The sequence below is a fragment of the Leisingera coralii genome (assembly GCF_049056525.1).
In the GTDB taxonomy this organism is placed as follows: Bacteria; Pseudomonadota; Alphaproteobacteria; order Rhodobacterales; family Rhodobacteraceae; genus Leisingera; species Leisingera coralii.
On record NZ_JBHUPT010000063.1, the window covers coordinates 1 to 89,893 of the forward strand.

Sequence of the window (89,893 nt, forward strand, 5' to 3'; positions counted from 1 at the left end):
CAGCAGGATGTGCTCGCGGGTCTGCGGCATCGGGCCGTCAGCCGCGTTCACCACCAGGATCGCGCCGTCCATCTGCGCCGCACCGGTGATCATGTTCTTCACGTAGTCGGCGTGGCCGGGGCAGTCGACGTGGGCGTAGTGGCGCGCGTCGGTTTCATATTCCACGTGGGCGGTGGAGATGGTGATGCCGCGGGCTTTTTCTTCCGGCGCGCCGTCGATCTGGTCGTAGGCTTTGAAGTCGCCGAAGTACTTGGTGATCGCTGCGGTCAGCGTGGTTTTGCCGTGGTCAACGTGGCCGACGGTGCCGATGTTGACGTGCGGTTTATTACGTTCAAACTTTTCCTTAGCCATACCTTGGGCGCCTTTTGAAATGAGGGGTCAGCGTTGACCCGGTTTCCTCTGCGCGGGCGGATTATTTGGTTTGCGCGCAAAAATCAACCCGTTCCTGCTTGACAGAAGCGGAAATCACCGGGCTCAGCCGGCCGGCACAGGCTCCGCCGCATCCGGTGCCGCGGTGCCCGTGGAGTCCGCTGCGGGACGCGGTGCGAACCACCCTTGCTCCTTGTGGTTTTCCGCCATCCATTCCTCGACCTTGTCGGCAATATTGACCGCCAGCCCCTGGATCTGCTGCTCCTTGGTGCGGGCATGCCCCGACCCCACCAGCGCGCTTTGGCCGGTGGTGCTTTCGAAGATTTCCATCTGGTGCTTTTTGGCGAGGAATTTCTTGTTTGCCACGTCATAGACAAACACGTTCACCACCACTGCGCTTTTGGGCGAGAACAGCACCGGCACGCCGGGCGGTGCCAGCATGAAGCCCTCTAGCGTCACCGCCACATCGTAGTCCTGCGCACCGCTGTACCGGCGCAGGCGGGTGTTCAGTGCCTTCTCGATCGGGGTGGTCCACTCGCTGTGCTCCGCATCCCGGGACAGCGGCCATTGCAACGCCTTTTCGGTATAGACATGGGTCACCCGGGCCCGGAACGCTCCCAGGTCCTCGGGCGCCTCGTCCAAGCGGGTTTCCCCGCAGGCGGCAAGCAGCACCAGCGAGGCGAACAGGGCGAGAATGCGGATCATGGGTGGTCCCCCGTAGGTATTCGGTCCCGCCCTGATAGCCCCGCGGGGTGCAGAGGGTAAAGACCCGTAAAAAGCACCCCCCGCGCGGGTGGCGCGGGGGGCACAGGCGTTCAGCAGAAACCTGCCGCCTATTTGAACTTGTAGCTCCGCGGGAAGCCGTGCGGCGGGCGCTTGCCCACGCTGGCGCGCTTGCCCAGCCATTCGCTGAGATCAGCCTCGTGGCGGGTCTTGCCGCCGCCCATTTCCCACTTGATCCCTTCATCCCAGTTGAAGGTGGTGATGTCGCTGAGGCCGCCGTCCAGTTCCAGCGAGCCCTGCTTGCCGCGGGCCATGTTGTATTTCTGCAGGCGCACGCCCTTGCCGCGGGTGAGCTCGGGCATTTCCTCGACCGAGAAGACCAGGAACTTGCCGTTTTCAGAGACCACGGCGACGTGGTCGCCTTCGACCGGGATACAGATCTTGGCGCGCTCGTCGTCCTTGACGTTCAGCACCTGCTTGCCACCGCGGGTCTGCGCGACGATGTCCTTTTCGGCGCAGATGAAGCCGTTGCCCGCGTCGGAGGCGACCAGCAGCTTGCCGTCCGGGTTGTGGATCAGCAGGTCGACGATTTCCACTTCGTTGGGCAGGTCGACCATCAGGCGCACCGGTTCGCCCATGCCGCGGCCGCCGGGCAGATTCGCCGCCGACAGGGTGTAGAAGCGGCCGTTGGAGCCGAACACCAGCAGCCGGTCGGTGGTTTCGGCGTGGAAGATGAAGCGCGGGCCGTCGCCGTCCTTGAACTTCAGCTCGCGGTTCAGGTCGATGTGGCCGGTCATCGCCCGGATCCAGCCCATCTGCGAGCAGACAACGGTGATCGGCTCGCGGTCGATCATCGCCTCCAGCGGCACCTCTTCGGCCTCGCCTGCCTCGGCAAAGCGGGTGCGGCGGGCGCCGCCTGCATATTCTTTGCCGAATTGCTGCTTGGTCTCTTTCAGCTGTTCGGAAATGCGGGTCCACTGCAGCTCTTCCGAGCCCAGCAATTCGACCAGACCGGCGCGCTCTTCGCGCAGCGCGTCGCGTTCGCGGACCAGCTCGATTTCCTCCAGCTTGCGCAAGCTGCGCAGGCGCATGTTGAGGATCGCCTCAGCCTGCACCTCGGTCAGTTCACCGGTGCCTGGGGCCGGAGTGACATACTCGGCCTCGGTAAAGGCGCGGGGGTGGTCCTTGCTCCAGTCCTCGCGGATCAGGGCCGCCTTGGGGTCCTCGTCATAGCGGATGATGTCGATCACCCGGTCGAGGTTCAGGAAGGCGATGATGAAGCCTTCGAGCACCTCCAGCCGGTGGTCGATCTTTTCCATCCGGTGGCGCGAGCGCCGCTGCAGCACGTCGCGGCGGTGGTCGAGGAAAGCGCGCAGCACTTCCTTCATCGAGCAGACCTTGGGCGTGACGCCGTCGATCAGCACGTTCATGTTGAGGCTGAAGCGGATTTCCAGATCCGAGTTGCGGAACATCATGTTCATCAGAACCTCGGGGTCCACGTTCTTGGACTTGGGTTCCAGGATGATGCGGATGTCGTCCGCCGATTCGTCGCGCACGTCGGCGAGGATCGGAACCTTCTTGGTCTGGATCAGCTCGGCGATCTTCTCAATCAGCTTGGACTTCTGGACCTGATAGGGGATCTCGGTGACGACGACCTGCCACTGGCCGCGGCCCAGGTCCTCGACCTCATGCTTGCAGCGCAGGCGGAAGGAGCCGCGGCCGGTGCTATAGGCCTTGGCGATGTTTTCCTTGGGCTCGACGATGATGCCGCCGGTGGGGAAGTCCGGGCCGGGCACATAGTTCAGCAGGGTGTCGTCGCGCGCATCCGGCGTACGGATCAGATGCAGGCAAGCGTCGATCAGCTCAGCGATGTTGTGCGGCGGAATGTTGGTGGCCATGCCCACCGCAATGCCGGCCGCGCCGTTGGCCAGGATGTTCGGGAAGGTCGCGGGCAGCACCGCCGGTTCGGTCAGGCGGCCGTCGTAGTTGTCGCGGAAATCAACAGCGTCCTCGTTCAGGCCGTCCAGCATCGCCTCGGCCACGAAGGTCATCCGCGCTTCTGTGTAGCGCGAGGCCGCCGGGTTGTCGCCGTCGATGTTGCCGAAGTTGCCCTGGCCGTCCACCAGCGGGTAGCGGACGTTGAAGTCCTGCGCCAGGCGCGCCATCGCGTCATAGATCGCGGCGTCGCCGTGGGGGTGGAAGTCGCCCATGGTGTCGCCGGAAATCTTGGCCGACTTCAGGAAGCCGCCGGTGGAGCTGAGCCGCAAGCGGTTCATCGCATAGAGGATGCGCCGGTGCACCGGCTTCAGCCCGTCGCGCGCGTCGGGCAGCGCCCGGTGCATGATGGTGCTGAGCGCATAGGTCAGATAGCGCTCGCCAATGGCGCGGCGCAGCGGCTCCAGGATTTCGCCTTGTTCGGGGGCGGAGGGCATGTCGGGGTCTTCTACCAGGTCGGTCATGAAATCGTGATACTGCCGCCGCCGGAATTGGTAAAGCGGGCGCGCGCGAAATTCGCACAGCTTCGCCAGCCGCCTGCAGGGCATGGGGGAGAAGACGGCCGACTCTCCCCTGTTTCCTGACCGTTAACTCGCACTAGATAGAATGGAACCAGGCAGCCGCGCCGCGCGTTACTTTCCAAACTCTTGCAATCAGGGCAGCGGCCTTTTGCGGGTCAATGGATATGCCTGTTTATTTGGTTGGTCTGGGGGACCGGGTTATGTCACGTTTTGTTATGTTGTCCTTCGCTTTTCTTGGATGGGGATTTTATGAGCTGAGCGGCGGGGCGGATTTTGCGCCGCCGCAGCGGCCTGAACCTGCGGCCGCCGCAAAACCCGATACCCGCACGCCCAAGCCTGCCAGAATCACCGCGGCCTCGCTGACGGCCCAGCCTGTTCTGACCCGCCGGTCGCAGGCTGAAACACCCGGCCGGCCCAAGGCTGATCCGGCGCTGCGGCAGCGTGTGGCGGCTGCGCATCTGGTCAGCGCCTCCGGCGTGCTGGCCTCGACACAGGCGGCTTTCTCAGCAGACTCCGGCGGCACGCTGCAGCTCGCCTCGCTGGATGGCGGTCTCGCCGCAATCACTGCGGCACCCGCCCCGAGACCGGCGGCGGCTGCTGCCGCCGCGGCAGAGCCCGCTCCGGAACCGGTCATCGACCGCCGCTCCATCCGCGCATCGCGGGTGAATATGCGGCAGGGGCCGGGCACCTCCTATCCGGTGATCACCCGGCTTCTGGCTGGCGACGAGGTCATCGTGATCGAGGACAGCGGCACCGGCTGGCTGCATCTGCGCGCGCCCGGGAAGGGCCGCGTCGGCTGGATTGCCGCTTCCCTGGTGAGCAAGAAACGCCCATAACTGCACCGGAGACTTCCGGGCACCGAGGCGTTCCACATGAAGAAATCGATCCTGATTACCGGCTGCTCCTCAGGGATTGGCCTGGATGCGGCACGCGGCATGCGCGACCGCGGCTGGCGGGTGTTTGCCTCCTGCCGTCAGCAGCGTGATTGCGACCGGATGCGTGCCGAAGGCTTTGACAGCCCGCGCATCGACTACACCGACCCGGCCAGCATCGAATCGGGCCTGGCAGAGGTGCTGGAGGCCACCGGCGGCACCCTGGATGCGCTGTTCAACAACGGCGCCCATGGCCTGCCCGGCGCGGTGGAGGATCTGCCCACCGAAGCGCTGCGCACGATTTTCGAGGCCAATTTCTTTGGCTGGCACGAGCTGACCCGGCGGGTGATCCCGGTGATGCGGGCGCAGGGGCACGGGCGGATCGTGCAGAATTCCTCGATCCTGGGCTTTGTGTCCTTCCCCTGGCGCGGCGCCTATGTTGCTACGAAGTACGCACTCGAGGGGCTGACCGACACGCTGCGGGTCGAGCTGCAGGGCTCCGGCATCCACATGGTGCTGATCGAACCCGGCCCGGTAACCTCGAAAATCCGGGAGAAGTCGATCCCGCATTTCGAGCGTTTCATTGACTGGAAATCCTCGCCGCTGCGCGAGCTTTACGAGAAACGGCTGCTGAAACGGCTGTATGAGAGCAGCGGCCCAGACCGGTTCGAGCTGCCCGCCTCCGCCGTCACCGCCAAGCTGGCCCATGCCTGCGAATCCCGCCGCCCGCGGCCGCGCTACTATGTCACCACCCCCACCCATATCGCCGGGGTCCTGCGCCGGATCCTCAGCACAAGGGCAATTGACCGCATCCTGGTGAGGCTCGGATAGCGGATTGGCGGTCGCCAATAGCCCCCGCGCAAGGTAGATGGGGGCCAACAGAATTGATGCGCTTGGGGGACAAGATGAGCGATCCGCTGTATTATCTGGCTCTGGCTGCGGTGGCGGCCGTGGTCGTCGCGCTGGTCATCGGCATTGGCGGCTTTGGCAAGGGCGGCGAATTCAACCGCCGCAATGCAAACAAGATGATGCGCCTGCGCATCCTGTTTCAATTCATTGCAGTGGTGCTCTTGCTGTCCTACGTCTACCTGCGCAGCCAGGGAGGATAATTGGCGATGGTCGTTCTGAACAAAATCTACACCCGCACCGGCGACAAGGGCGAAACCGCCCTGGGCAATGGCGAACGCGTGGCCAAACACTCGGCCCGGGTCAACGCCTATGGCACCTCGGATGAGCTGAACTCCTTTGTCGGCGTCGCCCGGCTGGAGGCTGAGGGCGAGATGGACGAAGCCCTTGCGCGTATTCAGAACGATCTGTTCGACCTCGGCGCCGATCTGTGCCGGCCGGAAATGGAAAAGGATGCCGAGGCCGAATACCCGCCGCTGCGGGTTGCGGTGGCGCAGGTCGAGCGGCTGGAGGCCGAGATCGACGTGATGAACAAGGATCTGGAGGCGCTGCGCAGCTTCATCCTGCCGGGCGGCTCGAAACTGGCAGCGCATCTGCACGTTTGCCGCACCGTCGCCCGCCGTGCCGAACGGCTGGCTACGGATCTGAGCACCAGCGAAGACGTGAACCCGGCTGCAGTGAAATACCTGAACCGCCTGTCGGACTGGTTCTTTGTCGCGGCCCGCGTGGCCAACAACGGCGGCAAGGACGACGTTTTGTGGGTCCCGGGTGCCAACCGCTGATTCCCCCTGCCCCGGCGTGATTCGCCATTTCATGCCGGTTTTTGTCCAATCCTGCAGGCATCGCGTCATCCGCGGGCCTGCAGCGGCCTGTCTCCTGCGGGCAAATTTCCCACCGGAAACATTCTTGCAAAAATGATGTTCCAAATGCGCAAACGCGACGTCGCCGAGCGCTAACGTGACGATTTTGCCCTGTTGCGGCGTCACACCAGCCGGTATCAACGCAGCGAGAGCATGGAGGGGAGTCGCCCTGAGGCGGCTTGCCGTTTGTTAAGGAGAGAACGCAAAATGAAGGTACTTGTGCCTGTCAAACGCGTGATTGACTACAACGTGAAGGTCCGCGTCAAAGCGGACGGCAGCGGTGTCGATCTCGCCAACGTGAAAATGTCGATGAACCCCTTCGACGAAATCGCCGTCGAAGAAGCCATCCGCCTGAAAGAAGCCGGCAAGGCTGACGAAGTGGTTGCGGTGTCGATCGGCGTGAAGCAGGCCCAGGAAACCCTGCGCACCGCGCTGGCCATGGGCGCCGATCGCGCCATCCTGGTGGTTGCTGCCGACGACGTGCACACCGACATCGAGCCGCTGGCGGTTGCCAAGATCCTGGCCAAAGTGGTCGAGGAAGAGCAGCCCGGCGTCGTGCTCTGCGGCAAGCAGGCGATCGACAACGACATGAACGCAACCGGCCAGATGCTGTCGGCGCTGCTGGGCTGGTCCCAGGGCACCTTCGCCTCCGAGCTGGACATCGAAGGCGAAACCGCCAAGGTCACCCGTGAGGTGGACGGCGGCCTGCAGACCATCTCCGTGAAGATGCCCGCCATCATCACCGTGGACCTGCGCCTGAACGAGCCGCGCTATGCGTCGCTGCCGAACATCATGAAGGCGAAGAAAAAGCCGCTGGACGAGAAAACCGCCGCCGACTACGGCGTCGACGTCTCCCCGCGCCTGGAAATCGTCAAGACCGAAGAGCCGCCGGCACGTGCCGCAGGCATCATCGTCGGCTCCGTCGACGAGCTGGTTGAGAAACTCAAAGAAGCGGGGGCTGTGTAATGGCTGTTCTTCTCCTTGCTGAAGTGACCGACGGCGCGCTGGCGCTGGACGCGACCGCAAAAGCCGTGGCCGCAGCTTCCAAGCTGGGCGACGTGACCGTTCTGGCCGCAGGCGCATCCGCTGCTGCTGCCGGTGAAGAAGCCGCCAAGATCGCAGGCGTGTCCAAGGTCCTGGTGGCCGAAGACGCATCGCTGGGCCACCGCCTGGCAGAGCCGACCGCAGCCCTGATCGCCGGCCTGGCGTCCGACTACGAGCACATCGTTGCTCCGGCCACCACCGACGCCAAGAACGTTCTGCCCCGCGTTGCTGCGCTGCTGGACGTGATGGTGATCTCGGACGTGTCCGGCGTTGTCGACGGCAACACCTTCGAGCGCCCGATTTATGCCGGCAACGCGATCCAGACCGTGAAGTCGAAAGACGCCAAGAAAGTCGTCTCGATCCGCACCGCGTCCTTCGACGCGGCTGGCGAAGGCGGCTCGGCTTCGGTTGAGACCATCTCCGCTGCTGATAACCCGGGCCTGTCCGAGTGGGTCGAAGACAAGGTTGCCGCAAGCGACCGTCCCGAGCTGACCTCGGCCGGCATCGTTGTCTCCGGCGGCCGCGGCGTTGGCTCCGAGGAAGACTTCAAACTGATCGAAAACCTGGCCGACAAGCTGGGCGCAGCTGTTGGCGCGTCCCGCGCGGCTGTCGACTCGGGCTATGCCCCGAACGACTGGCAGGTGGGTCAGACCGGCAAGGTTGTTGCTCCGGACCTGTATGTCGCCATCGGCATCTCCGGCGCGATTCAGCACCTGGCAGGCATGAAGGACTCCAAGGTCATCGTGGCGATCAACAAGGACGAAGAAGCACCGATCTTCCAGGTCGCGGACTTCGGCCTGGTCGCCGACCTGTTCGAAGCCGTCCCGGCCCTGACCGAAAAACTGGGCTAAGCCCGGTTGGACCGCTGACAAACAGAAAGGCCCGCCAATTGGCGGGCCTTTTTCCGTTCCGGGGGCTGGTGTTATTTTTCCGGAAGCATCGGCTGCAGGTGGGTGGCCAGCGCCTCGGCGATTCGCAGATGCTCCTTGGGTCCGATCATGTGACGCGCGGCCGGCAGCTCCATCTGGCCGAAGACCATGCCGGCGATATCCTGCGCGGCCGCCGCGGCTTCAGCCCGGAACTCCAGGATCCCCTGCACCTTGGAGCGCAAGGCATCGGCCATCGAACGGTCCACCAGAACCGGTTCATCCGGGAAACCTGCGTCCGCATCCAGATGATAGCGCAGCCACAGCAGCAGCACGCGGCCGTCCAGCGCCTTGATCAGGACACTCATCCGTTCCACCCAACTGCGCTGCAGCTGTTCGCGCACCTGTTCGAACCGCTGGACGGAGATGTCCCGGAGGGTGCAGAGCAGATGCTTGTTGAAATGGAATTCGGTGAAATCCACCTCCGGATACAGGGTCTTGAGCGCCGGCTGCGCCTGCAGGAAGCGGTCGTTGCGGCGCGGATGCACCCGGTAATACGGGTTCGAGATGTTCTGCGCGCCCAGCATCTGCAGCACAGAGACATGCGCGTCCCGGGCGATACCGATCAGGGTGTCGTCCTGCACGAAACTGTCCAGCCCGGCGTTCACACTGCCCAGGTTGACGCAATCCACGCCAAGCCGGCTTTGCAGGGAGTCGACAAAGGGAAATTCAACGAATCGCCCGTAAACTTCGGTTCCGCCAAGGAAGGCAACATAGGGTTCGTCCAAGGACCGTTGCGGCCCCCGCACCAGCAGTCTGGATTCCCCATATCTGCATGGTTCCCCCGAAAGCGCCCCCGCGCTTTTGAGTTCATAGCTCATTTCACCACCAATTTTTCACCCGAGACTCACCTTGGACGCGAAGCATTGCAATTTCCCTAAAGTGAGAATTTGCCTCAAATCCGCCCAAGCTGCTCTTGTGCCCGCCCTTCCCGGGCCAGTAAGGTTGCGGCAGATATTTCAGGAGCCTGAGGCATGGAAATTCAGAAGGTTGGTGTGATCGGCGCCGGGCAGATGGGCAATGGCATCGCCCATGTCATGGCGCTTGCCGGGTATGATGTCGTGCTGAATGACGTCAGCCAGCAGGCGCTCGACAGCGCGCTGAGCCTGATTCACAAGAACATGGAGCGCCAGGCCAGCAAGGGGAAGATCTCCGAAGACGAGATGAAGGCGGCGCTGGCACGAATCGTGCCGTCGCTGACGCTGGCGGATGTCGGCGCAACCGATCTGGTGATCGAGGCCGCCACCGAGCGGGAAACCGTCAAACAGGCCATTTTCGAGGACCTGCAGCCGCATCTGAAGCCGCACACGATTCTGACCTCCAACACCTCGTCGATCTCGATCACCCGTCTGGCGAGCCGCACCGACCGGCCGGAACGGTTCATGGGCTTCCACTTCATGAACCCGGTGCCGGTGATGCAGCTGGTAGAGCTGATCCGCGGCATTGCCACCGATGAGCCAACGTTCAACGCCTGCCAGGAGGTGGTGGCGCGGCTGGGCAAGACCTCGGCCAGTGCAGAGGATTTCCCGGCCTTCATCGTCAACCGCATCCTGATGCCGATGATCAACGAGGCGGTCTATACGCTGTATGAGGGCGTTGGCTCCGTCAAATCGATCGACGAGTCGATGAAGCTGGGTGCCAACCACCCGATGGGACCGCTGGAGCTGGCGGATTTCATCGGCCTGGACACCTGCCTGGCGATCATGAACGTGCTGCACGACGGGTTGGCGGATACCAAGTACCGCCCCTGCCCGCTGCTGACCAAATACGTTGAGGCCGGATGGCTGGGCCGCAAGACCCAGCGCGGGTTCTACGACTACCGCGGCGAAACGCCGGTGCCGACCCGGTAACGGCAAGCACAGAACAAAGAAGCGCCCCGCGGGGCGCTTTTTTCGTTTCCGGCCAGGTGATGCGGCAGGATCAGCCCTGCTTGCCCAGGCTGAGAGTGTGCTCTCGCAGCCAGGCCATGAAGCCGCGCGGGTCGCTGTGCAGCTTCTCCATCTGCTCATCGGTGAGCGGCTTGCCGACCACCGGCGCCTGCGGCTTGTTGCAGGAGCGCACGATTTCATGCAGCAGCAGCCCCTGGCGCAGGATCGGTGAGATCTGGCAGGCGATCTGATACCAGCGCGAGTTCGAGCCGGGGAAGTAGATCGGCACCACCCGGGCGCCGGAGCGGCGGATCAGCTGGGCGGTGAAGACGTTCCATTCCCGTTCGATTGCCGGTCCGAACCAGCTGTCGGACGACATCACCACACCCGAGGGGAAAAGGGCGACGGCGCCGCCTTCCTTGAGGAAAGCCATGGTCTTGGCCCGCATGTCGACCATCTTGCGCTGCGCGTCCGGGTCATGCGGGAACGGTACCGGGATCATGAAGGAGGTCGCGGCCTCGTCCAGCCCGGTCAGCACCGAGCGGGTCAGGATCCGGTAGTCCAGGCGGCGGCGGCCGATCAGGTCGGCGAAGATCATACCGTCGACCATACCGTGCGGGTGGTTGGCAACGATCACCACCGGCCCGTCGGCGGGGATGTTGTCGATCTGCTCCTGCGGGGTCTGCAGATCGATACCCATGGTGTTGAGCGCGCCGCGCCAGAACTTCTGGCCGCGGTACTCCGCATTCCGCTTTTCGAACCGGCTGACCATGCGCAGAATCGAAATCTTGCCGGTCAGCCATTCGATGGTCTTGATCGCCAAAGAGGTCCAGCGGTCGTCGAAGGAGTTGGCGTAAGTCAGCGTGCGGCGGTCATAGATCTCGCCGGTCTCATCCGTGGTTTCCGGCGTGATGCCGGTATTCCTGTCTTGTGCGGTATCCGCCAATTTGCCTTATCCCGTCCCGTCTCCGGCGCGGGCCTAGTAGCCCTCGCCGAACTTATCGGCCACCAGGGCCTCCAGCGCATGCGCCAGCGCATCAGCATCGGGCCCCGAAGTCTCGACGTCAATAGTCGTTCCTTTCGAGGCTGCCAACATCAAAAGGCCCATAATGCTGTCGCCGGAGGCGGACAGCCCGTCCTTTATCACCTCAGCCGAGGCGTCAAACCCTTCGACCACCTCCACCAGCTTGGCCGAGGCCCGGGCGTGCAGCCCTTTCTCATTGATGATTTTCAGCGTCTTCAGAGCCATTTAGTGTGCCTGCTCCCCGTCAGGGTTTACGTTTTGCGCGTTGATGTACTTGCGCCCGGCCTCCATAGCCTGCCGGACCGCATCGGCCACCGGCAAGTGGCGGGATTTTGCCAGTTTGATCAGCATCGGCAGGTTTGCCCCATAGAGAATGCGGCGGTCGGCCGGTGCGCAGGCCTTGAGACTGAGGTTGGAGGGAGAGCCGCCGAACAGGTCTGTCACAACGACCACCCCGCCGCCGGTGTCCACCTCGTTGGCGGCAGCGCAGATCTCTTCCTGCTTGCCCTCCCGGTCATCGTCAGGACCGATGGCGATGGCCATCAGGCTGGGCTGCGGACCCACTACATGCTCCACCGCGGCGAGGTATTCCCTTGCCAGCCCGCCATGCGCTACGATCACAATCCCGATCAACCCGGCCTCTCACTTCTTTGCTGGCCTTGCAGCTCGCGGTGTCTAATTGACACTTGCTGGCCGTCCTCTGCAAGGGCCTTGGCCAGGGTTTCCGCCATTGTGACCGATCTATGCTGGCCGCCGGTGCAGCCGAAGGCGATGGAAAAATGCGATTTTCCTTCGTTCCGGCAGGCCGGCAGCAAAAGGCGGGTGAGGTCCAGGACCCGGGAAAAAAACGGCTCGTACAGGGGGTCCGCCTTGACGTAGTCCTGAACGGCCTGGTCCTGGCCGCTCAGCTGCCGCAGCGCCGGCTGCCAGTAAGGGTTCGCCAGAAACCGGCAGTCGAACACCATGTCGATCCCATGCGGCATCCCGCGCTTGTAGGAGAAGCTTTGCACCGACAGAGCCAGCGCCCGGCCCTCCGGCGCGAACCAGCGCTCGATCTCCGCCTTCAGCTGGTGGACGTTCATGTCCGATGTGTCCAGCAGGATGTCGGCCCGGTCACGGATCGGCACCATCAGGTCAAGCTCGCGGCGCACGCCTTCGCCCGGTGATTCCGCAGGCGCCAGCGGGTGGCGGCGGCGGGTCTCGGAATAGCGGCGCAGAAGCACGTCAGACTGCGAATCGAGGTAGAGCACGGTCAGCTCAACCTCGCGGCGGCCGGCCAGCATGTCGATCACATCCAGCAGCGCCCGCGGCGAGAAATCCCGGTTGCGGCTGTCGAGCCCCAGCGCCATCGGCCGCGGTGCCGCAGCAGCATCAATCAGGCCCGGCAGCAGCCGCAGCGGCAGGTTGTCGATGGCCTCGAACCCGAGATCCTCCAGCACGTTGATCGCTGTAGTCCGCCCGGCGCCCGAGGGGCCGGTCACCAGAACGGCCGGCACCGCCTTTTTGCCGGTCTCAGGCATCGGGGTCCAAGGCTCCGCATCTGAGGAACTGCATCAGCGCCGGAGCGAAATGCGCGGCATCCACGCGCTTGAGGCGGACCACCTCCTGCTCCAGCAGCCGCGTGGTCTGACGCACCGGCAGACGTTCGGTTTCCGTCTCGTCCAGATCCACCAGCGCCACCACCGGCACTGGGCTCCGGATCTGAGCATGCAGGAGCCCCATGCAGCGGGCCTCGACCAGGCCGCGGATCGGCTCCGGCGCGCTGGCAACAACCTGTCCGTGCAGGAGCTGCAGCAGCACCCTGTCATCGGCAACCAGCTGCGCACCATAGGCCATCAGCTGCAACGCCAGCGCAGACTTGCCTTGGCCGGAGGTGCCGGTGATCAACAGCCCCCGCCCCTCCAGCGCGACGCAGGAGGCATGCAGGATAAGGCTTTCCGTCTCAGGCATGATTACACCGGCAGGCCGACCACAAACCTCGCGCCCAGAGGTTCAGAGGTTACATCGGCCTCAGTCGGGCGGATGTTTTCGGCCCAGATCACGCCGCCATGCGCCTCGACAATCTGCTTGGAGATTGCCAGGCCAAGGCCGGAGTTATTGCCGAAATGCTCCACCGGGCGTTGCGAGTAGAAGCGTTTGAAGATCTTGGACAGCGCCTGGTCCGGAATGCCGGGGCCGGTGTCCTCGACCACAACCAGCACCCGGTTAGCGCGGCGGCGGGCCCAGACGCGGATGGCGTCGCCCTCCTCGCAGAAGGAGATTGCATTGGTGATCAGGTTGACAAAGACCTGTGCCAGCCGTGCCTCCAGCCCTTGCAGCTGGATGGGCTGGGCCGGCAGGTCGGTGATGTAGTCGATCCCCTTGGCACGGGCGTCCTCGCCCAGGTACTGGTTCAGATTGCCCAGCATAGCCAGCAGGTCGAACTCCTCTTCCTCTTCCTTGACCAGCTCTGCATCAAGCCGCGAGGCATTGGAAATGTCGCTGACCAGCCGGTCCAGGCGGCGCACGTCGTGTTCAATCACATCCATCAGCTTCTCGCGCTGATCGTCGCGCTTGACCATGCGCAGGGTGCCGACTGCAGACTGCAGACTGGCGAGAGGATTCTTGATTTCATGCGCCACATCGGCGGCGAACTGTTCGTTGCTGTCGATGCGGGTATAGAGCGCCTTGACCATGCCGCGCAAAGCGCGGCTGAGGCGGCCGATCTCATCCGGGCGGGCGGAGAGGTCGGGAATGCGGATCCGGCCCGGGCTGGACTTGCGGCTGCCGCGTTCACGGCCCAGTTCAGCGGCCTCGGCCAGGTCGGCCAGCGGATTGGCAATCGTTGAGGCCAGCACCAGGCTGAGGCCGACGGACACCAGCAGGGCAACCACAAACATCTGCAGCACCCGCTCCTGCTCGCCGCGCACCAGCGCCTCCACTTCACCAGTGGGCGACGTCAGCGCAATCACCCCGACCGCGTTGCCATTGTGCATGATGGGGGTTGCGGCCGAGATCACACGGCTGCCGCTGGTATCCACGACCGTTTCAACCCCGGTGCCGCCATTCATCGCCCGGTCGACCAGGCCGCCCAGCCGTTCCTGCAGCGACGGGCTGGGGCTGCCGGCGCCGGCGGCTGGCGTGCCGTCACCATCGGCGATCCCCCACAGAGCAGACAGCGCATCGCTGATCAGCGTCCTGCTTCTGCCGCTGTCGTTCAGCACATTCAGGGCATCGCTGCGATCGACGCCCTTGATGCTGGAAATCAGATTGCCGGTGGTATCGAAAACAAAGGCCTCGACGCCGCCGCGCAGGCTGAGGCGGGCCAGCGTATCCTCGACCTGGATGCCATCACCGGCAGCAAAGCTGACCGCTCCTGCGGCCGGCATTTCCGCCTCGAATACATCTGCGGCCAGCATCGCCTCAGAAACCAGCGTACCCGCGCGCTGCTGCACCAGGCTCTGGCGCGAGGAATTCAGATACAGGATTCCGGTGACCAGTATGATCAGCGCAATCAGGTTGAAGGTGATGATCTTGCGGGTCAGCGGCGAACCCTTGAGCGGCAACAGCCCGCGGCGCGCGCGTTTGACCTGCATTTCCCGCGTGACGGATTGCTCGGGGGTGACCCAATCCTCCCCCAGAACAACATCGCCGTCCTGCTGGCGTTGCATTATGCTGGTATCGCGCATGCGCGCCCACTCCTCCGGCCGGGGGCGAACCGCCCCGCTCAAACGTGCCGCTTATTCTTCATTATAACGGTAACCGATTCCATAAAGAGTTTCGATTGCCGCAAATTCCGGATCCGCGCTGCGCATTTTCTTGCGCAGGCGCTTGATATGGCTGTCGATGGTCCGGTCGTCCACATAAACCTGGTCATCATAGGCCACATCCATCAGCTGATCGCGGCTTTTGACAAAGCCCGGCCGCTGGGCCAGCGCCTGCAGCAGCAGGAATTCGGTCACCGTCAGCGACACGTCCTTGCCCTTCCAGCTAACCGCGTGGCGCAGCGGATCCATCCGCAGGTTGCCGCGTTCCATCACCTTGGTCTCGGGGCTGCTGCTGCCGGCGGCATCGCTGCTGATCGCCTCCTGCCGGCGCAACAACGCCCGGATCCGTTCAACCAAAAGCCGCTGCGAGAAAGGTTTCTTGACGTAATCGTCGGCGCCCATGCGCAGCCCCAGCACCTCGTCGATCTCGTCGTCCTTGGAGGTGAGGAAGATCACCGGCATCTGGGTTTTCTGGCGCAGCCGCTGCAGCAGATCCATGCCATCCATGCGCGGCATCTTGATGTCCAGCACAGCCATGTCGGGCAGCTTCTTGTTGAAGGCGTCCAGCGCCGCCTGGCCGTCATTATAGGTTTCGACCTCAAAGCCCTCGGCCTCAAGCGTCATGGAAACCGATGTCAGGATGTTCCTGTCATCGTCAACCAAAGCAATCTTTGACATTGGAATTGCCCCTAATCTGCTCTGTTCTGTGTTTTGTTTTTACCACTTTCATCGCCGTTATGATGCGCCGAATCAATCCCATTTGAAGAATCGCGGCGATCTTTGGGCTCAATTGGGGCAAAAATACCTTAGCGTCTGCTGAACAAGCGGGCGCTTTTCTGCATTGCAAATAATGGTTGCGCTAAACATTGCCTTGGTGGCGCTAACTGGGGGTAAGCGGCCTGTTCACCGCCTAAAACGCCGTGTTAAGACCGCGCCACCGGCAGCCTTGCCGTTTTCTATTGCCCCAATGGCGCAGCCGCGCAGCCTGCGTGCCGCCCGCGCCGCCACAGGAGAAAAAACGCATGACATCTGGACGGGTTAACCCGCAATTCCGCCTCGAAGATCAGGGCATCGAGGGTCTGGGAAATGTCTATTACAACTTCATGGAGCCGGCGCTGATCGAAGCCGCGCTGAAGCGCGGCGAAGGCACGCTGGGCAATGGCGGCGCCTTCCTCGTGACCACCGGCAAGTTCACCGGCCGCTCGCCCAAGGACAAACATGTCGTGAAAACCGACAGCGTCCGCGACACCATCTGGTGGGATAACAATGCCGCAATGAGCCCGGAAGGCTTCGATGCGCTCTATGCCGACATGCTGGAGCACATGAAGGGCCGCGACTACTTTGTGCAGGACCTGGTCGGCGGCGCCGATCCGGTGCATGCGATCAACGTCCGCATGGTCACTGAGCTCGCCTGGCACAACCTGTTCATCCGCCACCTGCTGCGCCGTCCCGACCGCGAGGACCTGAACGACTTCGTGGCCGATTTCACCATCATCAACTGCCCGTCCTTCCAGGCCGACCCGAAGAAGCACGACTGCCGGTCCGAAACCGTGATCGCGCTGAACTTCGACAAGAAGGTGATCCTGATCGGCGGCACTGAATACGCAGGCGAGAACAAGAAATCGGTGTTCACCCTGCTGAACTACCTGCTGCCGGAAAAGGGCATCATGCCGATGCACTGCTCCGCCAACCACGCCAAGGGCAACGCGGTCGACACCGCGGTATTCTTCGGCCTTTCCGGCACCGGCAAAACCACCCTGTCCGCCGACCCGGACCGCGTTCTGATCGGCGATGACGAGCATGGCTGGGCGTCCAACGGCACCTTCAACTTCGAAGGCGGCTGCTATGCCAAGACCATCAACCTGAACCCCGAGGCAGAGCCGGAAATCTACGCCACCACCCACAAGTTCGGCACCGTGATCGAGAACATGGTGTTCGATGAGGAAACCAAAGAGCTGGATTTCAACGACGACAGCCTGACCGCCAACATGCGTTGCGCCTACCCGCTGCATTACATCTCCAATGCATCGGCCAGCGCCCGCGGCGGCCACCCGAAGAACATCATCATGCTGACCTGCGATGCCTTCGGCGTGCTGCCTCCGATCTCGCGGCTGACCCCGGCGCAGGCGATGTACCACTTCCTGTCGGGCTTCACCTCCAAGGTGGCCGGCACCGAGCGCGGCGTGACCGAGCCGGAGCCGACCTTCTCGACCTGCTTCGGCGCCCCCTTCATGCCGCGCCGCCCCGAGGTTTACGGCAACCTGCTGCGCGAAAAGATCGCCCAGCACGGCGCGACCTGCTGGCTGGTGAACACCGGCTGGACCGGCGGCGCCTATGGCACCGGCAGCCGGATGCCGATTAAGGCAACCCGCGCGCTGCTGACCGCGGCACTGGACGGGTCGCTGGCGGATGCAGAATTCCGCAAGGACGTGAACTTTGGCTTTGACGTGCCGGTAAACGTGCCAGGCGTGCCGGAGCTGCTGCTGGATCCGCGCCGCACCTGGGATGACAAGGACGCCTATGACACCCAGGCGGCCAAGCTGGTGCAGATGTTCTCCGACAACTTCGAGCAGTACCTGCCGTTCATCGACGAGGACGTGAAGGCCGCAGCCATCGGCTGATGCTGTCCAAATTCCTCCGAGTAAAGAAAACCCCAGCCCTGCGCTGGGGTTTTTCATTTCAGGAAATTAATTTTCCAATAAACACTTCCTTAACCTCTCCAGCGCAAATCTTCCGCAAGCGCGGCTTTGCGGCTGTTTGACTGATTATTGCGCCACACCGGGGAGGGCGAAATGGATAAAGAGGCTTTGACGGTTTTCAACAGTATTTTCAGTACCGGCAGCGCCTTTGTGTACCGCTGTGCCAATGACGAGAACTTCACGATGAAGTTCATGGCCGGACAGGTCGAGAAGCTCTGCGGCTGCCCGAAATCGGACATTCTGGAGAACTCCAAAGTGTCTTACGTGGGCTTGACCCATGCAGGCGACATTGACCGGGTTTTCGCCGAGGTGGATGCAGCCATCGAAGCAAAGGAGAACTGGGATGTCGCCTACCGGCTGAGTCGGCCCGACGGCTCGGAGACATGGGTGCGCGAGCGTGGCAATGCGGTCTATGACGACAGCGGCGAGATGATCTATCTCGAAGGGCTGGTGGTGGATGCCTCGGCCGAGGTCAACCTACGCAATGAACTGCAGGAGACATTGAACCGCACCGAGGAAGCCAACGCCGAAATCATCAATTTGGCCGAAAACATCCTGAGGTCCGTCCAGAAGCTGTCCATCCTGGCGATCAACGCCGGGATCGAGGCCGCGCGGGCGGGTAAGGCAGGCCTAGGCTTTGCCTATCTTGCCCGGGAGATCAAGGCGCTGGCGGATGAGAACAACCGCTGGGCCAGCCGCATCACCGACACGATGGCCCAGCGCAAGCGCGATGAAGCACGGGAGGCAGCCAGCGAAACTAAGGCCGGTTAGCGCACCACCGATCCCGTGACCATGTCCCGTACTTTCAGCGCATAGCGGTCGGTCATGCCAGAGACGAAATCGGCCAGCGAATGCATCGCGGTGTAGGCGTCCTCCACCCCGCGCAGGTCCAGATCCACAGCACGGATCAGCTTGGCCCAGTAGCCGTGCCGGGCTTTCAGCTCCTGTGCGTCCCAGCCGCACGCACGCAGGTCGCCATAAAGACCGTGGAAATGGTCCAGCACCGAATGCAGCACCTGGCGCCCGGTGATCTCCAGTTCAGTCTTGCGGCGGGCGACAAAGATCCGCTGCTCTGACAGCTCTTTCAGCCGGGCAAAGGCCTGCGCCTTGGAAGACACTTCCATCAGCCCGTCGTTGAACTCACCCATCATGATGGCGTCATAGTTTTCCAGAAAGGCCGTCACGGCGGCGTCGATCGACTGGCCGATTGCAAAGGCGCGCAGCAGCCCGATCCGGTCGCGCATCGGCAGGCCGCGGTCCTCGTTCGGCTTGCCAATGATGGCTTCCAGCGCCTCGGCAACCTCAGTGCGGTCCAGGTCGCCCATGCTGGCCGCATCCTCGATATCCAGGATGCGGTAACAGATGTCATCTGCCGCCTCGACCAGGAAGGCCAGCGGGTGCCGCCGCCGCCAGCCGCCTGGCTCGGCCGGCAGGCCCAGCGCCTCGGCGGTTTCCTCAAACAGCTCTGCGTCGGAGTGGAACACCCCAAACTTCTTGAGACCCACATAGGGTGCCTTGCTGGGCCCCACAGCCTCATCCCGCACCTGACGAGTGCACGGATATTTCATGAAGGCGCCAAGCGTCGCATAGCTGAGCCGCAGCCCGCCCTGCTGCTGGGCGTATTCCAGCCGCCCGACGATGCGGAAGCCCTGCGCGTTTCCCTCGAAATTCTCGAATTCCGCCTGCAAATGCGCTGGTACCGCCGCGGCCACGCCTTGGCCGGACCGGAACTGCGCTGCAAACCAGTCGCCGATGCTGTCCTCCCCGGAGTGGCCAAAGGGCGGGTTGCCGATGTCATGCACCAGGCAGGCGGCCTCCACATGGCCTGCCAGCCGCGCGGTCTGATCCGCCTTCAGGCTGCCGCGTTCCACCAGCGCAGCCCCCACGCCTGCGCCCAGAGAGCGGCCTACGCTGGCGGTTTCCATGCTGTGTATCATCCGGTGATGCACGTGGTCATGGTCGTGCAGCGGGTGCACCTGGGTTTTCTGAGCCAGGCGGCGGAAGGGTTCGCTGAACAGGATCCGGTCATAATCCTGCAGATAGGCCGGGCGGCCCGGTTTCTCGCCATACTCCGGCCGGCACAGCCTCCCCGGGTTCAGCAACCTGTTCCATTCCATCGCCATGTGCCTGCTCCTTTGCCTGATTGGCAGTGCTTAAACGGGAGGCCGGGCGGAATTGCAAACGCTTCAGCGCGGCTTGATCCCGGCGGGCTCCAGCTTATGCTCCGGCTCCACGTGAATCACCACCTGCGCATCCGGGAGCGCTCCCTTCAAGGCAGCCTCCACCCTATCGCAAATGTCATGAGCGGCGCGCACGCGCATGGCGCCATCCACCACCATATGAAACTCGACAAACAACGCGCGGCCGGCGCGGCGGGTTTTGAGGCCGTGGACCTGCATCGCGCCATTGGCTGTGCGGTGGATAATCTCCTCGATCCTTGCGCGTTCCTCCTCCGGGGCGGCGGTGTCCATCAGGCCGCTGACGGACGAGGCGATCACCAGCCAGCCCTCGCGCAGGATGTTGACGCCGACCAGCAGCGCCAGCAGCGGGTCGAGCACGGCCCAGCCGGTGACTAGCGCCAGCCCCAACCCGGCCAGAACCCCGGCAGAGGTCCAGACGTCGCTCATCAGGTGGCGGCCGCCGGCGGACAGGGCCGGAGAGCTAAGCCGAGTGCCCGCACGCAGCAGCATCTGCGCCCAGGCGAGGTTCACCAGCATTGCCAGTGCGTTCACCACCATGCCCGCGGCGCCCCAGTCGGCAGCAGCCGGGCGGGTGAGCGCGCTGATGGCCTCATGCAGGATCACCAGGGCCGCGATCACGATCAGGATGCCCTCGATCACCGCCGAGAAGTACTCTGCCTTATGGTGGCCATACGGATGGCCTGCATCCGGGGGCCGCTGGGCATAGCGCACCGCAAACCAGGCCATCACCGCGCCGCCGATGTTCACCAGCGATTCCAAGGCATCCGACAAGAGCGCCACCGAGCCGGTCATCATCCAGGCAGTAACTTTCAGCCCCATGACCACCAGCGCAATCAGGATAGAGCCCGTTGCCAGCTGCTCGGCGCTGAACCTTTGTGGCATGATCCCTCCCGCCTGCGCCTTGCTCACATCACCAGCCCGCGGCGCAGCAGGTTCAGCCCGGCAATCAGCAGCACCACCAGCGTTGCCCGCCGGAACAGAACCTGGTCGATCCGGTCATGCAGCTGCCCGCCGATCCACATGCCCGCGACGGCCGGCACGATCAGCGCCAGCGAGAACGGGGCTGTCTCAGCCCGCATCACCCCCGAGCCGACATGCGCAATCAGCAAGGCCACCGCGCCCAGGCCGTAGATTACCCCCTGCACCCGGATCTGCTCTGTCTTCTCGGTGCCCAGCGCCGTCAGATACGCCACCGTCGGCGGCCCCCAGACGCCCGACACGCCGCCAATCAGCCCGGCCACACCGCCGACGACCGCTTCGCTGCGGCGGGTTGGACTGGTGATGGAGAACACCTTTCCCATCAGCTGGATACAGGCAAAGACCGTGACAGGCGCACCGATGACCAGCAACAGCGCCTGCTGCGGCAGGACCCGCACCGACTGGGCGCTGAGCAGCAGGCAGACCAGCCCGATCAGCAGGAACACCCGGAACTTGCGAATGGAGGCCATCGCCGCGCCCGGCCCCTGCCGCAGCGCCTGCATACCGTTTGTGACCAAGGTCGGTAGAATCAGCCCTGCCAGCGCCAGGTCCGGCGCCAAAAACATGCTGAGGCCGGAGATGAAGATCATCGGCATGGCAAAACCAACCAGGCCTTTGACGGTGCCGGCCAGCAGCGCAATGCCAAATGCTGCCGCCAGCTCCGCCGGGGAAAGGAGAGAAAACAATGCAGTCATTCCTCCGCTCTATCACATCCTCAGCGTGCTGCATTGGCAAAATCAACACGCAAGATTTGATCCAAATGACGCACCCATGAGTATTTTTGTTGCGCTGCACCTGCGAAATGATTTACCACCGGGCGACCGGAAAAGGATCTGATTCATGGCCCACGACGGACAGGACTTGCATATGAAACCGACACTCATCCCCGACCTGCTGGCGCTGACCGCCGCATCCCTGGAACCGCTGGACCAGCTGTTTGAGGCCGCCCGCGCCTCGGTCAAGGAGATGGTCAGCGAGGAGGGCCGCGTCTCCGGCCGGCTGATCGAGGAAAACCAGGTGGCGGCGCACGGGCTGTCGTGGCTGGCGACCTATGTCTACTGCCTGCGCCAGATGCAGAAATGGGCAGAGAAGCTGCAGGCCGAGGGCAAGTTCGGCGAGATGGAGCAGCTGATTCACCAGATCGGCTTTGGCGAATACCTGCTGCAGGTGAGCGGCGGCATCCAGATGAACCAGGGCGAGATCATCCGCCTGCAGGATCTAGGACTGGGCGCGGACGCTCTGAACACGCTGAAGGTGCCTGCGGTGGAAACGCTCAGCGCGCAAGGAAACAGCCAGGCCGCCCGCACCCGGCTGGTGGAGCTGATGGAGGAACAGGCAGGCTCCACCATGTTCGGCGCCTCCGGCCTGGAGGAAGAGCTGGAAATGATCCGCGACCAGTTCCGCCGCTATGCGGTGGAGAAGGTCGAGCCGAATGCCCATGACTGGCACCTGAAAGATGAGCTGATCCCGATGGAGGTGATCGAGGAACTGGCCGAGATGGGCGTATTCGGCCTGACCATCCCGGAGGAATACGGCGGCTTCGGCCTGTCGAAGGCCTCGATGGTGGTGGTGTCCGAAGAGTTGTCGCGCGGCTATATCGGCGTCGGCTCACTGGGCACCCGGTCGGAGATTGCGGCGGAGCTGATCCTGTGCGGCGGCACCGATGAGCAGAAGGCCAACTGGCTGCCGAAACTGGCCAGCGCGGAAATCCTGCCCACCGCCGTTTTCACAGAGCCGAACACCGGCTCCGACCTCGGCAGCCTGCGCACCCGTGCGGTGAAGGACGAGAACGGCGATTACAAGATCACCGGCAACAAGACCTGGATCACCCACGCCGCCCGCACCCATGTGATGACTCTGCTGGCGCGCACCGACCCGAACACCACCGATCACCGCGGGCTCTCGATGTTCCTGGCGGAGAAGACCCCGGGCACCGACGAGGCCCCCTTCCCCACCCCCGGCATGACCGGCGGCGAGATCGAGGTGCTGGGCTACCGCGGCATGAAGGAATACGAGCTCGGCTTCGACAATTTCCACGTGAAACAGGAGAACCTGCTGGGCGGTGAGGAGAACAAGGGCTTCAAACAGTTGATGGAGACCTTTGAGTCGGCCCGCATCCAGACCGCGGCCCGCGCCATCGGCGTGGCGCAGTCGGCGCTGGACATCGCCATGCAATACGCGCAGGAGCGCAAGCAGTTCGGCAAGTCGCTGATCAATTTCCCGCGGGTGTCCGGCAAGCTGGCGATGATGGCGGTGGAGATCATGATTGCCCGCCAGTTGACCTATTTCTCCGCCTGGGAAAAGGACCACGGCCACCGCTGCGACCTGGAGGCCGGCATGGCCAAGCTCTTGGGCGCGCGCGTTGCCTGGGCGGCCGCCGACAACGGGCTGCAGATCCACGGCGGCAACGGCTTTGCGATGGAATACAAGATCTCCCGCGTGCTGTGCGACGCCCGTATCCTCAACATCTTCGAGGGTGCCGCCGAGATCCAGGCGCAGGTCATCGCCCGCCGCCTGCTGGGCTGACAGCTTGATAACAGAGTGATCCGGGAGCACTCCCGCTCAAGCCCGGCGTTCGCGCCGGGTTTTCGTTTTGCAGAACAGCCCCGCCCTGAATGCGTCCTCGTTGCAACCGATGTCAGGAATAAGACTGTTTCCAAGCCAGGTTATTCGATCCTTAACAATTTGTGGTTAACAAGTGTCCATGACACTTTTCCGCTGCTTCCTTTTACCCGTTTTTCTGCTGCTCTCCGCCTGCGCAGCTTCCGTGCCGTCAGAGAACCCGTCCCGTATTCTGGCCATGGGGGATTCGCTCCTGGCCTGGCACAGCCTGTCCGGCAAATCCGTGACCGACGCTGTTGCCCGCGAACTGCAGGAGCCGGTGGTGGACCGCTCGGTCTCCGCGGCGCGGGTCATTTACAAGCTGCCGATCTCCGGTGCCGCAGGGATGAATATCCGCAAGCAGTACACACCCGGAAAATGGGACTGGGTGATCGTGAACGGCGGCGGCAATGACCTGTGGCTTGGCTGCGGCTGCTTTGCCTGCAACCGCAAGATGGACAAGCTGATCTCCAGCGACGGGCGCCAGGGCGCCATCCCCGGCATGCTGTCTGAGCTGCGCGCAACCGGCGCCAAGGTGATTTACGTCGGCTACCTGCGCAGCCCCGGTGTCGGCTCGCTGATCGAGCATTGCCGCGACGAAGGCAACGAACTGGAATCCCGCATCGAACGGCTGGCGGCGCTGGACGAGGGCATCTATTTCGTGTCGAACAAGGACCTGGTCCCCTATGGCGACCGCTCCTATCACGCGCTCGACATGATCCACCCGTCGGTCAAGGGCAGCAGCGAGATCGGCCGCAAAGTGGCGGCGATCATTCAGGCAAACTAACCGTCGGCCCTCCCGCCCCCTCCGGCGCATTCATGGAATGCGCTTCCGGTGTTGGGCCTGGCGCCGTGCTGCGCACGGCGCGGCAGCGCACCTTTCGCTCGAACCGGTACCCGCCGCGCAACGCGCGGCGCCCGGCCCAACGGGCGCAAGGCTTTTTCAATGCCGCCGCGACGGGCGGGAGAGCTCCCCTCAGTGAATTCCGTCCTTCAGCACCCAAAGCGCTGCAGTTCTTCGGCCCGCCCCGCACAGTGCGGAAGTCACTTTTCCGGGAAAGCTCATGTTGCGTCTCATATTACTGCAAGCCCTGCTGCTCATTGCGGCCTGCACTGGGGACGAAACCCTGTCGGCTTACGGGGCCGCAGGAAAGTTTTGGCGTCTGCAAAGCATTGATGGTGCAGCCTATACCGCCGCCGCCAGCCTGCGCTTCCCGGAGCCCGGAACCATAGCGGGACAGGCGCCCTGCAACAGCTTCAAGGGCAAACAGACTGCGCCTTATCCATGGTTCGCGGTTGAGGCCCTTGCCGTGACTCGGGCGGCCTGCCCCGGCCTGAAAGCCGAAGCCGCCTTCCTGCAAGCTTTGCAGGCGATGACGCTGGCCGAGGTTTCCGGCCGCGTGCTGATCCTCAGCAACGGCCAGGGGCGCGAGATGCTGTTCACAGCCGGCGGCTGAGCAGATCCGCCAGCCGCCCGCGTGCCTCTGGCAACGGCCGGTTGCCCAGCGATGGCGCCACGTGTGCTTCCAGGAAGTAGCCGGTGGTGCGCAGCGCCTGCAGGATTTCGGCGTCTCCTGCGTCCCCTTTCCCCAGCATCACCGGCGGCAACGGCAAGAGCCGGTCCGCCCACTCCCCGGCGCCTTCACGTGAAACAGCCCGGCCCGTCTTTGGCGACACATAGGCCAGCCCGGCCTGCCTGCCGGTCACCGCACAAGCCGACAGGTCCAAGCCAAAGCCCATCTCCTCCAGCAGCGCCAATTCCCAGCGCAGATAGGCGAGCGGCCAGAGTTCCTCGTTTTCCAGCAGATCCAGCAGCCGTTCGCTGCGGGTGTAGAGGTCCGGATGCGGCTCCCGCTCCGGCAGGCAGAAGGCCAGCAGCGCTGTCACCGCATTAAGCCCCGCCAGCGCCAGCCGTCCCGACAAAGCAGCCGCCGCCCGGCTGCGCAGGGGTTCCGCGTGATAACTGCCCAGGTGATCCTCCAGCCGCGCCCGCCAGGTCACATCCAGCTGCGCGCCGGGCTGCAGGATGGGGGCCATCCTGCGGCTGGCGCCGCCGCGCACCACGCCTGCGTGGCGACCGTGCTCCTCAGTGAAGACGTCTATGATTGCCGAACTTTCGCCGTGGCGGCGCATCGATAGCAATATGCCGTGATCACGCCACTCCAATGGCGGGCCTCCCTGTCATCCGGTCCGCCCCAGCAGAGCGCATTGCAGGCCAGCCTGCAAGCGGCAGGGTCACTCCAGCCCTGGCTCGTCCAGCAGATGGCGGCCGGAGCGGTCCTCGACCTCGACCACCCAGAGATCCGGATCGAATTCCCGCTGGCGGCGGATGGAGCCATCGACCTCGGCCTCGGCCCCGGCGGCCAGCTCATCCCATTTGCGGGCGCCGCTCATCAGGTCAAAGGTGCGGTGAAAGACGCGGGCCTGGCCGTCCAGCGTGTTGAGCTTGACCAGCACCGCACCTGCCGTGTCGTCACCGTGCGAGGTGACAAAGGCCGGGATATCCATCAGCCGCAGGCGGGCCAAATAGGCCTGCACCCAGAATTCGGCAGTGAGGCGGGTCATGCCGCGCCTTCGCCGGCGGCAGCGCCAGCCGGCAGTGCGGGAGCCTCCGGCGGGAGTATTTTCACAAAGGTGAAAAGCATGGGGCGCTTCAATTGCCGTCTTTGAAGTCGAGGCCCATTTCGGAATAGCGCTCGGCCTCTTCCAGCCAGTTCGGGCGCACCTTCACCTGCAGGAACAGATGCACCTTGCGGCCCAGGAATTCCTCCAGCTCGGCACGGGCGGCTTGGGAGACGGCTTTGATGGTTTCGCCGCGCTTGCCCAGCACGATGCCCTTGTGGCCGTCGCGGACCACATAGATGATCTGGTCGACCCGGGCGGAGCCGTCCTTGCGCTCTTCCCAATTCTCGGTCTCGACGGTCAGCTGGTAAGGCAGTTCCTGGTGCAGGCGCAGGGTCAGCTTCTCGCGTGTCATTTCCGCTGCGATCATCCGCATCGGCAGGTCGGCGATCTGGTCCTCGGGGTAGAGCCAGGGGCTTTCCGGCAGCTGGCCTGCCAGCCATTGACGCAAATCGTCGACGCCGTGGCCGCGTTCGGCCGAGATCATGAAGGTTTCGGCGAATTCATAGCGGCTGTTCAGGTCCTGGGCGAGGCCCAGCAGTTTCTCGGCGGGCACCTTGTCGATCTTGTTGATCGCCAGCGCCACGGTGCGGCCGGTGCCAATCTCGGCAAGGCCTTCCAGGATGGTTTCAACGCCTTCGGTGATGCCGCGGTGGGCCTCGACCATCAGCACGACGACATCGGCGTCGGCAGCGCCGCCCCAGGCGGCGGCTACCATCGCACGGTCCAGGCGGCGGCGCGGGCGGAACAGGCCGGGCGTGTCGACGAATACGATTTGCGCGTCGCCCTCCATTGCCACGCCGCGGATACGGGCGCGTGTGGTCTGCACCTTATGGGTCACGATCGAGACCTTGGCCCCGACCATACGGTTCAGAAGAGTCGACTTGCCCGCATTGGGCTCTCCGATCAGGGCAACGAATCCGGCGCGTGTGGTCATCAATACACATCCTGTTTGCAGAGCAGACCCCCTACAGGATTTTACCCACAGGGGCCAGAGGCGTTTTCAAACGGGGTCTGAGACACAGTCACACAACCTTGCCCTAGGTCAAAGACCTGTGGCAGAGGCCATGTGAGAACCGGAGCGCCAAGCCAAACCCGCAGCCAGGCCTTACTCAGACTTCATAACAGGAGGCCTGCCTGATGAACCGCCGTGAATTTCTGCTTGGGACTGCTGCGTCGGCAGGCGCTTGGCACAGCCAGGTGGGGCTTGGCCAGCGCATCAGCCGCACAACAGCTGACCATCCAGCCTGCCCGGTTTGCCTTTCGGGAAAAACCGACCGAAGGGCTGGTAAGCCTGTCGCCTGACGCACCCCCGCCAGTTATTTATGGGACCCAGGGCGAGCCGATGCGGCTGCGGGTGGCCAATGGCACCGAGGATTACACCGCGATGCATTGGCACGGACTGCGGATTTCCAATGCGATGGACGGGGTGCCCTATCTGACCCAGATGCCAATCGTTAGCGGTGAGGCATTCGACTACGAATTCACACCGCCGGATGCCGGCACCTACTGGTATCACCCGCATTGCATGACCATGGCGCAGATGGCGCATGGGCTGACCGGGGTGATGGTGATCCGGGAAGCGGAGGATCCCGGCTTTGACGGCGACCAGGCCGTCAATTTGCGGGATTTCCGGCTTGATGATGATGGCGCGTTCCTGCCCCATTACACCGCGCGCGGTGCCGCCCGCGGCGGGACCCACGGCAATGTGCTGACCGCGAACTGGCAGCAGGCGCCGGCCTATGATCATCCGGCGGGCGGGCTGGTAAGGCTGCGGGTCGTCAACACGGACACCACGCGGATTTACAAGCTGCACCTCAGCACGGATCAGGCCCGGATCATAGCCTGGGACGGGCACCCGGTGGAGATGGAGCTGCCCCTGCCCTCCGCGAAGGGGCCGCTGCTGGTAGGCCCCGGACAGCGGGTGGATTTCGCGGTGCGGATGCCTGCTCAGGAGGGGAAGACGGCGGATCTGCTGGCGGAGCTGCCAGGCCAGCCCGCCCGCGTCATGGCGCAGCTGCGCTCGGTTGGCGCAAACCTTGGGCGGGACCTGCGTGAACTGAAGCCGTTGCCCGCCAACCCGGTTTCCCGGCCGGATCTGGCAAATGCTGAGGTGCATGACTTCGTCTTTGGCTGGACGCCGGAGGGCGGGCCACCCAATGACGGTTATTACGGCTCGATGGGTTACAGTTTCTGGTCGATCAACCGCACCCCTTGGGCAGGCGACGCCGCCAAGGGCACCGGGCCGCTGGCCACGCTGGAACGCGGCAAGAGTTATGTGCTGAGGCTCAGGAATGAATCGCCGAACCTGCATCCCATCCATTTGCACGGACTGGCGTTTGTTCCGATCCGCTCAAACCTGCGCAAGCTGCCGCCATTGGTGACGGACACCATGCTGCTGCTGAAGGACGAGGTGGCCGAGATTGCGCTGGTGGCCGACAACCCGGGCGACTGGGCCTTCCACTGCCATGTGATCGAGCACCAGAAAACCGGCCTTGCGGGATATATCCGCGTGACCTGAAGCTTTAGCCGAGCTGCTCCAGCAGCGCCTTGGCGGCAGCCTGTTCGGCCTGCCGCTTGGAACCGGCAGTTGCTTGAGCCTCGGTACCGTCCTGCAGGCGTGCTGCGATGGTGAAGACAGGCGCGTGGTCCGGGCCGCTGCGGGACACCTCGACATAAACCGGCACCTTTTGCCCGCGGGCCTGCGCCCATTCCTGCAGCGAGGTCTTGGCGTCCCGCGCATCGGTTTCGACCTGGTGAATACGGCTGCCCCACAGGCGCAGGATCATCTCGGCTGCGGCATCAAAGCCTGCGTCCTTGTAGACCGCAGCGATTACCGCCTCCATCGCATCGCCCAGCAAGGCCTGCTTGCGGCGGCCGCCGGACATCATTTCGGAACGGCCAAGCTTCAGCACCGCGCCGATATCGATCTCCTTGGCGACATCGGCGCAGGCTTCCTTGCGCACCAGCGCATTGAAACGCGGCGCCAGCTGGCCCTCGGTGGCGGTCTTGTCATGCTCCAGCAGCGCAGTTGCCATCACCAGCCCCAGCACCCGGTCGCCCAGGAACTCCAGCCGCTGGTTGTCCTTGCGGGTGGAGGAGGACACGGAGGCATGAGTCACGGCGCGCTGCAGCAGCTCGGGGCGGGCAAACTTATGCCCGATCCGCTCCTCGAACGCGCGCAATTCCTTGGACAGTTTCACTCGATCCCCTTGAAGAAACGATCGCCGCGCCAGGTCCAGAAATAGAGCATGGACCGCCCGGCGGAGGAGAACATGATCCGGTCGGCGCGGCCGATCAGGTTTTCATAAGGCACAAAGCCAACCCCGCCCGCGGATTGCGGCAGGCGGCTGTCCGAGGAGTTGTCCCGGTTGTCGCCCATGAAGAAATAGTGGCCTTCGGGCACCTGGTAGACGCCGGTGTGGTCCATGCCCTGGTTGGTGATGTTGAGCACGATATGCTCATTGCCGCCCGGCAGGGTCTCCAGCTTGCGCGACTTCTTGCAGATGGCGCCCTGACCCACCGGCGCGTTTTCACAGCGCGGGAAGGAGCCCTGCGGCCCCTGGCGTTCCATCACTTCCTCGAACTGGCCGGCGTCCTGCAGCTTGACCGCTTCGCCATTGATGAACAGCACGCCGTTCTTCATCTGGATCTTGTCGCCCGGCAGGCCGACCAGCCGCTTGATGAAGTCGTTGCCGTTGACCGGATGGCGGAACACCACCACATCACCGCGCTCCGGCTCGCCGCCCATCAGGCGTGTGTTGTCACCGTCCAGAAAGCCGCAAATGTCCTTGGCGTCGATGTTCAGCCCGACCGCCCCAATACGCACGCTAGGGCAGGAGGCATAGGAATAGCCATAGGCCATCTTGTTCACGAACAGGAAATCCCCGATCAGCAGGGTTTCCTTCATTGATCCGGACGGAATCCAGAAGGGCTGGAAAAACAGGGTGCGGAAGACACCGGCGATCAGCAGCGCGTAGACGATGGTCTTGATCGTCTCAAGGATCGAACTGCCGGTCTTTGCTTTGGCCGTCATCAGGCTCTCCGGTTTGGAAACAGGGTCCGGGGCTACATGCGGGCCTGCGGGGGCCAAGTCAAGTTCCCGAAGGTGATTCCGCCGGGTCGCTGGCGGCCGGGCGCGCCTCGATCACCACAAAGGCCTGCGCCCAGGGGTGGTCGTCGGTCAATGTCACGTGAATCACCGCCTCATGGCCGGGCGGGGTCATCTCGCGCAGCCGGTCAGCGGCCCAGCCGGTGACATGCATCACCGGCTGGCCGGTGCGCAGGTTGGAGACCGCCATGTCCTTCCAGGCAATGCCCATGCGCAGGCCGGTGCCCAGCGCCTTGGAGCAGGCCTCCTTAGCGGCCCAGCGCTTGGCATAGGTGCCGGCCACATCGCGGCGGCGCTCGGCCTTGCGCTGTTCCACTTCCGTGAACACCCGGTTGCGGAACCTGTCTCCGAAACGGTCCAGCGTGCGCTGGATACGTTCGATATTGGCAAGATCGGTTCCGACACCCAGGATCATTCTTGCAGCCGTTTCAAACCCAGCTTGATGCCATGGCCCAGGAACAGGCGGTTGACCATCAGGATGACCGCCAGCAGCAGAACACAAACGCCTGCCAAATACAGGACCGGAACCGTTTGCCGCGCCTCTACCATCACCGGGTTGTTCCAGTAGAGCGGCAATTGCACAATCGTCAGCACTGCCACCACCCCGGTCATCGCCGCCGCGTTGACCCAGGCCGTCTTGCCCGCCAGCGGTTCCCGGGTTGCCTGCGCAATACGCATCCCCTCCAGCACCGAAGCAAACATCGGCGGCAGCACGGTTGCGAGCCCGGCCGGCATCCCGACTCCGAACTGCGCCAGCAGCAGACCCAGCAGCAGCATCCCGACAGAGGCCGCCATCCACAACAGCCCGTAACGGATCAAATTCACTTGCATGGTTTCATCACCCCCGCGCTTCATCCATCAGGCGGCGCATTTCCTGCACTGCCGGGGTCAGCCCGCGAAAGATGGCTTCGCCGATCAGGAAGTGGCCGATGTTGAGCTCCTTCACCTCCGGAAAGGCTGCAACCGGCTGCACGGTTTCATAGGTGAGGCCATGCCCTGCATGCACCTCCAGCCCCAGCGAATGGGCGTAGGCAGACATTTCCCGCAGCGCCTCCAGCTCGCGGTCGCGTTCTGCAAGCTTGCCCTCGGCGTGGAAATCGCAATAGGCGCCGGTGTGCAGCTCGATTACCTCGGCACCGATCCGGTGCGCGGCCTCGATCTGCTTCCGGTCAGCGGCGATGAAGATCGACACCCTGCAGCCCGCATCCCGCAGGGGGGCGATGAAATGGGCTAGGCGGTTTTCCTCTCGGGCCACTTCCAGCCCGCCCTCGGTGGTGCGCTCCTCGCGCTTCTCCGGCACGATGCAGACCGCGTGCGGCTTGTGGCGCAGGGCGATCTTCTGCATTTCCTCCGTCGCCGCCATCTCGAAATTCAGCGGCACGGTCAGCGCCTCCATCAGCGCGTCGATATCCGCATCGGTGATATGGCGGCGGTCTTCGCGCAGGTGGGCGGTAATGCCGTCGGCACCTGCTTCCTCCGCCAGTTTTGCGGCGCGGACCGGGTCCGGATAGGCGCCGCCGCGGGCGTTGCGCACCGTGGCCACATGGTCGATGTTCACGCCCAGGCGCAGTTGGTTCTGTGTCATGACAGCTGTCTCATCCGTCTGAAGTCAAAGCGTTAACCCAAAGACTAGACAGACAGCGAGCAAGAGCAAGCCTGCAGGCAATAATGGTACAATCCGGCGCGCGGCTCAGGAGCCGGTGCTGACCTCGGCGCGCTGCTTGATCGCCTCGAACTTGGCCTTGATCTTGGCCCGGCGGCGCTGCTGGTAGACCCGGATCACCGGCAGACTGAGCATATAGCAGACCGTGGCGGAGATGATGCCCGGGATGATGCCGCCGATCAGGTAGGGGTAAAACACCTCGTTGTAGAACAGATGCAGCCCCTGCCAGTCGGCGGGCTTGTCCATGAACAACGCAAACAGGTTGTCCTTGAGGTCGCCGCCGGCAGCCAGGAACTTGCCCACCAGGGATTTGTCGACCTCCTCGTCGAACTCGGTGCCCAGCAGCCAATGGCCGGTCTGCAGGCTGGCCACCCCGATCGGGACATAAGTCAGCGGGTTTCCAAAAAAGGTGGCGCTGAGCGAGGCCAGGATATTGCCATTCATCATTCGGGCGATGATTGCCGCCACCAGGAAATGCAGCCCATAGAACGGCGTGAAGGTGGTGAACACCCCGGCCCAGATACCGCGAGCAATACGTTCGGGCGAATCGGGCAACCGCCGCACCCGGTGTTTCACGTACAGGAAGGCCCGGCCCCAGCCGCCGCGCGGCCAGACGAAATCCGCAAGCGCCCGGATGGGCGAACGTCTGTCCCGGCGCCTGAATACCAAAGCTGTCCGTCCTTCCCAGTTCCGGCTCAGAGTTTCAGCGGCTTATCCCGGAAAATGGCGCTCTTCCGGCTTGTTCCGGAACCGCGCCACCGCGGCAACATCGCTTTCTGCCTCAAGCGTCAGCATCAGCGAGTGCAGCTGCTCCACATCCCGCAGCTCCACGTTGATCATAAGCCGGTAAAAGTCTGGTTTCCTGTCAACAAATTCAAGGTCCGAGATATTGGCCTTTTTCTCGCCGATCAATGTGCAAATGCGTCCCAGCACCCCGGCATCGTTGCCGATGGTCAGCTCCAGCGTGGTGCCATAGACCGCCGGGTGGGTGCCGCTGTGCCACTGCACGTCCATCCATCGTTCCGGCTGGTCCTCGAACTCACCCAGCTTGTCGCAATCTGCGGCATGAACCACCACGCCGCGGCCTCGGTAGGTGATGCCGATGATGCGCTCGCCCGGCAGCGGCTGGCAGCAGGGCGCGCGCTCAAAGCTCTGCCCCGGCTCCAGGCCGATCACCGCCCGGCGCGGCGAGATTTCGTCGCCATCGCCAGTGGTCAGCTCCGGGTACACCGATTGCACGACGTCATGGGCGGTGATCTCTGCCGCGCCCAGCCGCGCCAGCAGCTCATCCACCCCACTGGCGCGCAGCGCCCGGGCGGCGGTTTCCAGCGCCTTGTCGGTCGCCTTCTTGCCGACATGCTCAAACGCCGAGCGGGCCAGCTCATGCCCCAGCTTCACAAACCGCGCGCGGTCCGCCTCGCGCAGGGCGCGGCGGATGGCGGTGCGGGCCTTGCCGGTGGTGGCGATCTCCAGCCAGCTGACCTGGGGTGTCTGGCCCTCGGCGGTGATCACATCCACCGACTGGCCGTTGCGCAGCCGGGTCCACAGCGGCACCCGGATCCCGTCCACCTTGGCGCCGACGCAGGCGTGGCCAATACGGGTGTGGATGGCATAGGCGAAATCGATCGGCGTGGCGCCCTTGGGCAGCTTGATCACGTCGCCCTTGGGGGTGAAGCAGAACACCTGGTCCGAATACATCTCGAGCTTCACCGCCTCGAGAAATTCGTCGTGGTCGTCCTCAGCGTCGAACTGCTCGGTCAGCGAGGCGATCCACTTGGCCGGATCGACGGCAAAGGGGTTTTCCGAGCGCACGCCGTCGCGATAGGACCAATGCGCCGCCACCCCGGTTTCGGCCACATCATGCATCTGGCGGGTGCGGATCTGCACCTCCACCCGCTTGCCGTCGCGGCCCGACACGGTGGTGTGGATCGAGCGGTAGCCGTTCGACTTCGGCTGGCTGATGTAATCCTTGAAACGTCCCGGCACCGCCCGCCAGCGCTGGTGAATGGCGCCCAGCGCGCGGTAGGCGTCTTCTTCGGAACCGGTGATTACCCGGAAGCCGTAGATGTCCGACAACCGCGAGAAGCCCTGGTCCTTGGCCTGCATCTTGCGCCAGATCGAATAGGGTTTCTTGGCGCGGCCAAAGACCTCGGCCTCGATCCCGGCCTTTTCCAGCTCCAGCCGCATGTCGCCGGTGATCCGGTGGATCACATCGCCGGTTTCCCGCTGCAGAGTCACAAAGCGGCGGATGATCGACTGGCGGCCTTCGGCATTCAGCACCCGGAACGCCAGATCCTCCAGCTCCTCGCGCATCCACTGCATCCCCATGCGGCCTGCCAGCGGCGCATAGATATCCATGGTCTCGCGCGCCTTCTGGGCCTGCTTCTCGGGGCGCATCGCCTTGATCGTGCGCATGTTGTGCAGACGGTCGGCAAGCTTCACCAGGATCACCCGCAGGTCCTTGGACATCGCCATGAACAGCTTGCGGAAGTTCTCCGCCTGCTTGGTCTCGCGGCTGCTGAGCTGCAGGTTGGTCAGCTTGGTGACGCCATCGACCAGCATCGCCACTTCGCCGCCAAAACGGCGGGCGACTTCCTCGTAAGAAGCCTTGGTGTCTTCGATGGTGTCATGCAGCAGCGCGGTGATGATGGTGGCATCATCCAGCCGCTGTTCGGTCAGGATCGCGGCGACCGCCACCGGATGCGTGAAATAGGGCTCGCCCGAGTGGCGGAACTGGCCTTCATGCATCCGTTCGCCAAAGGCATAGGCCTCGGCGATCCGTTCCGCATTGGTCTTGGGATTGTAGTTGCGGACCAGAGCAATCAGGTCGTCAGGGGAAATCATGTCCGGTCCGCAGCCTCAAATTCCAGACGCGCGCCTCAGCCCTGGCCCTGGGCCTCCATCAGCGCGCGCAGCAGTTTCTCTTCCGACATGTCGTCTTCGGCGGGCTTGTCGCCATCCGCGCCCATCAGCAGAGCCATGGAATCCTCTTCCGGCTCATCAACCTCGATCTGGGTCTGGTTGCTCTCGATCAGACGCTCGCGCAGCTCGTCGGCGCTCTGGGTCTCTTCGGCAATCTCGCGCAGGGACACGACCGGGTTCTTGTCGTTGTCACGCTCAACGGTGATCGGGGCACCAGCCGAGATCTCGCGGGCACGGTGCGCTGCAAGCATCACCAGCTCAAAGCGGTTGGGCACCTTGTCTACGCAATCTTCAACCGTCACGCGGGCCATCAGCGACTCTCCAATTCATTCCTGGTCCAGAAGGCAGACATTTACGCCCAAATCTTTCTCTTGACAAGGGCGGAAAACGCCGCATCGCGCTGGTTACAGAGGGACAACCTCCGCCACCTCTTCCGGCGGCAGGTCCGCCAGCATCTGCGTCACGGTTTTCTGCAAAACCGGATGCTGCCAGCGCGGCGCGATATCCTTGAGCGGCACCAGCACAAAGGCACGGTCCTGGATGCGCGGATGCGGCAGGATCAGCTGCTCCGGCGCCTCCTGCATCTGGCGCTCCAGCGGCAGCCCCTGCCAGCGGGCGAACCCGGCGGTGTCCGGCAGCACCGCACCGCCGTGATCCAGCAGATCCATATCCAGCGTGCGCATCCCCCAGCGCTGCTCCCGCACCCGGGCAAACTGCGCCTCAACCTCATGCAGCCGCGCCAGCAGATCGCCTGCCGACAGGGCGGTTTCCACCGCTACAGCGGCGTTCACATAATCGGGGCCTGCACCGGCCGGAAAGCAGGGCGTGCGGAAGAACCGGGAGACGCTGCGCAGCCTCACATCCTCCGCCTGCAGGGCGGCAATGGCCTTTGACAAGGTGACTTGCGGCGCATCAGCGTCAGCCGGCAGGTTACCGCCAAGTGCGATCAGCGAAAGTTTCCGGTTTGCGGCCATTTTTGACCCTATTTCAGAATGGCAGTATACTTGCGGCAGATGACAAATAACTTACATTAAGTCCACCCGTTTCGCCGATTTCAAGCTCACACTCACGGAACTCAAGGCTGAGGCGGATATACCGGAAGGAACATTTGATGTTTTACAAAGACGAACGGCTTGCGCTGTTCATAGACGGGTCAAACCTGTACGCCGCGGCCAAGGCGCTCGGGTTCGACATCGACTACAAGCTTCTGCGGCAGGAATTCATGCGCCGCGGCAAGCTGCTGCGCGCCTTTTATTACACCGCCCTGCTGGAGAATGACGAGTATTCTCCGATCCGGCCGCTGGTTGACTGGCTGCATTACAACGGCTTCACCATGGTCACCAAACCGGCCAAGGAATACACCGACAGCCTGGGCCGCCGCAAAGTCAAAGGCAACATGGATATCGAGCTTACCGTCGATGCCATGGAGCTGGCGCCGCGGGTGGACCATATCGTGCTGTTCTCGGGCGATGGGGATTTCCGCCCGCTGATTGCCAGCCTGCAGCGCCAGGGCGTGCGTGTTTCGGTGGTCTCGACCATCCGCAGCCAGCCGCCGATGATCTCTGACGATCTGCGCCGCCAGGCCGACAATTTCATCGAGCTGGAAGAGCTGCGCGACGTGATCGGCCGCCCGCCGCGCGAGCAAAGCGATCAGCGCTCGGCAACCGTCGCGCACGGCTAAGCAGAAGCAACCGCTTCATACCCGGAGCAAGGCGCCAGATGGGGCGGCGCCTGCTCCGGACCAAATCAATCGTTCGCCTGGCTGTTAATCTGGTTGTGGCGGGCGATTATCTCTGCGGGCCAGCGGCTTTTGATATAGGCCAGCACCGCCAGCATCTCCTCTTCAGTCAGCACACCGGCATAGCCGCCCATGCGGCTGCGGTAGCCATTGCCGACCAGCTGGGCAACGCCGTGCCTGGTGATCTCCAGCAACTGCGCGTCCGAGTGGTGCCAGGTGTGGCCGCTTTCGTCCTGCGGCGGCGCAGGCAGATAGCCCTCGCTGTCCCGCTGCTGCCAATTGGGTTCGCCCTGCAAGTCCTCTCCGTGGCAGCTGGCGCAATGGTCCAGATAAATCACCTGCCCCTCGGCCACCGCCCCCGGATCCTTGTAAGGCAGGAGCCCGGCTGCCTGCGGATCGCTCTCCGCCAGCCAGTAATACGCAGCCGCCGCCAACCCGGCCGCAGCGGTAAAGGCAATCACCTGTTTCACGCTGCCCTCATGCCTTTTGCTGTCCAAGGCGGGCTTTTGCCGCCTTCCCCCGCAGGAACCTCCAATCACAAACCTGTGATGCCGCCCGGGCACTGGACCTTGCCGCCTGAACCGCTTACCTCTGGCCCGCAAGGAGACGCCAATGACCAAGCCAGCCCTGACCCTCTACCTCGCCGCACCGCGCGGCTTCTGCGCCGGAGTGGACCGCGCCATCAAGATTGTCGAAATGGCAATCGGCAAATGGGGTGCGCCGGTCTATGTCCGCCACGAGATCGTGCACAACAAGTTCGTGGTCGACTCCTTGCGCGAAAAAGGCGCGGTCTTCGTCGAGGAGCTGGACGAATGCCCCGATGACCGGCCGGTGATCTTCTCGGCCCACGGGGTGCCGAAGTCGGTGCCCGCCGCGGCCGAAGCGCGTGAAATGATCTATGTCGATGCCACCTGCCCGCTGGTCTCCAAGGTGCATATCGAGGCCCAGCGCCACGCGGAAAACGGCTTGCAGATGATCATGATCGGCCACAAGGGCCACCCGGAAACCATCGGCACCATGGGCCAGCTGCCCGAAGGCGAGGTGCTGCTGGTCGAAACCGTCGCGGACGTGGCCACGGTAGAGGTCCGCGATCCGGACCGCCTCGCCTATGTCACCCAGACCACCCTGTCGGTCGATGACACCAAGGGGATCGTCGCAGCGCTGGAAAAGCGCTTCCCCAACATCGTGGGCCCGCACAAGGAAGACATCTGCTATGCCACCACCAACCGTCAGGAGGCGGTGAAATCGGTGGCGCCCAAGGCCGATGCCCTCCTGGTGGTTGGCGCACCCAACTCCTCCAACTCCCGCCGCCTGGTCGAAGTCGGCGCCAAGAACGGCTGCGACTACGCCCAGCTGGTGCAGCGGGCCGAAAACATCGACTGGCGCGCGCTGGAGGGCATACGATCCGTCGCCATCACCGCCGGCGCCTCCGCTCCGGAACTGCTGGTCAACGAGGTGATCGACGCTTTCCGCGCCCGCTATGACGTGACCGTCGAGGTGGTGGAAACCGCCGTCGAAACCGTGGAGTTCAAGGTGCCCCGCGTTTTGCGGCAGCCCGCGTAATCCCCCCGGGAGCAATCCAGGTTACAGAAAACACACCCGCCGCGGGCTAATCGTGTTACGCATTAGTCCCCGGGCATTTTTTCTGGAGCCGCATCCATGATTACGCTGCACTTTCTGATTACCGCATTTGTTGTCGTCCTCGCCCCCGGCACGGGCGTCATCTACACGCTGGCCCTGGGCCTTGGGCAGGGCTGGCGCGCCTCCATTTGGGCAGCGGTTGGCTGCACATTCGGTATCTTGCCCCACCTCGCCGCCGCTACCCTGGGGCTGGCGGCTGTCCTGCACAGCTCCGCCCTGCTGTTCCAGATCGTCAAAGCAGCGGGCGTCGCCTATCTGCTGTATCTCGCCTGGCAGGCCCTGCGCAGCGGCGGGGCGCTGGCGGTGGATTCCAAGCGCACCAGCCAGCCCGGCTGGAAAATCGCCTGGCGCGGGGCGCTGATCAACATCCTGAACCCCAAGCTGTCGGTGTTCTTCCTGGCACTGCTGCCGCCGTTCCTGAGCGGCAATCCCGCCAGCGCCACGCTGGAGATGTCAGTTCTGGGCCTGGTCTTCATGGCGATGACCTTTGCCATCTTCGTGCTCTACGGGTTGTTCGCCGCCCAGGCCCGCACCTATCTTCTCAACAGCGAGCGGGTGCTGAAGTGGATGAGCCGCGGCTTTGCCGCCGTCTTTGCAGGCCTCGCCGCCCGGCTGGCAGCGGAACGCGCCTGACTGCTGCCGCGGAGGTGACCAGATGAGCGATGACAGAACAATCAGCGTCTACGACGAGCGCGCCGCGGAATACGCCGAGCGCTTTGCCGGCGGCACGGACGCAGGGGAAGAGTCCGACTTCCAGGCTTTCACCGGCCGGCTTCCGGAGGGCGGCGCGGTGCTGGATCTCGGCTGCGGCCCCGGCCATTGGGCAGCGCGCTTCCGGGACGCAGGCTACCGGGTGGCTGCCCTGGACGCTTCGCCGGAAATGGCGGAAGCCGCCCGCAGCGCCTATGGGATCGAGGTCACCGTCACAGGGTTTCACGCCCTGGATGCCGAAGCGGTCTTTGACGGTGTCTGGGCCTATTTCAGCCTGCTGCACGTGCCGCGGGCGGAACTTGCCATCCATCTCTCCGCCGTGCACCGGGCGCTGGCCCCTGGCGGAACATTGTGCCTGGCGATGAAACTGGGTGAAGGCGAAGGCCGCGATGAGCTGGGCAGGTTCTATGCCTACTACAGCGAGGAAGAGCTGCGCGAAAAACTCGAAACCGCCGGTTTCACCGTCCTTGGCAGCCGCCGCGGCGAGGGCAAAGGACTGGCTGGCACTGCCCAAGAGTTCGTAGTATTGACCGCACATGCCTGATTTGTTTGCTTATACCGACGGCGCCTGCTCTGGAAATCCCGGCCCCGGCGGCTGGGGCGTCCTGCTGCGCGCCATGGACGGTGACACCATCGTCAAAGAAAAAGAACTCAGCGGCGGCGAGGCCGAGACCACCAACAACCGGATGGAACTGCTGGCCGCGATCAACGCGCTGGAGAGCCTGGCGCGGCCGTCCACGATCACCGTGGTCACTGACTCGGCCTATGTGAAGAACGGCGTCACCGGCTGGATCCACAGCTGGAAGAAGAACGGCTGGAAGACCTCCAGCAAGAAGCCCGTGAAGAATGTCGAACTGTGGCAGCGGCTGGACGAGGCCCAGCGCCGTCACAAGGTGACATGGGAATGGGTCAAGGGCCACGCAGGCCACCCCGAGAACGAACGCGCGGATGAACTGGCCCGGGCCGGCATGGCCCCTTTCAAGAAGAAGAAAAGCGCCTGATGCGCGAGGCCAATGCATGAGCTTTCTGACCCTGCTCGACTACGCCTCGGTGCTGGTCTTCGCCCTCACCGGGGCGCTGGTTGCCAGCCGGGCGCAGCTCGACATTGTCGGCTTTGCCTTCGTCGCCTGCCTGACGGCGGTTGGCGGCGGCACGGTCCGGGATCTGCTGCTGAACCGTGATCCGGTGTTCTGGGTCGGTGACCCCAACTACATCCTGCTGGCAGCGGGCGCCGCGGTGGCGGTGTTCTTTACCGCGCATCTGGTGGAAAGCCGAATGCGGTGGGTGATCTGGCTGGACAGCTTTGCCCTGGCGGTTGCCGTGCCCGCCGGCACCGGCGCGGCGATAGCACTGGGAAAAGGGCCTGTGATCGTGGTGCTGATGGGCATGGCCACCGGTTCGCTGGGCGGGCTGATGCGCGATGTGGTCTGTAACGAGGTGCCGCTGGTCCTGAAACAGGGCGAGCTTTACATCACCTGCGCCATGGCCGGCGCGATCACTGCCGTTCTGGCAATCTCGGCGGGGCTGGAGCTGCGGTTTGCCCTGCTCGCCTGCGCCGGCGTCTGCTGGACCCTGCGCGCGGGCTCGATCACCTTCGGCTGGCACCTGCCCGTCTACAAGAGCCGCCCGCCGCGCAGCTGAGCCTGCGCCTCTACCGCTGAATATAGCGCTGCCAGAGCCAGATCAGCACCAGGGCGCCCAGGACCGCGCCGACGAACCCCGCCATGAAGCCCATCACGGCAAGCAAGCCCCGCAGAACCAGCCCGCCCACCAGCGCCCCCGCCATGCCGATACAGACCGTGGTGATGATATCGGTCTCCAGACGCATCAGCCGGGTTGCGAGGAAGCCTGCCGCGGCACCGATGATGATCAGGGCAATGATGGGCATGCCTCGCCTCCGGTTACAGGCGGCTGCCCTTCGGAACCGGGAAGCCGCGCAGGAATACATCCGGATCCTGCGCGCTTTTGCCCGCCCGTTGCAAGCGCAGCAGCTGCACCGCTCCGGTTCCGCAGGCAATGGTCAGAGCGTCATCCAGCACCTCGCCCGGCGCGCCCTGCCCCTCTGCCAGGCGCGACGCCAGCAGCTTGACCCGCTGGCCTTCGATCTCGCACCAGGCGCCGGGGAAGGGGGACAGCCCGCGGATCTTGCGGTCAACCTCCGCCGCCGGGCGGGACCAGTCGATCTGTGCCTCGCCCTTGTCGATCTTTTCGGCGTAGGTAACGCCCTCTTCGGGCTGCACCTCCGGCGTCAGGTCGGGCAGGCAGCTCAACGCCTCAACGATCAGCCCCGCGCCCATTTCAGACAGCCGGTCATGCAGCTGGGCGGTGGTTTCCTCTGCACCGATCGCGGTGGCCTCTCGCAGCAGCACCGGGCCGGTGTCGAGCCCCGCCTCCATCTGCATGATGCAAATACCGGTTTCCGCATCGCCCGCCATGACCGCCCGGTGGATCGGCGCCGCCCCGCGCCAGCGCGGCAACAGGCTCGCGTGGATGTTCAGGCAGCCATGTTCCGGCGCGTCCAGAATGGCCTGCGGCAGGATCAGCCCGTAGGCTACGACCACCGCAATATCAGCGTTCAGCGCTGCAAATTCCGCCTGCTCCTCGGCGCCTTTCAGCGAGACCGGGTGGCGCACTTCCAGCCCCAAGGCCGCGGCGCGGGCGTGGACGGGGGTTGGACGGTCCTTCTTGCCGCGGCCCGCAGGCCGGGGCGGCTGACAGTAGACGGCGGCAATCTCGTGCCCGGCTTCTACCAGCGCGTCCAGCACCGGCACCGAGAAGTCAGGTGTTCCCATGAAGATGATGCGCATCAGTGTCCCCGTCCGCCCCTTGGTTACCTTGCCGCACACATAGACGGGCTTGCCTGAAACAACGCAGGTTCGCGCCTGGTCCCGGGGTGGGCGTTTCGCGCTCGCCCTAGGGGCGGGGCTGGGCGCGAACCGGGCCGCAGGCGGCCCGGGAGTTCGATATCCGGCCTCAGCCGTTCAGCTTCTTGGCCTTGCGGACCAGCATGTCGCGCTTCACCTTGCTCAGCCGGTCGAAATACATCTTGCCATTCAGGTGGTCGATCTGGTGCTGAACCGAAGTCGCCTCGATCCCGACAAAATCGCGCCGGTCGATCATCCCCTGCTCATTCAGGTAGCGGACAGTGACAGCCCGCGGGCGTTTGATCTTGGCCGACACGCCCGGCAGGTTGGGGCTGGCCTCGTCATGCTCGCGCAGTTCGATCGAGGCATGCAGGATCTCCGGGTTAGCCAGTTTCACGGCCCGGCCGCGCTCGGTGGAGCCATCCACCACCGCCAGGCGCAGCATCACCCCGATCTGATTGGCGGCCAGGCCCACGCCCGGCATCGCCTCCATGGTATCCACCATGTCATTCCAAATGTCGCGGATTTCGTCGGTGATCTCTGTCACCTCTTCAGCCTTAAGGCGCAGGCGCTTGTCGGGCCACGGCAGGCAGGTGCGGACGGTCATGTCTGTAGGGTTCCTCAGGCGCGGGCGCGTTCGCGCTTCAGCTTCTGCATCTTGCGGGTGATCATCTGGCGCTTCAGCGGCTTCAGGTAATCAATGAACAGTTTGCCGTTCAGATGGTCGATTTCATGCTGCACGCAAGTCGCCCACAGCCCATCAAAGGTCTCGCGCTGCGCAGTGCCGTCGCGGTCCATCCATTCGACCTCAACCACCTTGGGGCGGGTCACCTCGGCATATTGATCCGGGATCGACAGGCAGCCTTCCTCATACACGTTGGTTTCGTCCGAAGAAGAGATGATCTGCGGGTTGAACATCACCAGCGGGCGCGGGTCGCCATCCTCTTCCTTAACGCAATCCAGCACGATCAGCCGCTGCAGGATACCGATCTGCGGCGCCGCCAGGCCGATGCCGGGGGCTGCATACATGGTTTCCAGCATGTCATCCGCCAGCACGCGCAACTCGTCGCTGAGGTCGGCCACAGGTGTGCAGACCTTTTTCAGGCGGGGATCGGGATGGATCAGGATCTGTCTTTTCATGAGCTTCATGTATGCGATCAGCCGCCCCATCGCAACGCCCCCTTGCGCCTGCCGCTGCAGCGATTAGCTTCGCTGCCAAACACAGGGGAGTTCACCACATGGATTTTGACACGATCATCGACCGCCGCGGCACCCACAGCTCGAAATGGGACAAAATGGAGACGCTGTTCGGCGTGTCCCCGCAGGACGGTCTGGCGATGTGGACGGCGGACTCCGACTATCAGACCGCGCCCTGTGTCATCGAGGCCGTCAAAAAGGCCGCCGAGCACGGCGTCTTCGGCTACTCCTGGCAGCACCCTGAGTATCTGCAGGCAGTGCAATGGTGGATGAAGAACCGCCACAGCTGGGACATCGAAACCGATTGGGTGCTGACCACCCAGGGCCTGGGCAACGCCATCGCCCTGAGCCTGGATGTCTGGAGCCAGCCCGGCGACGGCGTGGTCATCTTCTCGCCCGTCTACCACGAGTTTGCCCACAAGGTGAACAAGGCCGGGCGCAAGGTCACCGAATGCCCGCTGGCGCGGGACGGCGGCGCCTACAACCTGGATCTCGACGATGCCCAGTCGCGGCTGAACGGGACCGAGAAGCTGCTGCTGTGGTGCTCGCCGCAAAACCCGTCGGGCCGGGTCTGGACGCCGGAGGAGCTGCGCGCGGTTGCAGCCTTTGCCAAGCGCAACAACCTGATCCTGGTGTCGGACGAAATCCACCACGATCTGGTCTATCCCGGCAGCACCTTTGTTCCGATGGATGTTGCCGCACCCGATGCGCGCGCCTGGACCGTTACCTTGACCGCCGCCTCCAAGACCTTCAACATCGCCGGGCAGCGGACCGGCAACATGATCATTCCGGATCCGGACCTGCGCGCCGCGATGCGCCAGCGGCTGAACACGCTGGATTACGACCCGAGCGCGCTTGGCGTTGCCATGATCACCGCGGCCTACTCCCCCGAAGGCGCCGAATGGGTTGATGCCCAGATCGCGCATCTGGAGGGCAACCGCAAACTGTTCGACGATGCGGTCAACGCGCTGCCGGGGCTGAAGTCGCTGCCGCTGCAGTCGACCTATCTGGCCTGGGTCGACTTCTCCGGAACGGGCATGAGCCGCGCGGAATTCATCAAGCGCCTGCGCGAAGACGCCAAGATCGCCACCTCGCCCGGTGACGGCTTCGGCACCGGCGGCGAGTTCATGGAACGCTTCAACCTGGCCACCCAGCGCGCCCGGGTCGAGGAAGCCTGCCGCCGCCTGACCAGGGCTTTCTCGGACCTGCAGTAACCATGAAGCGCCTGCTGCGCCTTCTGGCGCTGGTTGTCCTGACTGGCGCCGCCTGGACCGCCTGGCAGGCCTTCTCTCCGCGCCCGGTGCCGCCGCAGGCCACGGCGGTGGACCGGATCGACCGCATCCTGATCGAGAAATCCGCCCGCCGCCTGACCGCCAGCCGCGGCGGCGAGACGGTATTGGAATTCCCCATCGCGCTGGGTTTCGAACCGGCGGGCGACAAATTCCAGGAAGGCGACGGCAAAACCCCTGAGGGCACCTTTGTGATCGACCGGCGCAACCCCAACAGCGCCTATCACCTGTCACTGGGGATCAACTACCCCCAGCCCGAGGACCGCGCACGCGCGCACGCCGCAGGGGTCAGCCCCGGCGGCGATATCTTCATTCACGGACAGCCCAATTCGGTGGGCAGCCTGATCACCCTGCCCGGCGACTGGACCGCCGGCTGCATCGCCGTCAGCAATGAACAGATGGAAACGCTTTGGCGCCTGGCGCAGATCGGAACCGAGGTGGAAATCCGCCCCTGACCTGAAGCCTCAGATCTTGCCTTGCGACTGGTCGAAGGGGATCAGCCCGGCAGGCCCGTCCGGCGACTTGTAGAAATCCAAAGGCGCCTTGTCCGCGGCGGGGGTCGAGCGCTTGAACTCATACCGCATCTCGCCGCCCTCTTCCTCGCCGGCCACGATCAGGCATTGCGAGACATGGCGGGCACCATCGTAGATATCGACCAGCCCGCGCAGCATCGGCGCGGTTTCCGCCTCAACCGAGAACCCGGTCTTCCACAGCCGCAACACCGGATACAGCTCATTATCCGCCATCACCCGCAGCCGGCTCTTCTTCCGCATCCCCTGCAGGCGGGCGGTGTCCAGCGCTTCCTGCACGGCTTTGGGAACGTAGGTATTCATAGCAGCAGCCTTCCAAATGCTTGGGTCGTCACGGGTTCTTCTTTTCAACGGTGCGTCACAAATAGATAAAATCAAGTGAACATTTTCGAAAATTTCACGGCAGCGCAATTTTGTTGCGCTTGTGCAGTGGCGCAGAGGCCTTGCGCGCTGCGTTGCATAGGCGCAAGGCCCCGTCATGCCTATGTTTGGACCGCACAGCAGCAGGAGCAGACACGATGGGCCTTTTGATCGACGGGAAATGGCACGACCAATGGTATGATACCGATTCTACCGGCGGCGCCTTCAAACGCAGCGAATCGCAGTTCCGCAACTGGATCACCGCAGACGGCAGTGCAGGCCCCTCGGGCGAAGGCGGCTTTCCGGCGGAAAGCGGGCGCTATCACCTGTACGTGTCGCTGGCCTGCCCCTGGGCCCACCGCACCCTGATCTTCCGCAAGCTGAAAGGGCTGGAAGACCACATCTCCGTCTCTGTCGTGCATCCCGACATGCTGGGCGAAGGCTGGACCTTCGAGACCGATGAACACGGCGCCACCGGCGATTCGCTGTTCGGCAGCTCCCATCTGCACCAGGTCTACACCCGCGCCGATCCCGGCTACACCGGCCGGGTGACGGTACCGGTTTTGTGGGACAAGACGCGAAACACCATCGTCTCCAACGAAAGCTCCGAGATCATCCGGATGTTCAATTCGGCCTTCGACGGGATCACCGGCAATACCGAAGACTACTGGCCGGAGGAACTGCGCGAGCCGATCGAGGCGGTGAACGCCCGGGTTTACAGCACCGTCAACAACGGAGTCTACAAAAGCGGCTTTGCCACCTCGCAAGAGGCCTATGACGCCGCAGTAGAGCCGCTTTTCGAAAGCCTGGACTGGCTGGAGGACCTGCTGTCGCAGCACCGCTACCTGCTGGGCGACCGCATCACCGAGGCCGACTGGCGGCTGTTCACAACCCTCCTGCGATTCGACCCGGTCTACCACGTGCATTTCAAGTGCAACCGCAAGCGGCTGGTGGATTACCCGAACCTCTGGGCCTACACCCGTGAGCTGTACCAGTGGCCCGGCGTGGCTGAGACCGTCGGCATGCACCACATCGTGCGCCACTATTACTACAGCCACGACACCATCAACCCGCACCGGATCATACCGGTCAATCCCAGGATTGACTGGAAGGAACCGCACCGCCGCGGCTGACCCCTGCGGCCTGACGCACCTGGCGCCAGATCCGCCTGTCCCGCATCAAATAGGGAGTTCACGCATGGCGCCGGTTGCTTTAAGAAACGGGTAATCTCATATGGCATCCGACCAGCCTGGAGAGAGATATCCACCGGTGACACCCGCGATGCCTGAACGCCCGCTTGATAACGCAACCCCGCCCCGGGACCACGGCGGCAACCTCAGCGCCGCCATGGCAGAGTTCGGCGGGTCCCGCAGCGGCTGGATGGACCTGTCGACGGGGATCAACCCGCATCCCTATCCGCTGCCGGAGTTCACTGCCGGCGACTGGGGGGCGCTGCCCGATGCCGATGCCCTGGCGGAGCTTGAGCGCGCAACGCGCGCGTTCTGGAATATCCCCGAAGAGGCCGCAGTGCTGGCCGCTCCGGGTGCCTCGGCGCTGATTGCCGCCCTGCCCGCCTTGGCCGCGCCGCAGTGGGTGCAGATCACCAAACCCACCTACAACGAGCACGCCGCCGCCTTTGAGGCCCGCGGCTGGAAGGTCCGCGTTGATGGCCCCGCCGAGGCCCGCGTCGTAGTGCACCCGAACAATCCGGACGGCCGCCTGTGGAACGAAGAGCATCTCACCTCACCGCTCACCATCATCGACGAGAGCTTCTGCGACGTCTGCCCGGAACAGAGCCTGATCCGCATGGCTGCCCGCCCCGGTGTCATTATTCTGAAAAGCTTCGGTAAATTCTGGGGCCTCGCGGGGCTGCGGCTGGGGTTCGCCATCGGCGACCCGCAGCTGATTGCAAAACTTGCCACCTGGCAGGGCCCCTGGGCCGTCTCCGGCCCCGCGTTGCGCACCGGGGCGCTGGCCTTGCGGGACCGCCAATGGGCCGAGGCCACCCGCACCCGCCTCAGACAGGATGCCGCCCGGCTGGATGAACTGGTGCTGGCCAAGGGCGCCAGCCTGGCCGGCGGCACCGACCTGTTCCGGCTCTACAACGTCGAGGACGCCGCAACCTGGCAGCGCCAGCTGGCCCGCGCCCATGTCTGGAGCCGCATCTTCCCCTATTCCCGAACCTTTCTGCGCCTGGGCCTGCCGCCTTCGGACGGCTGGGACCGGCTGGAGGCGGCGCTATGAGCACTGCTGCGATGCTGGTTGTTGCCCTGCTGCTGGATGCCGTCTTTGGCGAACCGAAATGGCTGTGGTCCCGCATGACCCACCCCGCAGTTCTGATGGGCAAGGCGGTTGGTTTCCTGGACCGCAAGCTCAACACCGGCAGCAACCGCCGCGGCCAGGGCGTTCTGGCGGCTCTGGCGCTGGTCCTGTGCGGCTATTTCGCGGGCAAGCTGCTGGCACTGCCGGGGGCGCTGATCGAAATCCTGGTTGCCGCCATCCTGATCGCCCAGCGGTCGCTGACGGAACATGTCACTGCTGTCGCCAAAGGGCTGCGCAGCAGCCTGGCGGAAGGCCGTGAGGCGGTAGCGATGATCGTCAGCCGCGACACGGCTGCCATGTCCGCGCCGCAAGTCGCCCGCTCCGCCATCGAAAGCGGGTCGGAGAACTTGTCCGACGGCGTCATCGCGCCTGCCTTCTGGTTCCTGATCGCCGGCCTGCCGGGGCTGATCATCTACAAGATGGTCAACACTGCCGACAGCATGATCGGCTACCGCAACGACCGCTACAAGGACTTCGGCTGGGCCTCCGCCCGGCTGGACGACCTGCTGAACCTGATCCCGGCGCGGCTCACCGGCCTGCTGATCGCCCTTGCCGGCGGCCAGCTGCGCCAGTGGAGCGCCATCGCCGCCGACGCCCGCAAGCACCGCTCGCCCAACGCCGGCTGGCCCGAAGCTGCCATGGCACGGTCGCTGGACACTGCCCTGGCCGGCCCGCGCTCCTACGACGGCCAGATGCGGGACTTTCCCTGGGTCCATGCCGATGGCGCCAAAAGCGCCAGCGCCGAAACCATCACCCGCTCCGTCACCCTGCTCTGGCAGGCCTGGGCAATTGCCCTGGCCCTGACCATTGCCATTGCCGTGGTTTTCTAGCACATAGGATCCCATGGGAGCGGAAAGACAAGGAGCGCCAGAGTCATGCGCCTATTGCCCTTTGCCCTCGCGGTGAGCCTGCTGCCTGCAGCAGCGGCGGCCCAATGCGGCGGCGGCTTTCAGAATTTCGTCAGCCTTTTGAAAGACGAGGCGGTCCAGGCCGGCTATGGCATAACCACCGTCAACGCCTTCTTTGACGGCACCCGCCAGGACCGCCGCGTGCTCAAGGCCGACAGGGCGCAGGGGGTCTTCCAGAAGCCTTTCATCGACTTCTCCCGCCGCCTGATCTCGCAGGACCGCCTGCGGCGCGGCTTGCAGATGTCGCAGAAGCACGACAGCACCTTCCAGCGGATCGAGAGCACCTACGGCATCAGCCGCGGCGTGCTGCTGGCCTTCTGGGCGTTCGAGACCGACTACGGCGGCTATCAGGGTGATTACAACACCCGCGACGCGCTGGTGACGCTGGCCCATGACTGCCGCCGCCCGGAGCTGTTCCGGCCGCAGGTCTTTTCGGCGCTGGAACTGTTCCGCCAGGGCAATTTCGACCCCAAGCGCACCACCGGCGCCTGGGCGGGTGAGATCGGCATGGTGCAGATGCTGCCCAGCGACATTCTGGAACACGGCGTCGATGCCGACGGCGACGGCAAGGTCAGCCTGAAAACCTCAGCCCCGGACGCGCTGATGTCCGGCGCCCGGATGCTGTCGCACCTGGGCTGGCAGCCCGGGCAGCCCTGGCTGCAGGAAGTCACCATCCCCGCCGGGATGGATCTGTCTCTGACCGGCACCGCCCGCAAGAAGACCGTGGCGCAATGGCGGGAACTGGGCGTTTCAGCCCGTGACGGCAGCCTGCCCGATCCCACCATGCGCGCCTCCCTTCTGCTGCCGCAGGGGCACAAGGGGCCAGCCTTCCTCGCCTACCCCAACTTTGATGTCTACTTCGAGTGGAACCAAAGCTTCACCTACGTGCTCACCGCCGCCTATTTCGCCAACCGGCTGGAAGGTGCAGAGGTCTACAACGCCGGCAGGCCCGACAGCGGGCTGACCGGCACCCAGATGAAGCAGCTGCAGCAAAAACTGCAGGCGCGCGGCCACAATGTCGGCGATATCGACGGCATCCTCGGCGCCCGCACCCGGCTTGCCGTGCAGAAAGAGCAGCAACGCCTCGGCCTGCCTGCCGACGCCTGGCCCACGCCTGCCCTGCTGAAGAAGCTGTGAGTCGCGCGCCTCATTTGCAAATCATCAACTTCCGGGGTATAAATTCCCTTATAGAGAAGGTTGTTCAGTAATCTCACCGAACAATGTGCCGGGTAGAGTTGCAGCTCTACCCGGCTTTCTTATTCCGGGATCAGAGATACTCCAGAACAAGCTTCAGGATGGACACAAACAGCGCAGCCGCTGTCAGCCTGACCATCCATTTAGAGAAGGATTTTTGATCCAGTGATCTCACCTCCTTTCGCCGCAAGGGTTGCGGTTCGCTAAAAGTAGAGGTGAATTATTGGGAGTTTGTTAACCCGCCGGCCCATCGAAGAGCCCCACTACCGCACCGGGAACCGCTCGCCCTTTTCGGTGATCAGGATCACCCGGCTGCCGTTGCGGACGTACAGGTCGCAGCGGGCAAAACCGTTGGTGAAATCCACGCAGATACTGCCATCCTCGGCGATCCGGTAGGTGCCCCAGGCAGTGCCGCCGCCGTTCTCCAGGGAATAGGTGTAGGAATAGGCGCCACCGCTGCCATACAGCGACTCGCCGCCGTCATAGAACCGGAAGGACTGCCCCGGCAGCGCCTCCAGCTCATCCCGCGCAAACGGGGCATCACCCGGGCGCAGCTGCCAGTCCGCGGCCTGCGCCGCGCCCGCCGCCAGGCACAGAAAAAGGGGCATGATCCATTTCATGCCCCCACCTTAGCGTCTGTTTTTTCAACCGGCCGTCACGATGCGGTGACAGCCGCGCTTACCAGTCGATGAAGGTCTCGAAATCCTGCATCGCCCGGGTCCACAGGCTTACCGCCTGGGCAAAGTCATCCGGGCTCATACCGTCATTGCCAAGGAACACATCCATCTCGATCCGCGCCGAGCCTTCCTCGGAGATGTAGCCGCGGGCAAAGCGGTTTTCGTTGTTCCACTCGTTGATCTTGGCCAGGCGCACGCTGCCCTCGGTCTGATAGCCTGAGAAGAACTGGATGGCGTTGCAGTCGGTGTTGTTGTCGCAACCGTAGTAATAGACCGAAAAGTCGTTGCCGTAATACTCCACCTTGACGTTCGGATCGCCGACGCTGTCGGTGGTCAGCTCCACCTTGGCACCTTCGTCCTTGAAGAAATCGGCCACGCTGTCGCCGGTCTTGGCCACCACATTCCCGGCCGCCGCCGCAACCGGCAGCATCAGCGCCGCGGAGGCGGCAATTGCTTTGAGCATATTCATTTGTCTCTCCACCAATAAATTCTGCGCGCGCCCGCACCGATCCCCGCAGCGCCAGTCCGCTCAGGCCACCATCGCCTCTGCCTTCTTCAGGTCAACCGAAACCAGCTGGCTGACGCCCTTTTCCTGCATGGTGACGCCAAAAAGCCGGTCCATCCGCGCCATCGTCACCGCGTGGTGGGTGATGATCAGGAAACGGGTATCGGTCTGGCGGCACATCTCGTCCAGCAGGTCGCAGAAGCGGGTGACATTGGCATCATCCAGCGGCGCGTCGACCTCGTCCAGCACACAGATCGGCGCCGGGTTCGACAGGAACACCGCAAAGATCAGCGCCATCGCGGTCAGCGTCTGCTCGCCGCCCGACAGCAGCGACAGGGTCGACAGCTTCTTGCCCGGCGGCTGGCACATGATCTCCAGCCCCGCATCCAGCGGATCGTCGCTTTCGACCATCACCAGATTGGCCTCACCGCCGCCGAACAGATGGGTGAACAGCATGGCAAAGCTGTTGTTCACCTGCTCAAACGCGGTCAGCAGCCGTTCGCGGCCCTCGCGGTTCAAACTGGCAATCCCGTCGCGCAGGGTCTTCACCGCGCCTTCCAGGTCCAGTTTCTCCGCCACCAGCGTATCGTGCTCGTTCTGCACGCCGCGGGCGTCTTCCTCCGCGCGCAGGTTCACCGCACCCAAGGCGTCGCGCTGGCGCTTGTAACGGTCGACATCGGCTTCCAGGGTTTCCGAGGGCGGCATTTCGTCCGGCGACACGCCCAGCTTCTCCAGCAGGGCCTGAGGGGTGATCTGCTGCGCCTCGATGATCCGGCCCGCGGCCTGCGTGACTGCGTCCTTGGCCGCATCGCTGCGCGCCTCGGAACGTGCCCGCGCCTCGCGGGCCTCGGACGCCAGACGCTCGCATTCGCGCTCCTTGTGGACCGCCTCGCGCAGCTCGGCCTCCGCCGCGATCAGCGCCTCGGTGGCGGCAGACTTGCGCGCTTCGGCCTCGGAGATCGCCTCGTTCAACTCTTCCCGCTTCTCGGCGATTTCCGCCGGAACCGCGTTGGCTTCTTCCAGCTCCTCCTGCGAGGCCTCGCGGCGCTCCGCCAGTTCCTCGATCCGCTGCTTGGCGCTGTCCAGCCGGTGGCGCCAGCCCGACAGCTCCTTGGTCACCTCCTGCGCGCGCTTGGTGCGGGCCTCACCCTCGCGGCGCAGCTCGTCATGGCTGGAGCGGTGGGTCAGCATGGTGATCCGCGCCGCCTCGACCGACTGCTTGATCTCTTCCACGGCCCCGCGCGCCTGATCCAGGTCGCCCAGCTCTCCCAGGGCCTTTTCCGCCTCTTTCAGCTGCAGGCTGGCGTTCAGCGCATCTTCCGCATGGCGGGAGACGGAAATGCCCAGGGTCTCCAGCTTGGCCTCCGCGAGGTTGCGGTCGGCTTCGGCCCGGCTCAGCGCGCGGGCCGCATCGGCCACCCGCTGATCCGCCACCCGGCGCGCCTGGCGGGCGTTCTGGTCGGCCAGCGTCACCTCTTCCAGCTTGCGCAGCAGCATCTCATGCGCGTCGCGGGCGCCCTCGGCCTTGGCGCTGACGCGCTCCATGTCCTGCTTCAGCGCTTCCAGCTTGTTGAGCTGCTCCAGCCGAAGCGCCGCGGCGCTCGGCGCATCCTCTGCCCAGGCCCGGTAGCCGTCCCAGCGCCACAGGTCGCCCTCGACCGTCACCAGCCGCTGCCCCGGTTTGAGCTGTGCCTGCAATCCGGCGGCAGCATCGCCATCAACCAGACCGATCTGCGCCACCCGGCGCGACAGCGCCTCCGGCCCGGAGACAAACAGCGCCAGCGGCTGCACGCCCTCCGGCAGCTCCGCGTCGTGATCATAGCCCGGCAGGGCAACCCAGCCGGTCGGCCCGTCCGCCTCTGCCAGCGGCGCCCGCAGGTCATCAGCCAATGCCGCGCCCAAGGCCTTCTCATAGCCCGGCGCCACGGTCAGCTCGTCCAGGATCTGGCCGCCCTCGGCCGTGTCGCGCTCCACCAGCTTGGCCAGCGCGGTCACCTCGGCGCGCAAAGCCCCCAGCTCCCCCTCGGCCTCGGACCGCTGCGAGCGCGCCTCCGCTTCCAGGCTTTGGGTCTCCGTCCGCAGCTCATCCGCGGCCGCCAGCGCCTCTTCCGCCATCTCCGAGGCCTCGCGGGCCTCTTCCTCGGCGGTCACGGCAGTTTCGAACTTCTCCGAGGCCAGCTCCAAGGCCTCGCGCGCCTCGCCCTGCGCGGCGCGGGCCTTTTCCGCCTCGCCTTCCGAGCGGCCAAGCGCCCGCTGGCAATCCTCGACCGCACGGCGCGCCGACTGGTGGCGGGCCGCCAGACGGGCGACATCCTCGGTCACTTGCGCCAGATGGTCCTCGCGCGCCTGCAGGATCGAGCCCGCATCGCGCGCCAGTTCCGCCGCCTCCGCCAACCTGGCATCATGCCCTTCGCCGGCCCTGGACAGCTCGCGCTGCTCCCATTCCAGCCGTTCGATGGTTTGGCCTGCGTCGTTGTTCAGCCCGGACTCGCGCTCGATATCATTGCCCAGCTGCACAATCCGGCTGCTGAGCCGCTCGATCGTCTGGCGCGCCTGCGCCTCCTGATCGCTCAGCGAATCCCGCTGCACCACCAGCCGCTGCAGGATGGCGGCGGCAATCGCCTCCTCCTCACGCAGGGGCGGCAGTTTCTCTTCAAACGTGCCGCGCTGCGCCGCCGCCGCGCGCACCAGCGCCTCAGCCTTCGACGCCTGCTCGACCCGCACCCGCAGCTCATCCTCGGCCGCCAGCCGTGATTCATCCGCCTCGCGCCAGCGCCGGTACAGCAGCATCCCTTCGGCCAGCCGCAGCTTCTCGCCAATCTCGCGATAGCGCTGCGCCTGCCGCGCCTGTTTGGCCAGCTGCGCCAGCTGCGCCGCCAGCTGTTCGATCACGTCATCGACGCGCAGCAGGTTGGCTTCGGTATTCTTCAGCTTCAGCTCTGCCTCATGGCGCCGCTGATAGAGGCCGGAGATCCCCGCCGCCTCTTCCAGAATCCGCCGCCGCGCCTTGGGCTTGGCGTTAATCAGCTCAGCAATCTGCCCCTGCCGCACCAGCGCCGGCGAATGCGCACCCGTCGAGGCATCGGCAAACAGCATCTGCACATCGCGCGCCCGCACGTCCTTGCCGTTGGATTTGTAAGCGCTGCCCACATCGCGGGTGATCCGGCGCACGATCTCCAGGATATCGCTGTCGTTGAACCCCGAAGGCGCCAGCCGTTCCGAGTTGTCGATCTGCAGGCTCACCTCGGCAAAGTTGCGCGCGGGCCGCGACGAGGTGCCGGCAAAGATCACATCCTCCATGCCGCCGCCGCGCATCGCCTTGGCGCGGGTCTCGCCCATCACCCAGCGCAATGCCTCCAGAAGATTGGATTTGCCGCAACCGTTTGGACCCACAACCCCAGTCAGCCCATCGGCAATGACCAGTTCGGTAGGATCAACAAAGCTTTTGAAGCCGTTCAGCCTGAGCTTGGAAAACCGCAAAGCTGCCCCTTCGTGATTCCGTATCGAGAAAGTTCAGCGGTTCCTATCGCGTGTGTCAACGCTCCGCACCCCCAAATCGGGGCAGGATCGTTTCAATTCACACCATATCTTGTGGATAACCCGCAGGATCCGGCGGTGTTTTGCCAAGCAGGAGCTGTTTGGCCGTCAGACGGACCGCAACAGCCGCCCCAACCGGGCAATGCCCTCCTGAATGGCTGCATGGTTGGAATTGGAAAAGCTCAGCCGGATCGTGTTCTGACCGCTGCCATCGGCAAAAAACGCCTGCCCCGGCACAAAGGCCACCTTCTCCGTCTCCAGCGACCGCGCCAGCAGGTCCGCGCCTTTCATGCCCTCCGGCAGCGTCACCCAGACAAACATGCCGCCCTCGGGCCGGGTCCAGTCCACTCCCTCCGGCATGTGCTCCTCCAGGGCCGCCAGCATCACATCCCGGCGGCGCTGATAGACCGCGCGCAGCTGCTCCACATGCGCATCGAAACAGGCCTCTGCAACGCCATGCACCGCCATCTGGTTGATGGTCGACGTGTGCAGGTCCGCCGCCTGTTTCAGCAGCACCATCTGCGAAATCACCGGCTTGGCCGCCACCGCCCAGCCGATCCGCAGCCCGGGTGCCAGCGTCTTGCTGAAGGTGCCGCAGTAGACCGTCCGGCAGTCCTCGATCGAGCCCTTCTGCTCCAGCTCCAGCGCCAGCACCGGCGGCACCGGCTCGCCGTCAAAGCGCAGCGACTGATAGGCGGCATCCTCGATGATGGCGCAGTCCAGCGTGTCCGCCAGTTCCAGCAGCCGCAGCCGCCCGGCGCGGTCCAGCGTCTCCCCGGTCGGGTTGGCGAAGTCCGGCGACAAATACGCAAATTTCACCGCACTTCCCGCCTCCGCCGCGCCCTCGGCATAGCTCTCGGCGGTGCGGTTACCCTTCAGCGACAACCGGTCATAGCGCGGCTCATAGGCGTTGAACGCCGCCAGGGCGCCAAGGTAAGTCGGCCAGCCCACCAGCGCAGTGTCCCCAGGCGACAGGAACAGCTTGCCCAGGTAATCCAGCGCCTGCTGGGAGCCGGAAGTGATCAGCACATTCTCCGCGTCGCAGACAATCCCGATCTTCGCCATCTCCCGCACGATCCATTCGCGCAGCGACAGGTAGCCCTCGCTCACCGAATACTGCAAAGCCAGCGCCTGACGCTCCGGCGTCAGCGCCGCCTGGTAGGCCTCGGCAAACTCATCCGCCGGGAACAGTGCCGGGTCCGGGATACCGCCGGCAAAGGAGATGATGTCCGGCTGATCCAGCAGCTTCAGCAGCTCGCGGATTTCCGACGCCTTCATCCGCGCATTCCGGGTGGCAAATATCTGGTTCAGCTGCATGCCTCTCTCCTCGCGTATGATCTAGGCTCACGGTAGGAGAGTGCAAAACAAAGTCAACAATGCTGACCTACTGTTACAGCCATCGTGATCCCTGCCCGCCCTTGCAGCTGCCTCCTGCGCGTGGTCATATGTTTTGACCAATTCAGCAGAGCGCCAAGATGCCGTTTCAGAAAGTCCAGCCCGAAAAACTCTCCGCCTCCGTCGTCAAGCAGATCGAGCAGCTGATCCTGCGCGGCATTCTTTCGCCGGGCGAGCGCCTGCCTGCCGAACGCGAACTGGCGGAGCGGCTGGGCGTCTCCCGCCCGTCCTTGCGCGATGCCATCGGCGAGCTGCAGGCGCGCGGCCTGCTGGCGTCCAAGGCCGGCTCCGGCGTGTTTGTGGCGGATGTCCTGGGCTCTGCCTTCTCGCCTGCCCTGATCCAGCTCTTCGCCACCCATGACGAGGCGGTGTTTGACTACCTCTCCTTCCGCCGCGACATGGAGGGGCTCGCCGCCGAACGCGCCGCCCGCTTCGGCTCCGACTACGACCTGCAGGTGATCCAGGCGATCTTCGAAAAGATGGAAGCGGCCGGCAATCCGGCCACCTCCGAGGAAGCCGCCAAGCTCGACGCCCAGTTCCACTCCGCCATCATGGACGCCAGCCACAACGTGATCATGCTGCACATGATGCGCTCGATGTTCGATCTGCTGCGCGAGGGCGTCTTCTACAACCGCCGCATCATGTTCCAGCAGCACACCACCTATGAAGCGCTGCTGGAGCAGCACCGCACCATCAACGCCGCCCTGCAGGCCCGCGACCCGCAGGCTGCCCGCACCGCGGTCGAGGCGCATCTGGATTATGTCAAACAAGCCCTCACCGACCACCAGCGCGCCGAGCGCAACGCAGAGGTGGCAAAGCAGCGGCTGGAGCATGAGACAGGCAGGGGGTGAAACATCGGGCCATAGCAGAAGTGCCGGAGGAAACGGACCTTGAAGCGGTCAGAGACTAATTGGAACATCCTGATTGGATCGGCAAGATCAGGGTCAGAAAACCAAGGCTGAGGGAACGCCACAATGGTCAGGCACCACTGCAGTATTGCAACTCTATTTTCGCTATTTCTTGGGGCGGCGCTGCCTGGCGCTGCCACCGCACAAAGCTCCTACGAAGCCATGCGGGCGGTTTTCGACGTCTGTGTCTCCAACGCGCGTAGCGGCACTTTAATGACTGAGCAGCAAATGCTGGCTGAAGTTGAATTTGATACTGCCAACCAGCAGGGGCTAAACCCACAAGATTTTTCTTTTCAAGTTGAGGCGGGAGAATACTTTAGTTGCGTGGTTTGGACAGAAGCGGCTCACTATAACGCACATGAGTTTCGCTCTTATGTTGATGCCTATGTGCCGCTGATTTCAATTTCCGCCAAAGAACAGAACTGCGTCTGGTTGCCGGTTTTTCCCAAAAATTCATGCGTTCTCCCAATTGAGAAAGCCAAGCATCCAAGTGGCTGGGAGTACCGTTTTAAAATTTCGTTCGAGATCTTCGCACACAAATATGCAGCTATGATCGTCCGTCCAGTTCTTGCTTTTGATCCAAAAGGTTATGCTCATCGTCCAAACAACTGAAGGTCAGTAGTTGATGCAAAACTATTGAATGAATATTGGTCGATATAGGGTGCAAAGCTTCCTTCACAAAAAACCCGGCCACTCGGACCGGGTTCTTTTAACTTGTCTGTATCAGCCAGAGCTTAGTGCAGCTTGGCGTCCACGTCCGCGATGGCGGCGTCGATCAGCTTGTTGGCCTCGGTTGCGGTCATCTGCTTGGAGATCACCTGATCCGCTGCGGCAACGGCAATCGAGATTGCCTGGTCGCGCACTTCCTTCACAGCCGAAGCTTCTGCCGAAGCGATCTGCTCCTGGGCAGCCGCCAGACGGCGGGCGATGGAGGTTTGCAGATCCGCCTTTGCAACTTCCGCTGCACGGGCAGCTTCGTCACGGGCGGCCGCCACGATCTGATCGGCCTGGGTCTGAACTTCCTGCTGCTTGCGCTCGTACGACGCCAGAATGGTCTGGGCCTCTTCACGCAGCGCGCGGGCTTCGTCCAGTTCCTTCTGGATGGCCTCGGCACGGTTGTCCAGCTGGTTGCCCAGCAGGCCCGGCACCTTGGCCAGCAGCAGGATGCCGACGAACAGAAGGAAAGCCAGCAGAACAACGAAATCGGTGTTGCCCAGCGACAGGAACGGGCCTTCTGCCGCCAGCGCCGGGCCGGCCGCGCCAAAGGTCAGGGCAAGAGCGAGAATATTGCGCATGTCCTTATCCTTTCGTCCGCTCTGCAACTGCCGCGGCAATTGCGTCTTTGTCTGCCGATCCGCCCAGCGCGGTCACCAGCGCCTCTGCGGTGTCGGTGGCAACAGCCTTGACGCTTTCCAGCGCGCCGGCCTTGATTTCGGCGATCGCCTTTTCGGACTCGGCAGCCTTGGCAGCGATCTGCTCGTCTGCTTTGGCGATGGCCTCGTCCAGCCCGGCCTGGATTTCTGCGCGGGTTTCAGCAGCGATGCGCTGAGCTTCCGCACGGGCATCCGCCAGAGCCTTGTTATATGCGTTTTCGGCCTCGACAGCCTTGGCTTTCAGGTCTTCAGCCGCGGCGAGGTCGTTGGTGATGGTCCCCTGACGCTCGGCCAGCACCGCAGCGATGCGGGGCAGCGCGACGCGCGACAGAATGAGGTAGATCACGACCAGGGCAACCGCGAGCCAGAAGATCTGGTTCCCGAAGGTCGAGAAGTCCAGCTGAGGCATGCCCGGAGCAGACCCGTGCGCTGCGTCTGCGGCGCCGTGTGCTGCGTCTTGCGTATTAGATGCCATGTCGTCCTCCTTGGGAACTTGCCGTTACACCGGGCAGTGCAGGATTAGGCCGCACTGCCCGGCCGTAAGGAAATAGGTTCCTAAGGTCTTAGACGGCGAACATCAGCAGCAGAGCGACCAGGAACGAGAAGATGCCCAGTGCTTCTGCAAACGCGATGCCGATGAACAGGGTTGCGGTCTGGCCGGCTGCTGCCGACGGGTTGCGCAGCGCGCCTGCCAGGAAGTTGCCAGCCACGTGGCCCACACCGATTGCGGCTGCGCCGGAACCGATTGCTGCCAGGCCTGCGCCGACGAACTGACCGAGTTGTGCGATATCGCCTTCCATGATTTCTCTCCTTACGATGGAATGTGGTGATTTCTAGGGTGGGCAGGCCCCGTCAGGGCGCCGCCCGCTTAGCTTTCAGATCCTGGCCTTAGTGGCTCGGGTGCAGTGCGTCCTTCAGGTACACGCAGGTCAGGATGGTGAACACGTAGGCCTGGATGAAGGCCACCAGAACTTCGAGGGCGTAGACTGCGGTGATCGCGAAGATCGGCAGGAAGCTGAACAGGCCCAGGGCGCCAGCGAAACCTGCGAACACCTTCAGAACCGCGTGGCCAGCCATCACGTTACCGGCAAGACGGATGGAGTGGCTGACAGGGCGCACGAAGTAGGAAATCAGTTCGATGATGGCCAGGATCGGGCGGAGCGCCAGCGGCGCGCTCGACACCCAGAACAGGCCCAGGAAACCGGCGCCGTTCTTGACAAAGCCAACCACGGTCACGGTGATGAACACCAGCGCCGCCAGGATCGCGGTCACCGCGATGTGCGAGGTGGTGGTGAAGGACATCGGGATCAGGCCCAGGAAGTTGGCCATCACGATGAACATGAACAGGGTCATGATGTAGGGGAAGAACTTGACGCCGTCCTTGCCGGCCACGTCCTCGACCATCTTGTAGATGAAGCCATAGGCCAGTTCCGCCACCGACTGGGTGCGGCCCGGCACGATGGCGCGGCGCGAGGAGCCCAGCACCAGCAGCGCGAACACGGCCAGAACCGCCAGGCCCATCCACAGGGTTACGTTGGTCGGGGTGTACCAGGAGACGTGGTCACCGCCGAACAGCGGCTTCACGATGAACTGGTCCATCGGGTGGATCGCCAGCTTTGATTCCGCCGGAGCGAAAATCAGGCCCGACACTACGACCAGTGCCAGAACTGCGAAAAAGAAAATTTTGCCCATCGGTCCGCTTCTCCTGTCGCCGGCAGCCGATCCCGTCGGATCAGTCCCGGTCTTGCGCATTTTTTTCGGCCTCATCGGCCAGTTTCTTGTCCTGGATCTCCTGCGCGCTGCGAAGCATTGTCTTCACCCCGGCCGCAAGCCCCAGCAGTATGAACAGCACCATGAAGATCGGGAGCGTGCCAAACAGCAGGTCGAGCCCGTATCCGATGCCAAAGCCGATCGCGAGACCGGCCACCAATTCGATCACCATCCGCCAGGCGAGGTTCGCCATCGAATAGTGCTCATCCGCGCGCGGCTTGGGCTCCTGGGCCTTACGCGCCGCCGCCAGCTTCTCCTCCAGCTGCGCCATGCGCTGCTTTTGGTCGTCGTCGGTCACGGGCGCCATCCTCACGCGAATTTCTGAGAGGGTTGCTAAGGCCAAGGGGCTAAGGAGTCAATTACAAGGATTGAAGATTCAGATTCACACCAAGCCATTGAAAATGAATGGATAAATATGTAACAGCACAAGCCGCGCCGCCGTGCCGCAGCACCCGTTAGCGCCAAACCGCCCCGGATTCCATATTCAACCGAAAGGTTGATTTTAGCGGACGGGCCGCCGCGGCACCCGCACACGCACGATCCGCCCGTCGATCAGCAGCAGCCCCAGCAGGATCGCCGCCATGCCCCACAGGTGCTCCGCCAGCAGTTGCTCCTTCAGGATATAGGTGCCCAGGAACAGGGCTGAGACCGGCGCGATCAGTGTCGGAAGGGTGATGTTGGTCGGCCCCACCTTGGGCAGCACCCAGTAAAACGCTATGAACGCCGCCGAGGTCAGCACAAAGCCGATCACGAACAGCGAGGCCCAGGTCTCGATCCGCGTGACATGCGGCAGCCCCTCGCTCCAGATGGCCAGCGGCGCAATCGCGGCGGTGGCGCCGGTCAGCGCAATCGCCACCAGCACCACCGGCTCCATATCCTTGAAGCTGCGCGCGAAGTTCACCGAAAACGCATAGCACAACGGCGCGCACAGGGTGATCAGTACCGCCCAGGCCTCCGACGACTGGCCGCCCTGCAACAGCGGCAGCGACAGCAGCACGATGCCGAGGAAGCCGCACAGCACCCCCAGCGACTTCAGCACCGACGCCCGCTCGCCGCCGGGCCAGAAATGCGACACCACCACCGCCATCGCCGGGGTTGTGGCATTGACGATCCCGGCCACGCCGCTGGCGATATGCTGCTGGCCCAGCGCATAGAATGCAAAAGGCCCGGCATAGCTGAGCACGCCAAAGCCGAACAATGCCAGCCAGCGCCCCACCCCGGCAGGCACCTTCTTGCGGGCGGCCAGCACATAGATCCAGCAGCCCAGCGCGCCGAAGCCGACCCGCCCCATCGAGACGGACAGCGGCCCCAGCTCACGCAAAAGGATCGCATTGAACATGAACGACATGCCCCAGCCGATGCCGAGGATGAAAATCACCAGCCAGTACTTCAATGCCATGCCATCAATCTCCGCGCCTGAAAGGCGCTACCATGACGGCTCAGGACCGATTGTCAAATCCCCGGGCTGTGGATAGGAGTGAAGGCATGAGCGATCCTCTCGACATTGTCTTTGCAGCCCTGGCCGACCCGACCCGCCGGGCGATCCTCACCATGCTGCTGGAGGATGACATGGCCGTCACCGATGTGGCGGAACCGTTCGAGATGTCGCTGGCGGCGATTTCCAAGCACCTGACGATCCTCACCCGCGCGGGCCTGATCGCCCAGGAAAAGCGCGGCCGGGTCAAATGGTGCAAGCTGCAGCCCGACGCCATGCGCGCGGCGTCGGTCTGGATGCAGGGCTTCGGCCAGTTCGAGCCGGTGAACCTGGATGCCTTCGAGCGCTTCCTCGAAGCCGAGCTGAACGCCGAAGACACCCAGCCCGAAAGCTAGCGCACGACAAACACCGACGCTTTGGAATGGCGCACCAGATACCCGGCATGGGAGGTGGTGATGTAATCCAGCAGCCGCGGCGCATGGCTGCCGGCAATCACCAGATCGGCGCCGGTCTCATCCACCGTGCGGGCCAGGATGCCGTCCACCTCCGCCGCGACGTCGTTGGAGTGGACCGTGATGCCCTCCACTTTGACCCCGTCGGCCTTCTCGGCAATCTTGTTCTCGATCTTTCTGGCCAGCGAGGTCATGACCTCCTCTGCCGCGTCGTCGTTGTAGGTCTCCCCTGTCGCGCCCCCGGACACGTTGACCAGGGTCATGCGCGCGCCTTCGATCCGGGCCATCTCCATCGCCACGTCCAGCGCCTTGGACACCGGGTCGGGCAGGCGCAGGTCCACCGGGACCAGGATGTGTTTGAACATGTCACGCTCCTCGTTTCCTGAGCGCGTTTCCTGTGTCTGTCATGGTAGCCGGGCCAGCCGCAGACGCCTTGACCTCCATCAAGCGCCGCCGGCCGGTGCCGCAGCGGTCACGCGGGCTGCTGCTCCCGCGCGCCCTCCAGCAGCATCACCAGCGCCACCACCGACATCGCCACCCCGATCAGCACCATCCCCGGCGGCGTGCCGCGGCCCAGCGCGATCTCCCACAGGATCACCCAGCTGGGAGTGAGGTAGGTATAGGCCATCACCTTGGCCGAGGGCAGCCGCAGCGTTGCGTATTGCAGCAGCACAAAGGTGGCGGAGCTGGCACAGACCGCCAGGTAGAACAGACCGATCCACACGATGCCGGGCAGCTGCATCCACTCGGTGGCCAGGATGTCCTGCCAGCCAAAGGCGGCCAGCAGCGCGCCCCCCGCCAGCAGCATCCCGAAGGTAAAGACCACGGCCGGCTCGCCCCGGTTCAGCTTGCGCACCATCGGCGTATAGATGGCATGCAGCACGCAGCCCCAGAAATAGATGAGCTCTCCCTGGCCGATCTCGAATGCCGCCAGCGCGCCCAGGTCGCCGCGCACGATCACCCAGACCGCTCCGGCCGCGCCCAGCGCCAGCGCCAGCGCCATCCAGCCGGTGGTGATCTGCCGCAGCAGCAGCCAGCCGAACAGCGCGCTCATCACCGGCACCAGCGTGAACACCGCCGCCGCGCTGACCGGCGCCGCCGTCTGCAGCCCGTAGAACATCAGCACGAAGTAACCGCCGAACAGCCCGCCCAGCACCGCAAACCGCCACGGCGCGCGGAAATGGGCCCGCCGCAGCCCGGTGGTCGCCAGCGCCGCTGCACCAATGACCACTGCCGCAATGCCAAACCGTGCCGCGTTCAGTGCCGCGGGCGCGATCTCATTCGCCACCATGACACCCAGCGAAAACGACCCCGCCACCAGCGCCGAAAACATCAGCATCGCCAGATGCCCGCGCAGTGCCTCGCTCACAGCTGCCAATCCTTGACCTGCTCCTTCAGGAACTTCAGGAAGGCCTGCACCTTGGTGGTCCGGTGCAGATCCACATGGGTGACCAGCCACAGGGTGCCCTCCCATTCCTCCTGCGGTGCCATCATCTCCACCAGGTCCGGTTCCTGCCGCGCCTCCCAGGCCGCCATGAAGCCGATCCCCGCGCCGCTGCGCAGCGCGGATTTCAGGGTAAAGCCGTCGGTGCAGCGGAAGGCGATTGCCTCCGCCGGGGCATTGGCCCGAAGCCAGCGCGAAAACGGCGCCCGGCTGCTCTCGTCGTCCTGGCCGACAAAACGGTGATTGGGGATATCCTCCACCCCCTTCAGCAGCCCGTATTTCTCGGCATAGGACTTGGCGGCATACAGCCCGATCTGCTGCTTCATGAAGGGCTGCACCACGTTGTCCGGCTGATCCGGGGCATTGCCCGCGCGGACCGCCACATGCGCCTCGCCGTATTCCAGCCGGAACAGCCGGTCGCCGGTCAGATAGCGGATGATCAGACCCGGGTGCATGTCCTGGAACTCCTTCAGCGCCGGCACCATCATCGGCGCAAAGGACGCCAGCGAGGTCACCACCAGCTCACCGGAGACATCATCGCCCTGCCCCTTCAGCCGCCCGACCAGCTGGCTGAACTGGTCATCCGTGGCCTGCGCCACCCGCAGCAGGTCCTGCCCGGCCTCGGTCGGCGTATACCCGCGGGCATGGCGCTGGAACAGCTTCACCCCCAGCCGCGCCTCGATCGCGTCGATGTGGCGGATCACGGTGGCATGATGCACCCCCAGCACTTCGGCCGCGCCGCTGACCGTGCCCATGCGGGCCACCTGATAGGCGGTGCGGACTTCATCCCAGTTTTCCATGCCAGTCTCCTTGCCAGTCAAACTGCGCGCCAGTGCACAAATGCTGTGATTTGATCGGCGTTGCGTTCGAATTTGCAATACCCCAAATTCCTGTCAGCAACAAGCACAGGAACATGAAAATGACCCGCACCGTTCTCCATATCGACTCCTCCGCCCGCATCGAGGGCTCCGTCACCCGCGACCTCTCGGCCCAGATCGTCAGCCGCCTTGGCGCTGACCAAGTGATCCGCCGCGACCTGGCCGCGCCGCTGCCGCTGCTGGACGGCGCCTGGGTGGGCGCCAACTTCACCCCGGCCGACCAGCGCACCGACGAGCAGAAACAATTGCTCGCCCTCTCCGACTCGCTGGTCGAGGAGCTGAAGCAGGCCGACACCATCGTCATCGGCTCGCCGGTCTACAACTTCTCGGTGCCCTCCACCCTGAAAGCCTGGATCGACCTGGTCGCCCGCGTTGGCCTCACCTTCCAGTACCATGAAACCGGCCCCGTCGGCCTGCTGGAAGGCAAGCGCGCCATCATCGTCATGGCCTCGGGCGGCACCCAAGCCGGCTCCGACATCGACTTTGCCACCACCTACCTGCGTCACGTGCTGGGCTTCATCGGCATCACCGATGTCGAGATCGTGGCGGCCGACGCGATGTCGATCGACGCCGACGGCGCCCTGGCCAAGGCCAAAGGCCAGATCGAAGCCCTGGCTGCCTGATCCCCGGCATCCCGGCAACACCGCCAGCCCTCCCCGCGGAGAGCTGGCGGCTTTTTGCGTTTGGCAGGCCCATGCTGCCGTGCCAGTCTGCCCGTATCGGCATTTCAAGGGCGGGCAATTTGATGAAGAAGATCGGCATTCTCGGCGGCGTCGGCTGGGCCTCCACCATCGACTATTACCGCGCCATCTGCGAAGGCGCCGGGCGGTTCTTTGCGGACCGCGGCGCAGGCTCTCCGCTGCCGGTGCCGCCGATCACCATCGAATCCGTGGTGCAGGCCCAGACCCGGTCCTTGCGCGGCCGCCCTGGGGACGAGGCCAGCTGGGCCGCCTTCGACGCCGTCTTCCGCGAGGCGATGCTGACGCTGGAGCGCGCAGGCTGCGACTTCGCCCTGATCGCCTCCAACACCCCGCACGCGCGGCTGCATGCGATACAGGAGGGCGTGATGATGCCGGTCCTCAGCATTTTCGACGCCACCGCCAAAGCCACCGCCGCAACCGGCGCCGATCGGGCACTGGTGCTGGGCACAACGGTCACCATGCAGGCCCGAAATTATGCCAATGTGCTTGCCGAACACGGTGTCAGCGCCAACGATCCCCTGCCGGAGGCTGAGATCGCAGAAATGCAGGCCATGATCGACGAGGATTTCTACGGCGGCGCGTCCAGTGGCGCGCAAGCCCGCCTGCTGCGCTTCTGCACGAAACACGCCAAGCCCGGCACCGCCATCCTGCTGGCCTGCACCGAGCTGCCGCTGGCCTTCCCCGGCCATATCGACGACGTCAGCTTCGAAGCCGGCGGCTACCTGTTCGTGAACCCCTCCGCCGCCCATGTGGCCGCAGCGCTGGATCTGGCGCTGGAGGAGGAACGGGCCGGTTAGACCCAGTTCACCGCAACGCCGGTCTTCTCAAAGAACGCCATCACATCATCGCGCTTCATCGCCACGGTGCGGTCATTGACCAGCGGGTGCATACAGATCACGTCGGCCTCCTGCGCCTGCGCGTCCATATAGAAGGTCACACCCTTCGCCGCGCCGGTGATCATCGCCAGCGGGCTGACCGCGCCCGGGCGGATGCCGAGGTTCTCCAGCAGCCGGTCCGCCGAACCGAATGACAGGTTGCCGATGCCCAGCGCCGCCCCCAGGCCTTTCAGGTCGATCTCCCGGTCCTGCTGCAGCGTCACCAGATAGTTCCGCTTCTTCTTGTCCCGCAGGTACAGGTTCTTCAGCCGCAGCGCGTTTTCGCCCGGCACCATGAACTGCTCCTCGACACCCTTGGCGTCCTCCACCGTGCGCAACGGCACATGGGTGTGCAGCCGGTAGGCAATGCCCCAATCGTCCAGCTGCTTCAGCAGCGCATCCGAGGAGACAGGCAGGCTGTCCTGATAGGCCGATGACGCATCCATGATCTTACTCCGCAAGTCCGTGCCGGGTTGCTGCGCAGATCACAGAAAACGGCCGCGGGGCGCAAGAGCTGTTCCGCCCCCTGCGCCCCGTTTTGCGCCATCGCACCGCGGGGCGGGCGCTTCCGCCCGCCCCGACCGGTTCACGCCTCGGCGAAATCCGCCCGGCGTGCTTCTTCGTAGTGGTCGAAATCGGTGCTGAACCATCCGGTTCCGCGGGTGGCGCTGGCCAGCGTGTTGCACAGCTCATCCTGCGCCGACATCGGCAAGAGCGTCTCGAACACATCCCAGCCCGCGACGCCATCCTCGGCCTCAAAGCCCAGGATCTGGCCCTTCATCCCGCTCACCACCGGCACCAGCCCGCCGGTGAACACCGACGGCACATGGATATGCACCCGCATGATCGGCTGCAGCAGCACCGCGCCAGCCTCCGCCAGCGCCTCCTTGACCGCATTCTTGCCCGCGGTGCGGAAGGCATAGTCGGAACTGTCCACCGAGTGATGTTTGCCATCCTTCAGCGTCACGCAGACATCCACCACCGGGTGGCCGTTCAGGCCCTGCGCCAGCGCCTCGCGCGCGCCGGCCTCGACCGAGGGGATATAGTTCTTCGGCACCGCTCCGCCCTTGACCGTTTCCTCGAACACGAACCCGCTGCCCCGCGGCAGCGGTTTCACCTCGATCACCACGTCGGCAAACTGGCCTGCGCCGCCGGACTGCTTGCGGTGGCGGTGATGCACCTGCACGGATTTCTTGATGGTCTCGCGCAGCGCCGGCGGCACCGGCCCTTCCTCCACTTCGACCCCGAACTCGTCCTTCAAGGCCTGCTTGATACGGCGCATGTGCAGCGGCCCCTGCAGGTTCAGCAGCACATGGCCGCTGGCCTCCTCCTGCCCCACCACCAGCGCCGGGTCGATCTCCGCCAGCCGCTCCAGCGCGCCCGACAGCCGCGCGTCGTCCTTCTCATGCACCGGGGTGATCACCCGCCGGAAGGTCGAGGGCCGCGGCTGCGCCCAGTCCGGCAGCGGCGCCGTCCCGTCCGGGCCATAGGCATAGCCCAGGTTCAGATGGTCCGACTTCACCGCCTGCCCCATATCCCCGGGCGTCAGGCGGGTGACGGCCGCCGAGCCGACACCGGTCAGCGACCCCAGCGTTGCGCCGCCCACCGGCACGCCGTTGCCGACACTGCCGTCCAGTGCACGCATCATCACCGTCTTGCCCAGATGCTTGACCAGATCCGCCATGCAGCCGACCGCAACCACCTTGCCATTCTGCGACAGCCGCTCCAGCGCCACGCCCACATCCGGCGCTTCATGGCGCAGCGACTTCATCAGCCGCAGGATGCCGTTCTTGTGCTCGGCCGAGCCCATCAGCGCCGGGATCAGGTCGTTATGCTGCAGCACCTTGGTGGCCACGTCATAGACCTCCTCCGGCATCACCTTCTGATCCTCGATCAGCTCCTCCAGCAGCGTGTCGTCAAAATCCGCCAGCGCCTCCAAGAGCTCGGTGCGCGCCTCCTGCTCGCGCGCATACATCGCCACCGGCAATTCGATCAGCGCCGAGGGCTTGCCCTCCTGATACTGCCAGGCACGTTCCGAAATCAGATCCACAGCACCCACAACCTGTCCATCCTCGCGGATCGGCACCTGCCGCAGGATGATGTTGTGGCTGCAATAGGCCTGCAGCGCGGCCACGATTTCCGCCACCCGGTCCGTTGCCTGGTCCATGCGGTTGACAAAAATAAAGGCGGGGATCCCCGCCTCTTCCACCTTGCGCAGGTACGGCGCGCTCAGCACCGCAGCGCCGGCGTCAGCCGGCACGCAGATGACGGCAGCGTCGCTGGCGGCCAGCGCCGGGCCCGCCTGCGCCAGATTGTCGGCCCCGCCCGCGATGTCGATCGCGGCCCAGTCCTCGCCCATAAATGAAAAAGGCTGCAACGCGGCGACGCCTGCAGCCTCCTGCCGTTTGCCGGCGGCGCTGTCCAGATTGGCCAGCGCCGTGGCCAGCGTTGATTTGCCGGACTGCGACGGTCCCAGAATAGTGAAAACGCGCATGTTCTCAGATCCTCCCATAGCTGATGCGGCTGCCCGTCAACGGCCGCGGACGCTAAGGTTCGCGCATCATGCCTGTGCTGAAGATCTGCCTCGATGCCCCTCCGGGCAGGCCCCGCCTGTGAGTGCGGCAGCGGGCCAACCTCCCGATGTTGGCCAAGCCACCCCCTCCGAGTCAAGCACGCAGAGCGCGCAGCTGCGCTGCTTGCCGCTCATATGTGACGGCCAGGCCGCCAGTTTCCCCTGAACCGCGGCTTTCCGGAGGGTAAGCTGATGCCATGAAAATCACCCGCAACACGCCCGGCCAGCTGATCCTGGCAGACACGCCGTGGTTCATCGGCATTGCGCTTGCCCTGTTCATCCTGGCTTTCGTGGGCGCCGGCCTCGGCGCTGCCAGCACCGGCGGTGAAAACCTCTGGTTCGGACTGGGCTTTGCCGCCCTGGGCGGCGGCATGGGGTTTGCCGCCTTCTGCCTCTTCGTGCGCCGGGTGCAGGTGATCCTCGACCGCTCCGGCGGCAGCATCCTGATCCGGCGCCAGTCGGTGTTCGGCTACAGCCAGGTGGAGCACCGCCTCGCCGACCTGTCCCACGCCGAGGTGGAAAGCACCACCAGCCGCAGCGAGGGCCGCACCCGCACGCTCTACCGCCCGGTCCTGGTGCTGGACGGCGGCATGAGCGCCGGCCGCCACCCGGTGATCGAGGCCTACACCAATGGCCGCGGCCCGCAGCGGCTGGCGGAGGCAATCAATGCCTGGCTGCCCGCCTCAGAGGCCGCAAAGGTTGACTCCGGCGGCCATTCCGCGTAACGCCTGCCCAAACATCCGGGAGATCTGAGTCTTCCGGTCCCTGCCCGTGCCAGGGATCGCCCCCCACCAGCGTGTTACGCCCGTGGGGGCAAACTCGTTTGGTTTGCCCCCAGGACAGACACCAGGACCGGCGGGCATTTGCGCATGGACCGCTTGTCCCCTACATACGGGGGCGCCACAGTTGAAACCGGCATCAGGAGGCCGCAGGCATGTTTGAAAATCTATCCGAACGCCTTTCCGGCGTCTTTGACCGGCTGACGAAACAGGGCGCCCTCAACGAGGAGGACGTGAAATCCGCCCTGCGCGAAGTCCGCGTCGCCCTGCTGGAGGCCGACGTCTCGCTGCCGGTTGCCCGCGATTTCGTCAAGAAGGTGCAGGAGCAGGCCACCGGCCAGGCGGTCACCAAATCGGTGACCCCGGGCCAGCAGGTCGTGAAAATCGTGCACGACGCGCTGGTCGATGTGCTGCGCGGCGACGAAGACCCCGGCAAGCTCAAGGTCGACAACCCGCCCGCGCCCGTCCTGATGGTCGGCCTGCAGGGCTCCGGCAAGACCACCACCACCGGCAAGCTCGCCAAGCGGCTCAAGGAGAAAGAGGGCAAGAAGGTCCTGATGGCCTCGCTCGACGTCTACCGTCCGGCGGCGATGGACCAGCTGGCGGTGCTCGGCATGCAGATCGGCGTCGACACCCTGCCGATCGTGCCCGGCCAGAAACCCGTCGACATCGCCAAGCGCGCCAAGCAGCAGGCGACCTTGGGCGGCTACGACGTCTACATGCTGGATACTGCCGGCCGCCTGCACATCGACGAGACCCTGATGCAGGAGGTCGAGGACGTCCGCAACGTGGTCTCCCCGCGCGAGACCCTGCTGGTGGTCGACGGCCTGACCGGCCAAGTCGCCGTTGAGGTAGCCGAGGAATTCGACGCCAAGATCGGCATCTCCGGCGTGGTGCTGACCCGGATGGACGGCGACGGCCGCGGCGGTGCGGCGCTGTCGATGCGCGCCGTCACCGGCAAGCCGATCCGCTTTGTCGGCCTCGGCGAGAAGATGGACGCCCTGGAGACCTTCGAGGCGGACCGCATCGCCGGCCGCATCCTCGGCATGGGCGACATCGTGGCGCTGGTCGAGAAGGCCCAGGAAACCATCGAGGCCGAACAGGCCGAGAAGATGATGAAGCGCATGATGAAGGGTCAGTTCAACATGAACGACCTGAAGATGCAGCTTGAACAGATGCTCCAGATGGGCGGCATGGAAGGCATGATGGCGATGATGCCCGGCATGGGCAAAATGGCCAAGCAGGTGCAGGACGCGGGCATGGACGACAAGGTGCTGAAGCGCCAGATCGCCATGATCCAGTCGATGACCAAGAAAGAGCGCGCCAACCCCGCTCTGCTGCAGGCCAGCCGCAAGAAACGCATCGCGGCCGGTTCTGGCATGGAAGTCTCCGACCTCAACAAACTTCTGAAGATGCACCGGCAGATGGCCGATGTGATGAAGAAGATGGGCAAGATGGGCAAAGGCAAGATGCTGAAACAGGCCATGAAGGGCATGTTCGGCAAAGGCGGCATGCCGGACATGGGCGGCATGGATCCCAGCCAGATGGACCCCAAGGCGCTGGAAGCGGCGGCCAAGGCAATGGGCGGCAAAGGCGGCCTGCCCGGCCTCGGCGGCGGCATGGGCCTGCCCGCGGGCCTCAGCGGCTTCGGCAAGAAGAAGTAATCCATGCAGTTCCCCGCCATCCCTCAGCTCGAAACCGAACGCCTGGTCCTGCGCGGACCGGAGGCGGCGGACTTCGGGCCGGTGGCAGCGTTCTTCGCAGACGAAGCACGCTCCTGGGGGTTTGGCGGCCCGCTGGACCGCGCGGAAGCCTGGCGCTGGTTCACCATGTCGGTGGGCCATTGGGCAATGCGCGGTTTCGGTTTCTGGACCATCACCTGCAAAGACACCGGCGCGGTCCTGGGCATCACCGGCCTCTGGCAGCCCGAAGGCTGGCCGGAGCCGGAACTGGGCTGGGTCGCCTTCCCGGCGGGCGAAGGCCGCGGCATCATGGCCGAGGCTGCCCTGGCCGTCCGCACCCATGCCTATGAGGTCATGGGCCTGCCCGCGCTCTGCTCCTTCATCTTTCCGGGCAATACCCGCTCGGTGGCGCTGGCCGAACGGCTGGGCGCGGTGTTCGAAAAAGACTTCGACAACCCCAAGCACGGGCGCGAGCTGGTCTACCGCCACCCCGCTCCGGCTGCGCCCTGCGACGGCGGGATGGAGGCCTACGCATGACCTCCCATCAGTTCACCGCGTCCCGGGCCGCCGCCGCTTGCGCCGCACCCGGTTTAACGGAAAATTACGCAGTCTCTCCGATACTCCTTCACCGGATGGGTGAAAAAGACGCCGGGCGGTCCGCCGCCCGGGCAAAGGGGTATGACATGAAAGACGCGCAAAACCGGTATCCTCGCCTCGTATCAAATCGTCTGATGCTGATTTCTCCGGCCGATCCGGAGTTTGACGCCAATGCCGCCTTCCTCGAGGCGGGCGCGCCGCGCTTCATCGATGCGGCGGAGGATCCGGATTCGCTGTGGTGGTCGATTGCGACCATCATCGGGCACTGGCACCTGCACGGCTACGGCCTGTTTGCCGTGGTCGAGCGCAACACCGGGATGACCGTCGGCCTCGTCGGCCCCTGGTTCCCCAAGGGCTGGCCGGAGCCGGAGCTGTCCTGGCACCTGATGGAACCGGCCCGCGGCAAGGGTTATGCCAGCGAAGCCGCTCAGGCCGTGCTTGACTGGCTGTTCTCCGAGGCTGGCTGGGACACGATCGTCTCCTACGTGCCGGAGGAAAACGACGCCTCCATCGCACTGGCCCGCCGCGTCGGCGCCAGCCCGGAAAAGCTGATTTCCTTCCGCCTGCAGCCCGCGCCCAACCTCCGCGCCTGGCGCCACATGCCGCCCGCCCCGGTTTCCGGCCCGCAGGCTGCTGCAAGGGGCCTGCTGCACTGATGCGCCTGCACGGGGTCATATCCCGGCCCGGCCGCGCCCTTCCCGTGGAAGGAGCGCGCTGATGCCGTTTGACATCCCCGTGATCGAAACCCGCCGCCTGGTGCTGCGCGGCCCCGAGCCGCAGGACTACCCGGACTTCAAGGCCACTTTCAGTTCCTACCGCTCCCGCTTCATGGGCGGGCCGCTGAACCCTTACGAGGCCTGGATGCTCTATGCCGCCGAGATCGGCCACTGGCAGGTGCGCGGCTTCGGCATGTGGATGATCCACGACAAGGCCACGGACGAAACCTACGGCATGGCCGGCGGCTGGCAGCCCGCAGGCTGGCCCGAGCGCGAGATCGCCTGGATCATCTGGCCCGGCGCGGCCGGCAAGGGCTATGCGCTGGAGGCTGCGCACGCCGCACGCCGGCATTTTTATTCAAATCTGGGCTGGGAGACTGCGGTCAGCTATATCGACCCCAAGAATCTCGACTCGATCCGGCTCGCGGAACGGCTCGGCGCCAAGAAGGACCACGAGGCCGCCACCATCGACGGCAATGATGCGGTCTACCGCCACCCCGCCCCGGACGCCCTTAAGGACAGCCAGACCGCGCATGGCATCGACATGGAAATCGCTCACTATGCCGACCCGCTCTTCAAACCGGAGGGCTGGGCCATTGACTGACCAGCGCGCGGATACCATGTCGCTGCACTGCGGCGGTGCACAGCTGGTGCACGCCCGCTGCACCCGCGGCACCCCCTTGATGACACCCCGGCCTGCTGCATTGCGGAGACCCTGATGACGACAGATATCCAAGATCCCGTTGCCCGCGCAGCCCAGCTGCTGAAGGGCCACCGCGAAAGCATCGACCGCCTGGACGCGATCCTTGTCTATACCCTGGGCGAGCGCTTCAAGCACACCCAGGCGGTGGGCCGGCTCAAGGCCGAACACGACCTTCCCCCGTCCGATCCCACCCGCGAAGCGGCGCAGATCGCACGGCTTGAAGACCTGGCGCAACAGGCCGATCTGGACCCTGAATTCGCCAAGGCTTTCCTGAACTTCATCATCGGGGAAGTCATCCGCCACCATAAGAAACACCAAGAATAACAAAGACAACAGGAACAACCGGGGCAAACCCCGGACAACGCCATCAAAGGAGATGTACCCATGGCAATGAAAATCCGTCTGGCCCGCGGCGGCTCTAAAAAGCGTCCCTTCTACCGCATCGTGGCTGCTGACAGCCGCATGCCGCGCGACGGCCGCTTCATCGAGAAGCTGGGCACCTACAACCCGCTGCTGCCGAAGGATTCGGAAGAGCGCGTGAAAATGGACATGGAGCGCGTGCAGTACTGGCTCGACCAGGGCGCCCAGCCGACCGACCGTATCGCCCGCATGCTGGAAGCCGCAGGCGTCCGCACCAAGGCCGAGCGCAGCAACCCGAAAAAAGGCACCCCGGGCAAGAAAGCCCAGGAACGCGCCGAAGAGAAAGCTGCAAAGGCCGCTGAAGCCGCCGAAGCAGCTGCAGACGCGGAATAATTCCGTGGAGCTGCGGGGCGCTTTTCCCGAAGAGTTCCGCAGCCAGCTTGATCTGCTGATGCGGCTCCGGCGCGATGTGCGCCGGTTCCGCAGCGATCCGGTGGAGGAGGCCGTGCTGATGCGCTGCCTCTCCGCCATTCCGCTCGCCCCCTCGGTGGGCCTGAGCGAACCCTGGCGCATCCTGCGCGTGGACAGCGAAACCGCCCGCGCCGCTGCGCTGAAGAATTTCGAGAAAGCCAATGCAGAGGCGCTGTCGGGATATTCCGGCGAGCGCGCCGGACGCTATGCCGGGCTGAAGCTCTCCGGCATGCGCGATGCGCCGGTGCAGCTGGCCATCTATTGCGACGACGAAACCACCCAGGGCCACGGCCTGGGCGCCGCCACCATGCCGGAAATGCGCCGCTATTCGGTGGTCACCGCCATCACCCTGTTCTGGCTGGCCCTGCGCGCCGAAGGGCTGGGTCTGGGCTGGGTCTCGGTGCTCGACCCGGAGCAGTTGAACCGCGACCTGAACGCGCCAGAAGGCTGGCAGCTGATCGGCTATTTCTGCATCGGCTACCCGGAACGGCTCTCGGACACGCCGGAGCTGGAGGAGCAGGGCTGGGAAAGCCGGATGGCGGATCTGCCGCTGGAAACCCGCTGAGGCCGCCCGTGGGACGGTTGATCCGGCTTGTGTTTTTTGTTGCAGTAGCCTTTACCGCGGGCATCTTTTTTGAACGCAACCACCAAAGCGAGCTCTGCGAACAATCCGGCGGCCAATGGCTGCGCGCAGGGTTCTGTGCAAAGGAATAAGACCATGAGCGAACTGATCTGCGTGGGTGCGGTGGCCGGCGCCTTCGGCGTGCGCGGCGAGGTGCGGCTCAAGAGCTTCTGCGCCATCCCGGAAGAGATCGAAGACTACTCTCCGCTCAGCAATGAGGACGGCAGCCAGAGCTATTCCCTGATGATCACCCGCCCGATCAAGAACGGCTTTGCCGCGCGGATCGGCGGGGTTGAAACCAAGGAAGACGCCGACGCGATCAAGGGGCTGCGCCTGTTTGCCCGCCGCGATCAGCTGCCGCAGCTGCCGGATGACGAATTCTACCACGCCGATCTGATCGGGCTGGAGGTCTTTGACACCGGCGGCACCCTGCTGGGCACGGTGAAATCGGTGCAGAACCACGGCGCCTCGGACCTGCTGGAGATCCACGGCCCGGGCCTGAAGGCCACGGTGCTGCTGCCCTTCACCCTGGAGGCGGTGCCGACCGTGGACCTGAACCAGGGCCGCATCATTGCCGACCCGCCCGAGGGGCTGTTCTGAGGCCGCTTCTCAGCCGGCTTCCTCAGCCAGAAGCGCCTCGAAAACCTGAACAATCCTGGCCGCAACATGCGCGCTTTTCAGCTGCTGCTCCGGCGGTTTGTGGCACAACCCCACCCAGCATTTGAACAGGCGGTGGGCATAGAAGAAACGGAATACCGGATCATTCACCAGATCCGCCCCGTACCCGTCCTGAAACGCTTCCCAATCGGCTTGCGCAACCAGCCCGAACCCGGGTGTCTGGCCGTCCGCGGCCAGATGGTCAGGGCAGTTGGCCAGCCAGATATTGGCAAGGTCGCGCTGCGGGAATATGCCGTCATGGTTTGAAAAGTCGATAAAGGAGACAGCGGTTTCGGACATGAGGATATTGCGCAGATGCAAGTCGCCATGCTCGACCGCCGCGTGAAAGGAATGGCCCCGCGCACGCCGCCCCGCCCGGTGCAGGTACGCACAAAGCCCCAGGAACCTGTTGTGTTTGGGCACCGGCAGCCGTCCGTCGCGCACCGCTTGAGCCTGGCTTGAAACCTGGGTCAGAAACGGCTTTGGCCAAAACTGCCTTTCCCCAGCGCCGGAAACCCTGTGCAATGCGGCCACCGCATGTCCGATGCGCCGCAGAATGCTGCCCCGGTCACCGATCCCGTAATCCGTGACTGCCAATTCACGGTGCGCTGTATCACCGCGGACAAATTCCATCAGGACAAAGGGGTTTTGCGCGTCGCGCCACAGGAGTGCAGGTGCAGATACGCCAGATACTGGCATCAAGCTATCGGCGGCAGCCTGGTGCCGGTCCAGAGACCTTGTGTGCCGAAGCGGATCAGTTCCTCCAAATTCGGCCCGCAGGGCATAGCTCTGGCCGTCGGCGGTCCTCACCTCCAAGACGCAGCGGCGATGCAGAACGCCGCTGTTCAGCTGCATTCTGCGAAAGACGGCCCCGGTTTCCTGAAGGCCGGCCGCCGCGGCTGCCCTGGGCCAAAGCGCCTGCGTGCGGGCCTGCACCGCGTCCATCGCAGCAAACGGATCGTACCCGGCCGCTGCAGGCGGCTTTTCTGAATTCATCGAAACACCAAAGCTTTTTATTGCGCGTAATTCTGACTGCACTAAACAGCACCATTATGACAGCACCAAGCAAATCTCATGGCCGCAAGGCCATCCGCCCCACGCTGAAGCCGCGCGAGCTGATGACGCCGACACCGGATCTGGCGGGGGTGTGGAAAGCCAAGATCATAACGCTGTTCCCGTCGGCCTTTCCCGGTGTGCTGGGAGAAAGCCTGACCGGCAAGGCGCTGCAGGAAGGCCTGTGGCAGCTGGAAACTGTGGACCTGCGCGAATTTGGTGTCGGCAAGCACCGCAATGTCGACGACACGCCCGCGGGCGGCGGCGCGGGCATGGTGCTGCGCGCCGACGTCCTGGGCGAGGCCATCGAGCACACAATGGCGGATACCCGGGGCAACTGGCCGCTGGTCTACTTGACCCCGCGCGGCCGGCCGATGAACCAGCAGATGATGCAGGGCTTTGCCCAATGCGACGGCATCACCCTGCTGTGCGGCCGCTTCGAAGGCGTCGATGAACGGGTGCTGGAGCATTACGGCATCCAGGAGGTTTCCCTAGGCGACTTTGTCATGACAGGCGGCGAGCTGGCCGCGCAGGCGCTGATCGACGCTACCGTGCGGCTGCTCCCCGGGGTGCTGGGCAACCAGGCCTCCACCGAGGAGGAAAGCTTCTCCTCCGGCCTGCTGGAGCACCCGCAATACACCCGCCCTGCGGAATGGAAAGGCCGGGAAATTCCCGAAGTGCTGATGTCCGGCCACCACGGCAAGATTGCCGAATGGCGGCATGAAATGAGCGAAGAGATCACCAAAGCCCGCCGCCCCGATCTGTGGGACGCCTATTGCCGCAAGACGCAAAACCGGGGCTGAACGGCCGCCCGGCTGTGCTGCCCGGATGGCGCCAGCTGCGCCCGACCGTTGCCGGACGCCCCAAGCCATGCTTTAGTCCCCTCATATTCATGAAGAATTAGGAGTGAACAGGGTGGCTGCAAAATTTGAACTCTACACCGACAACGCAGGTGAATTCCGGTTCCGGCTGAAAGCAGGCAACGGCGAGAACATCCTGGCCAGCGAAGGTTACAAGCAGAAGGCCAGCGCCGAGAACGGCATCGAGTCGGTGCGCAAGAACGCAAGCGACGATGCGCGCTATGAGCGCAAGGAAACTGCCGCGGGCAAGCACATGTTCAACCTGAAGGCCACCAACGGCCAGGTGATCGGCACCTCGCAGAGCTATGCCAGCGCCTCCGGCCGCGACAATGGCATCGAGTCGGTCAAGAAAAACGCCCCGGACGCGGCTCTGGACGACCAGACCGCCTGACGGCCTGAACCCCATGGGGCGCGCGCCCCAAATCTTTTGAGAAAAGATTTGGCAAGAGTTTTGTGAAAACTCTTGCCGCAGCGCAGCCGGGCACTTGTTTTGCTGGGGCTGCGGACGTATACAGCGCCGGTCTGGATTCGCATTTGCGGCTCCGGGCCGCTGGCTGTTGGATCACTCACCTGGAAATCTTCTTCGGTTTTCGCTCAGGGCCCTGCCGCCAGCAGCAAGGAACAGACGGCGTGATCTCTGGCGGGCTGCCAATTGGCGGGACCCGGTGAAGACCAGGAGCTCTCATGACGGCACAAACCTCTGCGGCATGAACCGCAGGCAGATTTAGGAGAGTTGCGATGGACCTGATCGCACAGCTGGAGGCGGAACAGATCGCCGCCCTGGGGAAAGAGATCCCCGATTTCAAAGCCGGTGACACCATCCGCGTCGGCTACAAGGTGACCGAAGGCTCGCGTTCGCGCGTGCAGATGTACGAAGGCGTTTGCATCAGCCGCAAGAACGGCTCGGGCATTGCCGGCTCGTTCACCGTCCGCAAGATTTCGTTCGGCGAAGGCGTGGAGCGTGTGTTCCCGCTGTTCTCGACCAACATCGACTCGATCGAAGTGGTGCGCCGTGGCCGTGTCCGCCGCGCCAAGCTGTACTACCTGCGCTCGCGCCGCGGCAAATCTGCCCGTATCGCCGAAGACGCGCACTACAAGCCCAAGAAAGCCTGAGGAGCGGTATCATGAAAAAAGACACCCATCCCGATTACCACTTCATCGACGTCAAAATGACCGACGGCACCATCATCAAGATGCGCTCCACCTGGGGCCGCGAAGGTGATCAGCTGGCACTGGACATCGACCCGACCGTGCACCCGGCCTGGACCGGCGGCACCTCGCGCCTGCTGGACGCCGGCGGCCGCGTGTCGAAGTTCAAGAAAAAATACGAAGGCCTGGGCTTCTAAGCCGCCTGCCGTATTTTTCAAAACTCCCGAAGGCTGCCCCGGACGGGCAGCCTTCTTTCTTTTTTCTCCTGACGCTGGGCCGGATGCAGCCCTGCGGGAAAGACAGCCCCTCTCGTGAAACAAGCCCTGGCAAACGCCCTGCAAGAGCGCGGATATGAAACCCTGACCCAAGTCCAGGAGGCCGTAACCCAGCCGGACCTGGAAGGGCGCGACCTGCTGGTTTCTGCGCAGACCGGATCGGGCAAGACCGTCGGCTTCGGCCTGGCGCTGGCCCCCACCCTGCTGGGCGAGGACGAGGTGTTCGGCGAGGCCGCCGCGCCGCTGGCGCTGGTGATTGCCCCGACCCGCGAGCTGGCGCTGCAGGTAAAGCATGAGCTGGGCTGGCTGTACCGTGACGCAGGCGCGCGGATTGCCTCCTGTGTGGGCGGCATGGACATGCGCGACGAGCGCCGGGCGCTGGAGCGCGGTGCCCACATCGTCGCGGCGACCCCGGGCCGTTTGCGCGACCACATCATGCGCGGCTCCATCGACCTCAGCAATGTGCGCGGCGTGGTGCTGGACGAGGCGGACGAGATGCTGGATCTCGGCTTCCGCGAAGACCTGGAATTCATCCTGAGCGAAGCGCCGGAAGAGCGCCGCACCCTGCTGTTCTCCGCCACCGTGCCGCCGGCGATTGCCAGCCTGGCCGAGACCTTCCAGCGCGACGCGCTGCGGATCAAGACCGCGGGTGAGACCAAGCAGCACGCCGATATCGAATACCGGCTGATGAGCGTGGCGCAGCAGGATGCGGAAAACGCCATCATCAACGTGCTGCGCTACTATGAGGCGCCGAGCGCCATCGTTTTTGCCAACACCCGTGCAGCGGTGAACCGGCTGGCCGCACGCCTGACCAACCGCGGCCTGCCGGTGGTGACGCTGTCGGGCGAGCTGAGCCAGACCGAGCGCAGCCATGCGCTGCAGGCGATGCGCGACGGGCGCGCCCGGGTCTGCGTGGCTACTGATGTGGCCGCGCGCGGCATCGACCTGCCGGGGCTGGAGCTGGTGGTCCATGCGGAGCTGCCCTCGAACCACGAAACCCTGCTGCACCGCTCGGGCCGCACCGGCCGTGCGGGCCGCAAGGGCGTCAGCGCGCTGATCGCCCCGCCCAAGGCACGTGCCAAGGCGCTGCGGCTGCTGAAATGGGCCAAGCTGACGGCGGAGCACTGCGAAGCGCCCTCTGCCGACGACGTTCTGGCACGGGATGAAGAGCGGATGCTGGCCGACGCTGTCTGGCAGCAGCCGGTGGAGGAGCACGAGCAGGCCGGCGTGCAGACCCTGCTGGACAATTTCTCCGCCGAGCAGATCGCCGCCACTTATCTGCGCCTGTTCCGCAGCCGCCACTCGGCGCCGGAAGAGCTGCGCCCGGCGGATACGCCGGAACCGCGCAAGGAGCGCAAGGAACGCAAACCCTTTGGCCCGTCGGTCTGGTTCTCGCTGTCCGGCGGCCGCGAGGCCGGTGCCGATCCGCGCAAGGTGCTGCCGATGCTGTGCAAGGCCGGCAATATCGACCGCGATGCCATCGGCGCCATCCGGGTGCAGGACAATGAGACCTTTGCCGAAATCAGCGAGACCGCGGTTGAGGGCTTCCTGAAGGCGCTGGACGGCAAGACCGAACTGGAGCCCGGCACTGTGCTGACCCAGCTGGCCGAGGCGCCGGAACTGGCCCCGGCCCCGCGCCGCGGCCCCGGCGGACCGAAGGGTGGTTTCAAGGGCGACCGCAAGCCCAAGCCGCACCGCGGCAAGGAAGACGCGCCGAAACCCTACCGCCGCAAGGCAGAGGCCGGTGAAGACAGCCGTCCCCCGCGCAAGGAGTGGAAGGACAAACCGGCCCGGGAGGAGCGCCGCGAGCCGCGCAGCGACACCCGCCCCAGCAAGCCGAAACCGGCAGTGACACCAAAGCCCAAAGGGGCATCAGATCCCTCCAAGCGGATGACCAAACCGGGCGCGCCTGCGGCCAAGCCGTTCAAGGCCAAAGGCCCCAAGCCGCCGGTGGGCAAGCCGAACAGCAAGAAGAACAAGGCGCGAGCTGCGGCTAGCCTGGCCACCAAGCCGGGCAAAGGCGGCGATGCCCGCCCCAAGCGCAAGCCGGGCGGGCCTGCAAAACACAGGTGAAAACCGGGGTTAGCGCCTGTTGATTCCGCCGAACCAGTGTTGCGGATTTAATGGGGTCTAACCCTAAATTCACCAGCCTGCGCGCACCGCTTTTCTTGGCCGGAACCAGAGCCTATACAGGGGCACAAAGCTAAAGACGTGCACCAAAGCACGAGCGAAGGGACCTGTACATGGCGCATATCATTGTCGTCGGCAACGAGAAGGGCGGCGCGGGCAAATCGACTGTCTCCATGCATGTTGCAACCACCCTGGCCCGGCTGGGCCACAAGGTGGCGGCGCTGGACCTGGACTTGCGGCAGCGCTCCTTGGGGCGCTACCTGGAAAACCGCAAGGACTTCTGCATCAAGGCAGGGCTGGACCTGCCGATGGTGGAAATGCACGAGCTGCCGGAAATCGACCCGGCCAGCCTGCAGCCGGGCGAAAACATCTATGACCACCGGCTGTCGGCAGCGGTCTCGGCGCTGGAGCCGGGCCATGATTTCATCCTGATCGACTGCCCCGGCTCGCACACGCGCCTGAGCCAGGTGGCGCATTCGCTGGCCGATACGCTGATTACGCCGCTGAACGACAGCTTTGTCGATTTCGACCTGCTGGCGCATGTGGACCAGAAGGGTGAGACCATCACCGGGCCGTCGGTTTATTCCGAGATGGTGTGGAACGCGCGCCAGCTGCGGGCGCAGGCGGGGCTCAAGCCGATCGACTGGATCGTGATCCGCAACCGGGTCGGCACCCAGCGCATGGTCAACAAGGAAAAGATGGAGCGCGCCATCAAGATGCTGTCCAAGCGGATCGGCTTCCGGGTGGCACCGGGCTTCTCCGAGCGGGTGATCTTCCGCGAGTTGTTCCCGCGCGGCCTGACGCTGCTGGACCTCAAGGACATTGGCGTCAAGCAGCTGAACATTTCCAATGTCGCCGCCCGGCAGGAGCTGCGCGACATGATGAAGGAAGTGAACCTGCCGGGGGTCGAGGTCAGCATCTGACCCCGCCCCGGCGGCAACTCAGCTGTCGCAGCCGCAGTTGCCGCGGTAGATGGTGTAGAGCTCCATCGGCTCGGCCACCCCGCGCAGCATGTAGCGGCCCAGCGACACCAGGTCATGATTGGTGCCTCTGGCGGCCAGCTTCACGTCTTCGGACATGATGATGTTCTGGCCAACCGAGCGGTGCATCCCGGCGATCCGGGCGGCCTGGTTCACCGCTTGGCCGATCACGGTGAAATCGAGCCGGTTCTCCGCCCCGATATTGCCATAGAGGATGGTGCCCGCGTGCAGCGCCAGGGTGAAGCCCGCCGTCGGCAGCTCCTGTTCCTCGCGCTCGGTGTTATACGCGCGAACCTTGCCGCACAGCTCATTGGCCGCGGCCAGCGCCGCGTGGGCGTCTTCCTCGATGCTGCCGAGGTTGAACATGGTCAGCATCCCGTCCCCCATGAACTTGAGGATGTTGCCGCCATGCGCCTGGATGGTTTCCACCGCCAGGCCGAAATAGCCGTTCAGCATCTCGATCAGCTCGGTGCCGGGCAGCCGCTCGGCCAGCTGGGTGAAGCCCTTGAGGTCGAACAGGCAGATCACCGCGTCGATCTGCTGCGAGGACCCGCGCTGGATCTCGCCCGAGAGCACCCGGCGGCCGGCATCGCGGCCCAGGTAGACCTGCAACAGGTCGCTGGCCATCTGCCGGTTGGAGGAGGACTTCAGCGCCAGGCCCAGATGCGGCAAGGTGGTGCGGATCAGGTCCAGTTCGCGGCTGGAAAAGCCGCCCGGGCGGTCCGTCGCCCAGGAGACCAGCATGCCTTCCTGCGGGTGAATGGGATCGTTCGGCCCTGCCTGGGGCGGGGAAAACCGCACGCCTTTGGCAAAATAGTCTGTCGCCCCGCGTTCCCGCAGCTCCGGCAGCAGCGGGAACTGCTCCGGCGCGCCGTCTTCGAGCCTCTGGCGGAACTCGTCCAGCTCCTTATCCAGAATGTGAAAGAACGGGCTGCGCAGCCACTCTTCACGAGGGGACTCGCGGTACTCGTAATGCTGGTGCGACAAGCCGTCCGCGCGGGTCCAGTTGAAACCGATGCCGCCGAATTTCGGGTGAAAGGCGCGCTGCGCTACATGGAAACGCCACAGCGGCACGCCCGCGTCAGTCAGCCGCTGGCAATAGCCCTGCAGCAGGTCCTGCTGCTGGGCCCCATGCAGCCCCTGTTCCATCAGCCAGGCAATCAGCGGTCCTGAATTGACATCAATCTGTATCATGCGTTCACCTTCAATTCCGCTGTCTTATCTGGGCATTGCACCCGGCGATGTCTACGGTTCGATGCCTGCTAATTTGCGCAGCATATACCGCAAAATTGCAACCTCGCCGGTTGTGAACTGCCGGCACAGCCTGGCATCGAACTCCTGCGCCACCTCCCGCAGCTCCCGGTAGGCGGCCTGCCCCGCCGGTGTCAGCGTCAGATGCTCGGCCCGGCGGTCGTTTTCATCCCGGGTGCGGGTCACGAACCGTTTCTCGGCCAGCTTGGCCACCGCGCGGCTGATCTTGGTCTTGTGGATCTTGGCCCGCTCACCGATCTCCTTGGCCGTCATCTGGCCGTAGTTGCCCAAGTGGAACAGCACCCGCCATTCCGTGCGCAGCATACCATAGCGGTCCTTGTAGTGCCGCTGAAACCCCAGCGAGCTTTCCTCGGCCGCCCGGTTCAGCAGAAAGGGCAGGAAATCCTGCAGAGTGAAGTCATCTTTTTCGGTCATTTGCGTCCTCTCTCCCTTGTTAGTTACAAAAACAACTAATATCCCGCAAGCAGCAAGAGGAGAAACGCGCGATGAATCGGCCAGCCGATCCCCATGAGATGATCCAGGCTCCCTCGATTGCGGGGCCGAACGAGGGCTATATGCCCGGCTTTGCCAACGACTTTGAAACCGAGGCGCTGCCCGGCGCCTTGCCGCAGGGCATGAACAGCCCGCAAAAATGCAACTATGGCCTCTATGGCGAACAGCTGAGCGGAACCGCCTTTACCGCCGACCCGCCGGAGCGGACCTGGACCTACCGGATCCGCCCCTCGGTGAAGCATTCGCACCGCTATGAGAAAATCGACCTGCCGCATTGGAAGTCGGCGCCATGCGTCGATCCGGACGTGATCTCGCTGGGCCAGTACCGCTGGGACCCGGTGCCGCACTCAGATGAAGGGCTGACCTGGCTCACCGGCATGCGCACCATGACCACCGCGGGCGACGTGAACACCCAGATCGGCATGGCCAGCCATATCTACCTGGTCACCGAGTCGATGGTGGACAGCTACTTCTTCTCCGCCGACTCCGAACTGCTGGTGGTGCCGCAGGAAGGGCGCCTGCGCTTTGCAACCGAGCTGGGCATCATCGACCTGGCGCCGCAGGAGATCGCGATCATCCCGCGCGGGCTGGTGTACCGGGTGGAAGTGCTCGAAGGCCCCTGCCGCGGTTTCGTCTGCGAGAACTATGGCCAGAAATTCGAACTGCCGGGCCGCGGCCCGATTGGTGCCAACTGCATGGCCAACCCGCGCGACTTCAAGGCGCCGGTGGCGGCGTTCGAGGACCGCGAGACACCCTCGACCGTGACCATCAAATGGTGCGGCCAGTTCCACGAAACCAAGATCGGCCACTCGCCGCTGGATGTGGTCGCCTGGCACGGCAACTACGCGCCCTTCAAATACGACCTGCGGACCTATTGCCCGGTCGGCGCCATCCTGTTCGACCACCCGGATCCGTCGATCTTCACCGTGCTGACCGCGCCGTCGGGCGTGCCGGGCACCGCGAATATCGACTTCGTGCTGTTCCGCGAGCGCTGGATGGTGGCCGAGAACACCTTCCGCCCGCCATGGTACCACAAGAACATCATGTCGGAGCTGATGGGCAATATCTACGGTCAGTACGACGCCAAGCCGCAAGGGTTTGTGCCGGGCGGCATGTCCCTCCACAACATGATGCTGCCGCACGGGCCGGACAAAAACGCCTTTGAGGGCGCGTCGAACTCCAACCTCGGCCCCGAAAAGCTGGACAACACCATGTCCTTCATGTTCGAGACCCGTTTCCCGCAGCATCTGACGCCCTTTGCCGCCAAGGAGGCGCCGCTGCAGGATGACTACATCGACTGCTGGAGCGACATCGAGAAGAAGTTTGACGGCACGCCCGGGTTGAAGTGAAGGTGTAGGGGGCGCTGCCCCCTCTGGGCCTCAGGAGGCCCATTCACCCCCGGAGTATTTTTGGAAAGATGAAGCCGGCACCGGCTGATGACAGGAAGACGAAATGGCTTTGATGAGATCCTGGGTGGCCTCGGCCAATGATGCGGCCCACCCGTTCCCGCTGAACAACCTGCCTTATGGCGTGTTCTCCGTTGACGGTGATGACCCGCGGTGCGGCGTTGCCATCGGCGACATGATCCTGGACATGCAGGCCGCCGAGGAGGCCGGTCTGGTCCAGCTCGGCGATGCGCCGCTGTTCGACGTGCCCTATTGGAACGACCTGATGGAAGAAGGCCCGGCCGTCTGGGCGGCGCTGCGCGACCGCCTGACCGCGCTGCTGTCCGAAGGGGCAGCGGAGCAGGACAAGGTGGAGCCCCTGCTGGTCCCGGCCGCGGATGCAGAGCTGCACATGCCTTTTGCGGTCAGCGAATACACCGACTTCTATGCTGGCAAGAACCACGCCTTTAACGTCGGCACCATGTTCCGCGGCCCGGAAAACGCGCTGCCGCCGAACTGGCTGCACATCCCGATCGGCTATAACGGCCGCGCGTCTTCTGTAGTGGTCTCCGGCACCGACGTGCGCCGCCCCTGGGGCCAGCTGAAAGGCCCGAATGACGACAAGCCGCGGTGGGCGCCCTGCGCGCGCTTTGATATCGAGCTGGAGATGGGCGCCATCGTAGGCACCCCGTCTGATGGACCGATCACCGTACAGGAAGCCGATGACCACATCTTTGGCTACGTGCTGCTGAACGACTGGTCGGCGCGTGACATCCAGGCTTGGGAATACCAGCCGCTTGGTCCGTTCCAGGCCAAGGCCACTGCAAACACGATCTCCCCCTGGATCGTGACCAAGCCGGCGCTGGAGCCGTTCCGCTGCGACACGCCGGAGCGCGAAGTGGAACTGCTGGACCACCTGAAGGACTGCGGTCCGATGCTCTATGACATCGACCTCGAAGTGACCCTGGCTCCGGAAGGTAAAGAAGCCACAACCATCGCGCGGACCAACTACAAGGAGATGTACTACTCCGCCGCGCAGCAGCTGGCCCACCACACCACCTCGGGCTGCCCGATGAACGCAGGCGACCTCTTGGGGTCCGGCACCATCTCTGGCCCCACCAAGGAAAGCCGCGGCTCGCTGCTGGAACTCAGCTGGGGCGGCAAGGAGCCGCTGACGCTGGACACCGGCGAGGAACGCTCCTTCATCGCCGATGGCGACACGCTGACCCTGAAAGGCGCGGCCAGGGGCGATGGCTACACCATCGGCTTCGGCGATTGCACCGGCACCGTGCTGCCTGCGCTTGACGACCCGTTCAAGAGGTAAGCACCGCTTTTCCTCTTGCCCCAAATACCCCCGCCGGAGGCTCCCGAAGCTGCCTCTGGCGCACCGTTGAAAGGACAGACACATGGCCAAGGCATTCGCGTCCCAAGGGGACATGAGCGAAAAGAAAATCTCCTTCACCGAAGTGGGCGAAGGCCTATACGCCTTCACCGCCGAGGGCGATCCGAACTCCGGCGTGATCATCGGCGACGACAGCGTGATGATCGTCGAGGCGCAGGCGACGCCGCGGCTGGCGAACAAAGTGATCGAATGCGTCCGCTCGGTGACCGACAAGCCGATCACCCATGTGGTGCTGACCCACTACCACGCCGTCCGCGTTCTGGGCGCCTCTGCCTTTGGCGCGCAGCAGATCATCATGGGCGACACCGCCCGCGCCATGGTGGTGGAACGCGGCCAGGAGGACTGGGACAGCGAATTCCAGCGCTTCCCGCGGCTGTTCGAAGGCCATGAAAGCATTCCCGGCCTGACCTACCCGACCACCACCTTCTCCGACGACATGACCGTTTACCTCGGCAACCGCCGGGTCGACCTGATGCACCTGGGCCGCGCCCACACCGCGGGCGACATCGTGATCCATGTGCCGGACCAGAACGTGATGTTCACCGGCGACATCGTCGAATACCACTCCGCCTGCTATTGCGGCGATGGCCATTTCGGCGACTGGGGCAGCACCCTCGACAACATCAAGGCGTTCGACGTCGACGCCATTGCCCCGGGCCGCGGCGATGCGCTGGTCGGCAAGGAAATGGTCAACGCCGCCATCGAAAACACCCGCGATTTCGTCGAAAGCACCTACCGCCCGGCGGCCAAGGTGGCTGCCCGCAACGGCACCCTGAAGGAAGCCTGGGACGCGGTGCGCGCCGAATGCGATCCGAAGTTTGCAGACTACGCGATCTATGAGCATTGCCTGCCCTTCAACGTCGCCCGCGCCTATGACGAGGCCCGCGGCATCGACACCCCGCGTATCTGGACCGCGCAGCGCGATCTGGAAATGTGGGAGGCCCTGCAGGGCTGAGCCCCGGGCGAAATTTGCAACCGGGGCGGTTTGATCCAGATCGTGTCGCCCCGTCAGAACCTGTGAGACGCTAGACCATGCTCCCGGCGGCCCTCTGCCGGGAAAGGGTTGAGCTGTGCCTGACGGCACCCGGAAATTTGGGAGGAGACCTGATGAACAAGATCTTTGAAGTCCCTTTGTACCCCTATGCGCGCCATGCGGATCAAGACGCCTCTTCGCCCGTGCGCCGCAAGGTGGTGGTGATCGGGGCGGGGCCCGTCGGCCTGGCTGCCGCTATCGACCTGGCGCAGCAAGGGACCGAAGTGGTGGTGCTGGACGACAACGACAAGGTGAGCTTCGGTTCCCGTGCGATCTGCTTTGCCAAGCGGCCGCTGGAAATCCTCGACCGGCTGGGCTGCGGCCAGCCGATGGTGGACAAGGGCGTGCAGTGGAACACCGGCAAGGTATTCTTTGACGACCGCCAGGTCTATGAGTTCAACCTGCTGCCGGAAGAGGGCCACAAACGCCCTGCCTTTATCAATCTGCAGCAGTATTATTTCGAGGAATACCTGGTGAACCGGGTCCGCGAGCTGCAGGAGCAGGGCGCATCGATCGAAATCCGCGGCCGCAACAAGGTTTCCGCCATCGGCACCCATCCCAGCCATGTGGTGCTGGAGATCGACACCCCCGAAGGCGCCTACAACCTGGAAGCCGACTGGCTGATCGCGTGCGACGGCGCGGGCTCTCCCACCCGGCAGATGCTGGGCCTGGATTTCGTCGGCCGGGTGTTCGAGGACAACTTCCTGATTGCCGATGTGATCATGGAGGCGGACTTCCCGACCGAGCGCTGGTTCTGGTTCGACCCGCCCTTCAACAAGGGTCAGTCGGCGCTCTTGCACAAACAGCCCGATGGCGTTTGGCGCATCGACCTGCAGCTGGGCTGGGATATCGACAAGGAGCGAGAGAAACGCCCCGAGAACGTGATCCCGCGGCTTCAGGCTATGCTGGGCGAAGATGTGAAATTCGAGCTGGAGTGGGTGTCGATCTACACCTTCCAATGCCGCCGGATGGAACAATTCCGCCACGGCCGGGTGATCTTTGCCGGCGACGCCGCGCACCAGGTCTCCCCCTTCGGCGCCCGCGGTGCCAACTCCGGCCTGCAGGACACCGATAACCTGTGCTGGAAGCTGAAGCTGGTGATGGACGGCAAGGCGCCGGAAAGCCTGCTCGACAGCTATGACGTGGAACGCATCCACGGCGCCGATGAAAACATCCTGAACTCGTCCCGCTCCACCGATTTCATAACCCCGAAATCGGAGATCAGCCGGGTGCTGCGCGACGCGGTTCTGGACCTGTCGGAACAGTATGAATTCGCACGTCCCCTGGTGAACTCCGGCCGCCTGTCGGTGCCCTGCACCTATGACGGCTCGCCGCTGAACTCGGCGGATGCCTTGGACGGGCCGGAGCGCGCCCGCCCCGGCTCCTCCTGCCCCGACGCCCCGCTGGGCGACGGCTTCCTGCTGGACAAGCTGGGCGGCAAGTTCGTGCTGCTGACCATCGACGCCGACGCCCCCGATGTGATCGAGGAGGAAGGCATCGAGGTCACCCGGCTGGCGCTGTCGATCAAGGATGACAAGACGCTGGCGCTGCAGGAGCGCTACCTGGGCAAGCTTGAAAGCGGTGTCTACCTGATCCGCCCGGACCAGCATGTGGCCGCCCGCCGCCCCAGCTTTGACGAAACCCAGTTCCGGCACGCGATCCGCCGGGCCATCGGCAAGGAGTGATCATCATGACAGAGACCGATCAACTGATCCTGACCGCCAACACCGAGCGCGCTGACGATTTCTATGCCGACCTCCTGGCCGCGCATGAAGGTCTCAGCAAGGACGAAAGCGATGCGCTGAATGCCCGCCTGGTGCTGGTGCTCGCCAACCACATTGGAAAACGCGCGATCCTGAAACAGGCGCTGGCCGCGGCCGCGCTGAAAACCGGGGAGGACTCCGCTTGAAAATCGAACAGATCCACCACGTCGCCTACCGCTGCAAGGACGCCAAGGAAACGGTGGAGTGGTACAACAAGATGCTGAAGATGGACTTTGTCCTGGCGATTGCCGAGGACCACGTGCCGTCGACGCATGAGCCGGACCCCTACATGCATATCTTCATGGACGCGGGTAACGGCAACGTTCTGGCCTTCTTCGAGCTGCCGACCAAGCCGAAGATGGACCGCGACCGCAACACGCCTGTCTGGGTGCAGCACATCGCCTTCAAGGTAAAGGACCGCGACACCCTGATCCAGTTCAAGGAGCATCTGGAGGCCAATGGCGTCGAGGTGCTGGGTGTCACCGACCACTCGATCTTCCATTCGATCTACTTCTTCGACCCCAACGGCCACCGGGTGGAGCTCGCCTGCCCCGATCCGGAGGAAGAGGCGCTGCTGCAAAAGCTGGACGCGGTGAAATGGGAGATGCTGGAAGAATGGTCAAAGACCAAGAAGGCTCCCAAACACGCGGAGTGGCTGCACGCCAAGGAACTGAACAAGGGCTGAGCCCGCTGGAACAGCCAAAGGCAGCCCCGCGGGCTGCCTTCTCATTACGGGGAGGACGCCGATGGGCGGCACGGTTCTTTATGATTATTGGCGCTCTTCGGCCAGCTACCGGCTGCGCATTGCGCTGAATCTCGCGGGTATCAGCTACACCGCTGTCCGGGTCGATCTGGTCAAGGGCGAACACAAGAGCCCGGAACATCTGGCCCGCAACCCGCAGGGATTCGTGCCAGTGCTGGAAATCGACGGGCTGCGCCTGACCCAGTCGCTGGCGATCCTCGATTACCTGGACGAAACCCGGGCGCTCGGCCTGCTGCCCCAGGACCCCGGGCAGCGCGCCCTGGCGCGGGCGCTTGCGCATTCCGTGGCGGTCGACGTGCATCCGGTCTGCAACCTGCAAGTGGCCAAACATGCCACCGCCCTCAGCGGCGGCGCGCCGGACATGCCCAAGGCCTGGATGCAGCATTTCATCCGCCCCGGCCTGCAAGCGTTCGAGGCCCTGCTCGCCGGTTTCGATCAGGCCCCGTTTTGCACCGGCGGCGTACCGGGGCTGGCGGACATCTGCCTGATGCCGCAGCTCTACAATGCCCGCCGCTGGGAGGCGGATTTCTCGGACCTGCCGCGGATCTGCGCGGTGGAGACGGCCTGCGCCGCACATCCTGCCTTTGCCGCTGCTCACCCGGATCAAGCGGCCTGACCGGTTGCCGCTTGCGCCGCCACAGCATGGCCAGAAATGGCGACGGCCTCTCTTAAAGTTGCAGACTTCTGCAGGCAGCTAGGCCGTTAGGTATTTTGGCTGCCTTGCGGCGCGGATTATCCGGCTTGCGGTGACGTGCTCCCCTGAAAAGTCCGCGATTTGAAGTTAGCCTGTTCTCCACACGAGGAGACAGACAATGCGGAAAA

103 protein-coding genes are annotated in these 89,893 nt (G+C 64.2%); 53 read left to right on the forward strand and 50 right to left on the reverse strand.

The window, feature by feature from the left end:
- The 3 genes from ACFMBG_RS18940 to ACFMBG_RS18950 form a co-directional block, all read right to left on the reverse strand.
- The coding region (locus ACFMBG_RS18940) for a GTP-binding protein (protein WP_421056237.1) at positions 1-351 on the reverse strand (351 nt) is incomplete at its 3' end.
- Between the two features lie 123 nt (positions 352-474).
- Positions 475-1,074 carry a hypothetical protein gene (locus ACFMBG_RS18945; RefSeq protein ID WP_421056238.1) on the reverse strand — a complete coding sequence of 200 codons (600 nt, stop codon included), beginning with the start codon at positions 1,072-1,074 and terminating at the stop codon, positions 475-477.
- 128 nt (positions 1,075-1,202) lie between these two features.
- Positions 1,203-3,551 (reverse strand): DNA topoisomerase IV subunit A, encoded by a 2,349-nt coding sequence (locus ACFMBG_RS18950; RefSeq protein ID WP_421056239.1) that lies wholly within the window; start codon positions 3,549-3,551, stop codon positions 1,203-1,205.
- Between the two features lie 257 nt (positions 3,552-3,808).
- Between ACFMBG_RS18950 and ACFMBG_RS18955 the strand changes: the two genes are divergently transcribed.
- The 6 genes from ACFMBG_RS18955 (at position 3,809) to ACFMBG_RS18980 (ending at position 8,141) form a co-directional block, all read left to right on the forward strand.
- Positions 3,809-4,444, forward strand: coding sequence for an SH3 domain-containing protein (locus tag ACFMBG_RS18955; protein ID WP_421056240.1), 636 nt, complete (start codon positions 3,809-3,811; stop codon positions 4,442-4,444).
- Positions 4,445-4,480: 36 nt separating this feature from the next.
- Entirely contained in the window at positions 4,481-5,311 is an 831-nt protein-coding gene (locus tag ACFMBG_RS18960) for an SDR family NAD(P)-dependent oxidoreductase (protein ID WP_421056241.1), read from the forward strand.
- 74 nt (positions 5,312-5,385) lie between these two features.
- Positions 5,386-5,589, forward strand: coding sequence for a twin transmembrane helix small protein (locus ACFMBG_RS18965; RefSeq protein ID WP_421056242.1), 204 nt, complete (start codon positions 5,386-5,388; stop codon positions 5,587-5,589).
- A gap of 6 nt (positions 5,590-5,595) precedes the next feature.
- Positions 5,596-6,168, forward strand: coding sequence for a cob(I)yrinic acid a,c-diamide adenosyltransferase (locus ACFMBG_RS18970; RefSeq protein WP_421056243.1), 573 nt, complete (start codon positions 5,596-5,598; stop codon positions 6,166-6,168).
- Between the two features lie 285 nt (positions 6,169-6,453).
- On the forward strand, positions 6,454-7,212 hold the full coding sequence (locus ACFMBG_RS18975) for an electron transfer flavoprotein subunit beta/FixA family protein (protein ID WP_421056244.1): 759 nt from the start codon (positions 6,454-6,456) through the stop codon (positions 7,210-7,212).
- Positions 7,212-8,141: an electron transfer flavoprotein subunit alpha/FixB family protein gene (locus tag ACFMBG_RS18980; protein ID WP_421056245.1), complete on the forward strand. Its 930-nt coding sequence runs from the start codon at positions 7,212-7,214 to the stop codon at positions 8,139-8,141. Before ACFMBG_RS18975 ends, ACFMBG_RS18980 begins: the two co-directional genes overlap by 1 nt.
- A 71-nt stretch (positions 8,142-8,212) precedes the next feature.
- Here the strand turns inward: ACFMBG_RS18980 and ACFMBG_RS18985 are convergent, their stop codons facing one another.
- Positions 8,213-9,037, reverse strand: coding sequence for a DUF6473 family protein (locus ACFMBG_RS18985; protein WP_421056246.1), 825 nt, complete (start codon positions 9,035-9,037; stop codon positions 8,213-8,215).
- Positions 9,038-9,190: 153 nt separating this feature from the next.
- On the opposite strand from ACFMBG_RS18985, the gene ACFMBG_RS18990 reads away from it, so the two are divergent.
- The gene (locus ACFMBG_RS18990) at positions 9,191-10,066 is read left to right on the forward strand and encodes a 3-hydroxybutyryl-CoA dehydrogenase (protein ID WP_421056247.1); all 876 of its coding nucleotides are present in this window, start codon (positions 9,191-9,193) and stop codon (positions 10,064-10,066) included.
- Positions 10,067-10,136: 70 nt separating this feature from the next.
- On the opposite strand, the gene ACFMBG_RS18995 is transcribed toward ACFMBG_RS18990, so the two are convergent.
- The 7 genes from ACFMBG_RS18995 to ACFMBG_RS19025 are packed head-to-tail and all read right to left on the reverse strand — an operon-like array spanning position 10,137 to position 15,532.
- A complete protein-coding gene (locus ACFMBG_RS18995; RefSeq protein ID WP_421056248.1) occupies positions 10,137-11,030 on the reverse strand; it encodes a lysophospholipid acyltransferase family protein in 894 nt (297 codons plus the stop codon).
- A 33-nt stretch (positions 11,031-11,063) separates the two neighbouring features.
- Positions 11,064-11,333 (reverse strand): HPr family phosphocarrier protein, encoded by a 270-nt coding sequence (locus ACFMBG_RS19000; protein ID WP_027235562.1) that lies wholly within the window; start codon positions 11,331-11,333, stop codon positions 11,064-11,066.
- Positions 11,334-11,741, reverse strand: a complete 408-nt coding sequence (locus ACFMBG_RS19005) for a PTS sugar transporter subunit IIA (RefSeq protein WP_421056249.1) — start codon at positions 11,739-11,741, stop codon at positions 11,334-11,336.
- Positions 11,738-12,628: an RNase adapter RapZ gene (rapZ, locus tag ACFMBG_RS19010; protein ID WP_421056250.1), complete on the reverse strand. Its 891-nt coding sequence runs from the start codon at positions 12,626-12,628 to the stop codon at positions 11,738-11,740. Before rapZ ends, ACFMBG_RS19005 begins: the two co-directional genes overlap by 4 nt.
- Positions 12,621-13,058 carry an HPr kinase/phosphorylase gene (locus tag ACFMBG_RS19015; RefSeq protein WP_421056251.1) on the reverse strand — a complete coding sequence of 146 codons (438 nt, stop codon included), beginning with the start codon at positions 13,056-13,058 and terminating at the stop codon, positions 12,621-12,623. Before ACFMBG_RS19015 ends, rapZ begins: the two co-directional genes overlap by 8 nt.
- Positions 13,059-13,060: 2 nt before the next feature.
- Entirely contained in the window at positions 13,061-14,776 is a 1,716-nt protein-coding gene (locus ACFMBG_RS19020; RefSeq protein WP_421056252.1) for a sensor N-terminal transmembrane domain-containing protein, read from the reverse strand.
- Between the two features lie 51 nt (positions 14,777-14,827).
- Positions 14,828-15,532 (reverse strand): response regulator transcription factor, encoded by a 705-nt coding sequence (locus ACFMBG_RS19025; protein WP_421056253.1) that lies wholly within the window; start codon positions 15,530-15,532, stop codon positions 14,828-14,830.
- Between the two features lie 344 nt (positions 15,533-15,876).
- Here ACFMBG_RS19025 and ACFMBG_RS19030 point away from each other — a divergent pair, with 344 nt between their 5' ends.
- Together ACFMBG_RS19030 and ACFMBG_RS19035 are read left to right on the forward strand one after the other, a co-directional pair.
- Entirely contained in the window at positions 15,877-17,475 is a 1,599-nt protein-coding gene (locus ACFMBG_RS19030) for a phosphoenolpyruvate carboxykinase (RefSeq protein WP_421056254.1), read from the forward strand.
- Positions 17,476-17,646: 171 nt separating this feature from the next.
- The gene (locus ACFMBG_RS19035; RefSeq protein WP_421056255.1) at positions 17,647-18,324 is read left to right on the forward strand and encodes a methyl-accepting chemotaxis protein; all 678 of its coding nucleotides are present in this window, start codon (positions 17,647-17,649) and stop codon (positions 18,322-18,324) included.
- On the opposite strand, the gene dgt is transcribed toward ACFMBG_RS19035, so the two are convergent.
- From dgt to ACFMBG_RS19050, 3 genes are all read right to left on the reverse strand, one after another.
- On the reverse strand, positions 18,321-19,676 hold the full coding sequence (gene dgt, locus ACFMBG_RS19040; protein ID WP_421056256.1) for a dGTP triphosphohydrolase: 1,356 nt from the start codon (positions 19,674-19,676) through the stop codon (positions 18,321-18,323). The two genes, ACFMBG_RS19035 and dgt, sit on opposite strands and share 4 nt — an antisense overlap.
- A gap of 63 nt (positions 19,677-19,739) precedes the next feature.
- A complete protein-coding gene (locus ACFMBG_RS19045; RefSeq protein ID WP_421056257.1) occupies positions 19,740-20,636 on the reverse strand; it encodes a cation diffusion facilitator family transporter in 897 nt (298 codons plus the stop codon).
- Positions 20,637-20,659: 23 nt separating this feature from the next.
- Entirely contained in the window at positions 20,660-21,427 is a 768-nt protein-coding gene (locus ACFMBG_RS19050) for a sulfite exporter TauE/SafE family protein (protein WP_421056258.1), read from the reverse strand.
- On the opposite strand from ACFMBG_RS19050, the gene ACFMBG_RS19055 reads away from it, so the two are divergent.
- The 4 genes from ACFMBG_RS19055 to ACFMBG_RS19070 all read left to right on the forward strand — a co-directional run bounded on the left by ACFMBG_RS19055 (position 21,312) and on the right by ACFMBG_RS19070 (position 24,790).
- Complete coding sequence (locus ACFMBG_RS19055; RefSeq protein ID WP_421056333.1) at positions 21,312-21,569, forward strand: hypothetical protein; 258 nt, start codon at positions 21,312-21,314, stop codon at positions 21,567-21,569. The genes ACFMBG_RS19050 and ACFMBG_RS19055 overlap by 116 nt on opposite strands.
- Before the next feature lie 3 nt (positions 21,570-21,572).
- Positions 21,573-23,258 carry an acyl-CoA dehydrogenase family protein gene (locus ACFMBG_RS19060; protein WP_421056259.1) on the forward strand — a complete coding sequence of 562 codons (1,686 nt, stop codon included), beginning with the start codon at positions 21,573-21,575 and terminating at the stop codon, positions 23,256-23,258.
- A 274-nt stretch (positions 23,259-23,532) separates the two neighbouring features.
- Entirely contained in the window at positions 23,533-24,120 is a 588-nt protein-coding gene (locus ACFMBG_RS19065) for an SGNH/GDSL hydrolase family protein (protein WP_421056260.1), read from the forward strand.
- A gap of 277 nt (positions 24,121-24,397) precedes the next feature.
- Positions 24,398-24,790 carry an META domain-containing protein gene (locus ACFMBG_RS19070; RefSeq protein WP_421056261.1) on the forward strand — a complete coding sequence of 131 codons (393 nt, stop codon included), beginning with the start codon at positions 24,398-24,400 and terminating at the stop codon, positions 24,788-24,790.
- Here ACFMBG_RS19070 and recO read toward each other — a convergent pair.
- The 3 genes from recO to era form a co-directional block, all read right to left on the reverse strand.
- On the reverse strand, positions 24,774-25,499 hold the full coding sequence (gene recO / locus ACFMBG_RS19075) for a DNA repair protein RecO (protein ID WP_421056262.1): 726 nt from the start codon (positions 25,497-25,499) through the stop codon (positions 24,774-24,776). The genes ACFMBG_RS19070 and recO overlap by 17 nt on opposite strands.
- Before the next feature lie 69 nt (positions 25,500-25,568).
- Positions 25,569-25,898: a DUF1491 family protein gene (locus tag ACFMBG_RS19080; protein WP_421056263.1), complete on the reverse strand. Its 330-nt coding sequence runs from the start codon at positions 25,896-25,898 to the stop codon at positions 25,569-25,571.
- 88 nt (positions 25,899-25,986) lie between these two features.
- A complete protein-coding gene (gene era / locus ACFMBG_RS19085; protein ID WP_421056264.1) occupies positions 25,987-26,892 on the reverse strand; it encodes a GTPase Era in 906 nt (301 codons plus the stop codon).
- A gap of 270 nt (positions 26,893-27,162) precedes the next feature.
- Here era and ACFMBG_RS19090 point away from each other — a divergent pair, with 270 nt between their 5' ends.
- Positions 27,163-28,476: a multicopper oxidase family protein gene (locus ACFMBG_RS19090; protein ID WP_421056265.1), complete on the forward strand. Its 1,314-nt coding sequence runs from the start codon at positions 27,163-27,165 to the stop codon at positions 28,474-28,476.
- Between the two features lie 4 nt (positions 28,477-28,480).
- Here ACFMBG_RS19090 and rnc read toward each other — a convergent pair whose 3' ends face one another.
- From rnc to folK, 9 genes are all read right to left on the reverse strand, one after another.
- On the reverse strand, positions 28,481-29,158 hold the full coding sequence (rnc, locus tag ACFMBG_RS19095; RefSeq protein WP_421056266.1) for a ribonuclease III: 678 nt from the start codon (positions 29,156-29,158) through the stop codon (positions 28,481-28,483).
- Complete coding sequence (gene lepB, locus ACFMBG_RS19100) at positions 29,155-29,991, reverse strand: signal peptidase I (RefSeq protein ID WP_421056267.1); 837 nt, start codon at positions 29,989-29,991, stop codon at positions 29,155-29,157. The genes rnc and lepB overlap by 4 nt, the downstream gene beginning before the upstream one ends.
- Before the next feature lie 58 nt (positions 29,992-30,049).
- Complete coding sequence (gene acpS / locus ACFMBG_RS19105; protein WP_421056268.1) at positions 30,050-30,481, reverse strand: holo-ACP synthase; 432 nt, start codon at positions 30,479-30,481, stop codon at positions 30,050-30,052.
- Complete coding sequence (locus tag ACFMBG_RS19110; protein WP_421056269.1) at positions 30,478-30,897, reverse strand: ABZJ_00895 family protein; 420 nt, start codon at positions 30,895-30,897, stop codon at positions 30,478-30,480. The genes acpS and ACFMBG_RS19110 overlap by 4 nt, the downstream gene beginning before the upstream one ends.
- A 7-nt stretch (positions 30,898-30,904) precedes the next feature.
- Positions 30,905-31,651: a pyridoxine 5'-phosphate synthase gene (locus tag ACFMBG_RS19115; protein ID WP_421056270.1), complete on the reverse strand. Its 747-nt coding sequence runs from the start codon at positions 31,649-31,651 to the stop codon at positions 30,905-30,907.
- A gap of 105 nt (positions 31,652-31,756) precedes the next feature.
- On the reverse strand, positions 31,757-32,398 hold the full coding sequence (locus ACFMBG_RS19120) for a DUF2062 domain-containing protein (protein WP_421056271.1): 642 nt from the start codon (positions 32,396-32,398) through the stop codon (positions 31,757-31,759).
- Positions 32,399-32,440: 42 nt separating this feature from the next.
- A complete protein-coding gene (locus ACFMBG_RS19125; RefSeq protein WP_421056272.1) occupies positions 32,441-34,573 on the reverse strand; it encodes a RelA/SpoT family protein in 2,133 nt (710 codons plus the stop codon).
- A gap of 35 nt (positions 34,574-34,608) precedes the next feature.
- Positions 34,609-34,962: a DNA-directed RNA polymerase subunit omega gene (rpoZ, locus tag ACFMBG_RS19130; protein WP_027235586.1), complete on the reverse strand. Its 354-nt coding sequence runs from the start codon at positions 34,960-34,962 to the stop codon at positions 34,609-34,611.
- 93 nt (positions 34,963-35,055) lie between these two features.
- Complete coding sequence (gene folK / locus ACFMBG_RS19135; protein ID WP_421056273.1) at positions 35,056-35,625, reverse strand: 2-amino-4-hydroxy-6-hydroxymethyldihydropteridine diphosphokinase; 570 nt, start codon at positions 35,623-35,625, stop codon at positions 35,056-35,058.
- A 137-nt stretch (positions 35,626-35,762) separates the two neighbouring features.
- Here folK and ACFMBG_RS19140 point away from each other — a divergent pair, with 137 nt between their 5' ends.
- On the forward strand, positions 35,763-36,332 hold the full coding sequence (locus tag ACFMBG_RS19140; RefSeq protein ID WP_008555764.1) for a LabA-like NYN domain-containing protein: 570 nt from the start codon (positions 35,763-35,765) through the stop codon (positions 36,330-36,332).
- Between the two features lie 65 nt (positions 36,333-36,397).
- Here ACFMBG_RS19140 and ACFMBG_RS19145 read toward each other — a convergent pair whose 3' ends face one another.
- Positions 36,398-36,859 carry a c-type cytochrome gene (locus ACFMBG_RS19145; protein ID WP_421056274.1) on the reverse strand — a complete coding sequence of 154 codons (462 nt, stop codon included), beginning with the start codon at positions 36,857-36,859 and terminating at the stop codon, positions 36,398-36,400.
- Positions 36,860-37,001: 142 nt separating this feature from the next.
- Here ACFMBG_RS19145 and ispH point away from each other — a divergent pair, with 142 nt between their 5' ends.
- The 5 genes from ispH to ACFMBG_RS19170 all read left to right on the forward strand — a co-directional run bounded on the left by ispH (position 37,002) and on the right by ACFMBG_RS19170 (position 40,382).
- Complete coding sequence (gene ispH, locus ACFMBG_RS19150; protein ID WP_421056275.1) at positions 37,002-37,952, forward strand: 4-hydroxy-3-methylbut-2-enyl diphosphate reductase; 951 nt, start codon at positions 37,002-37,004, stop codon at positions 37,950-37,952.
- A gap of 96 nt (positions 37,953-38,048) precedes the next feature.
- A complete protein-coding gene (locus ACFMBG_RS19155) occupies positions 38,049-38,663 on the forward strand; it encodes a LysE family translocator (RefSeq protein WP_421056276.1) in 615 nt (204 codons plus the stop codon).
- Between the two features lie 22 nt (positions 38,664-38,685).
- Positions 38,686-39,285 (forward strand): class I SAM-dependent DNA methyltransferase, encoded by a 600-nt coding sequence (locus ACFMBG_RS19160; RefSeq protein ID WP_421056277.1) that lies wholly within the window; start codon positions 38,686-38,688, stop codon positions 39,283-39,285.
- Complete coding sequence (gene rnhA / locus ACFMBG_RS19165; protein ID WP_421056278.1) at positions 39,278-39,742, forward strand: ribonuclease HI; 465 nt, start codon at positions 39,278-39,280, stop codon at positions 39,740-39,742. The genes ACFMBG_RS19160 and rnhA overlap by 8 nt, the downstream gene beginning before the upstream one ends.
- Before the next feature lie 16 nt (positions 39,743-39,758).
- The gene (locus ACFMBG_RS19170; protein ID WP_421056279.1) at positions 39,759-40,382 is read left to right on the forward strand and encodes a trimeric intracellular cation channel family protein; all 624 of its coding nucleotides are present in this window, start codon (positions 39,759-39,761) and stop codon (positions 40,380-40,382) included.
- Between the two features lie 10 nt (positions 40,383-40,392).
- Here the strand turns inward: ACFMBG_RS19170 and ACFMBG_RS19175 are convergent, their stop codons facing one another.
- The 4 genes from ACFMBG_RS19175 to def (ACFMBG_RS19190) all read right to left on the reverse strand — a co-directional run bounded on the left by ACFMBG_RS19175 (position 40,393) and on the right by def (ACFMBG_RS19190) (position 42,745).
- Positions 40,393-40,629 (reverse strand): GlsB/YeaQ/YmgE family stress response membrane protein, encoded by a 237-nt coding sequence (locus ACFMBG_RS19175; RefSeq protein ID WP_421056280.1) that lies wholly within the window; start codon positions 40,627-40,629, stop codon positions 40,393-40,395.
- Positions 40,630-40,642: 13 nt separating this feature from the next.
- Entirely contained in the window at positions 40,643-41,548 is a 906-nt protein-coding gene (fmt, locus tag ACFMBG_RS19180) for a methionyl-tRNA formyltransferase (RefSeq protein ID WP_421056281.1), read from the reverse strand.
- Between the two features lie 166 nt (positions 41,549-41,714).
- Complete coding sequence (gene def / locus ACFMBG_RS19185) at positions 41,715-42,212, reverse strand: peptide deformylase (RefSeq protein WP_421056282.1); 498 nt, start codon at positions 42,210-42,212, stop codon at positions 41,715-41,717.
- A gap of 14 nt (positions 42,213-42,226) precedes the next feature.
- Positions 42,227-42,745, reverse strand: a complete 519-nt coding sequence (def, locus tag ACFMBG_RS19190; RefSeq protein WP_421056283.1) for a peptide deformylase — start codon at positions 42,743-42,745, stop codon at positions 42,227-42,229.
- Between the two features lie 98 nt (positions 42,746-42,843).
- Between def (ACFMBG_RS19190) and ACFMBG_RS19195 the strand changes: the two genes are divergently transcribed.
- Together ACFMBG_RS19195 and ACFMBG_RS19200 are read left to right on the forward strand one after the other, a co-directional pair.
- Positions 42,844-44,016: a MalY/PatB family protein gene (locus tag ACFMBG_RS19195; RefSeq protein WP_421056284.1), complete on the forward strand. Its 1,173-nt coding sequence runs from the start codon at positions 42,844-42,846 to the stop codon at positions 44,014-44,016.
- A 2-nt stretch (positions 44,017-44,018) separates the two neighbouring features.
- Positions 44,019-44,546 (forward strand): L,D-transpeptidase family protein, encoded by a 528-nt coding sequence (locus ACFMBG_RS19200; protein ID WP_421056285.1) that lies wholly within the window; start codon positions 44,019-44,021, stop codon positions 44,544-44,546.
- A gap of 9 nt (positions 44,547-44,555) precedes the next feature.
- Here ACFMBG_RS19200 and ACFMBG_RS19205 read toward each other — a convergent pair whose 3' ends face one another.
- Positions 44,556-44,924 carry a hypothetical protein gene (locus tag ACFMBG_RS19205; RefSeq protein WP_421056286.1) on the reverse strand — a complete coding sequence of 123 codons (369 nt, stop codon included), beginning with the start codon at positions 44,922-44,924 and terminating at the stop codon, positions 44,556-44,558.
- A 215-nt stretch (positions 44,925-45,139) separates the two neighbouring features.
- Here ACFMBG_RS19205 and ACFMBG_RS19210 point away from each other — a divergent pair, with 215 nt between their 5' ends.
- From ACFMBG_RS19210 to ACFMBG_RS19225, 4 genes are all read left to right on the forward strand, one after another.
- The gene (locus ACFMBG_RS19210; RefSeq protein WP_421056287.1) at positions 45,140-46,114 is read left to right on the forward strand and encodes a glutathione S-transferase family protein; all 975 of its coding nucleotides are present in this window, start codon (positions 45,140-45,142) and stop codon (positions 46,112-46,114) included.
- Between the two features lie 148 nt (positions 46,115-46,262).
- Positions 46,263-47,225, forward strand: a complete 963-nt coding sequence (locus ACFMBG_RS19215; RefSeq protein WP_421056332.1) for a threonine-phosphate decarboxylase — start codon at positions 46,263-46,265, stop codon at positions 47,223-47,225.
- Positions 47,222-48,133 carry an adenosylcobinamide-phosphate synthase CbiB gene (gene cbiB, locus ACFMBG_RS19220; RefSeq protein WP_421056288.1) on the forward strand — a complete coding sequence of 304 codons (912 nt, stop codon included), beginning with the start codon at positions 47,222-47,224 and terminating at the stop codon, positions 48,131-48,133. The genes ACFMBG_RS19215 and cbiB overlap by 4 nt, the downstream gene beginning before the upstream one ends.
- Before the next feature lie 45 nt (positions 48,134-48,178).
- A complete protein-coding gene (locus ACFMBG_RS19225; protein WP_421056289.1) occupies positions 48,179-49,348 on the forward strand; it encodes a lytic murein transglycosylase in 1,170 nt (389 codons plus the stop codon).
- Positions 49,349-49,668: 320 nt separating this feature from the next.
- Here ACFMBG_RS19225 and ACFMBG_RS19230 read toward each other — a convergent pair whose 3' ends face one another.
- The 4 genes from ACFMBG_RS19230 to ACFMBG_RS19245 all read right to left on the reverse strand — a co-directional run bounded on the left by ACFMBG_RS19230 (position 49,669) and on the right by ACFMBG_RS19245 (position 55,441).
- The gene (locus tag ACFMBG_RS19230; RefSeq protein ID WP_421056290.1) at positions 49,669-50,013 is read right to left on the reverse strand and encodes a hypothetical protein; all 345 of its coding nucleotides are present in this window, start codon (positions 50,011-50,013) and stop codon (positions 49,669-49,671) included.
- A gap of 70 nt (positions 50,014-50,083) precedes the next feature.
- Complete coding sequence (locus ACFMBG_RS19235; RefSeq protein WP_421056291.1) at positions 50,084-50,551, reverse strand: YbjN domain-containing protein; 468 nt, start codon at positions 50,549-50,551, stop codon at positions 50,084-50,086.
- A 60-nt stretch (positions 50,552-50,611) separates the two neighbouring features.
- The gene (locus tag ACFMBG_RS19240) at positions 50,612-54,067 is read right to left on the reverse strand and encodes a chromosome segregation SMC family protein (protein ID WP_421056292.1); all 3,456 of its coding nucleotides are present in this window, start codon (positions 54,065-54,067) and stop codon (positions 50,612-50,614) included.
- 165 nt (positions 54,068-54,232) lie between these two features.
- Positions 54,233-55,441 carry an aminotransferase-like domain-containing protein gene (locus ACFMBG_RS19245; protein ID WP_421056293.1) on the reverse strand — a complete coding sequence of 403 codons (1,209 nt, stop codon included), beginning with the start codon at positions 55,439-55,441 and terminating at the stop codon, positions 54,233-54,235.
- A 158-nt stretch (positions 55,442-55,599) separates the two neighbouring features.
- Between ACFMBG_RS19245 and ACFMBG_RS19250 the strand changes: the two genes are divergently transcribed.
- Together ACFMBG_RS19250 and ACFMBG_RS19255 are read left to right on the forward strand one after the other, a co-directional pair.
- On the forward strand, positions 55,600-56,370 hold the full coding sequence (locus ACFMBG_RS19250; RefSeq protein WP_421056294.1) for a FadR/GntR family transcriptional regulator: 771 nt from the start codon (positions 55,600-55,602) through the stop codon (positions 56,368-56,370).
- Between the two features lie 123 nt (positions 56,371-56,493).
- Positions 56,494-57,039 carry a hypothetical protein gene (locus ACFMBG_RS19255; RefSeq protein ID WP_421056295.1) on the forward strand — a complete coding sequence of 182 codons (546 nt, stop codon included), beginning with the start codon at positions 56,494-56,496 and terminating at the stop codon, positions 57,037-57,039.
- A 122-nt stretch (positions 57,040-57,161) separates the two neighbouring features.
- Here the strand turns inward: ACFMBG_RS19255 and ACFMBG_RS19260 are convergent, their stop codons facing one another.
- From ACFMBG_RS19260 to ACFMBG_RS19285, 6 genes are all read right to left on the reverse strand, one after another.
- Positions 57,162-57,722 (reverse strand): F0F1 ATP synthase subunit B, encoded by a 561-nt coding sequence (locus ACFMBG_RS19260; RefSeq protein ID WP_421056296.1) that lies wholly within the window; start codon positions 57,720-57,722, stop codon positions 57,162-57,164.
- 4 nt (positions 57,723-57,726) lie between these two features.
- Entirely contained in the window at positions 57,727-58,275 is a 549-nt protein-coding gene (locus ACFMBG_RS19265; protein ID WP_421056297.1) for a F0F1 ATP synthase subunit B', read from the reverse strand.
- An 88-nt stretch (positions 58,276-58,363) separates the two neighbouring features.
- On the reverse strand, positions 58,364-58,600 hold the full coding sequence (locus ACFMBG_RS19270) for a F0F1 ATP synthase subunit C (RefSeq protein ID WP_008553903.1): 237 nt from the start codon (positions 58,598-58,600) through the stop codon (positions 58,364-58,366).
- A gap of 88 nt (positions 58,601-58,688) precedes the next feature.
- Positions 58,689-59,492 carry a F0F1 ATP synthase subunit A gene (locus ACFMBG_RS19275; protein WP_421056298.1) on the reverse strand — a complete coding sequence of 268 codons (804 nt, stop codon included), beginning with the start codon at positions 59,490-59,492 and terminating at the stop codon, positions 58,689-58,691.
- 40 nt (positions 59,493-59,532) lie between these two features.
- On the reverse strand, positions 59,533-59,868 hold the full coding sequence (locus ACFMBG_RS19280) for an AtpZ/AtpI family protein (RefSeq protein ID WP_421056299.1): 336 nt from the start codon (positions 59,866-59,868) through the stop codon (positions 59,533-59,535).
- A 204-nt stretch (positions 59,869-60,072) separates the two neighbouring features.
- Positions 60,073-60,969 (reverse strand): DMT family transporter, encoded by an 897-nt coding sequence (locus ACFMBG_RS19285; protein WP_421056300.1) that lies wholly within the window; start codon positions 60,967-60,969, stop codon positions 60,073-60,075.
- A gap of 86 nt (positions 60,970-61,055) precedes the next feature.
- Between ACFMBG_RS19285 and ACFMBG_RS19290 the strand changes: the two genes are divergently transcribed.
- Positions 61,056-61,400 carry an ArsR/SmtB family transcription factor gene (locus ACFMBG_RS19290; RefSeq protein ID WP_421056301.1) on the forward strand — a complete coding sequence of 115 codons (345 nt, stop codon included), beginning with the start codon at positions 61,056-61,058 and terminating at the stop codon, positions 61,398-61,400.
- Here ACFMBG_RS19290 and ACFMBG_RS19295 read toward each other — a convergent pair.
- From ACFMBG_RS19295 to ACFMBG_RS19305, 3 genes are all read right to left on the reverse strand, one after another.
- Complete coding sequence (locus ACFMBG_RS19295) at positions 61,397-61,822, reverse strand: universal stress protein (RefSeq protein WP_421056302.1); 426 nt, start codon at positions 61,820-61,822, stop codon at positions 61,397-61,399. The genes ACFMBG_RS19290 and ACFMBG_RS19295 overlap by 4 nt on opposite strands.
- Before the next feature lie 107 nt (positions 61,823-61,929).
- Complete coding sequence (locus ACFMBG_RS19300) at positions 61,930-62,826, reverse strand: DMT family transporter (protein WP_421056303.1); 897 nt, start codon at positions 62,824-62,826, stop codon at positions 61,930-61,932.
- The gene (locus tag ACFMBG_RS19305; protein WP_421056304.1) at positions 62,823-63,701 is read right to left on the reverse strand and encodes a LysR family transcriptional regulator; all 879 of its coding nucleotides are present in this window, start codon (positions 63,699-63,701) and stop codon (positions 62,823-62,825) included. Before ACFMBG_RS19305 ends, ACFMBG_RS19300 begins: the two co-directional genes overlap by 4 nt.
- A gap of 119 nt (positions 63,702-63,820) precedes the next feature.
- Between ACFMBG_RS19305 and ACFMBG_RS19310 the strand changes: the two genes are divergently transcribed.
- On the forward strand, positions 63,821-64,402 hold the full coding sequence (locus ACFMBG_RS19310; protein ID WP_421056305.1) for an FMN-dependent NADH-azoreductase: 582 nt from the start codon (positions 63,821-63,823) through the stop codon (positions 64,400-64,402).
- 122 nt (positions 64,403-64,524) lie between these two features.
- Positions 64,525-65,277, forward strand: a complete 753-nt coding sequence (locus ACFMBG_RS19315) for an aspartate/glutamate racemase family protein (RefSeq protein ID WP_421056306.1) — start codon at positions 64,525-64,527, stop codon at positions 65,275-65,277.
- Here the strand turns inward: ACFMBG_RS19315 and ACFMBG_RS19320 are convergent.
- Both ACFMBG_RS19320 and ACFMBG_RS19325 read right to left on the reverse strand, forming a co-directional pair.
- Positions 65,274-65,801, reverse strand: a complete 528-nt coding sequence (locus ACFMBG_RS19320; protein ID WP_421056307.1) for a prolyl-tRNA synthetase associated domain-containing protein — start codon at positions 65,799-65,801, stop codon at positions 65,274-65,276. The genes ACFMBG_RS19315 and ACFMBG_RS19320 overlap by 4 nt on opposite strands.
- A 140-nt stretch (positions 65,802-65,941) precedes the next feature.
- Positions 65,942-67,849 carry an elongation factor G gene (locus tag ACFMBG_RS19325; RefSeq protein WP_421056308.1) on the reverse strand — a complete coding sequence of 636 codons (1,908 nt, stop codon included), beginning with the start codon at positions 67,847-67,849 and terminating at the stop codon, positions 65,942-65,944.
- Positions 67,850-68,124: 275 nt separating this feature from the next.
- Between ACFMBG_RS19325 and ACFMBG_RS19330 the strand changes: the two genes are divergently transcribed.
- From ACFMBG_RS19330 to rimM, 9 genes are all read left to right on the forward strand, one after another.
- Entirely contained in the window at positions 68,125-68,652 is a 528-nt protein-coding gene (locus ACFMBG_RS19330) for a hypothetical protein (RefSeq protein ID WP_421056309.1), read from the forward strand.
- A 209-nt stretch (positions 68,653-68,861) separates the two neighbouring features.
- The gene (gene ffh / locus ACFMBG_RS19335) at positions 68,862-70,370 is read left to right on the forward strand and encodes a signal recognition particle protein (protein ID WP_421056310.1); all 1,509 of its coding nucleotides are present in this window, start codon (positions 68,862-68,864) and stop codon (positions 70,368-70,370) included.
- A 3-nt stretch (positions 70,371-70,373) separates the two neighbouring features.
- Complete coding sequence (locus ACFMBG_RS19340) at positions 70,374-70,925, forward strand: GNAT family N-acetyltransferase (RefSeq protein WP_421056311.1); 552 nt, start codon at positions 70,374-70,376, stop codon at positions 70,923-70,925.
- A 194-nt stretch (positions 70,926-71,119) separates the two neighbouring features.
- Positions 71,120-71,641 (forward strand): GNAT family N-acetyltransferase, encoded by a 522-nt coding sequence (locus tag ACFMBG_RS19345; RefSeq protein WP_421056312.1) that lies wholly within the window; start codon positions 71,120-71,122, stop codon positions 71,639-71,641.
- Between the two features lie 61 nt (positions 71,642-71,702).
- Positions 71,703-72,305 (forward strand): GNAT family N-acetyltransferase, encoded by a 603-nt coding sequence (locus tag ACFMBG_RS19350; protein ID WP_421056313.1) that lies wholly within the window; start codon positions 71,703-71,705, stop codon positions 72,303-72,305.
- A 114-nt stretch (positions 72,306-72,419) separates the two neighbouring features.
- Positions 72,420-72,728: a chorismate mutase gene (locus ACFMBG_RS19355; protein ID WP_027235628.1), complete on the forward strand. Its 309-nt coding sequence runs from the start codon at positions 72,420-72,422 to the stop codon at positions 72,726-72,728.
- A gap of 60 nt (positions 72,729-72,788) precedes the next feature.
- Positions 72,789-73,157 (forward strand): 30S ribosomal protein S16, encoded by a 369-nt coding sequence (gene rpsP, locus ACFMBG_RS19360; protein WP_421056314.1) that lies wholly within the window; start codon positions 72,789-72,791, stop codon positions 73,155-73,157.
- A gap of 4 nt (positions 73,158-73,161) precedes the next feature.
- Positions 73,162-73,800 (forward strand): 5,6-dimethylbenzimidazole synthase, encoded by a 639-nt coding sequence (bluB, locus tag ACFMBG_RS19365; protein ID WP_421056315.1) that lies wholly within the window; start codon positions 73,162-73,164, stop codon positions 73,798-73,800.
- A 153-nt stretch (positions 73,801-73,953) separates the two neighbouring features.
- Entirely contained in the window at positions 73,954-74,457 is a 504-nt protein-coding gene (gene rimM, locus ACFMBG_RS19370) for a ribosome maturation factor RimM (RefSeq protein WP_421056316.1), read from the forward strand.
- A 9-nt stretch (positions 74,458-74,466) separates the two neighbouring features.
- Here the strand turns inward: rimM and ACFMBG_RS19375 are convergent, their stop codons facing one another.
- Entirely contained in the window at positions 74,467-75,510 is a 1,044-nt protein-coding gene (locus tag ACFMBG_RS19375; protein WP_421056317.1) for a phosphotransferase, read from the reverse strand.
- A gap of 56 nt (positions 75,511-75,566) precedes the next feature.
- Here ACFMBG_RS19375 and trmD point away from each other — a divergent pair, with 56 nt between their 5' ends.
- The 6 genes from trmD to ACFMBG_RS19405 all read left to right on the forward strand — a co-directional run bounded on the left by trmD (position 75,567) and on the right by ACFMBG_RS19405 (position 80,904).
- The gene (gene trmD / locus ACFMBG_RS19380) at positions 75,567-76,370 is read left to right on the forward strand and encodes a tRNA (guanosine(37)-N1)-methyltransferase TrmD (protein WP_421056318.1); all 804 of its coding nucleotides are present in this window, start codon (positions 75,567-75,569) and stop codon (positions 76,368-76,370) included.
- Positions 76,371-76,482: 112 nt separating this feature from the next.
- Positions 76,483-76,818, forward strand: a complete 336-nt coding sequence (locus ACFMBG_RS19385) for a YegP family protein (protein ID WP_421056319.1) — start codon at positions 76,483-76,485, stop codon at positions 76,816-76,818.
- Between the two features lie 347 nt (positions 76,819-77,165).
- Positions 77,166-77,540 (forward strand): 50S ribosomal protein L19, encoded by a 375-nt coding sequence (gene rplS, locus ACFMBG_RS19390; protein WP_421056320.1) that lies wholly within the window; start codon positions 77,166-77,168, stop codon positions 77,538-77,540.
- Between the two features lie 11 nt (positions 77,541-77,551).
- Complete coding sequence (gene rpmE, locus ACFMBG_RS19395; RefSeq protein WP_421056321.1) at positions 77,552-77,773, forward strand: 50S ribosomal protein L31; 222 nt, start codon at positions 77,552-77,554, stop codon at positions 77,771-77,773.
- A gap of 114 nt (positions 77,774-77,887) precedes the next feature.
- Entirely contained in the window at positions 77,888-79,924 is a 2,037-nt protein-coding gene (locus tag ACFMBG_RS19400) for a DEAD/DEAH box helicase (protein WP_421056322.1), read from the forward strand.
- A gap of 170 nt (positions 79,925-80,094) precedes the next feature.
- A complete protein-coding gene (locus ACFMBG_RS19405; RefSeq protein WP_421056323.1) occupies positions 80,095-80,904 on the forward strand; it encodes a division plane positioning ATPase MipZ in 810 nt (269 codons plus the stop codon).
- Positions 80,905-80,922: 18 nt separating this feature from the next.
- On the opposite strand, the gene ACFMBG_RS19410 is transcribed toward ACFMBG_RS19405, so the two are convergent.
- A complete protein-coding gene (locus ACFMBG_RS19410) occupies positions 80,923-82,155 on the reverse strand; it encodes an adenylate/guanylate cyclase domain-containing protein (RefSeq protein WP_421056324.1) in 1,233 nt (410 codons plus the stop codon).
- A 51-nt stretch (positions 82,156-82,206) separates the two neighbouring features.
- Positions 82,207-82,647 carry a MarR family winged helix-turn-helix transcriptional regulator gene (locus tag ACFMBG_RS19415; protein ID WP_421056325.1) on the reverse strand — a complete coding sequence of 147 codons (441 nt, stop codon included), beginning with the start codon at positions 82,645-82,647 and terminating at the stop codon, positions 82,207-82,209.
- Positions 82,648-82,718: 71 nt separating this feature from the next.
- Here ACFMBG_RS19415 and hmgA point away from each other — a divergent pair, with 71 nt between their 5' ends.
- The 7 genes from hmgA (at position 82,719) to maiA (ending at position 89,687) form a co-directional block, all read left to right on the forward strand.
- Positions 82,719-84,074: a homogentisate 1,2-dioxygenase gene (gene hmgA / locus ACFMBG_RS19420; RefSeq protein ID WP_421056326.1), complete on the forward strand. Its 1,356-nt coding sequence runs from the start codon at positions 82,719-82,721 to the stop codon at positions 84,072-84,074.
- 103 nt (positions 84,075-84,177) lie between these two features.
- Positions 84,178-85,434 carry a fumarylacetoacetase gene (gene fahA, locus ACFMBG_RS19425; RefSeq protein ID WP_421056327.1) on the forward strand — a complete coding sequence of 419 codons (1,257 nt, stop codon included), beginning with the start codon at positions 84,178-84,180 and terminating at the stop codon, positions 85,432-85,434.
- A gap of 82 nt (positions 85,435-85,516) precedes the next feature.
- Positions 85,517-86,467 carry an MBL fold metallo-hydrolase gene (locus tag ACFMBG_RS19430; protein WP_421056328.1) on the forward strand — a complete coding sequence of 317 codons (951 nt, stop codon included), beginning with the start codon at positions 85,517-85,519 and terminating at the stop codon, positions 86,465-86,467.
- A 152-nt stretch (positions 86,468-86,619) separates the two neighbouring features.
- Positions 86,620-88,230, forward strand: coding sequence for an FAD-dependent oxidoreductase (locus ACFMBG_RS19435; protein ID WP_421056329.1), 1,611 nt, complete (start codon positions 86,620-86,622; stop codon positions 88,228-88,230).
- Positions 88,231-88,235: 5 nt separating this feature from the next.
- The gene (locus tag ACFMBG_RS19440; RefSeq protein WP_174147940.1) at positions 88,236-88,454 is read left to right on the forward strand and encodes a DUF2783 domain-containing protein; all 219 of its coding nucleotides are present in this window, start codon (positions 88,236-88,238) and stop codon (positions 88,452-88,454) included.
- On the forward strand, positions 88,451-88,993 hold the full coding sequence (locus ACFMBG_RS19445) for a VOC family protein (protein ID WP_421056330.1): 543 nt from the start codon (positions 88,451-88,453) through the stop codon (positions 88,991-88,993). Before ACFMBG_RS19440 ends, ACFMBG_RS19445 begins: the two co-directional genes overlap by 4 nt.
- Before the next feature lie 61 nt (positions 88,994-89,054).
- Positions 89,055-89,687 (forward strand): maleylacetoacetate isomerase, encoded by a 633-nt coding sequence (maiA, locus tag ACFMBG_RS19450; protein WP_421056331.1) that lies wholly within the window; start codon positions 89,055-89,057, stop codon positions 89,685-89,687.
- Positions 89,688-89,893 lie beyond the last annotated feature (206 nt).

Excerpts from the sequence above, each read along its gene's own strand:
- ACFMBG_RS18945 (WP_421056238.1), bottom strand. The coding sequence starts at position 1,074 with ATGATCCGCATTCTCGCCCTGTTCGCCTCGCTGGTGCTGCTTGCCGCC.
- ACFMBG_RS18950 (WP_421056239.1), bottom strand. The coding sequence starts at position 3,551 with ATGACCGACCTGGTAGAAGACCCCGACATGCCCTCCGCCCCCGAACAA.
- ACFMBG_RS18955 (WP_421056240.1), top strand. The coding sequence starts at position 3,809 with ATGTCACGTTTTGTTATGTTGTCCTTCGCTTTTCTTGGATGGGGATTT.
- ACFMBG_RS18960 (WP_421056241.1), top strand. The coding sequence starts at position 4,481 with ATGAAGAAATCGATCCTGATTACCGGCTGCTCCTCAGGGATTGGCCTG.
- ACFMBG_RS18965 (WP_421056242.1), top strand. The coding sequence starts at position 5,386 with ATGAGCGATCCGCTGTATTATCTGGCTCTGGCTGCGGTGGCGGCCGTG.
- ACFMBG_RS18970 (WP_421056243.1), top strand. The coding sequence starts at position 5,596 with ATGGTCGTTCTGAACAAAATCTACACCCGCACCGGCGACAAGGGCGAA.
- ACFMBG_RS18975 (WP_421056244.1), top strand. The coding sequence starts at position 6,454 with ATGAAGGTACTTGTGCCTGTCAAACGCGTGATTGACTACAACGTGAAG.
- ACFMBG_RS18980 (WP_421056245.1), top strand. The coding sequence starts at position 7,212 with ATGGCTGTTCTTCTCCTTGCTGAAGTGACCGACGGCGCGCTGGCGCTG.
- ACFMBG_RS18985 (WP_421056246.1), bottom strand. The coding sequence starts at position 9,037 with ATGAGCTATGAACTCAAAAGCGCGGGGGCGCTTTCGGGGGAACCATGC.
- ACFMBG_RS18990 (WP_421056247.1), top strand. The coding sequence starts at position 9,191 with ATGGAAATTCAGAAGGTTGGTGTGATCGGCGCCGGGCAGATGGGCAAT.
- ACFMBG_RS19000 (WP_027235562.1), bottom strand. The coding sequence starts at position 11,333 with ATGGCTCTGAAGACGCTGAAAATCATCAATGAGAAAGGGCTGCACGCC.
- rapZ (WP_421056250.1), bottom strand. The coding sequence starts at position 12,628 with ATGCCTGAGACCGGCAAAAAGGCGGTGCCGGCCGTTCTGGTGACCGGC.
- ACFMBG_RS19015 (WP_421056251.1), bottom strand. The coding sequence starts at position 13,058 with ATGCCTGAGACGGAAAGCCTTATCCTGCATGCCTCCTGCGTCGCGCTG.
- ACFMBG_RS19020 (WP_421056252.1), bottom strand. The coding sequence starts at position 14,776 with ATGCGCGATACCAGCATAATGCAACGCCAGCAGGACGGCGATGTTGTT.
- ACFMBG_RS19025 (WP_421056253.1), bottom strand. The coding sequence starts at position 15,532 with ATGTCAAAGATTGCTTTGGTTGACGATGACAGGAACATCCTGACATCG.
- ACFMBG_RS19030 (WP_421056254.1), top strand. The coding sequence starts at position 15,877 with ATGACATCTGGACGGGTTAACCCGCAATTCCGCCTCGAAGATCAGGGC.
- ACFMBG_RS19035 (WP_421056255.1), top strand. The coding sequence starts at position 17,647 with ATGGATAAAGAGGCTTTGACGGTTTTCAACAGTATTTTCAGTACCGGC.
- dgt (WP_421056256.1), bottom strand. The coding sequence starts at position 19,676 with ATGGCGATGGAATGGAACAGGTTGCTGAACCCGGGGAGGCTGTGCCGG.
- ACFMBG_RS19045 (WP_421056257.1), bottom strand. The coding sequence starts at position 20,636 with ATGCCACAAAGGTTCAGCGCCGAGCAGCTGGCAACGGGCTCTATCCTG.
- ACFMBG_RS19055 (WP_421056333.1), top strand. The coding sequence starts at position 21,312 with ATGAAGATCATCGGCATGGCAAAACCAACCAGGCCTTTGACGGTGCCG.
- ACFMBG_RS19050 (WP_421056258.1), bottom strand. The coding sequence starts at position 21,427 with ATGACTGCATTGTTTTCTCTCCTTTCCCCGGCGGAGCTGGCGGCAGCA.
- ACFMBG_RS19060 (WP_421056259.1), top strand. The coding sequence starts at position 21,573 with ATGGCCCACGACGGACAGGACTTGCATATGAAACCGACACTCATCCCC.
- ACFMBG_RS19065 (WP_421056260.1), top strand. The coding sequence starts at position 23,533 with ATGGGGGATTCGCTCCTGGCCTGGCACAGCCTGTCCGGCAAATCCGTG.
- ACFMBG_RS19070 (WP_421056261.1), top strand. The coding sequence starts at position 24,398 with ATGTTGCGTCTCATATTACTGCAAGCCCTGCTGCTCATTGCGGCCTGC.
- ACFMBG_RS19080 (WP_421056263.1), bottom strand. The coding sequence starts at position 25,898 with ATGACCCGCCTCACTGCCGAATTCTGGGTGCAGGCCTATTTGGCCCGC.
- era (WP_421056264.1), bottom strand. The coding sequence starts at position 26,892 with ATGACCACACGCGCCGGATTCGTTGCCCTGATCGGAGAGCCCAATGCG.
- lepB (WP_421056267.1), bottom strand. The coding sequence starts at position 29,991 with ATGACGGCCAAAGCAAAGACCGGCAGTTCGATCCTTGAGACGATCAAG.
- acpS (WP_421056268.1), bottom strand. The coding sequence starts at position 30,481 with ATGATCCTGGGTGTCGGAACCGATCTTGCCAATATCGAACGTATCCAG.
- ACFMBG_RS19110 (WP_421056269.1), bottom strand. The coding sequence starts at position 30,897 with ATGCAAGTGAATTTGATCCGTTACGGGCTGTTGTGGATGGCGGCCTCT.
- ACFMBG_RS19115 (WP_421056270.1), bottom strand. The coding sequence starts at position 31,651 with ATGACACAGAACCAACTGCGCCTGGGCGTGAACATCGACCATGTGGCC.
- ACFMBG_RS19125 (WP_421056272.1), bottom strand. The coding sequence starts at position 34,573 with ATGATTTCCCCTGACGACCTGATTGCTCTGGTCCGCAACTACAATCCC.
- rpoZ (WP_027235586.1), bottom strand. The coding sequence starts at position 34,962 with ATGGCCCGCGTGACGGTTGAAGATTGCGTAGACAAGGTGCCCAACCGC.
- folK (WP_421056273.1), bottom strand. The coding sequence starts at position 35,625 with ATGGCCGCAAACCGGAAACTTTCGCTGATCGCACTTGGCGGTAACCTG.
- ACFMBG_RS19140 (WP_008555764.1), top strand. The coding sequence starts at position 35,763 with ATGTTTTACAAAGACGAACGGCTTGCGCTGTTCATAGACGGGTCAAAC.
- ispH (WP_421056275.1), top strand. The coding sequence starts at position 37,002 with ATGACCAAGCCAGCCCTGACCCTCTACCTCGCCGCACCGCGCGGCTTC.
- ACFMBG_RS19155 (WP_421056276.1), top strand. The coding sequence starts at position 38,049 with ATGATTACGCTGCACTTTCTGATTACCGCATTTGTTGTCGTCCTCGCC.
- ACFMBG_RS19160 (WP_421056277.1), top strand. The coding sequence starts at position 38,686 with ATGAGCGATGACAGAACAATCAGCGTCTACGACGAGCGCGCCGCGGAA.
- rnhA (WP_421056278.1), top strand. The coding sequence starts at position 39,278 with ATGCCTGATTTGTTTGCTTATACCGACGGCGCCTGCTCTGGAAATCCC.
- ACFMBG_RS19170 (WP_421056279.1), top strand. The coding sequence starts at position 39,759 with ATGAGCTTTCTGACCCTGCTCGACTACGCCTCGGTGCTGGTCTTCGCC.
- ACFMBG_RS19175 (WP_421056280.1), bottom strand. The coding sequence starts at position 40,629 with ATGCCCATCATTGCCCTGATCATCATCGGTGCCGCGGCAGGCTTCCTC.
- fmt (WP_421056281.1), bottom strand. The coding sequence starts at position 41,548 with ATGCGCATCATCTTCATGGGAACACCTGACTTCTCGGTGCCGGTGCTG.
- def (WP_421056282.1), bottom strand. The coding sequence starts at position 42,212 with ATGACCGTCCGCACCTGCCTGCCGTGGCCCGACAAGCGCCTGCGCCTT.
- def (WP_421056283.1), bottom strand. The coding sequence starts at position 42,745 with ATGAAAAGACAGATCCTGATCCATCCCGATCCCCGCCTGAAAAAGGTC.
- ACFMBG_RS19195 (WP_421056284.1), top strand. The coding sequence starts at position 42,844 with ATGGATTTTGACACGATCATCGACCGCCGCGGCACCCACAGCTCGAAA.
- ACFMBG_RS19200 (WP_421056285.1), top strand. The coding sequence starts at position 44,019 with ATGAAGCGCCTGCTGCGCCTTCTGGCGCTGGTTGTCCTGACTGGCGCC.
- ACFMBG_RS19205 (WP_421056286.1), bottom strand. The coding sequence starts at position 44,924 with ATGAATACCTACGTTCCCAAAGCCGTGCAGGAAGCGCTGGACACCGCC.
- ACFMBG_RS19210 (WP_421056287.1), top strand. The coding sequence starts at position 45,140 with ATGGGCCTTTTGATCGACGGGAAATGGCACGACCAATGGTATGATACC.
- ACFMBG_RS19215 (WP_421056332.1), top strand. The coding sequence starts at position 46,263 with ATGCCTGAACGCCCGCTTGATAACGCAACCCCGCCCCGGGACCACGGC.
- cbiB (WP_421056288.1), top strand. The coding sequence starts at position 47,222 with ATGAGCACTGCTGCGATGCTGGTTGTTGCCCTGCTGCTGGATGCCGTC.
- ACFMBG_RS19225 (WP_421056289.1), top strand. The coding sequence starts at position 48,179 with ATGCGCCTATTGCCCTTTGCCCTCGCGGTGAGCCTGCTGCCTGCAGCA.
- ACFMBG_RS19230 (WP_421056290.1), bottom strand. The coding sequence starts at position 50,013 with ATGCCCCTTTTTCTGTGCCTGGCGGCGGGCGCGGCGCAGGCCGCGGAC.
- ACFMBG_RS19235 (WP_421056291.1), bottom strand. The coding sequence starts at position 50,551 with ATGAATATGCTCAAAGCAATTGCCGCCTCCGCGGCGCTGATGCTGCCG.
- ACFMBG_RS19245 (WP_421056293.1), bottom strand. The coding sequence starts at position 55,441 with ATGCAGCTGAACCAGATATTTGCCACCCGGAATGCGCGGATGAAGGCG.
- ACFMBG_RS19250 (WP_421056294.1), top strand. The coding sequence starts at position 55,600 with ATGCCGTTTCAGAAAGTCCAGCCCGAAAAACTCTCCGCCTCCGTCGTC.
- ACFMBG_RS19255 (WP_421056295.1), top strand. The coding sequence starts at position 56,494 with ATGGTCAGGCACCACTGCAGTATTGCAACTCTATTTTCGCTATTTCTT.
- ACFMBG_RS19260 (WP_421056296.1), bottom strand. The coding sequence starts at position 57,722 with ATGCGCAATATTCTCGCTCTTGCCCTGACCTTTGGCGCGGCCGGCCCG.
- ACFMBG_RS19265 (WP_421056297.1), bottom strand. The coding sequence starts at position 58,275 with ATGGCATCTAATACGCAAGACGCAGCACACGGCGCCGCAGACGCAGCG.
- ACFMBG_RS19270 (WP_008553903.1), bottom strand. The coding sequence starts at position 58,600 with ATGGAAGGCGATATCGCACAACTCGGTCAGTTCGTCGGCGCAGGCCTG.
- ACFMBG_RS19275 (WP_421056298.1), bottom strand. The coding sequence starts at position 59,492 with ATGGGCAAAATTTTCTTTTTCGCAGTTCTGGCACTGGTCGTAGTGTCG.
- ACFMBG_RS19285 (WP_421056300.1), bottom strand. The coding sequence starts at position 60,969 with ATGGCATTGAAGTACTGGCTGGTGATTTTCATCCTCGGCATCGGCTGG.
- ACFMBG_RS19290 (WP_421056301.1), top strand. The coding sequence starts at position 61,056 with ATGAGCGATCCTCTCGACATTGTCTTTGCAGCCCTGGCCGACCCGACC.
- ACFMBG_RS19295 (WP_421056302.1), bottom strand. The coding sequence starts at position 61,822 with ATGTTCAAACACATCCTGGTCCCGGTGGACCTGCGCCTGCCCGACCCG.
- ACFMBG_RS19305 (WP_421056304.1), bottom strand. The coding sequence starts at position 63,701 with ATGGAAAACTGGGATGAAGTCCGCACCGCCTATCAGGTGGCCCGCATG.
- ACFMBG_RS19310 (WP_421056305.1), top strand. The coding sequence starts at position 63,821 with ATGACCCGCACCGTTCTCCATATCGACTCCTCCGCCCGCATCGAGGGC.
- ACFMBG_RS19315 (WP_421056306.1), top strand. The coding sequence starts at position 64,525 with ATGAAGAAGATCGGCATTCTCGGCGGCGTCGGCTGGGCCTCCACCATC.
- ACFMBG_RS19320 (WP_421056307.1), bottom strand. The coding sequence starts at position 65,801 with ATGGATGCGTCATCGGCCTATCAGGACAGCCTGCCTGTCTCCTCGGAT.
- ACFMBG_RS19325 (WP_421056308.1), bottom strand. The coding sequence starts at position 67,849 with ATGCGCGTTTTCACTATTCTGGGACCGTCGCAGTCCGGCAAATCAACG.
- ACFMBG_RS19330 (WP_421056309.1), top strand. The coding sequence starts at position 68,125 with ATGAAAATCACCCGCAACACGCCCGGCCAGCTGATCCTGGCAGACACG.
- ffh (WP_421056310.1), top strand. The coding sequence starts at position 68,862 with ATGTTTGAAAATCTATCCGAACGCCTTTCCGGCGTCTTTGACCGGCTG.
- ACFMBG_RS19340 (WP_421056311.1), top strand. The coding sequence starts at position 70,374 with ATGCAGTTCCCCGCCATCCCTCAGCTCGAAACCGAACGCCTGGTCCTG.
- ACFMBG_RS19345 (WP_421056312.1), top strand. The coding sequence starts at position 71,120 with ATGCTGATTTCTCCGGCCGATCCGGAGTTTGACGCCAATGCCGCCTTC.
- ACFMBG_RS19350 (WP_421056313.1), top strand. The coding sequence starts at position 71,703 with ATGCCGTTTGACATCCCCGTGATCGAAACCCGCCGCCTGGTGCTGCGC.
- ACFMBG_RS19355 (WP_027235628.1), top strand. The coding sequence starts at position 72,420 with ATGACGACAGATATCCAAGATCCCGTTGCCCGCGCAGCCCAGCTGCTG.
- rpsP (WP_421056314.1), top strand. The coding sequence starts at position 72,789 with ATGGCAATGAAAATCCGTCTGGCCCGCGGCGGCTCTAAAAAGCGTCCC.
- rimM (WP_421056316.1), top strand. The coding sequence starts at position 73,954 with ATGAGCGAACTGATCTGCGTGGGTGCGGTGGCCGGCGCCTTCGGCGTG.
- ACFMBG_RS19375 (WP_421056317.1), bottom strand. The coding sequence starts at position 75,510 with ATGAATTCAGAAAAGCCGCCTGCAGCGGCCGGGTACGATCCGTTTGCT.
- trmD (WP_421056318.1), top strand. The coding sequence starts at position 75,567 with ATGACAGCACCAAGCAAATCTCATGGCCGCAAGGCCATCCGCCCCACG.
- rplS (WP_421056320.1), top strand. The coding sequence starts at position 77,166 with ATGGACCTGATCGCACAGCTGGAGGCGGAACAGATCGCCGCCCTGGGG.
- rpmE (WP_421056321.1), top strand. The coding sequence starts at position 77,552 with ATGAAAAAAGACACCCATCCCGATTACCACTTCATCGACGTCAAAATG.
- ACFMBG_RS19405 (WP_421056323.1), top strand. The coding sequence starts at position 80,095 with ATGGCGCATATCATTGTCGTCGGCAACGAGAAGGGCGGCGCGGGCAAA.
- ACFMBG_RS19410 (WP_421056324.1), bottom strand. The coding sequence starts at position 82,155 with ATGATACAGATTGATGTCAATTCAGGACCGCTGATTGCCTGGCTGATG.
- ACFMBG_RS19415 (WP_421056325.1), bottom strand. The coding sequence starts at position 82,647 with ATGACCGAAAAAGATGACTTCACTCTGCAGGATTTCCTGCCCTTTCTG.
- hmgA (WP_421056326.1), top strand. The coding sequence starts at position 82,719 with ATGAATCGGCCAGCCGATCCCCATGAGATGATCCAGGCTCCCTCGATT.
- fahA (WP_421056327.1), top strand. The coding sequence starts at position 84,178 with ATGGCTTTGATGAGATCCTGGGTGGCCTCGGCCAATGATGCGGCCCAC.
- ACFMBG_RS19430 (WP_421056328.1), top strand. The coding sequence starts at position 85,517 with ATGGCCAAGGCATTCGCGTCCCAAGGGGACATGAGCGAAAAGAAAATC.
- ACFMBG_RS19435 (WP_421056329.1), top strand. The coding sequence starts at position 86,620 with ATGAACAAGATCTTTGAAGTCCCTTTGTACCCCTATGCGCGCCATGCG.
- ACFMBG_RS19440 (WP_174147940.1), top strand. The coding sequence starts at position 88,236 with ATGACAGAGACCGATCAACTGATCCTGACCGCCAACACCGAGCGCGCT.
- maiA (WP_421056331.1), top strand. The coding sequence starts at position 89,055 with ATGGGCGGCACGGTTCTTTATGATTATTGGCGCTCTTCGGCCAGCTAC.